At 72.9% G+C, this 115,343-nt stretch carries 85 protein-coding genes (2 of these 85 only partly in view); 43 read left to right on the top strand and 42 right to left on the bottom strand.

Annotated features, from left to right (window positions below; genetic code table 11):
- Both WMF33_RS45075 and WMF33_RS45070 read right to left on the bottom strand, forming a co-directional pair.
- Window positions 1–702, bottom strand: the 5' portion of a protein-coding gene (locus tag WMF33_RS45075; RefSeq protein ID WP_061621872.1) for a hypothetical protein. The gene continues 378 nt to the left of window position 1, outside the view; only the first 702 of its 1,080 coding nucleotides appear in the window; the start codon lies at window positions 700–702; its stop codon lies beyond the left edge, outside the window.
- A gap of 92 nt (window positions 703–794) precedes the next feature.
- Entirely contained in the window at window positions 795–1,460 is a 666-nt protein-coding gene (locus tag WMF33_RS45070; RefSeq protein WP_437334349.1) for a DsbA family protein, read from the bottom strand.
- A 301-nt stretch (window positions 1,461–1,761) separates the two neighbouring features.
- Between WMF33_RS45070 and WMF33_RS45065 the strand changes: the two genes are divergently transcribed.
- A complete protein-coding gene (locus WMF33_RS45065; protein ID WP_437334348.1) occupies window positions 1,762–4,770 on the top strand; it encodes an Eco57I restriction-modification methylase domain-containing protein in 3,009 nt (1,002 codons plus the stop codon).
- 99 nt (window positions 4,771–4,869) lie between these two features.
- Here the strand turns inward: WMF33_RS45065 and WMF33_RS45060 are convergent, their stop codons facing one another.
- Together WMF33_RS45060 and WMF33_RS45055 are read right to left on the bottom strand one after the other, a co-directional pair.
- Window positions 4,870–5,340: a response regulator gene (locus WMF33_RS45060; RefSeq protein WP_061629380.1), complete on the bottom strand. Its 471-nt coding sequence runs from the start codon at window positions 5,338–5,340 to the stop codon at window positions 4,870–4,872.
- 615 nt (window positions 5,341–5,955) lie between these two features.
- Entirely contained in the window at window positions 5,956–8,262 is a 2,307-nt protein-coding gene (locus WMF33_RS45055; protein WP_437334347.1) for an SdrD B-like domain-containing protein, read from the bottom strand.
- A gap of 908 nt (window positions 8,263–9,170) precedes the next feature.
- Between WMF33_RS45055 and WMF33_RS45050 the strand changes: the two genes are divergently transcribed.
- From WMF33_RS45050 to WMF33_RS45040, 3 genes are all read left to right on the top strand, one after another.
- Entirely contained in the window at window positions 9,171–10,565 is a 1,395-nt protein-coding gene (locus WMF33_RS45050) for a hypothetical protein (RefSeq protein WP_437334346.1), read from the top strand.
- Between the two features lie 210 nt (window positions 10,566–10,775).
- Window positions 10,776–12,743 carry a zinc-ribbon domain-containing protein gene (locus WMF33_RS45045; protein ID WP_437334345.1) on the top strand — a complete coding sequence of 656 codons (1,968 nt, stop codon included), beginning with the start codon at window positions 10,776–10,778 and terminating at the stop codon, window positions 12,741–12,743.
- A 551-nt stretch (window positions 12,744–13,294) separates the two neighbouring features.
- A complete protein-coding gene (locus tag WMF33_RS45040) occupies window positions 13,295–14,281 on the top strand; it encodes an Rpn family recombination-promoting nuclease/putative transposase (RefSeq protein WP_437334344.1) in 987 nt (328 codons plus the stop codon).
- 16 nt (window positions 14,282–14,297) lie between these two features.
- On the opposite strand, the gene WMF33_RS45035 is transcribed toward WMF33_RS45040, so the two are convergent.
- A complete protein-coding gene (locus tag WMF33_RS45035) occupies window positions 14,298–16,028 on the bottom strand; it encodes a DUF11 domain-containing protein (protein ID WP_437334343.1) in 1,731 nt (576 codons plus the stop codon).
- The gene (locus WMF33_RS45030; protein ID WP_437334342.1) at window positions 16,025–17,845 is read right to left on the bottom strand and encodes an OmpA family protein; all 1,821 of its coding nucleotides are present in this window, start codon (window positions 17,843–17,845) and stop codon (window positions 16,025–16,027) included. Before WMF33_RS45030 ends, WMF33_RS45035 begins: the two co-directional genes overlap by 4 nt.
- Before the next feature lie 305 nt (window positions 17,846–18,150).
- Here WMF33_RS45030 and WMF33_RS45025 point away from each other — a divergent pair, with 305 nt between their 5' ends.
- Window positions 18,151–18,699 carry an HD domain-containing protein gene (locus WMF33_RS45025; protein WP_437334341.1) on the top strand — a complete coding sequence of 183 codons (549 nt, stop codon included), beginning with the start codon at window positions 18,151–18,153 and terminating at the stop codon, window positions 18,697–18,699.
- An 87-nt stretch (window positions 18,700–18,786) separates the two neighbouring features.
- Here WMF33_RS45025 and WMF33_RS45020 read toward each other — a convergent pair whose 3' ends face one another.
- Window positions 18,787–20,226, bottom strand: coding sequence for an FAD-binding oxidoreductase (locus WMF33_RS45020; RefSeq protein ID WP_437334340.1), 1,440 nt, complete (start codon window positions 20,224–20,226; stop codon window positions 18,787–18,789).
- A 463-nt stretch (window positions 20,227–20,689) separates the two neighbouring features.
- Here WMF33_RS45020 and WMF33_RS45015 point away from each other — a divergent pair, with 463 nt between their 5' ends.
- The gene (locus WMF33_RS45015) at window positions 20,690–21,076 is read left to right on the top strand and encodes an SPW repeat protein (protein WP_061621380.1); all 387 of its coding nucleotides are present in this window, start codon (window positions 20,690–20,692) and stop codon (window positions 21,074–21,076) included.
- A 16-nt stretch (window positions 21,077–21,092) separates the two neighbouring features.
- On the opposite strand, the gene WMF33_RS45010 is transcribed toward WMF33_RS45015, so the two are convergent.
- The 7 genes from WMF33_RS45010 to WMF33_RS44980 form a co-directional block, all read right to left on the bottom strand.
- Window positions 21,093–22,298 (bottom strand): exo-beta-N-acetylmuramidase NamZ family protein, encoded by a 1,206-nt coding sequence (locus WMF33_RS45010; protein WP_437334339.1) that lies wholly within the window; start codon window positions 22,296–22,298, stop codon window positions 21,093–21,095.
- A 79-nt stretch (window positions 22,299–22,377) separates the two neighbouring features.
- Entirely contained in the window at window positions 22,378–23,853 is a 1,476-nt protein-coding gene (locus WMF33_RS45005; protein WP_437334338.1) for a trypsin-like peptidase domain-containing protein, read from the bottom strand.
- A 363-nt stretch (window positions 23,854–24,216) separates the two neighbouring features.
- Complete coding sequence (gene truA / locus WMF33_RS45000) at window positions 24,217–25,134, bottom strand: tRNA pseudouridine(38-40) synthase TruA (RefSeq protein ID WP_437334337.1); 918 nt, start codon at window positions 25,132–25,134, stop codon at window positions 24,217–24,219.
- Window positions 25,135–25,155: 21 nt separating this feature from the next.
- Window positions 25,156–25,584 (bottom strand): hypothetical protein, encoded by a 429-nt coding sequence (locus WMF33_RS44995; protein ID WP_437334336.1) that lies wholly within the window; start codon window positions 25,582–25,584, stop codon window positions 25,156–25,158.
- A gap of 10 nt (window positions 25,585–25,594) precedes the next feature.
- Entirely contained in the window at window positions 25,595–26,137 is a 543-nt protein-coding gene (locus tag WMF33_RS44990; RefSeq protein ID WP_061624378.1) for an AgmX/PglI C-terminal domain-containing protein, read from the bottom strand.
- Between the two features lie 250 nt (window positions 26,138–26,387).
- Window positions 26,388–26,933 carry a 16S rRNA (guanine(966)-N(2))-methyltransferase RsmD gene (gene rsmD / locus WMF33_RS44985; RefSeq protein ID WP_437334335.1) on the bottom strand — a complete coding sequence of 182 codons (546 nt, stop codon included), beginning with the start codon at window positions 26,931–26,933 and terminating at the stop codon, window positions 26,388–26,390.
- Between the two features lie 49 nt (window positions 26,934–26,982).
- Entirely contained in the window at window positions 26,983–28,098 is a 1,116-nt protein-coding gene (locus tag WMF33_RS44980) for a PEGA domain-containing protein (protein WP_437334334.1), read from the bottom strand.
- A 224-nt stretch (window positions 28,099–28,322) separates the two neighbouring features.
- On the opposite strand from WMF33_RS44980, the gene WMF33_RS44975 reads away from it, so the two are divergent.
- From WMF33_RS44975 to WMF33_RS44960, 4 genes are all read left to right on the top strand, one after another.
- Window positions 28,323–29,747, top strand: coding sequence for a phosphomannomutase/phosphoglucomutase (locus WMF33_RS44975; protein ID WP_437334333.1), 1,425 nt, complete (start codon window positions 28,323–28,325; stop codon window positions 29,745–29,747).
- Window positions 29,744–30,628 carry a peptide chain release factor N(5)-glutamine methyltransferase gene (prmC, locus tag WMF33_RS44970; RefSeq protein ID WP_061624382.1) on the top strand — a complete coding sequence of 295 codons (885 nt, stop codon included), beginning with the start codon at window positions 29,744–29,746 and terminating at the stop codon, window positions 30,626–30,628. The genes WMF33_RS44975 and prmC overlap by 4 nt, the downstream gene beginning before the upstream one ends.
- A gap of 190 nt (window positions 30,629–30,818) precedes the next feature.
- Window positions 30,819–31,202, top strand: a complete 384-nt coding sequence (locus WMF33_RS44965; RefSeq protein WP_437334332.1) for a phage holin family protein — start codon at window positions 30,819–30,821, stop codon at window positions 31,200–31,202.
- On the top strand, window positions 31,199–31,657 hold the full coding sequence (locus tag WMF33_RS44960; RefSeq protein WP_061624384.1) for a hypothetical protein: 459 nt from the start codon (window positions 31,199–31,201) through the stop codon (window positions 31,655–31,657). Before WMF33_RS44965 ends, WMF33_RS44960 begins: the two co-directional genes overlap by 4 nt.
- Before the next feature lie 25 nt (window positions 31,658–31,682).
- Here WMF33_RS44960 and WMF33_RS44955 read toward each other — a convergent pair whose 3' ends face one another.
- Window positions 31,683–32,492 (bottom strand): hypothetical protein, encoded by an 810-nt coding sequence (locus WMF33_RS44955; protein WP_437334331.1) that lies wholly within the window; start codon window positions 32,490–32,492, stop codon window positions 31,683–31,685.
- Window positions 32,493–32,972: 480 nt separating this feature from the next.
- Between WMF33_RS44955 and WMF33_RS44950 the strand changes: the two genes are divergently transcribed.
- From WMF33_RS44950 to WMF33_RS44875, 16 genes are all read left to right on the top strand, one after another.
- Window positions 32,973–35,102, top strand: a complete 2,130-nt coding sequence (locus tag WMF33_RS44950) for a prolyl oligopeptidase family serine peptidase (protein WP_437334330.1) — start codon at window positions 32,973–32,975, stop codon at window positions 35,100–35,102.
- Window positions 35,103–35,293: 191 nt separating this feature from the next.
- Entirely contained in the window at window positions 35,294–36,103 is an 810-nt protein-coding gene (locus WMF33_RS44945) for a hypothetical protein (RefSeq protein ID WP_437334329.1), read from the top strand.
- An 18-nt stretch (window positions 36,104–36,121) separates the two neighbouring features.
- Window positions 36,122–38,737, top strand: coding sequence for a hypothetical protein (locus tag WMF33_RS44940; RefSeq protein WP_437334328.1), 2,616 nt, complete (start codon window positions 36,122–36,124; stop codon window positions 38,735–38,737).
- 133 nt (window positions 38,738–38,870) lie between these two features.
- Window positions 38,871–39,494, top strand: a complete 624-nt coding sequence (locus tag WMF33_RS44935) for an OmpA family protein (protein ID WP_437339577.1) — start codon at window positions 38,871–38,873, stop codon at window positions 39,492–39,494.
- A gap of 425 nt (window positions 39,495–39,919) precedes the next feature.
- Window positions 39,920–40,801, top strand: coding sequence for a DUF2894 domain-containing protein (locus tag WMF33_RS44930; RefSeq protein ID WP_437334327.1), 882 nt, complete (start codon window positions 39,920–39,922; stop codon window positions 40,799–40,801).
- Window positions 40,802–40,814: 13 nt separating this feature from the next.
- Complete coding sequence (locus tag WMF33_RS44925) at window positions 40,815–41,258, top strand: hypothetical protein (protein WP_437334326.1); 444 nt, start codon at window positions 40,815–40,817, stop codon at window positions 41,256–41,258.
- 396 nt (window positions 41,259–41,654) lie between these two features.
- Window positions 41,655–42,473 (top strand): Stp1/IreP family PP2C-type Ser/Thr phosphatase, encoded by an 819-nt coding sequence (locus WMF33_RS44920; protein ID WP_061628207.1) that lies wholly within the window; start codon window positions 41,655–41,657, stop codon window positions 42,471–42,473.
- Window positions 42,474–42,589: 116 nt separating this feature from the next.
- A complete protein-coding gene (uvrA, locus tag WMF33_RS44915; RefSeq protein ID WP_437334325.1) occupies window positions 42,590–45,631 on the top strand; it encodes an excinuclease ABC subunit UvrA in 3,042 nt (1,013 codons plus the stop codon).
- A gap of 544 nt (window positions 45,632–46,175) precedes the next feature.
- On the top strand, window positions 46,176–47,858 hold the full coding sequence (locus tag WMF33_RS44910) for an IgGFc-binding protein (protein WP_437334324.1): 1,683 nt from the start codon (window positions 46,176–46,178) through the stop codon (window positions 47,856–47,858).
- A gap of 92 nt (window positions 47,859–47,950) precedes the next feature.
- Window positions 47,951–48,865 carry a DMT family transporter gene (locus WMF33_RS44905; protein WP_437334323.1) on the top strand — a complete coding sequence of 305 codons (915 nt, stop codon included), beginning with the start codon at window positions 47,951–47,953 and terminating at the stop codon, window positions 48,863–48,865.
- A gap of 208 nt (window positions 48,866–49,073) precedes the next feature.
- Entirely contained in the window at window positions 49,074–50,444 is a 1,371-nt protein-coding gene (locus WMF33_RS44900) for a phenylacetate--CoA ligase family protein (protein ID WP_437334322.1), read from the top strand.
- Window positions 50,445–50,667: 223 nt separating this feature from the next.
- On the top strand, window positions 50,668–51,390 hold the full coding sequence (locus WMF33_RS44895; protein ID WP_437334321.1) for a ClpXP protease specificity-enhancing factor SspB: 723 nt from the start codon (window positions 50,668–50,670) through the stop codon (window positions 51,388–51,390).
- A 47-nt stretch (window positions 51,391–51,437) separates the two neighbouring features.
- Window positions 51,438–52,670 carry a branched-chain amino acid ABC transporter permease gene (locus WMF33_RS44890; RefSeq protein ID WP_437334320.1) on the top strand — a complete coding sequence of 411 codons (1,233 nt, stop codon included), beginning with the start codon at window positions 51,438–51,440 and terminating at the stop codon, window positions 52,668–52,670.
- Window positions 52,667–53,485: an ABC transporter ATP-binding protein gene (locus WMF33_RS44885; RefSeq protein WP_061625968.1), complete on the top strand. Its 819-nt coding sequence runs from the start codon at window positions 52,667–52,669 to the stop codon at window positions 53,483–53,485. The genes WMF33_RS44890 and WMF33_RS44885 overlap by 4 nt, the downstream gene beginning before the upstream one ends.
- On the top strand, window positions 53,482–54,240 hold the full coding sequence (locus WMF33_RS44880; protein WP_020741170.1) for an ABC transporter ATP-binding protein: 759 nt from the start codon (window positions 53,482–53,484) through the stop codon (window positions 54,238–54,240). The genes WMF33_RS44885 and WMF33_RS44880 overlap by 4 nt, the downstream gene beginning before the upstream one ends.
- A 212-nt stretch (window positions 54,241–54,452) precedes the next feature.
- Window positions 54,453–54,827: a response regulator gene (locus tag WMF33_RS44875; RefSeq protein ID WP_148314491.1), complete on the top strand. Its 375-nt coding sequence runs from the start codon at window positions 54,453–54,455 to the stop codon at window positions 54,825–54,827.
- 97 nt (window positions 54,828–54,924) lie between these two features.
- On the opposite strand, the gene WMF33_RS44870 is transcribed toward WMF33_RS44875, so the two are convergent.
- Window positions 54,925–55,965: a hypothetical protein gene (locus WMF33_RS44870; protein WP_437334319.1), complete on the bottom strand. Its 1,041-nt coding sequence runs from the start codon at window positions 55,963–55,965 to the stop codon at window positions 54,925–54,927.
- A gap of 495 nt (window positions 55,966–56,460) precedes the next feature.
- Between WMF33_RS44870 and WMF33_RS44865 the strand changes: the two genes are divergently transcribed.
- From WMF33_RS44865 to WMF33_RS44850, 4 genes are all read left to right on the top strand, one after another.
- Window positions 56,461–58,026 carry a glycosyltransferase gene (locus tag WMF33_RS44865; RefSeq protein ID WP_437334318.1) on the top strand — a complete coding sequence of 522 codons (1,566 nt, stop codon included), beginning with the start codon at window positions 56,461–56,463 and terminating at the stop codon, window positions 58,024–58,026.
- 358 nt (window positions 58,027–58,384) lie between these two features.
- Entirely contained in the window at window positions 58,385–58,690 is a 306-nt protein-coding gene (locus WMF33_RS44860) for an integration host factor subunit alpha (RefSeq protein ID WP_012241218.1), read from the top strand.
- An 11-nt stretch (window positions 58,691–58,701) separates the two neighbouring features.
- Window positions 58,702–59,067, top strand: a complete 366-nt coding sequence (locus WMF33_RS44855) for a MerR family transcriptional regulator (RefSeq protein ID WP_437334317.1) — start codon at window positions 58,702–58,704, stop codon at window positions 59,065–59,067.
- Window positions 59,048–59,710: a hypothetical protein gene (locus WMF33_RS44850; RefSeq protein ID WP_437334316.1), complete on the top strand. Its 663-nt coding sequence runs from the start codon at window positions 59,048–59,050 to the stop codon at window positions 59,708–59,710. The genes WMF33_RS44855 and WMF33_RS44850 overlap by 20 nt, the downstream gene beginning before the upstream one ends.
- 36 nt (window positions 59,711–59,746) lie before the next feature.
- Here the strand turns inward: WMF33_RS44850 and WMF33_RS44845 are convergent, their stop codons facing one another.
- Both WMF33_RS44845 and mgtE read right to left on the bottom strand, forming a co-directional pair.
- Window positions 59,747–60,370, bottom strand: coding sequence for a single-stranded DNA-binding protein (locus WMF33_RS44845; protein WP_437334315.1), 624 nt, complete (start codon window positions 60,368–60,370; stop codon window positions 59,747–59,749).
- 177 nt (window positions 60,371–60,547) lie between these two features.
- Window positions 60,548–61,933 (bottom strand): magnesium transporter, encoded by a 1,386-nt coding sequence (gene mgtE / locus WMF33_RS44840; RefSeq protein WP_061628969.1) that lies wholly within the window; start codon window positions 61,931–61,933, stop codon window positions 60,548–60,550.
- A gap of 748 nt (window positions 61,934–62,681) precedes the next feature.
- Here mgtE and WMF33_RS44835 point away from each other — a divergent pair.
- Both WMF33_RS44835 and WMF33_RS44830 read left to right on the top strand, forming a co-directional pair.
- The gene (locus tag WMF33_RS44835; protein ID WP_437334314.1) at window positions 62,682–65,081 is read left to right on the top strand and encodes a hypothetical protein; all 2,400 of its coding nucleotides are present in this window, start codon (window positions 62,682–62,684) and stop codon (window positions 65,079–65,081) included.
- 146 nt (window positions 65,082–65,227) lie between these two features.
- On the top strand, window positions 65,228–65,920 hold the full coding sequence (locus WMF33_RS44830; protein ID WP_020741161.1) for a response regulator transcription factor: 693 nt from the start codon (window positions 65,228–65,230) through the stop codon (window positions 65,918–65,920).
- Here WMF33_RS44830 and WMF33_RS44825 read toward each other — a convergent pair.
- Entirely contained in the window at window positions 65,902–66,834 is a 933-nt protein-coding gene (locus WMF33_RS44825) for a M23 family metallopeptidase (protein WP_437334313.1), read from the bottom strand. The genes WMF33_RS44830 and WMF33_RS44825 overlap by 19 nt on opposite strands.
- 162 nt (window positions 66,835–66,996) lie before the next feature.
- Here WMF33_RS44825 and WMF33_RS44820 point away from each other — a divergent pair, with 162 nt between their 5' ends.
- Together WMF33_RS44820 and WMF33_RS44815 are read left to right on the top strand one after the other, a co-directional pair.
- Window positions 66,997–67,677: a HEAT repeat domain-containing protein gene (locus WMF33_RS44820; RefSeq protein WP_437334312.1), complete on the top strand. Its 681-nt coding sequence runs from the start codon at window positions 66,997–66,999 to the stop codon at window positions 67,675–67,677.
- Window positions 67,677–68,504 (top strand): class I SAM-dependent methyltransferase, encoded by an 828-nt coding sequence (locus WMF33_RS44815; protein ID WP_061621348.1) that lies wholly within the window; start codon window positions 67,677–67,679, stop codon window positions 68,502–68,504. Before WMF33_RS44820 ends, WMF33_RS44815 begins: the two co-directional genes overlap by 1 nt.
- A gap of 53 nt (window positions 68,505–68,557) precedes the next feature.
- Here the strand turns inward: WMF33_RS44815 and WMF33_RS44810 are convergent, their stop codons facing one another.
- Together WMF33_RS44810 and queD are read right to left on the bottom strand one after the other, a co-directional pair.
- A complete protein-coding gene (locus tag WMF33_RS44810) occupies window positions 68,558–68,842 on the bottom strand; it encodes a (2Fe-2S)-binding protein (protein WP_061621488.1) in 285 nt (94 codons plus the stop codon).
- A 4-nt stretch (window positions 68,843–68,846) separates the two neighbouring features.
- Entirely contained in the window at window positions 68,847–69,209 is a 363-nt protein-coding gene (gene queD / locus WMF33_RS44805; RefSeq protein WP_061621487.1) for a 6-carboxytetrahydropterin synthase QueD, read from the bottom strand.
- Between the two features lie 135 nt (window positions 69,210–69,344).
- Between queD and WMF33_RS44800 the strand changes: the two genes are divergently transcribed.
- The gene (locus WMF33_RS44800) at window positions 69,345–69,470 is read left to right on the top strand and encodes a hypothetical protein (RefSeq protein WP_257792751.1); all 126 of its coding nucleotides are present in this window, start codon (window positions 69,345–69,347) and stop codon (window positions 69,468–69,470) included.
- Window positions 69,471–69,497: 27 nt separating this feature from the next.
- On the opposite strand, the gene WMF33_RS44795 is transcribed toward WMF33_RS44800, so the two are convergent.
- The 7 genes from WMF33_RS44795 to hemE form a co-directional block, all read right to left on the bottom strand.
- Window positions 69,498–71,081, bottom strand: coding sequence for a GAF domain-containing protein (locus tag WMF33_RS44795; protein ID WP_437334311.1), 1,584 nt, complete (start codon window positions 71,079–71,081; stop codon window positions 69,498–69,500).
- 146 nt (window positions 71,082–71,227) lie between these two features.
- Window positions 71,228–72,352 (bottom strand): acyl-CoA reductase, encoded by a 1,125-nt coding sequence (locus WMF33_RS44790; RefSeq protein WP_437334310.1) that lies wholly within the window; start codon window positions 72,350–72,352, stop codon window positions 71,228–71,230.
- The gene (locus tag WMF33_RS44785; RefSeq protein WP_437334309.1) at window positions 72,349–73,539 is read right to left on the bottom strand and encodes an acyl-protein synthetase; all 1,191 of its coding nucleotides are present in this window, start codon (window positions 73,537–73,539) and stop codon (window positions 72,349–72,351) included. Before WMF33_RS44785 ends, WMF33_RS44790 begins: the two co-directional genes overlap by 4 nt.
- A 47-nt stretch (window positions 73,540–73,586) precedes the next feature.
- The gene (locus WMF33_RS44780; RefSeq protein ID WP_437334308.1) at window positions 73,587–74,945 is read right to left on the bottom strand and encodes an aminotransferase class III-fold pyridoxal phosphate-dependent enzyme; all 1,359 of its coding nucleotides are present in this window, start codon (window positions 74,943–74,945) and stop codon (window positions 73,587–73,589) included.
- Between the two features lie 43 nt (window positions 74,946–74,988).
- Entirely contained in the window at window positions 74,989–75,888 is a 900-nt protein-coding gene (locus tag WMF33_RS44775; protein WP_020741151.1) for a GGDEF domain-containing protein, read from the bottom strand.
- A gap of 1,043 nt (window positions 75,889–76,931) precedes the next feature.
- Window positions 76,932–77,711 (bottom strand): class II glutamine amidotransferase, encoded by a 780-nt coding sequence (locus WMF33_RS44770; RefSeq protein ID WP_061623269.1) that lies wholly within the window; start codon window positions 77,709–77,711, stop codon window positions 76,932–76,934.
- 45 nt (window positions 77,712–77,756) lie between these two features.
- The gene (gene hemE / locus WMF33_RS44765; RefSeq protein ID WP_437334307.1) at window positions 77,757–78,806 is read right to left on the bottom strand and encodes a uroporphyrinogen decarboxylase; all 1,050 of its coding nucleotides are present in this window, start codon (window positions 78,804–78,806) and stop codon (window positions 77,757–77,759) included.
- A 251-nt stretch (window positions 78,807–79,057) separates the two neighbouring features.
- Here hemE and WMF33_RS44760 point away from each other — a divergent pair, with 251 nt between their 5' ends.
- Entirely contained in the window at window positions 79,058–79,642 is a 585-nt protein-coding gene (locus WMF33_RS44760; protein WP_437334306.1) for a hypothetical protein, read from the top strand.
- A gap of 7 nt (window positions 79,643–79,649) precedes the next feature.
- Here WMF33_RS44760 and WMF33_RS44755 read toward each other — a convergent pair whose 3' ends face one another.
- Complete coding sequence (locus tag WMF33_RS44755) at window positions 79,650–80,837, bottom strand: M20 family metallopeptidase (protein ID WP_437334305.1); 1,188 nt, start codon at window positions 80,835–80,837, stop codon at window positions 79,650–79,652.
- Window positions 80,838–80,976: 139 nt separating this feature from the next.
- Here WMF33_RS44755 and WMF33_RS44750 point away from each other — a divergent pair, with 139 nt between their 5' ends.
- Window positions 80,977–82,110 carry an FAD:protein FMN transferase gene (locus tag WMF33_RS44750; protein WP_437334304.1) on the top strand — a complete coding sequence of 378 codons (1,134 nt, stop codon included), beginning with the start codon at window positions 80,977–80,979 and terminating at the stop codon, window positions 82,108–82,110.
- Between the two features lie 107 nt (window positions 82,111–82,217).
- On the opposite strand, the gene WMF33_RS44745 is transcribed toward WMF33_RS44750, so the two are convergent.
- The 4 genes from WMF33_RS44745 to WMF33_RS44730 form a co-directional block, all read right to left on the bottom strand.
- Window positions 82,218–83,093 carry a hypothetical protein gene (locus WMF33_RS44745; protein WP_437334303.1) on the bottom strand — a complete coding sequence of 292 codons (876 nt, stop codon included), beginning with the start codon at window positions 83,091–83,093 and terminating at the stop codon, window positions 82,218–82,220.
- A gap of 79 nt (window positions 83,094–83,172) precedes the next feature.
- Complete coding sequence (locus WMF33_RS44740; protein WP_437334302.1) at window positions 83,173–83,961, bottom strand: enoyl-CoA hydratase-related protein; 789 nt, start codon at window positions 83,959–83,961, stop codon at window positions 83,173–83,175.
- 44 nt (window positions 83,962–84,005) lie between these two features.
- Complete coding sequence (locus WMF33_RS44735; RefSeq protein WP_437334301.1) at window positions 84,006–86,627, bottom strand: M1 family aminopeptidase; 2,622 nt, start codon at window positions 86,625–86,627, stop codon at window positions 84,006–84,008.
- Between the two features lie 120 nt (window positions 86,628–86,747).
- The gene (locus tag WMF33_RS44730) at window positions 86,748–88,613 is read right to left on the bottom strand and encodes a bifunctional homocysteine S-methyltransferase/methylenetetrahydrofolate reductase (protein WP_437316091.1); all 1,866 of its coding nucleotides are present in this window, start codon (window positions 88,611–88,613) and stop codon (window positions 86,748–86,750) included.
- A 92-nt stretch (window positions 88,614–88,705) separates the two neighbouring features.
- On the opposite strand from WMF33_RS44730, the gene WMF33_RS44725 reads away from it, so the two are divergent.
- The 5 genes from WMF33_RS44725 (at window position 88,706) to WMF33_RS44705 (ending at window position 98,873) form a co-directional block, all read left to right on the top strand.
- The gene (locus WMF33_RS44725) at window positions 88,706–89,587 is read left to right on the top strand and encodes a hypothetical protein (protein WP_061622730.1); all 882 of its coding nucleotides are present in this window, start codon (window positions 88,706–88,708) and stop codon (window positions 89,585–89,587) included.
- A gap of 117 nt (window positions 89,588–89,704) precedes the next feature.
- On the top strand, window positions 89,705–90,286 hold the full coding sequence (locus WMF33_RS44720; protein WP_437334300.1) for a hypothetical protein: 582 nt from the start codon (window positions 89,705–89,707) through the stop codon (window positions 90,284–90,286).
- Between the two features lie 64 nt (window positions 90,287–90,350).
- A complete protein-coding gene (locus WMF33_RS44715) occupies window positions 90,351–91,325 on the top strand; it encodes an aminoglycoside phosphotransferase family protein (RefSeq protein WP_437334299.1) in 975 nt (324 codons plus the stop codon).
- Window positions 91,326–91,673: 348 nt separating this feature from the next.
- Window positions 91,674–97,325: a calcium-binding protein gene (locus tag WMF33_RS44710; protein ID WP_437334298.1), complete on the top strand. Its 5,652-nt coding sequence runs from the start codon at window positions 91,674–91,676 to the stop codon at window positions 97,323–97,325.
- A 231-nt stretch (window positions 97,326–97,556) separates the two neighbouring features.
- On the top strand, window positions 97,557–98,873 hold the full coding sequence (locus WMF33_RS44705) for a calcium-binding protein (protein WP_437334297.1): 1,317 nt from the start codon (window positions 97,557–97,559) through the stop codon (window positions 98,871–98,873).
- 30 nt (window positions 98,874–98,903) lie between these two features.
- On the opposite strand, the gene WMF33_RS44700 is transcribed toward WMF33_RS44705, so the two are convergent.
- Both WMF33_RS44700 and WMF33_RS44695 read right to left on the bottom strand, forming a co-directional pair.
- Window positions 98,904–100,136 carry an aminotransferase class V-fold PLP-dependent enzyme gene (locus WMF33_RS44700; protein WP_437334296.1) on the bottom strand — a complete coding sequence of 411 codons (1,233 nt, stop codon included), beginning with the start codon at window positions 100,134–100,136 and terminating at the stop codon, window positions 98,904–98,906.
- Entirely contained in the window at window positions 100,111–102,057 is a 1,947-nt protein-coding gene (locus WMF33_RS44695; protein ID WP_437334295.1) for a YgiQ family radical SAM protein, read from the bottom strand. Before WMF33_RS44695 ends, WMF33_RS44700 begins: the two co-directional genes overlap by 26 nt.
- A gap of 598 nt (window positions 102,058–102,655) precedes the next feature.
- On the opposite strand from WMF33_RS44695, the gene WMF33_RS44690 reads away from it, so the two are divergent.
- Entirely contained in the window at window positions 102,656–103,345 is a 690-nt protein-coding gene (locus tag WMF33_RS44690) for an RNA polymerase sigma factor (RefSeq protein WP_437334294.1), read from the top strand.
- A gap of 154 nt (window positions 103,346–103,499) precedes the next feature.
- Here the strand turns inward: WMF33_RS44690 and WMF33_RS44685 are convergent, their stop codons facing one another.
- The 7 genes in view from WMF33_RS44685 to WMF33_RS44655 are tightly spaced (at most 31 nt apart) and all read right to left on the bottom strand, a layout consistent with a single transcriptional unit that may run on beyond the window.
- The gene (locus WMF33_RS44685; RefSeq protein ID WP_437334293.1) at window positions 103,500–107,810 is read right to left on the bottom strand and encodes a DUF6531 domain-containing protein; all 4,311 of its coding nucleotides are present in this window, start codon (window positions 107,808–107,810) and stop codon (window positions 103,500–103,502) included.
- 16 nt (window positions 107,811–107,826) lie between these two features.
- A complete protein-coding gene (locus WMF33_RS44680) occupies window positions 107,827–109,008 on the bottom strand; it encodes a hypothetical protein (RefSeq protein ID WP_437334292.1) in 1,182 nt (393 codons plus the stop codon).
- Window positions 109,005–110,531 (bottom strand): hypothetical protein, encoded by a 1,527-nt coding sequence (locus WMF33_RS44675; protein ID WP_437334291.1) that lies wholly within the window; start codon window positions 110,529–110,531, stop codon window positions 109,005–109,007. Before WMF33_RS44675 ends, WMF33_RS44680 begins: the two co-directional genes overlap by 4 nt.
- Window positions 110,528–111,556, bottom strand: coding sequence for a hypothetical protein (locus tag WMF33_RS44670; protein WP_437334290.1), 1,029 nt, complete (start codon window positions 111,554–111,556; stop codon window positions 110,528–110,530). The genes WMF33_RS44675 and WMF33_RS44670 overlap by 4 nt, the downstream gene beginning before the upstream one ends.
- Window positions 111,553–114,105 carry a type VI secretion system Vgr family protein gene (locus WMF33_RS44665; RefSeq protein WP_437334289.1) on the bottom strand — a complete coding sequence of 851 codons (2,553 nt, stop codon included), beginning with the start codon at window positions 114,103–114,105 and terminating at the stop codon, window positions 111,553–111,555. Before WMF33_RS44665 ends, WMF33_RS44670 begins: the two co-directional genes overlap by 4 nt.
- Window positions 114,106–114,136: 31 nt before the next feature.
- Window positions 114,137–114,610, bottom strand: a complete 474-nt coding sequence (locus WMF33_RS44660) for a hypothetical protein (protein ID WP_063823794.1) — start codon at window positions 114,608–114,610, stop codon at window positions 114,137–114,139.
- 11 nt (window positions 114,611–114,621) lie between these two features.
- On the bottom strand, window positions 114,622–115,343 hold the 3' portion of the coding sequence (locus WMF33_RS44655; protein ID WP_437334288.1) for a type VI secretion system Vgr family protein. It continues 1,453 nt past the right edge of the window; only the last 722 of its 2,175 coding nucleotides appear in the window; its start codon lies off the right edge, out of view — the gene reads right to left on this strand; its stop codon occupies window positions 114,622–114,624.

Genomic DNA, 115,343 nt, shown 5'->3' with positions numbered 1-115,343 from the left:
CGAGAGCTCGCGGAAGATCCAGGCGACGAGCAGGCCGACCTCGGGGAGGTCGTCCTCGTGATCGATGACCTGCACGCGGTCGACGCCGCCCGCCACGAGCCAGCGGTGGAGCTCGTCGACGTCGGCCGCGCCGCTCGCGACGATGGCGTCGGCGAGCTCCAGGGAGACCGGGTTCCAGCGGAGCAGGCGGGTCAGCGAGGCGACCGCGGGGAAGGGGCTCTGCCCCGAGGTCACGAGCGGCGCGATGACCGGGAAGATCGAGACGCCGGCCACGAGGCAGCGCCGCGCCGTGATGACCCACGTCACCGCCTCGCCGCGGAGGTCGTCGAGCAGCTCGGCGACGGCGCGGTCGTGCTCGTGGTTGTCGAGCACGATGAGCATCTCCCCGAGCGCGCGCAGGCGGCGCCGCAGCGCCGGCAGCGAGGGCGACGGCCCGGCCCCGAAGCGGAGCGACAGCATCCCGAGCAGCGTGCGCGCGTCCCAGGCGCCGACCCGGAACCAGTGGATCCCGCCGGGGAGCTCGGCCGCGAGCTTGTGCCCGAGCGCGCAGGCGAGCGTCGACTTGCCGCTGCCGCCCGTGCCGACGAGCGCGAGGCGCGTCGGGCGCGAGGCGCGCACGGTCGAGAGGAGCGTCGCGAGCTCGCGCCGGCGGCCGTGCAGCGAGGGGGGGCGGGGAGGGAACACGAGCGGCGAGGCGGTCATCCCCGCGCGAGCGTACCAAAAACCGCGCGCGGGGCCGGTCCATGTTGCGGCCGCCGCGCGGCTCTGATCGCCGCGCCGCCGCGCCGCCGCGCTCACCCGCGCGGGCGCGGCGCGCGCAGGAGCTGCTCGATCGCGCGGGAGATCGGCTCCGGCGACATCGAGGTGAGGCGGAGCCGGCGGAGCCCCTCGCCCTGGCGGCTCAGGAACAGCGCCGGCACGCCGTGGACCTGGAGGCGCGCGGCCTCGGCCCGCGCGGCCTCGAGCTGCTGCGCGACCTCCCCGCTGTCGCGCTGCGCCATCGCCCGCGCGGCGTCGACGCCCGGCAGCTCGGAGGCGATGCGCAGCAGGAGCTCGTCCGTGATCGGCGGGCGCTCGCGCGCCTGGATCCGGAAGAAGCGGTCGACGAACTCCCAGAGCCGATCCTGCGCTCCGACCGCCGCGGCCATGCGCGCGGCCTGCACGGAGCCCGGCCCGAGGAACGTGAGGTTCCGGAACACGAGCTTCACCTGGCTCGTGCGCACGTGACGATCGAGGATCACGGGCAGGACCTCGAGCGCGTAATCCCGGCAATGGGAGCATCGAAGATCGGAGAACTCGACAAGCGTGATCGGCGCGTTCGGATCCCCGAGGACGACGCCGTCCTGGGGAATGCCGGAAAAGAGGTCGAGGCCCGCGCTCACCGCGCCGGTGGCCTCCTGTTCCGGCGCCTCTCCGGCGCCGTAACAGGCCGGGATCCCGAGCAGGATCGCGGCGAGCAAGGCGCCGCGCCGCGCCGCGCCGCCAGGGTGTGCTTTGCGTGAATGAGCGAGTGCGTGTCGTTCGATCGTCTCGGGCTTCATTCGACGACACACGGCACGAACCGTACCCCCCGCGCGGCGCTGCGCCGGAAATGCTTTCACGCGCATCCCGGTAAAGCGTGCTTGGCGAGGACCTCCGGGCGAGGAGGGACTCCCCGGCGGCGCGGGCGCTCGGCCGGGCCGCCGCCGCGGCCGGGCGCGCCCCGGCGCCGGGGCTCTTGCCTGCACCCCGTCCTATCCGCAATGCTCGTGCGGATCCCGCGTGTCCTCGGAATGCCCTCAGCTCGGCGCCTCCCCGCGCTGCGACCGTGAACGGGTCGACCCTCCCGCGTCGCGCGCGTCGGGCGCGTCGCACGATCTCCAGACCGACCGCGCGATCGAGGCCGGCGCGCTCGGCGAGCGCCTCCGGCCGCCCGATCCGCCGGCCGACGGCGTGGCCAGGCAGCTCCGCGAGCAGGCGCAGGGCGCGCTCGGCGAGCTCCTCCGCGGCTTCCAGTCGGCCGACCGGCAGGGCGGGGACGCGGCCTCGGGCGGCTCCGCCGCAGGGCGACGGCGGCTCCACGCCGGCCTCGTGACCGCGATGATGCGGCTCATCCTCCTCCTCTACGCCGAGGCGCGCGGCCTGCTCGCCGGCGCGCCCGACGGCGGCGCGCCCGACGGCGGCGCGCCGCTCACGCGGCTCTTCGAGGAGCTGGAGGCGGAGCGGCGGGGGGGCGGCGACCTCGAGCACCGCCACGGCGCGTGGGCCCGCGTCGCGGCGCTCTCCCGCGCGCTCGAGGGCCGCGGCCCCGCGGGCGCGCGCGGCGGCCTCTGCGACCCCGGCGCGCACCCCCTGCTGGACGGTCGACCCTGGCTCAGCGATGGCGCGCTCCACCGCGTGCTCGCCGCGCTCCTCGTGCACGACGGCGCGCCGGTGCGCTACGCCGAGCTCGAGGTCGAGCACATCGGCACGCTCTACGAGGGCCTGATCGCCTTCGATCTCGAGCTGGCCGAGGGCGAGTCGATGGCGCTCCTGCCGTCCCACGTGGTCGTCGACCTGGAGGCGCTCCTCGCCCTCCCGGGCGGCGAGCGGCTCGCGCGGCTCGAGGAGGCGGCGGACCTCAGGCTCGGCGCGCGCCTCGCCGCCGGCGTGGCCGCGGCGGGCAGCGTGGCCGAGCTGTCGCAGGCGCTCGCGCGCCGCGCTTCCCCGCGGCAGCCGGGCCGGATCGCGCGGGGCACGCTCTACCTCCAACCCGGGCAGCTCCGGCGGCGCGCCGGCTCCTACTACACGCCGCGGGACATCACGCGCCACGTCGTCGAGCGCACGCTGTCGCCGCTGCTCGCGAGGGCCGGCCGCCCGTCGGCGCCGGAGGAGATCCTCTCGCTCGCGGTGTGCGATCCCGCGATGGGCTCTGGCGCGTTCCTGGTGGAGGCGTGCCGTCAGCTCGCCGCGCACCTCGTCGCCGCCTGGCAGCGCGCCGGCGCGACGCCGGGGCTCGCCCCGGAGGAGCCGCCGCTCCGCCGCGGGATGGCGCTCGTGGCCGAGCGTTGCCTGTACGGCGTCGACCTCGACCCGCTCGCGGTCGATCTCGCCCGGATCTCCCTCTGGCTCGTCGTGCAGGACGCGCGCGTTCCGCCGAGCTTCGTCGACGCGAAGCTCCGCTGCGGCGACAGCCTCATCGGCGCCGAGCGCGCGGACGTCGGCGCCTTCCCGGCCGCGGCGTGGTCGCGCGGCGGGCCCGCGGACGCCGCCGTGGAGCGCAGCGGCCGGCGGGCCCTGTCGCGGCGGGCTCCAGCGCGCCGGACGCCGGCGCTCGCCGAGGGGGCCACGCGCGAGGAGCTGGCGCGCGCCGAGGAGCTGGCGCGCGCCGAGGGGGCGGCGCGCGACGCGCCGGCGCTTGCCGAGGGAGCGGCGCGCGAGGAGCTGGCGCGCGCCGCGGGGGCGACGCGCGACGCGCCGGAGCGCGACGGGGACGCCGATGAGGCGGCGCTCGACGCCTGGATGGCCCTGTGGTTCTGGCCGTCCGAGGGCGAGCTCGCGGCCCTGGCGCCGGGGCCGGCCACGTTCGCGCGCTACATGGCCGCGGCGCGCGATCCGGCCGACCCGCGGGCGGCGCTGTCGCGCCGCATCGCCGAGGAGCGCCGGTTCCTGCACTGGGAGCTCGCGTTCCCCGCCGCCTTCGATCGCCCGGAGCCCGGCTTCGACGCCGTGATCGGCAACCCGCCCTGGGTCGCGTACGTCGGCCGGGCCGCGCAGCCGATCGCGCCCGAGGTCTTCAACCTCTATCTCCGGAGGAACCCGGCCTTCCACGGCTACCGCTCGCTGCACGGTCTGTTCGTGCACCGGGCCGCGTCGCTGCTCCGGCCGGGCGGGCGGCTCGGCCTCGTCATCCCCACCTCGGTGTCGGACCTCGATGGCTACGGCCCCACGCGGCGCGCGCACGACGCGCTCTGCGCCGTCGACCCCGATCTCCCGAGCTTCGGCAGCGACGCGTTCGAGGGCGTGTTCCAGCCGTGCATGGGCCTCCTCTCGACCCGCCTCCCGCCCGCGTCGCCCCGGCCCGCGGCGACGGCTCCCTGGCCGCTCGCGCGCTCCGATCTCGACGGCGTGTCCCGGCGGCTCCTCGATCGGCTCGGCGCGCTCCGCCCGCTGCCGGCCGCGCTGTTCGGGGAGCGCGGCTTCCAGACGACCGCCGAGGACGCCGAGCGCATCCGGCGCGCGGATGTCCCCGTGCCGCCGTACACCTGCCCCATCCGCGAGGGCACCGACGTCGGCGAGCTCATCGCGCGCGCGCCGCGCCACCACGTCGATCGCGCGGGCGTGAAGGGCCGCTTTCGCAAGGACGAGGACTGGAAGGCGGTGCGGCTGCTCATCCGCCAGACCGCCCGCTACCCGATCGTCGCGCTGAGCGACGGCCTGCCGTTCCGCAACTCGATCCTGGCCGGCTTCTGCGACGCCACGTGGAGCGAGTTCGCGCTGCTCTGCTACCTCAACTCCTCTCCTGTGCGCTGGTGGCATTACACCCGACACCGGGACGCGCGCGAGGGCATGCCGCAGGTGAAGATCGCGCACCTGCGGGCGATCCCGGCGCCCCCGCCGGCGCGCGCCGACCTGATCGGCGCGCTCGACGCGCTCGGGCGGGAGCTCGGCCCGGCGAACGCGGGCCTGCCTGCGGAGGCCCGGCGCCACCTGGACGGCGTGGTGGCGAGCATGCTGGAGATGACCGAGGAGGAGCGGATCTGCGTCGCGCGCTGGGCCGAGGCGACGCCGCTCCCGCGTCCGGACGGCTGAGCGGCGTCCGGCGACGCGCGGCCGTGCGGCGACGCGCGGCCGTCCGGGTGCGCGCGCAGGGCGACCGCGGGCGTCCGGCGGCGCACCTCGTCGGCGGCGTCAGTAGCCGCCGTCGAAGCCGGGGGCGTCCTTCAGGTTGAACAGGACGCTGCGGAGATCATCCAGCTCGAACGGCTTCTCGAAGACCGCGGAGGCGCCCAGGCTGCGCGCGGCCGCGTGGAGGTGCGGATCGCCGAAGGCCGTGATCAGGATGACCGGCGGCCGGCGCCTCAGCTCGGCGAGGCCCTCCAGGATCTCCATCCCCGAGAAGCAGGGCATCTGGATGTCGCTGACGATCACGTCGATCGGCTCTGGGGGCTCTTTGCCACCGAGCCAGGGCGCCACCTTGTCGAGCAGCTCGAGGCCGTTGCGCGCCTCGGAGACCTCGAACCCGTCGCGGCGGAGCGCCAGCGCGAGCGTGGAGCGCATGTCGTCGTCGTCTTCGGCCAGGACGATATGCTGGCCTTTGCCGAACAGGCCGCAAGGCGGGACCAAGGGCTTGTCGCCAATCCAGCTTTCCGTCAGGTTCATGGCAGCTTCTCCTTCTTCTCGCCCGCCCCCGGATGCGTCCTCGGGCCGTCCACCGCGGTCCTCGGCGCTCAGCCCCGCAGGATTTGCAGCGCCCGTGCCACGCTGTCCTGCTTTGCGATGGAGCGGGCTCGACGATGGAGTCGCGCCGCGCGCGGGCCGCTGTCCGCGGCGTAGGCAGTGTCGACAGGAGCCACCTTCCGGGCGGTAGGGGCAATTTGCCGCGCAAGGGGCAGAACACGCCCACCCGCGTGGGGCACTTCCGTGCGCCCTGCCCGGCGGGGGGCGGGATATCGCTGTGCGGTGGCGATTCGCCGCCGCGCGCCGGCGTTCCACGGGGGCGGCGGCGGTCGGGCGTCGCGCGCCCGGCGCGGCGATCGACCCGCGCCTGGGAGGCCGCTCATCGGAGGGGTCAGCGACCTTGGAACAGCCGGAACGGCCGCGGAGCTCGAGGAGCTTGAACAGCGATGAGGCTGCCGCTCGCTGACGAGATCGTCCGGTGGAGAGCAGCGGGGGAGGGGAGATGCGTGGGGGAGGTGGAGATGGGGCCAGCGCCGGCGCGCTCGATGCAATCGCTCGGGGAGGGCGCTGGCCCCAGGGGGTGCTCGCGTCTACCGGTCAGCGGCAGCCGCGGTCGTGATCGCGGTCGTCGTCGCAGTTCAGGTCGTCGCGGTGCGGCGCGCAGAGGTGGCCGTTGTTGTAGTCGTCGAGCTTCTCGGCCAGCGGCTCGCCGCTCGCCCAGGGCGAGTTCCTGCCGCTCTCCTTCACGTTGCTGCCGAGCGGGTACTTCTTGAGCCAGGCGTCGGCCGCGGCGATGGTGCTCTCGATGCAGCTCGACTGGTTGCCGATACCGACGTTGAGCTTGGCGACGATGAGGTGCTTCGCGATGATGTACGTGACGTCGCCCTTGGTCGGGCGGCTGATGATGTCGAGGAGCTGGGACTTCGTGTACGTCTTGCCGCCGATGGTCAGCTTCGAGACCTTCCACGCGTCCGGGTGGTTCTTCCAGTAGCCGGGGGAGCCGGTGCCGGGCGACGCGCACCTGCAGGTCCCGCAGTCGGCCGCGCAGGTCGAGCAGTTCTCGACGCCCGCCTTGCAGACGCCATCGCCGCAGACCGGCGGGCACGCGCCGCAGTCGGCCGCGCAATTGCTGCAGGTCTCACCGGCCTCGCAGACGCCGCTGCCGCAGACCGGCGGGCAGATGCCGCAGTCGCTCGGGCACTCGAGGCAGTTCTCGCCCGCCTCGCAGCTGTTGTTGCCGCAGACCGCGGGGCAAGCGCCGCAGTCGCCGGCGCAGTTCGAGCAGTCCTCGCCGGTCTCGCAGACGTTGTTGCCGCAGACCGCGGGGCAGGCGCCGCAGTCGTCCGAGCAGCTGCCGCAGTCCTCGCCGGCCTCGCACGTGCCGTTGCCGCACACGGGCGGGCAGGCGCCGCAGTCGTCCGCGCAGCTCCCGCAGCTCTCGCTCGCGTCGCAGGTGCCGTCGCCGCAGACGGGCGGGCAGACGTCGCAGTCGGCGCTGCAGCTGCCGCAGTCCTCGCCGGCCTCGCAGGTGCCGTTGCCGCAGACGGGCGGGCAGACGCCGCAGTCTACGGCGCAGGTGGAGCAGCTCTCGTCGCCGCCGCAGACGCCGTTGCCACAGGAGAGCTGGTAGCCGAAGTCCGCGTCGAGCAGGTCCTGCGCCCAGCCGAGCGAGACGGTGCCCACGTTGTCGAGGCCGCCGTCCGGGTCGGCCGTCGGCTCCTGCCCGGCGAGCGGGCCGCTCGTCATGAAGTTGTCGGCGGTGATGACCACCGAGTAGGTGCCCGCCGAGAGCGTGTCGAAGAGGTAGAAGCCGGGCTGGCCGGTGTAGGGGCTGTTGCCCGTGACGGTGAAGTCGACCAGCTGGTCGCCCTGGAACAGCTCGACGCGGACGCCGTTGACGCCGAGCTCGCCCGTCTCCGGCTCGTAGAGCCCGTCGGCGTCGCTGTCGAGCCAGACCGTGTCGCCGATCGACGAGTACGTCACGTAGCCGAAGTCGGCGTCGGTCACGTTCTCTCCCGCGTCGAGCGACACGGCGAGCGGCTCGTCGTCGGTGGTCAGGAGGTGCCCGAGCGGCAGCGTCGCGTCGTCGACGGCGACGACGTAACAGCCCGCCTCGAGCTCGCTGAAGCGGTAGACGCCGTTCGCGCCGGTCGCGGTCGTCTGGAGGGCGGCGCCGTCGGCGGATCCGTCGCAGTTCGTGTCGGCGAAGAGGTCGACGACGACGCCGGAGATGCCGAGCTCGGAGGCGTCCTCGAGGCCGTCGGCGTTCGCGTCGAACCACACCTTGTCGCCGATCGTGCCCTTCGGCGCCGTGTAACAGACCTCGAGGAGCGGGCGGTAGGAAAGGTCGGTGTGGGCGCTGCCTTTATAAGAGGTCTTGCCGGAGGAGCCCTCCTCGAGGAGGATGCCGTAGCTCGGCGAGATCCCGCTCACCCAGTCCTGCACGAGCCCGGTGAGGTCGACCGAGCTCCATCCCGTGACGTTGGGCACGAACGAGGTGAACGAGGCGGGGTCGATGGCGCCGAGGTTGTTCCAGGTGACCAGCGACTCGTCCCAGGGGGCGAGCACCTGGTGGACGTACACGGTCTTGGCCGTGCTCGTGTAGGTCAGGGCGTAGAACTTGGCCGACGTGACGAGCGAGCCCGCGGGGATGGGGCTCAGATCGAAGCGGAACAGGGCGCGCTTCTCGCCGACGGTGCTGGAGTACCCGGTGTTGACTTCATGGGGGGACGGGACGTGATAGCTCGGGGCGAGGCTCCAGATCTCGGCGTTGTAGATGTCGCCCAGGACACCCCGCTTGATCACGGTGCACGTGGGCGACGGCGCAGAGGTGTTGGCGAGGCTGGTCGCGGTGATGAACAGGGTGGCGAGCGCGGCGGAGGAGGCGATTGCGATCTGCTTCATTGGTAGCTCCTTGAGGTCCTCACGGGTGAACCATTGCGGGAGCGTCATCCGAATAGCAGGCACCATGGCGCACGGGCCAGGCGAGGTCGGTTTCGCGGGCTCCTATCGGACTGAGCCCCGCGGGCCGATCTGGATCAGATCAGGTACGCGGGTGCTTTGGCTTCGATCGGAGAGCGGATGCGCAAAGGGACAGTGTTCAAACTAGCAACTCGGTCCTTGAAGTGTCCAGATCTTTTTTTCGGGGAGACACCAAAAAAACACCGAGGTGCGAAGTGACAATTTTGGGTCGTGCGGTGACGCTTTTGGGCCGTTTGCGTCCTGCGGAAGAGGAGCGCAGGGACGAGCGGGCTCCGCGGCAATGCATCTTCGATCTCCGGTCGTCGGTCGCCGGTCGTCGATCGTGCTCGCGTGCTCGGCCCAGGGCCGAACACGACCGGATCAGGCGCGCGGGAGTGCCCGACGAGATTTGATGTAGAGTGCGCACGAGACCATTTTTCAAGATAACGAATCTCCGCTTCGCATGTCTAGATCCTTTTCCGGGGCGCGATGCGTTTTGTGCGTGCTTGAGTGCTTTGGCCTACGCCTTGAGCCAGGGAGGCGGGCGCCGGTCGTCCACCGCCTGCCGCAGGGGCCCACACCCGCCGCGCCGGAATCGCGCCTGCTTTGCGCCGGCCTCGCCGCCTCGTCGCCTCGTCGCCCCGCCGACGAGGCGACGAGGCGGCGCCGGCGCCCGGGGCGGGCGCTGCCGCGCTTCGCCCGCGCCGCCCTGGACGAGGGCGCGCGAAGGAGCCGCGGCGCGCCGCGCGGACGGCCGGCTCACGCCGGGCTCTCGCGCGGCGCACCGCGCGGGCTGAGGCCCGCGAGCCTGCCGGCTGCCGTCCGCGCGCGGGCGCTGCTAGGGTTCGGCCGTGGGACGCCCGCTGCTCGCCTCGCCGGCCCTGCTCCTCGCGTCGCTCGCGTCGCTCGCGGTTTCGAGCACGAGCGCCGCGCAGGGACAACCGACGCTGAGCGGGGCCTGGACCGCGAGCGCGCTCTCCGAGCAGTGGTCCATCGACGCGTGGGGGGAGGCGTGCGGGCCCAGGCCGCGCCCGCAGGGCGCCCCGGGCGGCGCCGTGCAGATCCAGCAGCACGGCTCGGAGCTCTCCATCTCGGGCGCCGGCCGGTCGTGGAGCACCGCCGAGTGCTGGGAGCAGATGCCCGGGCTCGCGCGCAGCAAGCACTCGGCCTCCGGCGACGTGCGCTCCTGGCAGACGCGCTGCACGACCCCGCCGAACGACCCCCGCCGGGCCGTGGTCACCACGACGACGCAGGCGACCGACGCCAGCATCCGCATGGTGGAGACGGGGCAGTACCAGTTCATCATCCAGGACACGACCTGCAGCGCCTCCGTGACGAGGACGCGGACCTACACGCTCGTCCGGCGCGAGGGCGAAGCGCCCCCCGCGGCGAGCGCGCCGCCGCCCGCGGCGAGCGCGCCGCCCGCGGCGAGCGCGCCGCCCGCGGCGAGCGCGCCGCCCGCCGCCTCCGAGAAGAAGCCCGCTCCTCCGCGCACCTGCGACGCCCCCGGCGAGCCCGCGCGCCTCGAGGTCACGCCGTCGCGCAAGCTCATGCGGCCGGGCGAGCGCTTCCAGTTTCGCGCGCTGGTCATGGACGCCGCGGGGTGCGCGCTCCCGACCAGGCCCGCGTGGTCGATCGCGCCGGGGCCGCTCGCGTCCGCCGCGACGGTCGACGCGACGGGCGCCCTCTCGCTCGGCGCGGACGCGGGCGAGGGGTCGCTCGGCCTCGTGGCGTCCGTCGCCGGCAAGGGCGTGACCGTCGCGATCGAGGTGACGAGCCCCGATCGGTACGACGCGCTCCTCGCCACGAGCGGCCTCAACGAGGCCGGCGAGAGCGATCAGGCCGCCGTCGCGGTGATCGCGGCCGGCACCATCGGCGGGCGCACGACCTCGGGCGAGGACGTCGGGCGCGAGCGCAAGAACCTGTTCGTCGCCATCGTGGGCGGGGTCGCCGCCTGCCTCGGCTTCGCGGGGTTGATCCTGCTGCGCCGCGGCCGCCGGCGCGCCGGCGAGCTCGAAGGCCCCGCCTCGACGGGCGGCGGCCTCGGCGAGCGCGGCGGCGCCGGGGCGGACGATGCGCCGGCGTCCTCCGGGGCCGCGCTCGCGGCGCCGGCCGCGGGCGGCGCGGGGCCGGTCGGGCCGACGCCGCGCGCTCGTGGAAAGATCTGCCCTACCTGCGGCGACCGTTATCCGGGCGAGGCGATGTTCTGCGGCAAAGACGGCACGCAGCTGGTCTTGCTCAACTGAGCGCGGCGCCCTTCGCGCGTCGCGCGGGGCACGGACACGCGCTGCGTCATCTCGCTGCACCGCGCCGCGGTGGACACAAAAAAGGCCGGCTCCTTGATCGGTCTCGCGCGGTCCCGCTATCCTCCGTCAACCGACCGGGCCGCGTGATTGTGCGCGTGTGTGGTCGTTGAACCCATGCCCGCAGGCCGGAACGGGAAGGGCGACAGTCGCATGAAGATTACGTGTGAGTCGTGCCAGGCGAAGTACACGATTGCGGACGAGAAGGTCGTCGGCAAGACGGTCAAGATCAAATGCAAAAAATGCAACCACGCGATGGTCGTCCACGGCGCGAGTGAGGCTGCCTCGGCCCCGTCGCAGGACGCCACCGTGGGGCAGCAGGGCGACCTCGCGGAGGACGCCGACGCGAAGCTCGTGGCCGACGCCGGCGGCGCGCCCTCGACGGCGGCGCCCGACGAGTGGACCGTCAACGTCGCCGAGGGCGACGAGCGGACCATGACGACCGCCCAGCTCGTGACCGAGTACGGGCGCGGAGCGCTGAGCAACGACACGTACGTCTGGAAAGAGGGGATGAGCGACTGGCTCCCGATCGCCAGCGTCCCCGAGCTCAAGGAGCGATTTTCCTCCCGGGACGATGCGGCGCCGGCGGCGGATGCGGCGGCCGCTGCGGTCGCGACGTCTGCGCCTGCTGCTGCGGCGGCGCCCGCGGCGGTGCCGGCGCCTGCCGCCACACCCGCGCCGGCGCCTGCCGCCGTGCCCGCGGCTGCGGCGGTGCCGACGCCTGCGGCGGTGCCCGCGGCGGCTGCTGCGCCGGTCCCCGTGGCGCCGGCGCCGGCCGGGCTCAGGTTCGGCCCCGAGGGGACCGTGGTCATGAAGGAGGCGAAGCGCGCGCCGGTGCCGGCGGCGTCTGCGGGGGCTGCCGCGGCGGCGTCTGCGGGAGCTGCCGCGGCGGCGTCTGCGGGGGCTGTCGCGGCGGCGCCGGCTGCGGGGGCTGCCGCGGTTGCGCCGGCCGCCGACGGCGGCGCGGCCGCGGGCGCGCCTGCCGCTGCTGCGCCTGCCACGGCGGCGCGCCGCCCGGGCCGCGCGGCCGCGGTCGACGTTTTCAGCGCCGCCGCCGCCGAGCGGGTCACCGAGCCGGCACCGTCGGCCCCGCCGCCCGGCGGCGATCGTCAGGTGGGCGAGCGCAACGAGAACTCCGTCCTCTTCTCGCTCTCGGCGCTCACCGCGACCGAGAACGCGGCCAAAGAGAAGCAAGAGGAGACCCCGGCCGGCCGGCGTTTGTCGAGCCGCCCCGCGAAGAACAACGGGCGCACCGGCTACGACGACCTACTGAACCTCGGCGGCGGCGCGATCGCCTCCGCGCCGATGCTCGCGCCCCCGCCCCTGCTCGCGCCGGTGACGGACTCGCGGCCGCCGCCGTCGCTGTCGGCCTCGGCCAAGTCGTCGGTGCCGCCCCCGCCGCTCCTGCCGCTCTCCCCGATGGCGGCGACGGAGCCCTCGGCCAAGAAGGGCCGCCTGGGCCTGATCGCCGCCGCGGTCGCCGCGGTCGTGCTGATCGGCGGGGTCGCCTTCTTCTTCATGCAGTCGCCGAAGGAGGACACGTCCACGACCACGCCGGAGCAGACGAACGCTGCCCCTGCAGAGGTGCCGAGCCCGGCGGCGACGCCGGAGCCCGCGCCGACGCCGACCGAGACGGCGGCGGCCGCCACGCCGCCGCCCGCGGAGACGGCGGCGCCGGCCGCCGAGGAGCCTGCCGCGTCGGCGGCGGCCCCGGATCAGCCGGCGCCCAGCGCGGCGGCCGAGAAGCCGGCGGACAAGGGGCGGCCGTCGTCCGCGCCTGCGCCTGCTGCAGCGGCGGACAAGCCGGCGGCGTCGAAGCCCGCGGCGGAGCCGGCGCCTTCCGGCGGCGGCGGCGAGTTCAACCGCGGCGCCGCGAGCTCGGCGCTCGGCGCGGCGGCTGGGTCCGCCAAGAGCTGCAAGAAGGCCGGGGGGCCGACGGGCACCGGGAAGGTCAAGGTCACCTTCGCGCCGAGCGGCAACGTCACGTCGGCCGAGGTGCAGGGCGCGCCCTTCGCCGGGACGAGCGTCGGCGGCTGCGTGGCGCGGTTGTTCCGCGGCGCGCGCGTGCCCGCCTTCGGCGGCGGGCCGGTCTCGGTCAGCAAGTCGTTCACCATCAACTGAGCTCGTCTCGAGCCAGCCTCGCGTTCCTGATTCCTCTCGGGTACGCAGGTCTCGCCGAGTCGCCCGGCCCCCTCTCCGGGGGCCTACCGCCCGGCGCGTGAGCGGGGAGGGACTTGGGCGACGCGACGCTCGCGTCCCGCCGTCTAGGAGCCCGGTCACGGACGGCTGCGTTTGTCGCCGGTCGCGGTGGCCTCGCGACGGGGGAAACATGGGCTGAGCTCCGTCGCCGGCGTGCGGCGCCCGAGGTAGTGGAGGCGGCGATCGAGGTCGCGCCCTCCGCCCGTTGCCCGAGGTAATCCGCACGAGGTGATCCCATCAGCAGGGCGAGCAGCACAGGCGCGCGTGTGAATGACGATTGAGAGATGACACGGATTCCCTCGCCGTAATTGCGCGACACCGCTCGATGTCATTTCACAAATTGTGTCTAAAATTAACTATCTTTTCGTGGCCAACATGTCTGTGGCTTGCTAGCCAATCTTCATCGAAGGCAGCGCGCCGCCGATCCGGTGCTCGGTGGTGCCAGACCGACATCCGCCATGGAGTGAGGATGGATGGCGCCCACCCCTCATGACGCGCTGTTCAAGTCCACGTTCAGCCAGCCGGAGCACGCGGCCGGGGCGCTGCGCGAGGCCCTGTCGGCGGCGCTTGCCGCCCGCATCGACTTGGGGTCGCTGACGCTGCAACCTGGCAGCTTCATCGACGAAGCGCTCGCCTCGAGCCACAGCGACCTGCTCTTCACCGCCAGGCTGGAGCAGGCGCCGCTGTTCATCTACGTGATCTTCGAGCACCAGAGCACGACGCATCCGCTGATGGCGTTTCGGCTGCTCGCGTACATGGTGCGGATCTGGCAAGGCTACCTGGAGCGCCACCCGAAGGCGATGCTCCTCCCGGCGATCCTGCCGGTGGTGCTGCACCACAGCAAGACCGGCTGGAGCGCGGCGGTCTCGTTCCAGGATTTGCTGGACGTGCCGCCGGAAACGCTGGCGCTGATGGCCGAGCATGTGCCGCAGTTCCGGTTCGTGCTGGACGACATCAGCGAGGAGACGGACGAGGCGCTGCGAGCGCGGGCGATGACGGCGCTGGGGCGGCTGGTGCTGTGGTGCTTCCGGCATGCGCGCGCTCCCGAGGAGCTGGTGCGGCGCCTGTCGGCGTGGAGGGAGGTGGTCCAGGAGGTGCGTCGGGCGCCCGGCGGAGCAGCTGCGCTTGCGCGTGTATGGCGGTATATCTTGACCGTCATCGACCCGCGCCGGCCCGGGAAGGTGCTGCAGAGGCTGCTCATGGCGGCGGGACCGGAGGCCAAGGAGGAGATCGTGACCATCGCAGATTACCTTCGCGAGGAGGGCCGGCTGGCGGGCGAGCGAGAGGGCCGGCTGGAAGGGCAGCGAAGCATGCTGCTGAAGCTGCTCCGCCTGCGCTTCGGCGAGCTACCCGAGCCGATCGAGGCGCGCATCCGCGCCGCCGATGCAGGGCAGATCGAAGGCTGGACCGAACGCGTGCTCACCGCGCCCACGCTGGACGACGCTCTGGCCGAGCGCTGACGCCGCGCCCCTCGCGCTACGCGCGGCGCCGCCTGCGGAGGAGCCCCGCCAGCGCGAGCCCAGCGAGCCAGCCGGCGCTGCCATCCCCGCCTCCCGGGCTGGTCGCGCAAGGGCCGATCATGCCGCTCCCCGCGGCGTAGAAATCCTCCGGCTCCACCGCGACCTCGGTCGGCGGCGCGCCGGCGGCGGCGCCGTTGCCGTCCGTCGGGTCGTCGCTCACCGGCGCGCCGAGCGCGCCCGCCGCGGCGATCCGCGCCTGGTTCTTGATGACGTTCGGCGCGTCCGCGTCCACCGTGACCTCGAAGCGCACCGTGACGCTCCCGTCGACAGGGATGCCGCCGCCCTTCGCGCCGTCCGCCCCCTCGCCCAGCCGGAACGTGACGGTCCGCGTCTGCGGATCGTACTCGCCGAGATCGTCTCCAGGCCTGTCCGTCTGAGGACCGGCGTTCGGCCCCTCGACGATCGAGAGCGAGCCCGGGACGAACGTCACGCCGGGCGGCAGCACGTCGGTCAGCACCGCGCCCACGGCGTCGTCGTTGCCGGTGTTCGTCGCCGTGATGCGGTATTCGATGGCGTCGCCGCGGTACGTCGGCAGCCCGCCGACGTCGGTCGCCACCTTGGTCGACTTGCTGAAGTCGGGCCCGAAGTTGGAGATCGACGTCACCCACCCCGCGAGGAAGTACAGCTCGTCCGTGCTCGTGGCGACGAGCGTCGCCCGATCGTCCCCAGGCGTGAGCTTCGAGCTGACATCCACGATGTCGATGTCGACCCCCGACATGCTCTGGGGCGTGCCCGCGATCCTCGGGAGATCGCCCTCCACCGACACCGGCTCTCCGAGGGCCGATCGGGTGCTGTTGAAGAAGTTGTCCGCAGGGTTGAGCGCGTCGCTCAGCGCCTCGGCCACGTCGGGCTTCCCAGGGTTCTTGGGATTGAAGAACACGCTGTCGCCAGAGCTCGTGTTGTCGCCCTCGAACGCGACGATGCCCAGCTTCGCCACGAAGCCGGCGTCGGGCACCTTGAAGCCCGAGAGCTCGACCTGCTGCCAGCCCACGTCGGAGACCCGGTCGAGCCCGTCGAACAGCGCGAGGTTGCGCATCGGCGATCTCGGCGCCTCGTAGAACACCACCATCCACCACGCCGCGAAGACCACGTCGTCGTCGCGGTCCCTGACGTCGACGACGTCCACGCCGCCCACCCGGTAAGCCCCCGCGCCGCTCTCCTTCACGATCGAGGTGATGTCGGCGACGGACTGGTAGTTGTGCGACTCCTTGGGCTTGCCCTGGTTGATCACCGTCTCGACCGAGTCGATGGAGGTGACCTTGCCCTCGAAGCCGCCCTCGTGGTGGAGCTCCACCTCGGTATCGGCGCCGCCGCCGTTGCGCGCGGCCCAGTACAGGAACGCGTGCGTCACCGTCGCCCCCTCGGGCAGCGTCAGCACCGCGGTCGTGCGCGCCATCTCCGGGGTGATGTCGAGGTTCGCCTCCGCGCTGCCGTCCGCCGGCGAGTCGGACCGCCAGAAGAGATCGGGCCCCGACTCGGCGGTCGACGCTCCGCAGGCGCCGACCGTGCCCTCCTTGGGCCTCGGCGTCGAAGAGCGGCACTCCTGCCCGAGCGAGCTCCCGATGAGGGCGAAATCGCCCTTCTGATCGACCTGTATACGCAGCTTGGGCTCGGCCGTCGCGCTGGCGGTCGTGAGGCCCATCAGCGTGAGCGACGCGAGCCCGGTGATGCCCAACTGCTTTCTCATCGATCCTCTCCGGTTTCGACCTGCGGCTTGTACGCGGCCTTCTTGATGATGATGAACTGGACACGGCGATTCCGCTGCCGCCCCTCCTCCGTCGCGTTGTTGTCGAGGGGCTGGTCCCGGCCGTAGCCCTGCGCCGTCAGCCGCGTCGAGTCGATGCCGCGGCGGACCAGCGCCGCCATGACGGAGTTGGCGCGGTTCTGCGACAAGACCCGGTTGTGCTCGTCGGTGCCCCGATCGTCGGTGTGACCCTGGATCTCGATGAGCACGATCTCCGGGTGCTCCTTCAGCACCTGGGCGACCTCGTCGAGCAGCGGATCGCTCACCGGCTTGATGGTGGCCTTGTCCGTGTCGAACTGCACCTGCTGCAGGATCACGACGTTCTTGTCGGTCACCCGCACCGCCTTCGGGCAGCCGTGCTTCTCGGGGTCCGGATCCGCGAAGCCCTTCTCCCTCGGGCAGGCGTCCTTGTCGTCGCGGAACGTGTCGCCGTCCGTGTCGGCCGGGCAGCCGTTCTTCGCCGGGTCCTTCGAGCGGGGCCCCTTGACCTCGGGGCAGGCGTCCTCGCCGTCGGGCACGCCGTCCTCGTCCTGGTCCGGCGGGCAGCCGTTCTTGCGCGGATCGTCGCTCGCGACGCCGGCGACGAACGGGCACGCGTCCTCGCCGTCGGGGATGCCGTCGTTGTCGCGGTCCGGCGGCGGCGGGCAGCCGTGCTTGCGCGGGTCGGCGCTCGCGACGCCGGCGACGAACGGGCACGCGTCCTCGCCGTCGGGGATGCCGTCGTTGTCGCGGTCCGGCGGCGGCGGGCAGCCGTGCTTGCGCGGGTCGGCGCTGCGCTCGCCCGCCACCTTCGGGCAGGCGTCCTCCGGATCGGGGATACCGTCCCTGTCCCCGTCCGGCGGCTGCTCCGGCGTGAAGGCGGCCATGGCGACGACGCGCAGGTCGGGCGTGCCGATCCCCGAGGTGAGCCCCGGCCCGACGCCGACGCCGGCCTCCAGGAAGGGGAGGAATCGATACCGGGCGTCGAGGAGGAGCTCGGCGTTGATCGAGCGGCTGCTGATGTCCTCGAGCACCATCGCGGTGGTGAGCTCCGGCCCCACCTGGAGCCGGTCGCCGAGGGCGAGGAACCCGACGCCGCCGCCCAGGGTGAGCATCGTCCCCTGCGCCACGCCGCCGAACGACTGGGAGCGCCGGAGCTCGGTGCCCAGCGAGCTCGACCAGACGAGGCGATCCAGGCGGCCGCCGGCGGCGAGGTAGGGCATCGCGCGGACGTGGCCGTCGCTCACGAACGAGTCGGCCGCGCCCGTGGGCAGCCAGAGGTACGCGCCGATCGCGAGCTGGAGCGGGTCGTGGTAGGTGCCATAGAGCTGCACGCGCGCGCCGAGCCGCAGGTCGCCGAGCTCCGCGCCGCTCGGGGACGCGAACTCGCGGCCGCCGCCGTTCGGGTTCTCGCCCGACTGGAGCGCGGTGAGCGGCGCGTCGAGGTCGAAGCTCACCTTGTTCCAGAGCGGGAGCGACGCGTTGAGCCGGAACGTGAGCTGATCGCTGACGACCGCGCCGATCTCGGCGCCGTCGCGCGCGCGCCGCAGGACGAGCGGATTGCTCGCGTAATCGGCCATCAGCATCACGTGGGGCGTCAGGTGGCCCGGCGCGAACGGCGACGGCACGCTGAACATGCGGTCCCCGGCCGGCGCCGGGACGAAGCGGCTCAGGGCCATGCCGTCGGGCTTGACGGGCGCGTCCTGCGCGCGGGCGAGCGCGGGCACGGCGGCGAGGGCGGCCAGCGCGGCGGCCAGCGAGCAGAAAGACCGAGATCTCATGAGGTGGCACCCTGCGTCGGCGGGTTTCGCATGACGGGTTAAGCCGCTATCGCGGACCAGTATACCGGCCGACAACTGCGGAGTCTTGGGCAACGAGCGACGTGGTCTACATCTTCGTAGGACTTGCGCACACCTCCCCGGACCCTCTGAACGAACGGCTCCCGGACCGGCGCGGCGTCCGGGCGGGCTGCGGTCGGCGCGCGGCGCGCGGCCTCTTCGGGACGGAGGTCCCGGCGGCGGGGGCGGCTCACGTTCGAGCGCCTGCGCTCTGGACGACGAGCGGCTATGGTTGGCGGGACACCGCGATGGGCATCCTCCTCAAGCGCGCGCTCGACCAGGCGGCGGTCTGGCACCGAGCACAGAAGCGCAAGTATCCGAACGCCGACGTCCCCTACATCAGCCACCTCGCCGGCGTCGCGGTCCTGCTCGCGCGCCACGGCTTCGACGACGAGGTGGTCGCGGCCGGCGCGCTGCACGACGCCATGGAGGACCAGGGCGTCACGTTCGACGAGCTGCTCCAGCACTTCGGCGAGCGCGTCGCCACGCTCGTCCGCCACGTGACCGAGCAGGACCGGGCGCTGCCCTGGGAGGACAGGAAGCGCCTCTATCTCGAGGCGTTCCCCAAGAAGCCCTGGGAAGCGCAGGCGATCACGCTGGCCGACAAGATAGACAACTTCCAGTCCATCATCGTCTGCTCGCGCGAGCACGGCGACCCGTGGTCGATGTTCAAGCGCGGCAGGGACGCGCAGATCGCCAGGTTCGAAGAGCTGCGCGCGATGTCCCGCGCGCTGCCGCCGCACCCGCTCCTCGACGAGTACGGCGCCGTGCTCGACGAGCTCCTGTCGACGGGCTGAGCCCCCCGGACCGCCGGCCGCGCGCGGGCCGCCGCGCCCGGCCCGCCGCGGCGATCCGGGCGAACACCTGCGCTCCGGGCGGCGCGATCACGGCGCGGCGCGCTCGTCCGGCGCGCCGCCCTGGGCCGCGCGGCCTGCGGGCACCTCCGCCGCCTCCGGCGGAGCGGGCGGGATCGACCGGGCGAAGCGGAACACCTCGCGCGGGTCCCACCGCGCCTTGATGGCCGCGAGCCGCGCGGCGTTCGGGCCGTAGTAGGCCGCGAGCCAGCCCTCGACCTCCGCGTCGACGTAGTTGATGTAGGCGCCGCGCACGTGGGGCAGCATCGCGCGGCGGAGGCCCTCGACCCAGGCGACGCACTCCGCTTCTTCCGCGGCCGCGGTCCAATAAGCCTGATATTGGAGGCTCCACAGCGCGCGCCGGTGCGGGAACGCCGTCGCGTCGGGCGCGACCCGGCCGACGGCGCCGCCATAACCGTCGAGCTGGACGAGGCACTTCGGGGTCGGCGCGCGCGAGAGCGCGGCGGCGAGGGTCGCGATGGCCTCGGCCCCGAAGCGCTCGTACGCATAGGCCGACGTGTTCTTGTAGCTCGCCTGCTCCTGGCGCGGGTGCACCGTCCATCGCTCGGGATCGCCGCCGAGCCCCCCGAGCCGGCCCACGGCGTTGAGGTAAGGCATGGTCTCGATCGACGCGCTGGAAGGCTCGGCCCCGCGCGTGGAGGAGAAGAGCGGCTGGATCAGCCGACGCAGCTCCTCGCCCCGCCCGAGGAGCTGGCCCATGCACGAGATGTCGCCCGAAGCCGCCGCCGGGAGCTTGAGGATGCACGTCAGTCGCTCGTCGGCGTGCGGCGCGAACGTCTGCCACGCCTCGAACACCCGCTCGAGGTCGGCCCACGGCCAGGAGATCCTGAAGATCGAGACGTCGGAGATCGGGTGTGTCTTGAACGTGAAGGAGGTGACGATGCCGAAGTTGCCGCCCCCACCGCCCTGGCAGGCCCAGAAGAGATCGGGGTTGTCCTCCGCGTCGGCCCGGACCACCTCGCCGCCCGCGGTGACCATCTCGACGGCGAGGAGGCTGTCGCAGGTGAGGCCGAGCGCGCGGGAGAGGAGGCCGAACCCGCCGCCCAGCGTGAGCCCCGCGATGCCGACCGTGGGGCACGAGCCCGCAGGGAGGGTGACGCCGACCTGCCAGAGCGCGTCGTAGACGGTGATGAGATCCGCGCCTGCGCCGATGACGGCGATCCCGCGCTCGCGGTCGACGCGGACGCTCCGTAGGTCGCTCACGTCGATGACGAGCCCGTCGTCGACCACGGAGAACCCCTCATAGCTATGCCGCCCGCTCCTCGCCCGGATCTCCGCGCCTCGCGCGGTCGCCCAACGAATGGCATTCACGACGTCCTGCGCGTCCTGGCAAAACACGATGGCGCGAGGAGATCGCGAGAAGCGCGCGTTGTGCACCTCGCGCGCGTCGTCGTAGCCGGGATCGCCGGGGAGGACGACACGGCCGGTGAGCCGCGGCGCCGAGCTCATGACCGGCGCTTCGCCCGCGCGCAGGTCAGATTGCGCGGCGCGGCAGCCGCGCGCGCTGCCCGCCGGCCGACGCGAGATCCGGCCTGCATGCACGGAACCTGCGCCCCGCGGGGGTCGCGTCAAGCGCGGCCCGCCCCACGCCCGCCCGCGCCGGCCGCCGCCCCGTGCCGGCCGCCGCCCCGTGCCGGCCGCCGCCCCGTGCCGGCCGCCGCCCCGTCGCCGCCCCGTGCCGGCCCCGCCCCGTGCCGGCTCGCGCGCGCGCGCACGCCGCGCTCCCTCCCTGTGAGCACGCGCTCGCTCCCCGTGAGCACGACAAGCACCCTCGCGCCCGTCCCGGACGAGGAATAACCGCCCTGCTCTCCGGGGCGCGCGGCGCCACGCCGCCGGCTGCGCGCGCGCTGACGACCGCTCTCCGGCACATACGATGCACCGCCGTGCGGGGAGCTCCTCCAAGGAGGGACCGATGAAGCTGATGTCTCCCCGACTCCATGGGTACGTCGACTACGCGATCGTCGTCCTGCTCGCGCTCGCGCCGCTCGCGCTCCGCTTCGGGCCGGTGCCGACGGCGGTCTCTTATGTCACCGCCCTGACGCACCTCGTCGTGACGCTGCTGTCCGATCAGCCGCTCGGCGCCGCCAGGAAGATCCCGTTTCCGGTGCACGGCGCGCTGGAGTCCTCCCTCGGCGTCGGTCTCATCGCCTCGCCCTGGCTGTTCGGCTTCTCCGCCGAGGGCCCGGCGCGGATCTTCTCCGTCGTCGCCGGGCTCGCGATCGTGCTCGTCGTCCTCACGACGAGGTACGCGGCCGGCGTCCTCTCCCGGCCGGAGCCCTACGATCGCTACGATCGCTGAGCCGCGCGGGCGCCGCTCAGCCGGCGGCGGCGAGCGCCGCCTGCGCCTCGCGCATCACCTCGGGCCAGGCCGGATCCGGGCGCGACGCCTCCAGGGCGATCGCCAGCGGATCCTCGCCGGCCTCGATGGCGAGGCGCGCCGCGGCCGACCCGGTGAGCAGATCGAAGGCCGGGATCGTGTCGACGTACTCGTAACGCTCGGTGCGGAACCGGAACTGCTCGGGCTGCTGCCGGTGGGCGAACGCGGTGAGCGCGAGGTAGGTCGCGACCGGACGGAAGGTGCGCGGGTCGGTGACGTGGATCTGAACGCCGCCGCAGGTCTTGCCGGCGTGCTTCTGGAAGGTCGGCCGGAAGGTGAGCGGCCGCGCGATGAACCCGAGCAGCCCCGTGGACGCGAGGCGCGCGGCGAGATCGCGGCCGTCGAGCCAGGGCGCGCCGACGATCTCGAAGGGGCGCGTCGTGCCGCGGCCCTCCGACAGGTTCGTCCCCTCGATCAGGCAGCCGCCCGGGTAGACGAGCGCGGTGTCCGCCGTCGGCATGTTGGGCGAGGGGAGGACGAACGGGCGATCCCACTCGGCGGCGAGCGCCTCGCGGCGGTGCTCCTCGACCGCGACGACCTGCAGCCCGCAGGCGACGTCGCCGAGCGGGATGCCCTCGCGCCGCGCGAAGAGCGCGACCAGCTCGCCCGCCGTGAGCGCGTGGCGGATCGGCACGGGCTCGAGGCCCACGAACGAGAGGAACCCCGGCGCCTGCGTCGCGCCCTCGACGCTCTCCGGCGCGCAGCCGACGGGGTTCGGCCGGTCGAGCAGCACGACGTGCACGCCCGCCGCGTGGGCCGCCCGCAGCGCGAGCAGCGCCGTCCAGACGAACGTGTAGTAGCGCGCGCCGACGTCGGCGAGATCGATGAGGAGCAGGTCGATCTCCGCGAGATCCTCGGCGGAGGGCGAGAGATCCTCGAACCTGTCGCCGTACAGGCTGACGATGCGCGCGCCGGAGCGCGCGTCGACGGCGCTCGTCACGGCCGCCATGTCCTGCGCCTCGCCCCCGTAGCCGTGCTCCGGGCCGAAGTAGAGGCGCGGGCGCACGCCGAGGCGCTCGAGGACGAACGCGATGTGGGTGAGCTCGCGGTCGACGCTCGCCGGGTGCGCGAGGACCCCCAGGCGAGCCGACCGGATGCGCTGGAGCTGCGAGAGATCCGGGAGACGGTCGAGTCCGACGTGCACGGTACCCTGACTACCAAGGCGAGCGCGGGCAGTCCATTTGTCCGCGTCGGATTTTCCGGGGGCGCTGCGCCGGCGCGGGTCAGCGCTTGAGGGCGGCGTAGAACGCCGCGCCCCGGCGCTGCACCCGGACGAGGAGCTCGCCGTCGCGCGCGGCCTCCTCGACCTCGGCGGCGGTGGGCGCGCGGCGGCCGTCGGCCTCCAGGATCACGTCGCCCGGGCGCAGCCCCGCGCGCTCGGCGGGCGAGTCGTCCGCCACGAAGGCCACGCGCGCCAGCGAGCGACCCTCGCCGCGCTCGCCGCGCTCGCCGCGTTCGCCGCGCTCGCCGCGTTCGGCCGGCGCGTCGCGCAGGGTGAGGCCGAGGCCCGTGTGCGGGGCGGGCGCGCGCTGGACCGGCAGCGCCGGCGGCGGCGGCTCGTTGCGCGCGGCGAGCGTCACCCGGGTCTGGTACCGCTGGCCGCCGCGCGCGACCTCGAGCGCGAGCGTCTCGCCGACGTTGTGGTTGAAGAGCTCGCGGATGACGTCCTGCGCGTCGCGCGTCGGCCTGGCCGCGACCGACGTGATCACGTCGCCCGGCTGGAGGTTCGACCTGGCCGCGGGGCCGCTCGGGTTGACGGCGTTGACGAGCGCGCCGGCGCGGGGCGCGTTCGGCATCACCGCCGCGAGCTGGGGCGTGAGATCCTGGAGCCCGACGCCGATCCAGGCGCGCTCGACGCGGCCGTGCCGGAGCAGCTGCTCGGCCACGCGCCGGGCCATGTTCGCCGGCACCGCAAGCCCGATGCCCTGCCCGCGGCTGACGATCATCGTGTTGATGCCGAGCACGCGGCCGTCGAGGTCGACGAGGGGGCCGCCCGAGTTGCCGGGGTTGATGCTCGCGTCGGTCTGGAGGTAGTCCTCGACGTCGTTCACGCCGACGCCGCCGCGCCCCTTGGCGCTGAGCACGCCGGTGGTGACCGTGTGGCCGAGGCCGAAGGGCGAGCCGATCGCGACCACCCAGGCGCCGACGCGGGCGGCGTCGCTGTCGGCGAACGTCGCGGTGGGCAGGTCCTTCGCGTCGATGCGGAGCACGGCGAGATCGGTCGCGGGGTCGCGGCCCGCCACGCGGCCGGCGAACATGCGGCCGTCGCGGAGCCGGACGGTGATCGCGCGGGCGCCGTCGATGACGTGGTTGTTCGTGAGGATGCCGCCGTCGGGGGAGAAGATGACGCCCGAGCCGAGCCCGCGGCGCTGGCCGCCGTCGCGGAACCAGCGCAGCGGCGAGGAGACGTCCTCGCCGACGGCGACCTCGATCTGGACGACCGCGGGGCCGACCTTGTCGGCGACGTCGGCGAACGCCTCGCCGAGGCGGCGCAGATCGGCGGTGCCGGCGGCCGCGGCGGCGCTGGAGGCGGCGGCGCGGGACGGCGCGGGCGAGGGCGCCGCCTTGGGCAGCGCGGAGGGCGCCCGGACGGTGGGCGCCGGCGCCGGCGCTGCGGACGGCTGGGCGCCCGCGAGCGACGGGAGCGAGAGGGCAGGGACGAGCAGGGCGAGGGATGCAGTCAGCCGACGCGAGTTCATGCTTCCTCCAGCGCGTGGGAGAGGGCCTGTCCGCGGTCCGCGGAGCGGGGGGCCCGGCAGCGAGGCAAGAGGTAAGACGGGAAGCGCTCGCGAACGCAACCTCCTGGCGCGCGAAAGCGCGCGGGTCGCGGATTGGGCCGCAGGGGCGCGCCCGTTCGGGCAGCGCGCCGCCTCGGGCTGTGCGCGGGCCCCAGCTCCGCCCGCTAGAAGTCCGGCCAGGGATCCGGGAGAGGGTTCAACGCAAAGGCGCAAAGAGCGCAAAGGCGCAAAAAAACAAATGCATTTTTGCGTCTTTGCGCCTTTGCGTTGAAATCTCTCTCCTCTCGCGAGGCAGATCCCTGGCAGGACTTGTGATCCGCGGTCCTAGGCCCCGGCGCCCGCTTCGGGCCCCGCGCCCGCCTCGTCCGCCGCCGGCGCGGCGTCGTCCGCCGCCGGGGCGCCCTCCGGCGCGGCGTCGTCCGCCGAGGAGCCGTCCGATGGCCCGCTGGGCCAGGGATCCTGGCCGTCGTCGCGCAGGTGGATGTGCTCCAGGTAGAGCCCGTCCGGCGGCGCCGTGATCCCGGCGTCGCGCCGGTCGCGCGACGCGAGCGCGCGGGCGATCGCGCCGGGGGCGAGGTGGCCGCGCGCCACATCCATCAAGGTGCCGACCAGGATGCGCACCATGTTGTGCAGGAACGCGTTCCCCTCGACGTCGATCCGGACGAGGCGCGGATCCGCAGGGTCGAGCGACAGCTCGATGCCGTACAGCGTGCGCACCGTGGTCGTCCGCTCGTCCGCGCTCGTCCGGAACGCCGCGAAGTCGTGGGTGCCCTTCGCGGCGAGCGCCTCGGCGCGCGCCCGGTCGATCGCTTCGTCCGTGAGGCCCTCGACCCGCCACGCGCGCCGGCTGAGGAACGGATCGCGGACCAGATCCCGGAGGATCAGGTAGCGGTAACGCTTGCGGAGGCTCTCGAAGCGGGGCGAGTACCCGACGCGCACGACGGCGGCGCGACGGATCACGATCTCATCGGGCAGGTGGCGCGCGGTCGCGAGGACCCAGCCGCGCGGCGGCAGCGGCGCCGCCGTGTCGAAGGCGACGCGCTGGTCGCGCGCGTGGACGCCCGCGTCGGTGCGGCTCGCGCCGCGGATCTCGCGGATGGCCGGATCGATGGCGCGCAGCGCGCCGAGCAGCTCGCCCGCGACCGTGCGCTGGTCGCGCTGACGGGCGAAGCCCGCGAACGGGCGCCCGTCGTAGGCGACCGAGAGCAGGATCCCCCGCGTGGAAGCGGCGCTCCTCGCCACGGCGCGATGGATGCGCGCGGCCTAGCCGCCGCTCCCCCCGCCGCCGCCCGACCCGCCGGCGCCCGCGCCGCCCGAGCCGCCAGCGCCCCCGCCACCGCCCGCGCCGCCGTCGCCGCCCGAGCCGCCGCTCCCGCCGTCGCCGCCGCTGCCGCCGGAGCCGCTCGCCGACGTCGTGCTGGCCGAGGCGGTCAGGGACGCATACCCCCTGGCGCACGCCTCGTTGACCATGCCCGCCTCGTTCTTGCAGCACTCCGCGGGGGCCGCCCGCTGGCCGTCCACCATGCAGTACGGGAGCTGATGGCACCCGCCGGGGATCGTCACGATCCCGTGCTCGGGGTCGAGGTTGTCGTTGCAGCTCGGGGTGGTCCCCTCCTCGACGCGGCACGCGGCGCTCTGCAGCGCGAGCGCGAGGAGGAGCAGGCTGGCCATCCGGAGGGGGAGCATTCGCATCGGCTGCTTCCTATTGCTTGATGGTGAAGTTGATCGGAACGTTCACCACGACGCATCCGCTCTGCGGCGGAGGCAGTGATTTGCCGCGGAAACGCCCCAGGACGCAAGACGAGATCTCGCCCGACCCCACCGTGTCGTTGAGAATCGAGGCGCTGCACACCGCGCCCGTCGAGGCGACCTGCACGCTCACCGTCAGCTTGCCGGAGACCTCCGAGGTGCGCAGCGCGCGGTTATAACAACCTTGCGCCGAGCGAGCGAGCCCGAGGACGGCGGAGTCGAGCGCGGGCGAGCTGGCGCCGTCGCCGCACTTGGCGGAGCACGGCGATTTGCCGGTCGTCGCCGGGCCCTGCCCCGAAGCGACCTTGCCAGCGTCCACCCCGGCGTCCTCGACCTCTTCGACGGGCGGCGGCGGCGGGGGCGCGAAGAGCGGCGGCGGCTCCGCCGGCTTCGTCTCGGTGCGGGCAGCGGCGGTGGGTGCCGCGGGCGGCGCCTCCGGCTCCGGGCGCAGCTTCCAGTAGAGCAGGCCCGCCGTGAGCGCGGCGAGGACGACCATTCCTGCGATGTAAATCCCAGAATTGCTAGATTTTCCAGGAATCTGCTGGGACGACGGGGGCATCGATGCGGACACGTTGAGAAGTCCTCCCGGAGAGGCGCGCGGGGCCGGCCGCGTCGGCGGGCCCTGTGCGCCGGAGCCGAGACGCGGGCGCGCCCGGCGGGGGCGAGTCTACAAGGGTGGCCAGGGAAGCGCGCCAGGAAACTGGATGCGCCCCGGATGAACATGTTGGCTCCACGCGGACGGCCGTTCAGCGCGCGTAGAACGACACCGCGGTGTCACCGTAGGTGCGGACCGCGGCGCAGGTGAGCCCGGCGATCTCCGGGGAAGGATCGCGGCGCGCGTGCTCGAGGACGAGGCGCCCGGCCGGGGCGAGCAACCCGAGCGGCCCGGCGAGGCGCGCGGCCGCGGCGGCGGCCTTGGTCAGGGCGGCGTACGGCGGATCGAGCAGCGCGAGATCGAAGGGGCCCTCGTCGGCGAGCAGGTCGAGCGCGCGCTCGACCGGGAGCGGGACGACGCGCGCCGCGTCCGCGAGGTCGAGCGCGGCGAGGTTCTCGCGGAGCGTGGCGAGCGCGGGCCGGCCGCTCTCGACGAAGATCGCGCGCCGGGCGCCGCGCGAGAGCGCCTCGATGCCGAGCGCGCCGGTGCCGGCGTAGAGGTCGCAGACGAGCGCGCCGGTGACGTCGCCGAGCGAGGAGAAGAGCGCCTCGCGCACGCGGTCCGCCGTCGGCCGCGTGCCCTCGCCGCGCGGCGCGGCGAGCCGCCGCCCGCCGAGCCGGCCGGCGATCACCCGCATGATCGTCGCCCCTCCCCGGGCTCCCGGCGCGCGGAACGGGCGGCGCGGCTCACCAGCGGTAGGTCAGGTCGAGGCCGCCCGCGCCGAGGCCGACGCTGGGCTGCACGGTCCAGCCGGTGCGCTCCCCGCTCCGGCTGTCGCTCGTCACGAGCAGGTAGGCGCCGAGGCCCGCGGAGACCACGGCCAGCGGGTAGAAGACGTACTGGAGCCCCATGAACGTGTCCGTCTTCTCGCAGAGCCGGATGCCCGCGTCGGCCGTCCTCGCGTCGGCGGTGATGTCGCCCCGGACGGCCTCGCGCTGCTCGGGCGCGCACACGTCGTCGACCTCGGTGGTGAACAGCGCCCGGTAGGCCTTGTACTGCGGGTCGCTCTGGATGCTGGCGACCTGGACGGAGCTGATGACGGCGACGGTCCCGAACGCCGCCCCCGCGCCGAGGCCGATGAACCCGCCGATCCGCTTCCAGTTGGACTGCGACGGCTCGGCGGGCATCTGGCTGAGCGCGAGGTCGGTCGTGTTCACGGGCACGACCACGACCGACGCCTCGGAGTCGAGGAACCCGGCCGATTTCACGCGCACCCGGTGCGGCCCGGCCGTGACCGGGAAGGTCCCCTCGCCGTTCTGCACGTTGCCGGCCGGCTTCCCGTCGATGAGCACGCTCGCCTGCGCGGCGCCCGTCCTCACGCGGAGCGACCCCATCGGCGGTCCGCCGGTCAGCGACGCGATCGCGTCCGCCGCGATCTTCCGGAGCGGCTCGTCGTTGGCCTCGGTGAGGTTCGCGCTGTACTTCACCGGGACGCTCGAGGTCGGCTTGCCGCGGGTCCAGAGGTTCAGCGAGCCCTCCACGTTGGTGTCGCTCTTGCGGAGCACGCCCCAGAGGTAGCGGTCGCTCCTGATGTGGTCGGCGATGCGCGTCTGGCAGCCCTCGTCGGGCACATCGGGGCACTGCAGCGAGAGCGTCAGGACCTCGAGCGAGAAATCCCCCTCGCCGACCGACCACCCCCGGGCTTCCTTGATCGCGGAGCGGAGCGCCTGGGTCAGCGCGCCCGCCTGGTCGTACGCGTCGTCGGTCCGGATGGCGACGACCGTGATCGGCAGGGCGGCGGGCGACGGCTCCGCCGCCCGCGCGACCTCGCTGCAGGCGAGGCAGGCGGAGAGGGCCAGCATGGCAGCGAGACCGGTTCTCTGTACGCGCGTCATGATGCGGTGCTGGGCTCCACGGGGCCCAACTTACCCGGCCGGCGGCCAGGAACGCAATCTGGTGGGCCGGCGAGCCGGAGGCCCGCGCCGCGGCGAGCGTTTTTCGTTTCACCCACGATCGCGCCGTGTCAGAGCATCCTCCGCGCCGGCCCCCGCTGCAGCGCGTCGCCGAGCGTTCCTCCGCGTGGTCTATGAAGGTCCCCCGAACCATCTTCCGCGAGTACGACATCCGCGGCGACGCCGAGCGCGACCTCTCGAGCGAGCTCGCCCGTGAGCTCGGCGCCGCCTTCGCCCTGCTGCTCCGCCGCGAGCTCGCCGCCGGGGCGCCGTCCGGCGGCGCCCGCCCGCGGGTCGCGGTCTGCCGGGACGGCCGCCTCTCGAGCGAGCGGCTGTTCTCCGCGCTGACGGAGGGCCTGCTCGCGGGCGGCGCCGACGTGACCTCGGCCGGCGTCGGGCCGACGCCGCTGCTCTACTTCGCCGCGCACCACCTCCACGCCGACGGCGCGATCATGATCACCGCGAGCCACAACCCGGCGCCGGACAACGGGTTCAAGCTCATGCGCGGCAAGGCGTCGTTCTTCGGCAAGCAGATCCAGGCGCTCGCCGATCTCATCGAGGAGGGCGCAGCGCGCGCGCCGGGGGCCGCGGCGGCGAGGGGCGCGCTCACCGAGGTCGACCTCGCGGCCGACTACATCGAGGCGGTGCGCGCCGCGGCCCGCCTGTCGCGCACCGACGTGCGCTTCGTGGTCGACGCCGGCAACGGCGCGGCCGGCCCGCTCGGCGTCCGCACGCTCAACGCGCTCGGCTTCTCGCCGGACGCGCTCTTCTGCGACATCGACGGCCGGTTCCCGAACCACCACCCGGACCCGACCGTGCCCGAGAACCTCGAGGCGCTCCGCGCCCGCGTGCTCTCGACCGGCGCCGCGCTCGGCATCGCGTGGGACGGCGACGGCGACCGGATCGGCGTCGTCGACGAGCGCGGCGAGGTGATCTGGGGGGACAAGCTGCTGCTCCTGTTCGCGCGGTCGCTCCTCGCGGAGCGCCCCGGCTCGGCCGTGCTCGGGGAGGTGAAGTGCTCCGAGACGCTCTACGCGGACGTTGCCGCGCGCGGCGGGCGCCCCATCCTCTGGAAGACGGGCCATTCGCTCATCAAGACCAAGATGAAAGAGGAGGGCGCCCTGCTCGCGGGCGAGATGAGCGGGCACATGTTCTTCGCCGACCGGTGGTTCGGGTTCGACGACGCGGTCTACGCGTCGGTCCGCCTGCTCGAGATCGTGGCCCGGGCGCAGCGGCCGCTCGGCGAGCTGCTCGCGGACGTGCCGCAGACCTTCGCCACCCCCGAGATCCGGGTCGACTGCCCCGACGCCGTGAAGTTCGAGGTCGTGCGCCGCGTGACCGAGCACTTCCGCCGCGTCCGTCCGGTCGTGGACATCGACGGCGCGCGCATCGACTTCGGCGGCGGGGCCTGGGGCCTCTGCCGCGCTTCGAACACCGGTCCGATCCTCGTGCTGCGCTTCGAGGCCCGTTCGGTCGCCGATCGCGACGCGATCCGCGCCGAGGTCGAGGCCGTCGTCTCCGCCGCCGTCCGCGACGCCGTCGCCGCCCCGCTGCCGTGACAAAGCCCGACGTCGAGCCGCAGAACGAGCCCTGGACGATCCGCCGCGTGATCACGTGGGCCTCGGGCGATCTGAGGAAGCGCGGCGCGTCCTCGGCGCGCCTCGACGCCGAGCTCCTGCTCGGCAAGGTGCTGGGCATCGATCGCGTCGGGCTGCTCATCGACGCCGAGCGGCCGCTCGACAGGGCCGAGCTCGCCGCCTACCGGGAGCTGCACCAGCGCCGCCGCGCCGGCGAGCCGGTCGCCTACCTGCTCGGTGTGCGGGAGTTCTACGGCCGCCCGTTCCGCGTCGATCCGCGCGTGCTCATCCCGCGCCCCGACACCGAGATCCTCGTCGAGGTCGGCCTCGCCCGGACGAGGCGCCTCGCGCTCTCCGCGCGCGTGCTCGATCTGTGCACCGGCTCCGGCTGCGTCGCGGTGAGCCTCGCCTGCGAGCGGCCCACCAGCCGCGTCCTCGGCATCGACATCTCGGACGGCGCGCTCGCCGTCGCCCGCGAGAACGCGCTCCGCCTCGGCGCCGTCAACGCGGGGTTTTTGCGCTCGGATCTCTTCGCCGGCGTGCCGTCCGGCCTCCGCTTCGACCTGATCACCGCGAACCCGCCGTACATCCCGGACCAGGACGTGGCCGCGCTGCAGATCGACATCCGCGGCTACGAGCCGCACCTCGCGCTCGCGGGGGGCGCGGACGGGCTCGCCTTCACGCGCCCCATCGTCGCGGCCGCGCCGGCGCGGCTCGCCGGCGGCGGGGTGCTGGCGGTGGAGGTCGAGGCGGGCAAGGCGGGCGAGGTCGCCGAGCTCTTCGCGGCGGCGGGGTTCGTCGACGTCGCGAGGCACCTCGACTACGGCGGCCACGAGCGCGTCGTCTCCGGCGTCCTGCCCTGATCGCCCGCCGCGCCGGGCGGACGCGGGCCGGCGGCCGCGCAGCGCGCGCGCGCCTGCGCGAGGATGGGGCTGGCGTGCCGTATGCACCGCGTGGCGCGGTCGGAGGCGGGGGCTCCGCGGCGAACCGTGCGCTGGCGGCTGCCTGCTCCGCTCCCGAGCGCGTTCATCCTGTGAGGCGGAGAGGTGTCCCATGAGGCAGGTGGATCCCAGGCCCGAGAGCTCGACGGCCGATCTCGTGAAGGAGGCGATCGCCGAGGCCAGGGAGCTGATAGAGGTCGAGGTCGCGCTGGCGCGCGACGAGATCAACCAGGAGATCTCGCGGGCGAAGACGTCGGGCGTCGCGCTCGGCGCGGCGGCGGCCGCGGCGCTGCTCGGGGTGGCGCTGGTGCTCGTCGCGATCGCGCTGGCGATCTCGCCGGGGCCGCTTCCGGCGCTGCTGATCGGGCTCGCGCTCATCGTGCTCTCGGTCGTGGTGGGCGTCGTCGGCTACGGGCGCGCGCCGAGGAGGCCGCTCGAGCGGACGCGCGGCCGCCTCGGGTCGGACGTGCGGCTGGTGCGGGAGCGCGTCGTATGAAGGGGCTGAACGGTCAGCGGGAGGAGTTCGAGCGGAAGGCGGACGAGCTGCGCGACCGGCTGCTGCACACGATCGAGGCGATCGATCGGCGGCGCCACGCGCTCCTCGACGTGAAGACCCAGGTGCGCCGGCACGGCCCCGGGGTGGCGGCCGGAGGGCTGGTGCTCGCGATCCTGGGCGGGGCGGCGGTGATCGCGCTGGTCCGGGGGGCGCGGGCGCGCGACGAGCGGCTGCGGGGCGAGCGCGTCCGCGCGCTCGTGCGCTCGTGGCAGCACCCGGACTGGGTGGCGGCGCGCGGGAAGCCGAGCGTGCCGCGCGAGATCGGGCGGAAGATCCTGGTGGGGGCGCTGTCTTTCGCGGCGATGCAGCTCATCCGGCGCGGGATCCGGCTCACGCTGGCGCCGCCCAGGCGGGAGGCGCTGGTGCGGCGGCGGGCGCCGGAGCTGCAGGCGTAGACCACGAGATCAGGGCCCGAGCGCGTCAGGGCCCGGTATAGAGGGCAGTGCGCCAGCCCAGGTAGAACCCTGGCTGGCGGACGGACGTGCTCCAGGTGTAATCCGCGTAGAGCCACGGGCCCATCGACACCTTCCAGAGCCGGATCCCCTCGTAGAACACGCCGCCGCCGATGCGGGCGGGGAGCGCGCCGTCGATGACGTCGGCGTCGCTGCCGTCCGGCGTCGTGTAGGCCACGCCGGTGCCGGCATCGACGATGACACCCACCTCTCGCCAGCGCTCCCCGAGCGAGAAGAGCGGGAATACCTCGGTGTGGAACATGACCCCGCCCGCCAGGGCGCCATGATCCGCGGCGCTCAGGCCGTGCCCACCGAACGCGAGGCCGAACGTGAGCCAGTCCGCGAGCACCCCGCCGAGCCAGACATAACCGCCGCCGCCGATGCCGACGCCGGTCTCGGTGTAGTAGCGTTCGTATCCTATCTTCTGAACATCGTTGGGGAATCCGGCGGCGCTGCCGAGCGTGAGGCCCCCCGCGATCCCGGCGGCGAACCCGCTGCGCCGCACCGCCTTCCTGGGCGCGAACAGCGGGTCCACGGTGGGCGCATCCTCGGCAAGCCGCGGGGCCGTGTCGGGTTGCCGATCCGCGCCGCCGGGGTCGGGGACCGCATTCCCCGGCGGCGGCGCGGCCGCGGCGGCGGTGCCGGCGTCCCTCGCGGGCGGCGGGCTCTCCGCGCCCCCGGGCGCCGCCTCCTGCGCCGACGCGGTGGAATGGAGCAGGCCGAGGCCGAGGAGCGCCGGCAGCGCGGCCGCACGCCGCAGGGGGAGGGACGTCGCCATGGGCTCCCTTTCCTATACGATGACGGGGGCCTCCGGCATCGCAATCCGATGGCCTTTCCCGATCGGCGCGCCGCCCGACGCCAGCGCGGGCGCGCCCGGGCCGCGCTCTCTCGTCGTGGGCGCGCGGGCCGTCGGCGCGCGTCGGCGCGCGATTGCCGCAGCATCCAGCCCTGCGACGGACCGCATGTCGGGACAGAACGAGAAGCGTGCTTGAAGCGAGTCCATCGGAGATCCGGTTCGCCGGATGACCTGCCGGCGGCGCGCGGCGGCGCTCGCCGGGGGCCGTCGCGGCCGTCGCGGCCGTCGCGGCCGTCGCGCGAGGAGCGCTCGATCCTCGAGCGCGCGCGGCGAACTCGCCTGCCCCCGTCGCCTGGGGCACGGTATGCTCGCCGTCCCATGAAGGCCTCTCCCTGCCTGCTCCTCACGGCGCTCCTCGCTGGCGCCTGCGGAGGTGCCAAGGCACATCGAACGGGTCCCACCATGATCGCAAGCTCCTCTCCGCCCCCCGCAGCGGCCAGCGCCGCGCCGACGCCCGCCGATCCTCACCGCCCCGCGTACCCGACCACCCGCGCCGTTCCGGTGAAAGACGCCGTCCAGGGAGTCGAGATCACCGACCCGTACCGCTGGCTCGAGGACGGCGGCGCGCCGGAAGTGAAGGAGTGGATGCAGGCTCAGGACGCGTTCACCCGCGCCGAGCTCGCGCGGCTCCCCGAGCGGGACGCGATCGCGTCGAGGCTCAAGCAGCTCTTCTACATCGATGCGGTGTCCGCGCCGCGCCACCGCAAGGGGCGGTATTTCCTGAGCCGGAGGCACGCGACGAAAGAGAAGTCGATCGTCTACTGGAAGGAAGGAAAGAGCGGCGAGGAGCGCCCGCTGCTCGACCCGAACAGCTGGTCTGACGACGGCAGCGTGTCGCTCGGCGGGTGGGAGGTGTCGTGGGACGGCAAGAACGTCGCCTACAAGGTCCAGAAGAACAACTCGGATGAAGCGACCCTCCATGTGATGGATGTCGCGTCCGGCAAGCGCTCCGAGGTGGACGTCATCGAAGGGGGCAAATACGCGTACGCGTCGTGGACGCCCTCCGGCGACGGCTTCTACTACGTCTGGCTCCCGACCGACCCGTCGATCCCGGTCGCCGATCGGCCCGGCTACGCGGAGGTGCGGTTCCACCGGCTCGGCCAGGATCCGAAGCAGGATCGCGTGGTGCGCGGCAGGACGGGCGATCCGAAGACCTTCCTCGGCGCGCTCGTGTCCAAGGACGGCCGCTTCCTGGTGCTCACCGTCGCCCACGGGTGGACCTCGACCGACGTCTACTTTCGCGATCTCCGCAGGCCGGGCGGTCAGGCCGTGGACAAGCCGCTCGCCGTGGGGCGCGACGCGCACTACAGCGTCGAGGTCTACAAGGATCGGTTCTACGTCCACACCGACGAGGGCGCGCCGCATTACCGCCTCTTCGAGGTCGACCCGGACAGGCCCGAGCGCGCCGCGTGGAAGGAGATCGTCCCGGAGCGCCCCGACGCCATCCTGGACAGCGTCTCCATCCTGGGTGGGCACCTCGCGCTGAGCTACCTCAAGGACGCCTCGAGCCGGGTCGAGGTGCGCACGCTCGACGGCAAGCTCGTCCGCGAGGTCCCGCTGCCCGGCATCGGCACCGTGGGCGGCCCGTCCGGGCTGCCCGACGAGGACGAGGCGTATTTCTCGTTCGAGTCCTTCACCTCACCCCAGGCGATCCACGCGACCTCGATCAAGACGGGCCGGACCGAGCTCTACACGCGCATCGAGGTGCCGGTCGACCCGTCGCCGTTCACCGTCGAGCAGACCTTCTTCCCGTCCAAGGACGGCACGAAGATCTCGATGTTCATCGTCCGCCGCAAGGACATGAAGAAGGACGGGAGCTCCCGCGCGCTGCTCTACGGCTATGGCGGGTTCCAGATGTCGCAGACCCCGGCGTTCACCGCCTCAATCTACCCGTGGCTCGAGCGGGGCGGGGTGTACGCGCTGGCCAACCTGCGCGGGGGCGGCGAGTACGGCGAGGCGTGGCACCGGGACGGGATGCTGCTCAAGAAGCAGAACGTCTTCGACGACTTCATCGCCGCGGCAGAGCACCTGGTCCGCGAGGGATACACGCGCCCCGAGCGGCTCGCCATCCAGGGCGGCTCGAACGGCGGTCTGCTCGTCGGCGCCGCGCTCACCCAGCGGCCGGAGCTGTTCGGGGCCGTCCTCTGCGGCGTCCCCCTGCTCGACATGGTGCGATACCACCTGTTCGGCTCCGGCAAGACGTGGATCAGCGAGTATGGGTCCGCCGACGATCCAGCGCAGTTCAAGGCGCTCTACGCCTACTCCCCGTATCACCACGTCAAGCCGGGGACGAGGTATCCGGCCGTCCTCCTGCTGTCGGCCGACAGCGACGATCGGGTCGATCCGATGCACGCGCGCAAGTTCGCCGCCGCGCTCCAGGCGGCGAGCGCGGGCGGCCCGGTCCTGCTGCGCATCGAGCGGAACGCCGGCCACGGCGGCGCGGACCTCATCAAGGCAGCCGTCGCGAAGGGCGCCGACCAGCTCTCCTTCGCGCTGTGGGCCACGAACGGGCAGGCGCCGACCAACAGGTGAGCGGCGCAAGGCGCGAGGGAGACAGGCGCGGCGGGAGCGAGGGACGGCGGGAGCGAGGGACGGCGGGCGCGGGGCGCGCAGGCGCGGGGCGGGGCGCGACGGACAGGCTTGCGGCTCCGCGCCGCGACGGCTAACAACGCGCGGCCGTGCGAATGCTTCACCCCGGAGCCGGGTCCTCGCGGCCCGGGCCTTTGATCTCGCGTCCCCTCGCGGCCGCCGCCTCGGCGCTGGCGGACGGGACGCGCGCGCCGCTCGCCGAGCTCTCCGATCCGGCGGCGGTCCTCGCCGGGCTCATGGATCTGCACGGGAGCGTCGCGCTCGCGCGCGAGCTCTCGCTCCTCGACCGGCCCGCCGCCCCGCCGCCCGCGGCGGCCCCCGGCGCGCGGGCCGAGGTCCGCGCGCTCGCCGCGGACCGCCTCGGCGAGCTCGCGGCGGCGCTCGACCACGTGTTCGCCACCCCGTTCCACCGGCGGAACAAGCTGCCCGACGCGGCGGCCGTGCTCGCGACGCTGGAGCAGACCGGGGTGCTGGCCGCGCGCGCCGCCCGCGAGCGCGGCGGGCGCCCGCTCGCGTCCGCGGCCGGCCAGCTCTGGGAGCCGTTCGGCGAGCTCGCGAGCCGCCTCCTCGGCCGCATCCGGCTCGAGACGCGCTCGCTGCGCGAGGAGCTCGCGCCGTCGCTGCGGGCGCTCGGCCCGGACGCGGCGCGGCTCGAGCGGCTCGACGCCGCGATCGCCTCCGCCACCCAGAAGCGGCGCGAGCGCGCCCTCGCGGAGCTCGTCCCCGGGCTGGCGCGCGCCTTCGCGCGGGGCCTGCGCGCGGCCGTCGGCACGCTGCCGGAGGCCGTCGACGTCGAGCACGTCGCGGCCTGGTTCGCGCAGGACGAGTGGCTCCGGCGGGAGCTCCAGCGGATGGAGCTCGTGGTCCAGGCGGTGCTCGCGCACGAGGCGGGCCGGCTCCTTTCGCTGGTTGACGGGGCTGCGGCGGCGGGCGCGCCGGCGTAGCCCGCGAGGGGCTTCACGATGCGGCTCGCGACGGCGCGGCAGTGGACGACGCGGCTCCTGGTCCTCCTCACCGGGGGCATCGGCCTCGCTTTGGTGGCGCGGGCGGCGGTCGTCTACCGCGGGACGGACCCGCTCGCGTACCGCCTCGTGCAGCTGATCGCGCTCGGGCTGGCGTTCGGCACGCTCGAGCTGTTCGCGCGCGCGGGGCGGGTCGCCCGGATCGAGCGCGAGCTCGCCGCGCTGCCGCGGCCGGCGACGCGTGCCTCGATCGAGCAGAGCAGCGCGCCGCTGCGCGCGCTGCTCGAGGCGCGGATCGCTGGCGCGGCGCTGCCTCCGGCCGGCGCGACGTTCGCGTCGTACCTCGTCGGGCTGCTCGTGATGATCGGGCTGCTCGGCACGTTCCTCGGCCTGTTCGAGACGCTGCGGGGGGCGCGCGAGGCGCTGACGCTGAGCGCCGACGTCGACGCGCTCCGGGAGAGCCTGGCCGCGCCGATGCAGGGCCTGTCGCGCGCGTTCGGCACCTCGGCGGCGGGCGTGTCGGCGTCGGCGATGCTGGGGCTCGCCGCGGTGCTCGTGCGACGCGCCGAGGCGGGGGCCGCGGCCGCGCTCCACGCCTACGCGGCGGGCCCGCTCGCGGCGCTGACGGTGGCGGGGCGGCAGCTCGCGGCGCTGGAGGCGCTCGCGCGGCAGGGCGAGGCGCTCCCCGCCGCGGCGGCGTCGCTGCGCGAGGCGACCTCCCGGCTCGAGCGCCTCGAGGAGCGGCTCGTGGCCGTGCAGGTCGAGGGCGCGCGCCAGGCCGCCGCCTCGTTCGCGGCGGCCGCGGCCGAGATCCGCGGCGACATCGCGGCGGGCCTCCGGCAGACCGCCGACGTGGCGGCCGGCGTGGTGAAGCCCCTCCTGGCCGAGGCGGTGGAGCGCGCCGGCGCGGCCGCGGGCGGTGCGCTGCAGGCGGTCGAGCGGCGCCTCGACGAGGAGTCGCGCGCGCGGCGGGAGGCGGACGCCGCGTCGTCGGCGCGGCTGGAAGGTCAGGCGGAGCGGCTGGCCGGGGTGGTGGGGGAGGCGATAGAGCGGCTGGAGCGGGAGCAGGCGGCGCGCGCGGCGGAGGCTGCGGCGAGGCAGGCGGAGCAGGACGCGGCGCGTGCGGCGCACCTGACGGCGCTGGGGGAGGCGCTGTCGGGCCCGCTGACGGAGGCTGCGCGAGCGGCGCAGGCGGCGCCGGAGGCTGCGGCGCGGCTGATCGCGGAGGCGTCGGAGCGGCTGTCGGCGCGGGCGGAGGCGGACGCGGCGCGGGACGTGCGGCTGGACGCGCTGCTGGAGAAGCTGTCGGAGGCGACGGCGGCGATGGCGGGCAGCGCGCGGGAGCAGGCGGGGCGGGTGGCAGCGCTGGCGGACGCGGCGGAGCGGAGCGCGGCGGAGCGGGAGGAGCGGGCGGAGGCGCGGGTGGCGGCGCTGGGGGAGGCGGCGCGTGCGCTGCTGGAGGAGCAGGCGGCGCGGCTGCTGTCGTTCGAGGAGCGGCTGGAGGGGGCGCGGCGGGAGGCGGCCGACGGGCTGGCCGAGCGGCTCAGCGCCCACGCCCGCGGGCTCGGCGAGCGGCTGGAGCGGATGGAGGAGGGGGTCGCGTCGCGGCTGGGGCAGCTGGAGGAGGGGGTCGCGTCGCGGCTGGAGCGGATGGAGGAGGGCGCGGCGAAGCGCCTGGAGCGGCTGGACCGGGAGGTCGCGGTGCGCCGGCGCGAGCTCGAGACCGAGTCGTCGGCGCGGCTGGAAGGTCAGGCGGAGCGGCTGGCCGGGGTGGTGGGGGAGGCGATAGAGCGGCTGGAGCGGGAGCAGGCGGCGCGCGCGGCGGAGGCTGCGGCGCGGCAGGCGGAGCAGGACGCGGCGCGTGCGGCGCACCTGACGGCGCTGGGGGAGGCGCTGTCGGGCCCGCTGACGGAGGCTGCGCGAGCGGCGCAGGCGGCGCCGGAGGCTGCGGCGCGGCTGATCGCGGAGGCGTCGGAGCGGCTGTCGGCGCGGGCGGAGGCGGACGCGGCGCGGGACGTGCGGCTGGACGCGCTGCTGGAGAAGCTGTCGGAGGCGACGGCGGCGATGGCGGGCAGCGCGCGGGAGCAGGCGGGGCGGGTGGCGGCGCTGGCGGAGGCGGCGGAGCGGAGCGCGGCGGAGCGGGAGGAGCGGGCGGAGGCGCGGGTGGCGGCGCTGGGGGAGGCGGCGCGTGCGCTGCTGGAGGAGCAGGCGGCGCGGCTGCTGTCGTTCGAGGAGCGGCTGGAGGGGGCGCGGCGGGAGGCGGCCGACGGGCTGGCCGAGCGGCTCAGCGCCCACGCCCGCGGGCTCGGCGAGAGCCTCGAGGCGACCGCGGCGGTGGTGCGCGAGGCATCGGAGCTCGTGCGCGCCGGCGGCGCCGAGATGACGGCGGTGGCCGAGATGTTCACCGTCGCGGTCGACCGTTACCGCGACGCCAGCGATCGATGGCTGAACAGCCTCGGCGCGATCGAGGACGCGATCGAGCGCCGTGAGCACGGGGAGGCGACGGACCTCCTCGGCGCCTACCTCGACCAGACCCGCGAGGTCTTCGATCACTCGCTGCAATTTCAGCGCGAGCTGTTCTCGGAGCTGCGGGCGCTGAGGAGCAGGACGAGCTGATGCGCCGCTCCTCGCCTCCGTCGGCGCCCGGCACCTCGCGCCCCGAGGTCGTCTGCTTCTTCGTGGAGCGCCGCGAGGGCGCGCCGCCGGTATCAGCGGCGCCCGTCGCGAGGAGAGCACGGCCGTGTCCCTGATGCCGGCCGAGGACGAGGCGCCCGAGCAGGCCGCGGTGTGGCCGGTCTTCGGCGACCTCATGGCCTGCCTCTTCGGCCTGTTCGTGCTCTTTTTCGTGTGGGCGATCTCCTTCCAGGTCGATCTGACCCGCGATCTCGCCGCCGAGCGCGCCACCCGCGCGGCGGAGCGCGCACGCCTGGAGGCGCTCGAGCGCGCGCTGGCCGGACCGCTCGCCGAGGGGAGGATCACGCTGACGGAGGGGCGCATCGGGATCCGTGGGAGCATCCTGTTCGAGCTGAACTCGGCCGAGCTTCAGCCGGAGGGGATCGCGCTGCTCCGCGCTCTGGCCGATCCGCTGACGGCGTACCTCGAGCATCATGACGAGCTGATCATGGTGAGCGGCTTCACGGACGACCGGCCTCTCACGAGCTCGTCCCGCGGCTATGCCGACAACTGGGAGCTCTCGGCGCAGCGCGCGCTCACGGTGACGCGCGCGCTCGCCACGGCGGGCGTTCCCGAGACGGCGCTGTTCGCGGCCGGCTTCGGCGAGCGGCACCCGGTGGCGCCCAACGATACCAGCGAGAACCGGGCGAAGAACCGTCGCGTGGAGATCTCGCCCATTCCACGGCGGAGCGCGCCCTGATGGCGTCCACGTCGGATTTTTCTCCGGCGGTGGTGGAGTCCGAGGACCGCCAGCGGCGTCTTCAATCCCAACCCCGGTCGGTCGACGGGTGTGAGCCTCAACCTCGGTCGGGGCGCCGCCAACCGCAGCCACGTCCACCGCAACCCCGGTCGGCCGCGGCGGCTCAACCCGGGTCGGCCGCGGCGGCGGCTCAACCCGGGTCGGCCGCGGCGGCGCAACCCGGGTCGGCCGCGGCGGCGCAACCCGGGTCGGCCGTGGCGGTTCAACCCGGGTCGGCCGCGGTGGCTCAACCCGGGTCGGCCGTGGTGCCTCAACCCCGGTCGGCCGCGGCGGCTCAACCTGGGTCGGCCGCGGCGGCTCAACCTGGGTCGGCCGCGGCGGCTCAACCTGGGTCGGCCGCGGCGGCTCAACCTGGGTCGGCCGCGGTGGCTCAACCCCGGTCGGCCGCCGCCCCCCAACCCGGCCCTCCCGCCGCCGCGCGCCTCGGCGCCCTCCGCGCCGCCGGCGCCGCCCGCTTCGATCCAGCCGGCTACCGCTTCATCGAGGCGCTCCTCGAGCGCGCCCGCGCCCTCGACGGCGCCGCCCGCGCGCGCCTCGACGCCCGCGCCTCGGCGCGGCTCACCGCCTTCGAGGCCGCCTTCCACCGCGCCCGCGCCGACGCCGAGGCCCAGCTCCGCGCCCTCGCCGACGCCGGCATCCCCGACGACGGCGCGCTCGCCGCGGCGCTCTCGCTCGGCGACCTCCCCGCCGTCGCCAGGGCCGCGCGCCGCCGCCTCCGCGCGCTCGCCGCCGAGCGGCAGACGACCGCCGTGCCCTCGCTCGCGCGCCTCCGCGGCGAGATCGCCGCGCGCGACGTGCGCCTGCCCGAGCCGCTCGCGCGCGATCTCGCCGAGCTCCCGTGCGACGGCGATGTCGTCGAGCGCCGGGTGAAGCGGCAAGCCCAGGCGCTCAGCAACGCCCTCTCCACGGCGCTGTTCCACGAGTCGCTGGTGAGCGCCCGCGCGACGCTCGCCGTCGCCCGCGCCGCCGACAACGTGCCCGAGGACGCCGGCCCCTACAACGCCCAGGTGCTCGCCGCCCGGGCGCTCTGCGCCGCCGAGCGCCTGTCCGCGCACTACCTGCGCGCGCTCGTGGCCAGCCTCCAGGACCTCGGCGCCCTCTCCGCCGCGCTCGAGCCGCAGCCCGCCAAGCCCACCAAGCCCGCCCGAAAGAAGGCCGCCCCGCGGACCGCCGGCGACGCCGCCCCGCGCCGCGGGTCCGGCCGGTCCGTCCGAAAAAAAGAATCCCTTTTTCGCGGATCGCGTTAGGTAAGAAGTCGCCATGCCCCGCTCGCCAGGCCGACTGCTCGCCGCCCTCGCGCTCTCCCTGCTCGCCGCCTCCTGCTCCTCCGCGCCCGAAAAGGCGCCGAGCGGGCCGGCGACGCCGCCCCTCAAACAGTGCGGCACCGAGGTCGTCAAGCACGCCAACGGCTACAACGGCGCGGCGCGCGAGTGCATCTGGCAAGCGTACAAGAAGCGCGAGCCGTCCGAGTTCACGACCACGCGGTACACCATCGAAGGCGACCCCGTCACCTACCGCCTCGAGGTCACGCTCACCGGCGTCGTGGTCGTCGTCGACAGCAAGGATCGCTACGCCCTCCAGGGCGTCTTCCGCCACACCTGCCGCAACCTCGAGCGCATCATGCAGGAGGGCTCCGAGGACCGGTTCGGCTTCGCGCTCAGCGCGTGCTCCGGCGGCGGCGCCGAGCGGCTCGCGGTCCCGTGACGCGCCCGCCGCGCGCGGGCAGGCGAAACGCGCCGCTCGGCCCGGCAGCCCGCTGGCCCGGCGCGGCCCTGCCCGCCCCGCGGCAGCCGCGCCGCGGCAGCGCCAGACGTTGGAAACGGAACGCCGACGCGCGCGCCGCGCGAGGCGCCGCCGACCCCCGCGCGGACAGCCGCGGGCGGGCGCCGCCCGAGGCCCGATCTGGTGGACGCGACCGATCCTTGCCGCGTAGGCTCGCTCGAAGCAGTTGAAGCGGGCAGCCACATGAGCAGACGATGCGTTCTGTGTCGCGCGATCGGTTCGATCCAGGCGCCGGAAGGGCGCGGATGACGGAGGATGCGCGCCCGTCGTTCGGCAGTTCGGCAAGGCGCGCCTGCGAGCGCGCCGGAGGGGAGCGCCGTGCAGCGTCACCTCGTTTTTGAAGCCGCCGGGATCACCCATCCTGGCATGGTCCGGGACACGAACGAGGACAGCTTCGCGATCCTCGAGTCGCGGGGGCTGTTCCTCGTGGCCGACGGCATGGGGGGGCGCGCCGCCGGGGAGGTCGCCTCGCGGATGGCGATCGACACCGTGCGCGATTTCTTCGACGATCCGGACTCCACCTGGCCTGTCGCGGTCAGCGTGGGGCCGCCCACGACGCGGGGCTCCGAGGCCCGCTACGTCGATCAGGGGCTCCCGCTGCTCGTCGCGGGCATCCAGCTCGCGAACGGCCGCATCTTCTCCGCGGCGCGGCGCGACCGGGAGAAGCGCGGCATGGGCACCACCTTCGCCGCCGCGCTCGCGCGCGACGGCTTCATCGCCATCGCCCACGTCGGCGACAGCCGCGTCTACCGCCTCCGCGATCACCGCCTCGAGCAGCTCACCCGCGACCACTCGCTGGTCAACGAGTGCATCCGGCTCGGCCACCTCCTCCCCGAGCAGGCCAGCTCGTTCCCGCTCCAGCACGTGATCACCCGCGCGCTCGGCACCGACGAGGCGGTCGAGGTGGAGACGCGCATCGACGCCGTCGAGAGCGGCGACGTCCTGCTGCTCTGCTCGGACGGCCTGTCGGGCGTGGTGCCGGCGCAAGATATCGCAAGTATTTTGGGGGAGCGCGCCGACCTCGCCGAGATCACCATGCGGCTCGTCAAGCGCGCCAATGAGAACGGCGGCCCCGATAACGTCACCTGCGTTGTCGTGCGCTGGCGCGCCGCTCCAGGCGGCCCGGCCAGGCGCTGAGCTGCGCGCCTCCCTGACATGTGGCGCAGCGCGCATTGCGCGTTCCTTGCCTGTTTTTCCATAGAACATCGAGTGCCGGACAGCGCGTCACCGTGTTAATGGCGGTGGGCAATCCAATGTCCGCGCGAACGAACGGATCCACACAGCCGCAGACCATCGCATCCACCCCCCGCGGCGGGGCGCTGGCCAGGTCCGGCAACGGCGGCGCAAAGGCCGCGCCGCGCGCCGAGCCGCCCGCGCCGGGGCTCGCGCAGGTCGAGCCGCGGCCGGCGCTCAAGCTCCTCGACGCCGCGCGCGAGCCGGATTTCATCGAGGTGCTCGGCTCGCGGGAGCACAACCTCCGCATCGACCGGCTGGAGGTGCCGAAGCGCAAGCTCGTGGTGTTCACGGGGGTGAGCGGCTCGGGCAAATCGAGCCTGGCGTTCGACACCCTCTACGCCGAGGGGCAGCGGCGTTACGTCGAGACGCTGAGCTCGTATGCCCGCCAGTTCCTGGGTCAGCTCGATCGCCCGCAGGTCGAGCACCTGCGCGGCCTGTCGCCGACGATTGCCATCGAGCAGAAGAGCGCGTCGAGCAACCCGCGCTCCACGGTCGGCACGATCACCGAGGTCTACGATTACCTGCGCGTCCTCTATGCGCGCGCCGGCGAGCAGCACTGTCACCTCTGCGGCAAGCCGGTGAAGGCGCAGAGCTCGGAGCAGATCGTCGACGAGCTCCTCGCGATGCCGGAGGGCACGAAGTTCGTGCTGCTCGCGCCGCTCGTGACGCACCGGAAGGGGGAGTTCAAGGACCTGTTCGAGGAGCTCCGCGGCCGCGGCTTCGTGCGCGTCGAGATCGACGGGGCGCAGCACCGGCTCGACGAGGTGCCGCGGCTCGACAAGAAGCTCAAGCACACCATCGCGCTCGTGGTCGACCGGCTGGCCGTGCGGGCGGAGGAGCGCCAGCGCATCACCGAGGGGGTCGAGCTCGCGCTCCAGGAGGGGCGCGGCGAGCTCCGGGTCGAGGTCCAGGCCGACGACGGGCCGGCCGCGCGGCGGCGGCGCCCGGACGCCCCGCTGCTGTTCAGCGCCGCGCGCTCCTGCTGCGGCCAGAGCTTCCCCGAGCTCTCGCCGCAGAGCTTCTCGTTCAACAGCCCGCTCGGCATGTGCGGCGCCTGCAACGGCCTCGGCACCCGCCTGGAGATCGACCCGGCCCTCGTGATCCCGGACCCTTCGCTGTCGATCCGGGAGGGCGCGATCGCCCCCTGGGCGTCGGCGATGGCGCGCGGCGAGGGCTGGACGTTCCGCATCATCGACGCCGTGGCCAAGGCGTGCTCCGTCGACCTCGACGTGCCCTGGCGCAAGCTCGGCGCGAAGAAGCAGGAGACGGTGCTCTATGGCCTCTCGGGCAAGCGCATCGCGGTGACGTGGGGGAAGGAGGGGACCGAGACCCACGGCACCTGGGGCATGAAGTTCGAGGGCGTGATCCCGAGCCTGATGCGCAGGTTCCAGCAGTCGTCGTCCGAGTCGGCGCGGGACGCCTACCGCAAGTTCATGAGCGAGCGTCCGTGCGACGCCTGCGGCTCCAAGCGGATGCGCCCGGAGTCGCTCGCGGTGCGCGTCGCGGACAAGAGCATCGCCGACGTCACCGGCATGACGGTGAAGGACGCGTTCGACCATTTCGCCCGGCTGGAGCTCCCGGGCAACCGGCAGAAGATCACCGAGGGCGTGCGGCGGGAGATCACGAGCCGGCTGAGCTTCCTCCTGAACGTGGGCCTCGACTACCTGACGCTCGATCGCTCGGGGCCGACGCTGAGCGGCGGCGAGGCGCAGCGCATCCGGCTGGCGAGCCAGCTCGGGAGCGAGCTGTCGGGGGTGATGTACGTGCTCGACGAGCCGAGCATCGGCCTGCACCAGCGGGACAACCAGCGCCTCATCGAGACGCTGCGGCGCCTCCGGGATCTGGGCAACACGGTGCTGGTGGTGGAGCACGACGAGGAGACGATCCGGGCCGCCGATTACGTCGTGGATTTCGGCCCCGGGGCGGGGCACCTCGGCGGGCGGGTGATGGCCGCGGGGACGCCCGAGGAGATCGCGCGCGACCCGGAGAGCCTGACGGGCGCGTACCTCGCGGAGCGCGCGCGCATCGAGCTGCCCGAGAAGCGGCGCGCGCCGCGCGGGTGGCTCGAGGTCCTTGGCGCTTCCGAGCACAACCTGAAGAACATCGATGTCCGGTTCCCGCTCGGGGTGCTGCTCGCGGTGACCGGGGTGAGCGGCGCGGGCAAGAGCTCGCTGGTGAACGGCATCCTCCTGCCGGCGCTCGGCCGGGCGCTCCACAACAGCACCGAGCCGGTCGGGGCTCACCGCACGATCAAGGGGCTCCAGGCGCTCGACAAGGTGATCGCGATCGACCAGAAGCCGATCGGCCGCACGCCGCGCTCGAACCCCGGGACGTACACGAAGGCGTTCGACCAGATCCGCGAGATCTTCGCCGAGCTGCCGGAGTCGCGCGCGCGCGGCTACGGCCCCGGGCGGTTCAGCTTCAACGTGAAGGGCGGGCGCTGCGAGGCGTGCAGCGGCGACGGCGTGGTGAAGGTGGAGATGCACTTCCTCGCCGACGTCTACGTCCCCTGCGAGGTGTGCGCCGGCAAGCGGTACAGCGCGCAGACGCTGGCGGTGCGGTACAAGGGCAAGAGCATCGCCGACATCCTGGACACCAGCATCGAGGACTGCGTGCGGCTCTTCGAGCACCACGTGGCGCTCCGGCGCGTGCTCGACACGCTGGTCGAGGTGGGCCTCGGGTACATGAAGATCGGCCAGAGCGCGCCGACGATGAGCGGCGGCGAGGCGCAGCGCGTGAAGCTGAGCCGCGAGCTCGGCAAGAGCCAGACGGGGCGCACGCTCTACGTGCTCGACGAGCCCACGACGGGGCTGCATTTCGAGGACATCCGCAAGCTCCTCGGCGTGCTCCACCGGCTCGTCGAGGGGGGGAACACGGTGGTGGTCATCGAGCACAGCCTCGACGTCATCAAGTGCGCCGACTGGGTGATCGATCTCGGGCCCGAGGGCGGCGCTGGCGGCGGCCGGGTCATCGCCGAGGGGACGCCGGAGGACGTCGCGAAGGTGCCTGCGTCGTACACGGGGCAGTTCCTGCGCCCGCTGCTCACGGCGCGGTCGTAGCGCGTCGGCCAGGGGCGTCAGGGGCTTCCGAGACGCCCGGCCCCCGGGGAGGGAGCTCGTCGCGCGGGGCGCGGGCGGGCTGAACTCGCCTGGGACGTCCTGTGCCCGTCGTGCTGCGCACGACAGACACAGGACGTCATTGGGGCTCAGACATCAGCCCGCCCGCGCCCCGCGCGACGAGCTCCCTCCCCGGGGGCCTACGGCAAGCGCAACCAGGAACGGGCGAAGCGATATCGTACGATCTGTCCCGTCTGTGACCTTTGCTTCTTATCGGTGGTTGCTCCAGGATTTCCTCGGTATTCCGCGATAGCGATCGCGACACAGAGGGCCAGCGTGCTTGCGTCGCGGCACAAAAAAGCGTAGCCGGGATCGATGGACACCAACGTGTCCAGGGGTGCGAAAGCGCTCGACCATTTACTTCATCGATCCACTGGAATTCGCGTTCCACCCGGGCTGTCGCACAGGCCCCTGTGCTCGAAGTCCGTTGACGGGAGGGCCCATGCAGTACTCGAAGCACACTCTGTTTCTCGGCCTAGGACTGTTGGTGGCGGCCGGGTCCGCGGCCGCGTGCTCCGCCAGCGGCTCGTCCGCGGGCCCCCCTCGGCCTGGAAACACCTCCGGCGGCGGCTCGGGCGACGGCGGATCCTCCACGAACACGAGCACCAACGGAAACGCCGGCTCCACCAGCACCGGCGACGACATCGGCACCGGCACCGGCGGCAGCGACCCAGGCCCCGAGCTCATGGGTGACCCGAAGACGTGCGCGGAGGCCGCCGCGAACAAATCCTATATCGGGTGCGACTTCTGGCCCACGGTCACCGCGAACATCGTGTGGTCGATCTTCGACTACGCGGTCGTCGTCGCCAACGCGGGCGACGAGGTGGCCGAGGTCGAGGTGACGCGCGACGGCGCCTCGGTGGCGCACGCCGAGGTCCAGCCCAACAGCCTGGCCAAGGTCTACCTCCCCTGGGTCCCCGAGCTGAAGGGGCCCGACGCCGGCGTGTGCGCCTCGGGCGAATCGCTCAGCAGCTCCGTTCGCGTGGACGGCGGCGCTTACCACCTCGTCTCGACCCGGCCGGTCACGGTCTATCAATTCAACGCGCTCGAGTACAAGGGCGCCGGGGGCCCGGACGGGAAGGACTGGTCCTCCTGTCCCGGCCTCCGAATGTGCCCTTCCAGCGGGGCCCCCTACGGCTGCTTCTCCTTCACCAACGACGCCTCGCTGCTCCTGCCGAGCACCGCGATGACCGGCAACTACCGCATCACCGGCCAGCAGGGCTGGAGGACCGCGTCGATGGGCGGCTACGCGGTCATCACCGGCATCCAGGACGGCACCAGCGTCACGGTGAACCTCGCCCAGGGCGCCTCGGTGATCGCCGGCGACGACATCCCTGCGACGCCCGGCGGAGGCAGCTTCACCGTCGACCTCGACGCGGGCGATGTCGTCGAGATCCTCGGGACCCCGAGCAGCGATCTCAGCGGCAGCCTCGTCACCGCCACGCGCCCCGTCCAGGTGCTGACCGGCATGTCGTGCGTGCAGTCGCCGATCGGCTACAAGGCCTGCGACCACATCGAGGAGTCGGTGTTCCCGGCCGAGACCCTGGGCAAGCGTTACTTCGTCGCCGTCCCGACCTCGCCCGGCGGCGAGGTCTTCGGTCACGTCGTGCGCCTCTACGGCAACGTCGACGGCACGGCGCTGACCTACCCGTCCGGCCGGCCGGACGGCGCGCCGACCTCGATCGACGCCGGCCAGGTCGTCGACCTCAGCGTGGTGAAGCGGGATTTCGAGGTCGTGGGAGATCACGAGTTCGCGGTCAGCACGTTCATGCTGGGCGCCGAGATCGTCGACCGCGACACCGCTCCCCCCGACCAGAAGGGCGACCCGTCGCAGAGCCACGCCACCGCGGTGGAGCAGTACCGCACCAAGTACGTCTTCCTCGCGCCCAGCGATTACGACGAGAGCTACGTCGACGTGATCCAGCCCCTCGACGCCACGATCATGCTCGACGACGCCCCCGTCGACGTCGAGCCGACCCCGATCGGCAACGGCTCCGGCTTCGGCGTCGCGCGCATCCCGCTCGGCCCGGGCAACGACGGCGCTCACGTGCTGACCGCCTCGGCCCCCGTCGGCATCCAGGTGATCGGCTACGGCTCCTACACGAGCTACCAGTACCCGGGCGGGCTCAACCTCGTCCTCATCGCGCCCCCTCCGCCCCCGCCCAACTGACCCCGCCGCCGCAGCGCGCCCGCGCCGCGCGGCTCGTCGCGGCGCGCGCCGCGCTGGTTGTCTTTCCCGGCCGGCTGGCCTAGCAGCATCGCATGGCGGCCAAGCAGCGCGTCACGGCCCGGAGCGCCGCCCTCTTCGTCGTCCTGGCCAGCCTCGCCTTCGCCGCGAGCGGCCCCCTCGCCCGGTACGCGCGCCCGGTCCACCCGCTCTTCGTCGCCTTCGGCCGGGTCGTCCTCGCCGCGGTCGCGCTCTCCCTGCTCGACCTGCGCGCGATCGCCCGCTCGGCGGCCGGCCTCTCGCTGCGCCAGCGCGCCGCCGTCCTCGGCGCGGGCCTGCTGCTCGCCGCCCACTTCGCGCTCTTCCTCTGGGGGCTCGACCGCACCTCCATCGCCGCGGCGCTCTCGCTCATCTCCCTCGAGCCGCTCGCCGTCGTGCTCTGCGCGTGGGCGTTCTTCCGCGTCCGCCCCACGCGCGCCGAGCAGGCCGGCGTGCTCCTCGCCACCGCCGGCGCGCTCGTCATCGCGAGCGCGGCCGGCGCCGGCGAGCACCGGCTCTCGGGCGACCTCATGGTCGTCGGCGCCACCGTCCTCTACGGCCTCTACGTGTCCTTCGCCCGGGCGCTCCGCGACGCCCTGCCGGCGCGGAGCTACGCGGCGCTCGTCTACGCGAGCGCCGCCGTCTTCCTCGCGGCGGCGCTCCCCGCCGCGCCCGGCGCGCTCGACGGCGTCGCCCCGCCGCCGGCCCACGCCGCCGTCGCCATCGTCGCGCTCGCGCTCGTCCCCACCCTCGTCGGCCACACCGCGGTGCAGGCCGCCGCGCGCCGCATGTCCCCGTCGATCATCGCGCTCGTGTCCCCCGGCGAGACGCTGGGCGGGATCCTGATCGGCGCCCTGTGGCTCGGCGCCATCCCCACGACCACGGAGATCGCCGGCGCCGCGATCATCCTCGCCGGCGCCACCGTCGCCATCTTCGGGTCGAGCCCGCCCGCGGCCAGCGGCGCAGGCTGACGCGACCCCGCGCCGCGTCCGACGGAACATCGCTCGTCCGATGGAAGCGTGCCTGTGCGGCGATCGATCCAGGAGCCCCCGGCCGCGCCAGGACGGAAGCCGCCGGCGCGCGCCGCTCCGGTCGGATTCCTCGCCACGAAGACGCGGATTCGCGGGAGAGCCGCCGGCGCGCGCTTGACGGTGGAGGATTCGATAGAACGCTCTCCCCATGTACGGTGAGCTGTTTCGAAACATCCTGTTTCCGCTCTACGAGACCCGTTTGCGGGGCAGGGAGACCCTGAAGCACCTGGAGGACCTCGAGCGCTCTCAGTGGCTGTCGGAAGACGAGACTCGCGATCTCGGCTTCCGGCGGATGCTCGCCGCGCTCCATTTCGCCGAGCAGAACGTCCCGTTCTACCGCGCCCGGTTCGCCGAGCACGGGGTGCGCGTCGCCTCGGTGAAGGCGCCGGAGGACCTCGTGCGGCTCCCCGTGCTCACGCGGGCCGACCTCCGCGCCCACGGGCCGGAGCTCCTCGCCGAGGGCTTCGTCGGCAAGCTCTACTCGAGCGGCACGGGGGGCTCCACGGGCGAGCCGGTGCGGTTCCGCTTCGACCACCGCACCTACGAGCGCCGCGTCGCGGCCGCCATGCGGTCCGACGGGTGGGCGGGCGCCCGGCTCGGCGACAGGGAGCTCCACCTGTGGAGCACCCAGTTCGGCGAGACGCTCGCGAAGAAGGCCAAGCGCTCCCTGCACGAGGCCATCCTCCGCAAGAAGATGGTCAGCGCCTTCGATCTGTCCGAGGCCCGGTTCGCCGCGCTGCTCGACGAGATCGCGCGGTACCGGCCGCAGCTCATCGTCGGCTACACGAGCGCGCTGTACCACGCGGCCCGCTACGCGCTCGCGGAGGGGCGCGCGCTCCCTCCGCCGCGCGGCGTCGTCACCAGCGCGGAGCGGCTCTTCGCGCACCAGCGCGAGGCGATCGAGCGCGCGTTCGGCGCCCCGGTCTTCGACAGGTACGGCTGCCGCGAGCTCATGCTGATCGCGGCGGAGTGCGAGCGGCACGAGGGCAAGCACATCCACATGGAGGGCGTGTACGTCGAGCTGCTCCGCGACGGGCGGCACGCCCTCCCGGGCGAGCCGGGCGAGGTCGTCGTGACCGACCTCGTCTGCCGATCGATGCCGCTCATCCGCTACAAGAACCAGGACGTCGCGATCGCCGCCGGCGCGCCGTGCGCGTGCGGCCGCGGGCTGCCGATGCTCGCCTCGGTGGAGGGCCGCGTCCTCGACCTCCTCGTCGGCCCCGACGGCCAGCTGCTCGCCGGGGAGCTCTTCCCGCACCTCATCAAGGACCAGCCGACGATCGCCCGCTACCAGGTCTACCAGGACCGGCGGCGCGCGATCACGGTCCGGCTCGTGCCCGCCAAGGGCTTCCAGCCCGAGACCGCGCGGCTCATCGAGCGCACCGTCCGGCAGCACCTCGGCGAGCGCGCGGAGATCTGCGTCCAGATCGTCGATCGGATCCCCCTCACGCCCGGCGGCAAGCACCGGGTCACCGTCTCGGAGGTCCCCGTCGAGCTGAGCCGGCGACCCGCGGCGTGAGGTGCGCCCTGGTGCGCGGGTGTGCCGCGGGGCTCGAGCGCCTCGGCGCCGGCCGCGCGCGGATGCAGACTACGGCGAGCTTTCTACAGAGCTGCTGGAGTCGCCTGACGGCTTTCGCGCCGCGGCCCGCTGCGCGGCCCGCTGACCGGCGCGCCGCTGTTCGCCCGAGGGCCCGAAGCGCTGGCGGAGCCGCGCGGTCCGGGGTATTGGGCAGAGCAGTACGATGTCCGACGTGCAGAGACCGCTTCCGCCGAAAAAGGACGTCGCGCTGGCCCTCCTCGAGCGAGAGCCGAGCGTGTTCATCCACCTCGACCCGCGCCGGCCCGGTGTCTCCGTCCCCAAGTGGTTCACGGGGCAGCCGCAGCTGATCCTCCAGGTCGGCATGAACATGGCGATCCCCATCCCCGACCTGAAGGTGGACGACGACGGGATCAGCTGCACGCTCTCGTTCAACCGCGCGCCGTTCTGGTGCCGCCTGCCGTGGCACGCGATCTGGGCGCTCGTGAGCGAGGACCAGCGCGGCATGGTCTGGCCCGAGGACATCCCGGCCGATCTCGCCGCGCAGAAGCAGCAGCGGCCCGGCGCGGTCCCGCAGAAGCCCCAGAAGCGGCCGCGCCCCCGGCTCGCCGCCGTGGCGCCCCCGAGCAGCGACGAGGAGCGGAGCGACGACGCGTCGGACGACGAGGCGCGCGCGCGCGACAAGGCGCGCCGCCCCGAGCTCGAGGCCGTCGAGCCCGCCGAGCGCCGCGGCGAGCCCCCGGCGCGCGACGCCGGCGCGGCCGTCAGGCCGCTCGCGCCGGTGCCCGCCCCGGCCCTCGCGCCGGCGCGGTCGACCGAGGCGGAAGACGACGATTCTGGCACCTCCGGTGAGCCTGAGCCCAGACCGCAACCAGGGACGGGCAAGCCGAAGCGCGAGCTGCCCCCCTATTTGCGCGTTATCAAGTAACGCTCCCGCTTGACGGTGCGGCCCGGCCAAATCAACTGTGGCCGGCCATGCCTCGACCGTTGAAGCGCGTCATCACGGCGCTCGTGCTCCTCGGCGTCGTCGTCGCCCTCGAGTTCGGCTTCGAGACCCTCTTGCCGGACGCCGCCTGGCGGCAGCTCGCCCTGTTCGCGATGGTCAACGTCATCGCGGCGCTCTCGCTCAACGTCATCAACGGCATGGCCGGCCAGTTCTCGATCGGCCACGCCGGCTTCGTCGGCATCGGCGCGTACACCGGGGCCATCGTCGCCGGCAACCTGCACCAGCAGCTCGGCGGCGGCGATCCGCTCTTCGGCAACTCGTTCCTCGTGATGCCCCCGGCGCTGCTCGCGTCCGGGCTCGTCGCCGCCCTGTTCGGCCTCGTGGTCGGCCTGCCGAGCCTCCGGCTGCGCGGCGACTACCTCGCGATCGTGACCCTCGGGTTCGCCGAGATCTTCCGCCTGACGATCGCGACGGCGACGACCGGCGCCGCCGACCAGGGGCCGATCGGCAAGCTGCTCGCCGCGCTCGGCGGCCCGATCGGCTACGCCGGCCCCGACGACACCGGCGTCCCGCAGTACGCCGGCCCGTTCTGGATCTTCGGCGCCGTCGCGCTCATGACCATCGTCGCCTGGCGGCTCAAGTTCTCCGGCTGGGGCCGCGCGCTGCGCGCGCTCCGCGAGGACGAGATCGCCTCCGCCGCGGTGGGCGTCGATCCGACGCGCTACAAGGTCACCTCGTTCGTCATCTCCGCCGCCGGCGGCGGCATCGCCGGCGGCCTGCTCGCCTCGATGCGCGACGGCAACCCCACGGTCCAGCCGGACCAGTTCACGTTCAACTACTCGTTCGACGCGATCACGATGGTGATCCTCGGCGGCTCGGGCAGCGTCAGCGGGTCGATCGTGGGCGGCGTGCTCGTGACCTTTACGGTCAAGCTCATCGAGCAGCTCCAGGGCCTCGACAGCGTCCTCGCGCTGAAGGCGGCGTACCCCGCGCTCGATCTGAACGCCCTCAGGATGGTGCTCTACGCGGCCATCCTCATCGGGCTGATGATCCTGCGCCCCGAGGGGCTCTTCGGCGAGCGCGAGCTCTTCGGCCGGCGCGCGGCGCGGCCGCAGCGCGCGAAGGGCGGGCCGGCCGAGCCCGTCCCCGCCACGACCGGCGCCGAGGCGGCCGCCGAGCGCGCGGACGCGCCGCAAGAGGAGAGGCCGCCCGGCACCGCCGTGGAGCGCGAGGCCAAGCCGGCCGGGAGGGAGTTCGAGTGAACCTCGATCTGAAGGGTGTGACCAAGCGGTTCGGCGGCCTCAAGGCCGTGGGCGGCGTCTCGTTCACCGTGCCGGAGCGCTCGATCTTCGGGCTCATCGGCCCGAACGGCGCCGGCAAGACGACGGTGTTCAACCTGATCACCGGCGTCTACAAGCACGACGAGGGCTCGATCCGCTTCGGCGGGACCGACCTCGCGCCGCTCAAGCCGAGCCAGATCGCGCACCTCGGCATCGCCCGCACGTTCCAGAACATCCGCCTCTTCGGCCAGCTCACCGTGCTCGAGAACGTGCTCGTCGCCTGCGAGAACCTGCGCAAGGCGACGCTCGCCTCCGCCCTGCTCCGCTCGCGGTTCTTCTACAAGGACGAGCAGGAGATGACCGAGCGCGCGCTCTCGTTGCTCTCGGTATTCAAGCTCGAGGCCATGGCCGACGAGATCTCGACGTCGCTCTCGTACGGCAACCAGCGCCGCCTCGAGATCGCGCGGGCGATGATGCTCAAGCCGAAGCTGCTCCTGCTCGACGAGCCGGCGGCCGGCATGAACTACGGCGAGGCCGAGGGGCTCAAGCAGCAGATCCGCTGGCTGCGCGACACCTTCGACGTCACGGTCGTGCTGGTCGAGCACAACATGCAGGTCGTGATGGGGGTGTGCGAGGAGCTCCACGTCCTCGACCACGGCGAGACCATCTCGCACGGCACCCCGGAGGTCGTGCGCAAGGACCCGAAGGTCCTCGCCGCCTACCTCGGCGAGGAGGTCGACGAGGACGCGGCCGAGGCCCGCCCCGCGGCCGGCGCCGCGGCAGAGGAGCCCGCATGAAGACATCGCACCCGACGCGGCAGCCCCCCTCGGTGGCGCCCGGCGAGCCCCTGCTCGTCGTCGACGATCTCGCGGTCAGCTACGGCGGCATCCGGGCGCTCAAGGGCGTGAGCCTCGAGGTCCGGCGCGGCGAGATCGTCGCGATGATCGGCGCGAACGGCGCCGGCAAGACGACCACGCTGAAGACGATCGTCCGCCTCCTGCCGATCGCCGCCGGCCGCATCCGCTACGACGGCAAGGACCTCGCGTCCGTCTCGACCGAGGAGCTCGTCGCCGCCGGCGTCTCGCTCGTCCCCGAGGGGCGCGCGATCTTCTCGAACCTCACCGTCCGCGAGAACCTCGAGCTCGGCGCGTGGTGCCACAAGCACGGCCCCACCATGGGGGAGACCGTCGACGACGTGGTGAAGCTCTTCCCCCGCCTCGGCGAGCGCATGCACCAGCACGGCGGCACGCTCTCCGGCGGCGAGCAGCAGATGCTCGCGATCGGCCGCGCCATGATGGGGCGCCCCGCCATGCTGCTCCTCGACGAGCCCTCGCTCGGCATCGCGCCGCGGCTCGTCGCCGACATCTTCGAGTCGATCGCCAAGATCGCGGCGTCAGGAACCACCGTACTCCTCGTTGAGCAGAACACCCGACTCGCGCTCAAGTATTCGACGCGCGCCTACGTGCTCCGTACTGGGCAGATCGCCATGAGCGGCGACTCCAAGGATCTCGCGGCGAACGAAGAGATCCGCGCGGCCTACCTCGGCGGCTGAGCTCCTGCCGGGCCCGGCGGTCGTCGGCGCATCGCGCAGACGACGGGGAGAAAGCGCTGGTGTTTCAAGCGCGTATCAACGCGTCGCGTGATGCGATGAGGCGCGATTGACATCGCGCTTTGCCGCCGATGGAGTATGGTTTCGGTGAGCCAGGCGATGAAGATCCGGTCTTCGGCGCTTCGGCCAGACCCAGCCGCCAACGGGGGATACTTATGGAGATTGAGAGCACGACCCGCGTTCTGGTGATCGACGACGACGCCAGCAACACCCAGCCGCTCGTCCACTTCCTCTCGTCCCGGGACTACACGGTGGAGACGTGCTGCGGGCTCGGCCATGCGCGTGACGTGCTTGCCCGCTGGCGTCCTCACGTGATGGTGCTCGTGCCCCGGGAGGAGGCGGATCTCCACAGCGAGATGGAGGAGCTCCGCCGCATGTCGCCGCGCGTGCCCGTCGTGATGCTCACGCTCGCGGCCGGCCCCGAGCTCATCCTGGACATGGAGGCGTTCGCGCCCACGGTGCCGGTGTGCCCGTCGCGCGACCTCGCGTACATCGAGTCGGCAGTGGCGGACGCCTCGGCCATGGGCTGAGCGGCCGCTGCCGGGCGAGCCCGCCCGGCGCGGGGCGCGACGCCTGCGCCTCGGCGCGGATCACGCCGCCCGGGGGCGGGCCGCGCCCCGCCGCGCCTCAGGCCGACGGCTCGAGGCCGTCCGGCAGCCCGTCGAAGAACTCCTCCACCACGGACGCGAGCCAGGCGCGCACCGGCGCGGTCGCGCACGCGCTCCGCACGAGCGGCCAGAGCGCGGCCGCGAGCGCGTCGACGTCGAGCGCGGGCGCGATCCCGAAGCGCCCCAGCACCTCGCCGAGCGGCTCGCGCGCGTGCGCGGCGACGAACGCCGCGATCGCCTCGCTCGTGCGCGCCCGCACCGGCCGGTCCCGCAGCACCTGCGCGGCGATGTCGGCCCCGAGCTCCTCGGCGAGCGCCGAGCTCTTCGCGTCGAGCTGGCCGACGAGCGCGCAGATCTCCTGCTCCAGCACCCACGTCGCGACGTGCTTGCGCAGGCCGACGAACTCGGGCGTGTCGCCCTTGGCGACGAGGATGTCGTGCACCTGGCGCATCGCCGTGCGCGAGAACCCCTGCAAGAAGCGGCGGATCTCGGGCTCGAGCCGCCGCTCGAACTCGCCCTGCAGGGTGCCCATCGCCTTGCCGACCCCGCCCAGGCCGAAGGGGGCGATCCGCTTGAGCAGCGCCGGCAGGCCCCACTCGGCGAAGAACGGGTTCACCTTCTCGGAGAACTCCTTCAGCGTGTCGTAGAGGACGTCGCGCATCACCGCGTCGAGCGCCGGGCTCTCGAGCACCTCGCGCACGAGCCGCTCCGGGACGATCTTCGGCTGCTCCAGGATGCGGTCGAGCTTGTCGCGCGCCCCCTCCGGCATGAGCTCCTTGGCGCGCCGCCGCTCGGCGCGCGCCGCCTCGACCAGCGCCGCGAGCGCCGCGGCGGCCGCGGGCCGGACCGCCCGCCGGAGCGACTCCTCCGCCGCCAGCGCGTCGAGCGCCCGCGCGACCGCCCCCGCATCGATGAGCTCGCCGAGCGGCGTCGCGAGCAGCGCCGCGAAGCCGGCGGGCAGGCGCTCCCGGAAGTCCCGCGCCGCGGCCTCCGAGACGAGCCGCGCCTCGAGGAACGCGATCTGGCGGGCCTTCAGTTCATTAAGTAGCGCGCGGCTCATCGGCAACGGATAACCCCGGGCTCCCGCGGGCGCCAGGCGCAGATGACCCCGGACCCCCGGCGGCGGCGCCGCCCCTGGAGAGGACTCCAAAACCCCACAGCACTGTGAATCTGCCCATCAGGTCAGGGCCGTACTTATCGAACCTTCCCTCGGAGAGCCCTTACGAAACACACCTTACTTAGCGCATCGGTATCGGGGGATCACCTTACCTCGTGCGTCGCTCGCGCACGCGCGTTCGTGCGCCGAACGTGCGGCAAGCGCCGCGTGACCGGGCGAAGCGGGATTGTCGGTGATTGTCATTTTCCAGGGGGGAGGACTCGACCCCAAGTCAACTTTTCACGCCTCGTGACAGAGAGTTGCAACGAATTACAAGTGCATGACAACTTCGGATTCGGCGGATGGTACGCGTTCGTTACCCGCCAGCACCGCAGGAGTTGAGACCGGGGTTCGCCCGATCCCACCCGATCGAAAGCCCGCTGGCGGCAGGTGCTCCCGATGCTCTCCATGCTGCTCTGCGTGCTCTACTTCGGCGTGCTGCTCGGCCTCAGCGCCTACGGCCTGCACCGACTGCACCTCGTGGTCCTCTGTCGCCTCCACCGCGCCAAGATCACGCGCGCGCAGGAGGTCCCGGCCCTGACCGATCGCGACCTCCCGCCGGTGACGATCCAGCTGCCGCTCTTCAACGAGTCGACGGTCGCGGCGCGGCTGCTCGATGCGGTCGCGCGGATGGATTACCCGCGCGACAAGCTCGAGATCCAGGTGCTCGACGACTCGACGGACGAGACGCAGGCCCTCGTCCGGGCGCACGTCGAGCGGCTGCGCGCGGAGGGCATCGACGCGGTGTACCTGCACCGCACGAACCGCGTCGGCTACAAGGCGGGGGCGCTCGACGCGGGCCTCAAGGTCGCGAAGGGCGAGCTCGTCGCGATCTTCGACGCCGACTTCATCCCGCAGCCGGGCTTCGTCCGGTCGATCGTCGGCCACTTCGAGGATCCGACGGTCGGCATGGTCCAGACGCGGTGGGGGCACCTGAACCGCGACGTCTCGATCCTCACGCAGGTGCAGGCGCTCATGCTCGACGGCCACCACCTCGTCGAGAACCGCGCGCGCTACGGCGCCGGCCTCCTGTTCAACTTCTCGGGCACCGGCGGGATGTGGCGCAAGGACGCCATCCTCGAGGCCGGCGGATGGCAGCACGACACGCTGACCGAGGACCTCGACCTGTCGTACCGGGCGCAGCTCGCGGGCTACCGCTTCGTCTACCGCGAGGATGTGGTCTCGCCGGCGGAGCTCCCCGAGGACATCTCGGCGCTGCGCGCGCAGCAGTACCGCTGGGCCAAGGGGACGGTGCAGACCGCGCGCAAGCTGATGGCGACGGTGCTGAACGCGAAGCTCTCGCGCGGGCAGCGGCTCGAGGCGTTCTTCCACCTCACGCCGCACTTCGCGTACCCGCTCCTGGTGCTCCTGAGCGTCCTGCTCCTGCCGGCGCTCGTGCTGTTCCCCGCCGCCGACACGCTGACGATGTTCGCCATCGACCTGCCGCTCTGCACGGCCACGACCGGGTCGCTCGCGGCGTTCTACATGCTGGCCGAGACGGCGCAGGGCCGCTCGCGTTGGGGCGCGGTCGCCCGCTTGCCGATGCTCATCGCGCTCGGGACGGGGCTCGCGCCGCACCTGTCCAAGGCCGTCATCGAGGGGCTCCGCAGCATGGCGGGCGAGTTCGTCCGGACCCCGAAGCAGGGCGACAACAAGGGCCGGTACAAGGTGCGCACGGACCTGCCGCTGACCGAGGCGATGCTCTCCGTGCTCTCGTGCGGCGCGGTGGTCGCGTCCATCCAGACGGGCCACTACTTCGCCACGCCGTTCGCGGTGCTCTTCGCCGTCGGCTATCTCTACGTCGCGATCATGGTCGCCCAGGAGCAGATCGGGCGCCGCCGCGAGGCGGTCTCGAGCGCGCCGGTCGTCGGCTGGAGCGACGCGCGGCCGGGCGACGCGGCCGTGGTCGGCGCCTGGTCCAGGCAGGCGACGAAGGAGCGGCCCCTCGGCGATCTCGCCGCCTGAGCGGTCCGCCGCTGGCGAGCCCGTGCCTTGCCGAGGCCGCGCCGGAATCCTGCCGGATTTCCGGCCGCGGCCTCGAGGCGGGCGGGGCGGGGAGCCGGTCCCGCGGTGGCGGGGTGGCTCCGATCCCCGGGGGAGGCCCGGTTTTCGGGCTCCTCGCGGGCTGGCCCCGACGCCCGCGTCCGCTGGAGGCTGCACGAAGCGGGCCCGGCCCTATCGGGCGACACCTGCGTACCCCCTAGACCTACCCGACGCAGGCTGGCATCCTGCCACAGGCCGGTCGGGGGACCGCACGCGGCTTCCTGAACGGTCTTCAGGGGTTGCGGCGCGCCCCCCCTTCTGCAAGGGCGATGGGGGTCTCATGACGAAAGCCGAAATCGTTCAGGCGGTCTACTCCCGCCTCGGGGGGTTCTCGAAGAAGGAATCTGCCGATCTGGTGGATCTCGTGTTCGAGACCATGAAGGAAACCCTGGGGCGCGGGGAGAAGATCAAGATCTCTGGCTTCGGCAACTTCGTGCTGCGCGACAAGCGCCAGCGGCAGGGCCGCAATCCCCAGACCGGCGATCCGATCCTGATCACGGAGCGCCGGGTCCTGAACTTCAAGGCGAGCCAGATCTTGAAGCAGGCCCTCAACCCGCGCGAGACGGCCTCGGCGGCCGAGGAGTAGACCGCTTGGCCGTGCGCCAGCAGCTTCCGGCGAAGCTGTACTACCGGATCGGCGAGGTGGCCGGCATCGTCGGGGTCGAGCCGCACGTGCTCCGGTACTGGGAGACGGAGTTCCGCTCCATCCGCCCGCAGAAGTCGGCGAAGGGGCAGCGGGTCTACAGCCGGCGCGACGTCGAGACGCTCCTCAAGGTGAAGGAGCTCCTCTACTCGCATCGCTTCACGATCGCCGGGGCGCGGCGCAAGCTGCGCGAGGGCGGGATCGAGCCGCCGCCCCCCGACGCGGGCGCGAGCCACGAGGAGGTGCAGCGGATGCGCACCGCGCTGGTCGAGATCCGGAGCGAGGTGCTCGCGCTGATGGATGAGCTCGAGCGCGTCTGAGCTGCACGGCGTGGCGCCGGGCCTCTCGCTGCGCCTCTCGCTGCCCGCCGGGGCGCGCGACGCGCCGCCGGAGGCGTTGCCCGCGATCGACGTGTCGGCGATCTCGGGGGCGAAGGTGACGGTGCGGCGCGCCGTCGAGGCGGACGACGTGTCGCTGCGCGCGGTCTGCGCGACGGCCCCGTCGCGGCGGTGGGTCACCGGCCTGGAGGAGCTGGTGCTCGATCGGGCGTCGGGGCTCGTGCGCGGGGCGCTCGGGGTGGCGATCGAGCGGTGGGAGGCAGCGCCGATCCGGGGGATCGAGCAGCGGTACGAGCAGCCGTTCGAGGGGGCGGGGAGGGCGGGCGAGCGCGCGGTGGCGATCCGTGGGCGGCACGTGCTCGGCTTCGCGGGGCGCGAGCACGACGCGGCGCTCTGCAGCGTGGTCTGCCTGGAGCCGGCGCAGGCGGCGGGCGCCCGATGCGAAGCGCTGCTCGGCGCGACGGAGATCGAGGGGGCGTTCGTGGCGCCGCCGGCGCCGGGGTTGCTCGTGCGGGCGATCTTCCTCGCCGCGGAGGAGCCGCTCGCGGCCGCCGCGGGGCTCGGGGTGCTCGCGGCGGCGGGCGTGGCCGTGGTGCTGGCGAGGCGGCCGCGGCCGCGGCCCTAGCCGACGGCTGGGCCCGGAACCCCGGAAGGGGAGCGATCAGAACGGGATGTCGTCGTCGTTGCCGCCGCCGCCGTAGCCGCCGCCGAAATCGTCCGGCGGGGGACCGGGATCCGGCGCCGCAGGCGCCGGGCGACCGCCGCCGCCGCCGCCGCCGCGGTTGTAGCCGCCGCCGGCCGGGCGACCGCCGCCGCCGCCGCCACCGCCGCCGTAGCCGCCGCCACCACCACCGCCGTAGCCGCCGCCACCACCGCCGTAGCCGCCGCCACCGCCGCCGCCGGGATCCGCGCCGAACCCGGCGTCGTCGTTGGCGACGCCGCGGCCGCCACGGCCCCCGCCCGTCAGCAGGACGTTGTTCGCGATCACCTCGGTCTTGTAACGCTTGTTGCCATCCCGATCGTCGTAGCTCGACGTGCGGAGCGAGCCTTCGACGAAGATCGAGGAGCCTTTGCTGAGGATCTTGCCCAAGGCCTCGGCGCGCTTGCCCCAGATCACGACATTGTGCCAGTCCGTCCGTTCTTTCCGGACCTTGTCGCGATCCAGGTACGATTCGGTCGTCGCGAGCCGCAGGTTCAAGACTGCCTGCCCTCCCTGGGTGAACCGGAGCTCGGGGTCGGCGCCCAGGTTGCCGAGCAGCATCACGCGATTCAAGCCTTCGGCCATCTTGACTCCTTCCCTAGGAGCGGTTCAGCGCACGTTGCGCCGAACGAAAATCGACAGTTTCACTCCCCCATGGGGGCCGACGCGTCAAGGGCCCATGGCGCGTCGAGCGGCGCGCGGCGCGCCCGCGCGGGGGCGCCGGCGCCTCGTCGGTCCGGACGGCGCGGCAGAAGGGGCTGCTCACCCGCCCGCCCCGGCCTGCGCGAGCAGGTCGGACAGGAAGAGGCGGGCGATCGTGAAGTAGAGCAGGATCCCGAGGACGTCGACGAGGCTCGCGATGAACGGCGTGGAGCTGGTCGCCGGATCGAGGCCGAGGCGCCGGAGCAGGAGGGGGAGCATCGCGCCCACGGTGCAGCCCATGAGGACGATCGCCATCAGCGTCACGCCGATCGTCAGGACGAAGCCGGTGCCGTCGCCCCAGAGCCAGACGCGGAGCATGCCGATGACCGAGAGGATGAGGCCGAGCACGACGGCCTGCCCGAGCTCGCGGACGAGGACGCTCGACCAGTCGCCGACGCGCAGGTCGCCGACGGCGAGGCCGCGGATGATGAGCGACGACGACTGCGAGCCGGAGTTGCCGCCCGTCGAGATGAGCAGGGGCACGTAGTAGGCGAGCGTCGCGACGGCCTCGAGGTCGTGCTCGAAGCGCCGGAGCACCTCGCCGGTCATGAACTCGCCGACGAACAGGACGGCGAGCCAGGGGGCGCGCTTCTGGATGAACGTCCAGAAGCTCGTCTTGAAGTAGCTGTCCTCGATGGGGCCGACCGCGCCGAGCCGCTGCATGTCCTCGGACTGCTCCTCCGTGAGGACATCCATCACGTCGTCGACGGTGATGACGCCGAGCAGCTTCCGGTCCGCGGAGAGCACGGGCAGCGCGCTGAAGTCGTACTTCGCCATGGTCCGCGCGACCTCTTCCTGGTCGGTCTCGGGGCTGACGGCGAAGACGTTCTCGGTCATCACGTTCGAGAGCTTCTCGGACGGCGAGGCGAGCAGCAGATCGCGCAGCGAGACGACGCCGATGAGGTGCCCGCGATCGGAGACGATGTACACGTAGTAGATGGTCTCGGCGTCCTCGCCGACGGCGCGGATGCGCTCGATCACGTCGGCGACCGTGAGGTGGATGCCCACCGACACGTAGTCGGTGGTCATGAGGCCGCCGGCGCTGTCCTCCGGCCACTTGGCGAGCTCCTCGACCTCGGCGGCGGCCTCGGGGTCGACCTTCTCCAGCGTGGAGAGCAGCGTGCCGCTGACCTGGTCGGGGAGGGCCTCGATGAGGTCGGTGCGGTCGTCGGCCGCCATCTCGGAGACGATCGGCGCGATGCTCTCGACGCCCATCTGCTCGACGAGCGCCTCCTGGGTCTCGCCGTCGAGGCGCTCGAAGATGGGCGCGGCCTCCTCGGCCCTGAGCGCCATGAGGACCTTCGCCGCCTCGGCGTCGTCCAGCAGGCCGATGAGATCGGCGAGGTCCTCGTCGTGGATCTCGTCGAGCAGGTCGGAGAGCTGCGCCGGATCCTCGGCGAGGAGCTGCCGGACCTCCGGGACCATGGCGAGGGCGACGCGCAACATGCTCGGGCACTGACCACAACTCGGCCCTGCTGGGAAGCGGCAACCCGTGCCGGCGCGGGTGGCGCGATCGAGCCAGCTGCCCCCTTCGACCGAGGTCGAGGTGCGGCAGCTCGACCCGGGTTGGCGGCGGCCGACCCGGGTTGAGCTGCGGTGCCACCCGTTGAGGCCGACCGAGGTTGAGGCCGGCGGCCGGCGGCCGACGAGGGCGAGGTTGGCTGACCGAGGTTGAGGTGCGGCCGACCCGACCCGGGTTGAGGCCGAGGCCGACCGGACCCGGGTTGAGGTGGGCCGACCCGGGTTGAGGTGGGCCGACCCGGGTTGAGGCCGAGGCCGACCCGACCCGGGTTGAGGTCGAGGCCGATCGATCGCCGTGTAGGTGGCACGTCCAGGTGGGCCGAGGTTCCCAACCCGGTGGATCGCCTACGGAGTTGGCGCTTCGCAATCAAGTTGACGGCGCGGCCGAGCGCGGCGATGGAGCCTCTCGAAGCGCGGCGGCGGCACCTCCTTTGCTACGGCGCCCTCAGGCGGGTCAGGGCGGGGCCGACGGGTCGAATTGACAGCATTCCGGTCGGGTCCTTAGCATCGGGCTCCCGTCGAGCCGCGGATCGCCTGCGGAAGTCGGTCATGGGCCCGTGGACGACGGGCCCGTTCAGTGGCTTGACCGCCGCGCAACTGGATCGGTGGTCGAAAGGAAAGTCCAATGATGACGCGGATTGAGCGTGAGAGGAGGCGCCCGTGGAGGGGCGCGATGAGGCTCGCCATGGCGGGCCTCCTGATCGCGGGCACGGGCAGCGCCTTCGGATGTCTGAACCGCCCCATCGCCGCGAACGAGCCCCGCACGACGTCGACGATCGTCGAGCGGCTGACCCAGAGCTCGGTCGACAAGATCGACCTCCTCCTGGCCATCGACAACTCGGGCTCGATGGCCGACAAGCAGGACATCCTCGCCACCGCCATCCCTGACCTCGTGCAGGGCCTCGTCAACCCGCGCTGCATCCACAAGAACGGCATGGAGCCGCCCGAGACCGTCTCGTCGCCGAACGAAGAATGCAGGCCGGACTTCAAGCGCGAGTTCGAGCCGGTCAAGGACATCCACATCGGCATCATCAGCTCGAGCCTCGGCGGCCACGGCTCGGGCGCCTGCCCGGCGATGACGAGCCCGTCCAACGTGGACATGGCGCACCTCCTCGCGCGCGAGAGCGAGAACTCCGAGGTCAACGACCTCCCGACCTACCTCAACAAGGGCTTCCTGGCCTGGGACCCCGATCAGAAGCGCGACGTGAACGGAGAGCCGGGGAGGCCCGACGCGGAAGACGGCGAGGCGGACATCGAGGGCGACTCGAACGCCGATCTCAACGACACGTCGCTCGTCGAGACGCTCAGGGCGATGGTCAAGGGCACCGGGCAGTCCGGCTGCGGCTTCGAGGCGCAGCTCGAGAGCGTGTACCGCTTCCTCGTCGACCCGGAGCCCTACGAGCGGATCGAGATCCAGGGCGACGTCGCCGTGCCGATGGGCCTGGACGGCACCGTCATCGAGCAGCGCAAGAACTTCCTCCGGTCGAGCTCCCTCCTCGCGATCATCATGCTCAGCGACGAGAACGACTGCTCGATCCGCGAGGAGGGCCGCAACTACCTCGTCGCTGAGACCAGGAACGGCTTCCGCCTGTGGCGGCCGCGCGTCGAGTGCGCCACCGACCCGGGCAACAAGTGCTGCAGGTCGTGCAGCCAGAACCAGGACGGCTGCCCGCCCGACCCGGCCTGCACGGGTATGGACGGCTTCCCCGCCCGGCTGAGCGCCGTCGAGGATCCGGTCAACTCCCGCTGCTGGGATCAGAAGCGCCGGTTCGGCTTCGACTTCCTCTACCCCATCGAGCGCTACCGGCGCGCCTTCACCGAGGCGCAGATCCCGAACCGCCAGGGCGATCTCGTCCCGAACCCGATCTTCAGCGATCTGGCCACGGACGACGATGACTCGATCATCCGCGATCCCGGGCTCGTCTTCTTCGCCGGCATCGTCGGCGTGCCCTGGCAGGACATCGCGCGCCAGAACGCGCAGGGCGAGCCGGACCTCCTGCGCGGCCTCAACGAGGACGGCGAGCCGGTCGGCGGGTTCAAGAACGCGACCGAGCTCGGCTCCCCGCTGCTCGACAACGCGTTCGCCAGCACCTGGGAGCTCATCCTCGGCGACCCCGCGAAGTTCCAGCCGCCGAAGGACCCGTTCATGATCGAGTCGACGGCGCCGCGCTCGGGCACGAACCCGATCACCGGCGATACGATCATCCAGCCGGACCAGACGGGCTGGAACACCATCAACGGCCGCGAGTACACGATCCCGCAGACGAGCACCGGCGACCTCCAGTACGCGTGCATCTTCGATCTCCCCGAGTCGAAATCCTGCGAGGGCAACGCCCAGAGCTGCGACTGCAGGGAGCAACAGGGCGCGCCGAACGACAACCCGCTGTGCGAGCCGGAAGCCGGAAGCAACCAGGAAGCCCCGGGCTCCAGGACGACGACGCAGATCAAGGCGAAGGCCTACCCGGGCCTCCGCGAGCTGCAGCTCATCCGCGAGCTCGGACCCCAGGGCATCGTCGGCTCGGTGTGCCCGGCGCAGCTCGAACGCACCAACGAGGCCGACTACGGCTACCGGCCGGCGATCGGCGCCATCATCGATCGCCTGAAGACGGTGCTCGGCGGCCAGTGCCTGCCGCGCACCTTGACCCCCGACGGTGACAAGCAGGTCTCCTGCCTGATCCTCGAGGCGCGCAACTCGCAGGGCCAGTGCAACTGCGATCCTGCGACGGGGCGCGCCACGGTGCCGCAGGACGCGACTCGCTACGCCGCGGTCGAGGAGGTGCTCGCCCTCGACATCGCGAAGGTCTCCGGCTGGGACTGCGTGTGCGAGATCCAGCAGCTCGAGGGCGCGAATCCGGGCGAACCGGCCTACGAGTGCAGGAACAACGTGAACGACAACGTCGAGTCCGGCGGCCAGCCGGTGCACGGGTGGTGCTACGTCGATCCGTCGATCAGGCTCGGCGATGCGGCGATCGTCGCCGACTGCCCGTCGACCGAGCGGCGCAAGATCCGCTTCACGGGCAAGGGCGAAGCCCAGCAGGGCTCCACGCTGTTCATCACCTGCTCCGGCGAGTAGGCTGACGGCGGGCTGACCCGGCGCGCGGGGCCGATCGCGAGATCGCGCCCCGCGCCGCTTTTTGTGGCCCCGGAGGGGCTGCGGCGCGCCGGCCGGCAGGGCCCTCGCGGGGCCCGGTCGGTTTTGTGCTAAGACCGCACTCCGTCGTGGCGGCACGCAAGAAGATCCTGATCATCGAGGACGAGCCCCACATCGTGCTGGGGCTGACGGATGCCCTCGAGTTCGAGGGCTTCTCGGTGGCGTCGGCGTCGAAGGGGAAGGACGGCGTGCTGCTCGCGCGGCAGGAGAAGCCGGACGCGATCCTGCTCGACCTCATGCTCCCCGACACCAACGGCTTCAAGGTCTGCGAGGACCTGCGCCGCTGGGACGCGTTCGTGCCGATCATCATGCTGACGGCCCGCGGCCAGGAGATCGACAAGATCCGCGGCCTCGACGCGGGCGCCGACGACTACGTGACCAAGCCGTTCAGCGTGGGCGAGCTCATCGCCCGGCTGCGCGCCCTCTTCCGCCGCGCCGCCCGGCCCGCCGAGGCGCCGGTCGAGGTGTTCACCATCGGCAACGTGCAGGTCAACATGACCGCCCACACCGTCTCGCGGGGCTCGCGGTCGGATCAGCTGTCGTTCTACGAGGTCGAGCTCCTGCGCCTCCTGCACGAGCGCCTGGGCCAGCCGGTCTCGCGCGAGGAGATCCTCCAGAAGATCTGGGGGATCGAGGCCGGGCCGTCGAACCGCACGGTCGACAACTTCATCGTCAAGCTGCGCAAGAAGATCGAGCGCTCGCCCGACAAGCCGGAGCACATCCTCACGGTCTACGGCTTCGGCTACAAGCTCGCGCCCTGACGGAGCGGCAGCACGTTGCGGAGGTCGCACGGCACCGTCACGGCGGCGTCGATGATGCGCTTCGGATCGAGATCCGAGAGCCGCGCGCCCTCGCGGAGCTGCCGCGCCTCGAGGCGCAGCCGGACGAGGCCCAGGCTGCCGGTGTCGCCGGCGTACCCGACCACATCGCCCGCGTCGAGGCGCGCGCCCGCCACGACGCCGGGGCCGGGGCGGTCGAGGTGGCCGTGGAGCAGGACGTACCTGCGCACGCGATCCACGTCGCGCACGTCGTGCGCCGTGGCGACCGTGATCCCGGACAGCTCGCCGACGAAGACGACCTCGGCCTTCCCCTCCTGGCCCTCGAGCCGCAGCGACGCCACGCGGTCGCCCCGCGCCGCCGCGAGGTCGACCCCGCCGGCCCAGGACGGCGGCTCGGGTCGCGCGGCGCCGATCGCGGCGACGGGGCCCGCCGGAGGCGGCGCGCCCGGTTGCGCTGGAGCGCCCTCGACGAGGAGGAACCCGGGCGCCTGATCCGGCGCGCCGATCGGGAACGCGTACGCGGCGGCGCTCGCCGGACGTTCCGGGCGGCGGGGGATGTGCTCGTAGGCCTGCCCGCGCGCGCCCGCCCCTGCGGGACGCGCGCCGCCCGGGCCGGAGAGCGCCGCCGCGCCGCCCTCGGAGAGCGGCGCGCCCGGCGCCGGCAGCGGGACGCACGCGGCGCCCTCCGGCACGGTGCGCGGGCCGCAGAGCGCCGCCGCGCCCGCGGCGCCGCGCGCCGCGGCCGCCGGAGGGACGACCGCGGGCGGCGGCGGCGCGGGGTCGTCGAGGCCCCCGAGCGCAAGGACGAGGGCGGACGCCGCGGCGCCGCGCACGAGCGGGGAAGGGGAGACCGCCGCCCTCGTCGGGCGGGCCTGCGATGAGCCGGACGCGCGCATGCCATGAACGGTCTACCGCATCGCGCGCGGCGCGGCAGGCGAGCGCGATGCGGTAGCGCCGGGCTGGCGTGGCCGCGCCCGCCGTGGACGGGAATCCGCGGGGAACGGGCCCTTGCTGCCTGCCGGCTTGCGGAGGCGGCGCGCTGTTGATAGCTCCTCTTCGTGCAAAATCGCCAAGCTATCGAGACGACCCTGAACAAGCTGTTCGACGCGGAGCGCACGGCTCGCCGGCTCCACGACGATCTGGCGGCCATGCCCGGCGATGCGTTGCTGGACGTCCTCACGGACGCGATCGCGAGCGCGACGCGCGAGAACGACGAGGACGAGGCGGCGCTCCGGCTGGTGCGCATCGCGTCGCTGCTCGGCGAGCACGAGGGCCCGCGCGCGCTCGACGCGCTCATCGACGTGCTCGCCTCGGAGCACCCCGAGGCGCGGCAGGCGGCGGGCGAGGAGATCGAGTCGCTCGCCTACGACCGCTTCAAGGAGGTCGCGCAGGCGATCGAGCGGGCGCTCAAGCGGCTGCCGGTCGGGTCGTCCGCGCTGCCGGAGCTGCCGTACCTCATCGCCGAGGTGCCGGAGCCGGGCGTGCCGAAGCTGCTCGGCCAGTTCCTCGGCCACAAGGATCCGGACGCGGTGGCGGCGGCGATCGAGACCCTGGTCGAGATCGGCGACCCGGCGCACGCGCCGCTGATCCAGCCGCTGATCGGCGACATGCGCACGGTCGAGCTGGCCGACGACGGCGGCGACGACGCGACGTCGGAGGTCACGATCGGCGAGCTCGCCGAAGAGGCGCTCGGCCTCCTCGCGCCCTACGACGAGGAGGAAGAGGACGGGGTCGCCTGATGATCGGCCCGCCGCTGAGCGCGGCGGACGCCGTGTTGTTCGAGCACGCGGTCGTCCCGCGCTACATCTCGTTCTTCGCCTCGCTGGCGGTGGACATGCTGCTGCCCTCGGAGGCGGCGCGCATCGCCCACCTCGGCTGTCGGAGCGGCTTCCCCGACGCGATCGTGGCCGACAAGCTGCCCGGCGCGACGCTCGTGGGGCTCGACGGGTCCGCCGCCGCGCTCGATCTCGCGCGCGCCAAGGCGGCGCTGTTCTCCGGGATGAACGCGAGCTACGTGCTCGCCGACGCCCTGCCCACGCCGCTGCCGGACGCGAGCTTCACCCACGCGTTCACGCTGCACCCGGTCTGCCGCCCGAGCGAGCGGGCGCAGCTCCTCGCCGAGCTGCGCCGGGTGCTGGTCCCCGGCGGCCAGGCGCTCATCGCGCTGCCGCTGCGCGGCTCGTTCCCGGAGGTGGCCGACATCGCGCGGGAGTGCGCGCTCAAGCAGGACCTGTCGGAGCTCGGCGCGGCGGTCGACGCCGCCTCCGCCAGCCGCCCGACGCTCGAGACCATCGCCGAGGAGATCGAGGACGCCGGGTTCGACGAGGTCGAGGTCGACGTCCAGCTCATCGCGGTGTCGTTCGACAGCGGGCGCGAGTTCCTCGAGGACCCGATCTCGCGGCTGATGGTGATCCCCGAAGCGACGGCGATGCTCGACCTCGAGCCGCAGATCATCGACTCGATGCTCGCGTACCTGCACCACGCGGTCTCGAAGTACTGGTCCGAGGGCGTCTTCGAGCTGACCGTGAACGTCGGGTGCGCGAGCGCCCGGCGGCCGCTCGGCTGACGACCGGGCCCGGGGGCGCCGGCGACGGGCGCGCGGGGGCGGCGCGGCCGGCGCTAGCGCTCGTGCCCGCCGCCGCGGAGGCCGAGCGCGTCGAGCCCGGCGAGCGCCGCGAGCGAGACCGGGTGGTACGGGGGCCGCGGCGTGATCGGCTTCTGGACGTCGCCCCCGCGCTCCTCGATGAGCCGCGCGCAGAGCGCGAGGCACCACTTGCCCTGGCACCAGCCGGTGCCGAAGCCTGTGTAGCGCTTGACGGACTCGATGTCCTTGTAGCCGCGCTCCATCGCGGCCTCGAGCTCGTGCAGGGTGACGTCCTCGCAGCGGCAGACGAGCGTCTTCATCGACCTAGTCGCCCTCGTACTCGCAGCGGGCGTCGCAGGTCTCGAAGACGGTGACCCGGTTCAAGGACGGCAGCGACGGCGCGAGGCGGTTCCAGATCCACCGGGCGAGCACCTCGCTCGTCGGGTTCTCCAGCCCCGGGACCTCGTTCAGGTAGTTGTGATCGAGCAGGTCGTGGAGGGGCGCCCAGGCTTCGTAGAGGTGGCTGTAATCGATGAACCACCCCGTCTCCTCGTTCACGGGGCCGCGGATCGCGACCTCGATCTTGAAGCTGTGACCGTGGAGGCGCGCGCACTTGTGCCCCTGCGGCACCTTGGGGAGGCGGTGGGCGGCCTCGAAGCGGAACTCATGCACGAGACGGACGTTCATTGGACGAGCGGTCATGGGGCGGGCGCCTTGAGGCGTCAACGCCCCGCGGCCCGCCGGAGGTGCGGCGACCGCGGTACGGGGTTCCCTCGAGGGGCTCGAGCGGCTATACCCCCGGCCATGCCGCAGAAGCCCGCAGTGAGAGCCAAGAAGAAGCGACGCGACACGAAGCGCCTGGCGAACTGGCGCGCCAAGAAGGAGCTCCAGAGCGCCCAGGGAACGCCGCCGGCCGACCCGGCCGCCGCCGCGCAGCCCAGCCGCTGAGCCGCGAGCACCGGCCCCGGCCGGTGCTCAGCCCGCCGGCTCGTCCTCTCCGTCGTCGTCCGGCGCCGGCCCGGGCAGCGGCGGCCCCTTGCGCCGCGCCGCGCGGACCGTCGCGACCTCGGCCCGCGACGGGTTGATCACCAGAAAGCCGTGGTCCGCGTCGAGCAGCGCGACGTCGCCCGGCGACGCCCAGCGGAACGCGCCGGCCACATCCACGATCGACGGCACGTCGAGCAGCTGGAGGAGCACGTGCGAGCGCGGCCCGGACCGCTCGCTGAGCGCGACGCCGACGGGGTTGGCCCGGGCGGAGATCAGGAGATCGAACACGGTCAGCTGGTCGCCCACGAGGACCGCCTTCGACGGGAGCTCGGCCCGGGCGTCCGGGGTCGCCAGCATCAGGAGCGCGTCGCAGAGGTCCTCGATGTCGCGGGCGCGGTCCTGCAAGAACGGGTCGCCGACGATCCCGTTGGCGGCCCGCGCCACCTCGCGGGCGACCGTGCCGAGCGCCTGCGCGACGGTGCGCCCGCCGGCCGCGAGCTCGAAGGCGCGCGCGCGCAGGCGGCCGTCGCCGATCATCAGGAGGTAGGTCGAGAGGAACGCCGCGTCCTGCGCGATGCCCCGCTCCGCCGCGCGGGCGTGGAGCTCGACGAGCGCCTTCTCCGCGATGTCGAAGGCGAGCCGCAGGAGCTTCGGATCGCCGTGGCCCCGCTGCGGGCCGAGCGACGAGCTGGCCGGCCGCCGCAGGGCCGCGATGGCGCCGAGCGCGCGACCCGGGACCACGGGCAGCCCCGGCAGCGTGACCTTGCGCGTGCCCCCGCCGGTGCGCCGCCGCCGCTCGCGCAGCTCGTCGAGCACCTGGGCGTGGCGCGCGCCGGCCGCGATCGGAGCCGTCAGGGCCATGAGGAGCTCGACGTCCCGCGCCGTGAAGGCGCGATCCCCCGCCCGCTGCACGACCAGGGCGCCGAGCGGGCGGCCGCTGCCGAGGATCGGGGCCGCCAGGAAGACCGGGAACCGCTCCTCGCGGAGCTCCGGGAACGCGCGGTAGCGCTCGTGCTCCGTCGCCTGGACGACCGAGATCGGGCGCAAGCACTCGACCGCCATGCCCGTGATGCCCTGCCCGACCGAGAGCCGCACCGTGCCGCGCGCCTCGCGCGGGAAGCCGACGTTGCCGCGCAGCACGAGCTCGTCGCCGTCGCCCTCGAGCAGGTACAGCGACGCCACGTCGGCGCCGAGGATGGCGGCGATCCGCTGCGGCGCCTCGTCGAGGAGGAGCGACAGCGGCATCGGCTTCGCCACGAAGGCCAGGTACTCGATGACGAGATCGAGGCGCTCGTCGCGGCGCACGTGGATCCTGGCGGAGGTGACCGACGGCGGCGCGTCCTCGCCCTCGAGCTCCGCCTCGCCGTCGGCCTCCGCGGCGCGGGCCGAGCCGCCGGCCGGATCGCTCGGCGCGGGGGAGCTCGCGTCCGCGTGGCGCTCGTCCGGCGATCCACCGTCGACGAGCCCCTCCCGCGCGCGCTCCGCGTCGAGCGGCGCCGCGGGCGGGCTCGCGATCGCCTCGAGCTCCGTGGGCGGGTGGGTCGCCTTCGGATCATCGGTGCGCGACGACATACGACGATCGCTATCACACACCGTCGCTCGAGCGCACCTCGCACGCGAGCGCGCCCGGATCGCGCCGCGGCCGAGGCCGCGTCCGCGGCGCGACGCGCGCGCTGCCGGCGCGCCGTCCGCCCGCCGCGCGCGGCCGGTCGCGGAGGTCAGAGCGCCCGCAGGTCGACCGGGCCGTCCAGGGGCGGGCGCTGCATCCACCCCAGCGCCGCGACCCGGGCGCGCGGGGCCGCGGCGGACACGGCGCGCGCGAGATCGCCGCCGCCGCCGGCCCCGATCGCGGTGATCGCGCCGCGGATCGGCGCGAGCAGCGCCGCAGCCGCGCCGGCGCCGCTCGCCGCCACGTGGACGACGCGCGCCGCGGGCGGCAGCAACAGCGACCGCGGCGCCGGATCCACGCCGACCCCGTGCCCTTCGCCCTCCCAGAACGAGCCCACGGCCTCGAGGGTGGCCCGGTACATCGCGACCTCGGCCCGCGCAGCGCCGTCGAGCGGCCCGCGCGGGACGCGCGCGCCCGCGGCCGCGAGCGCCTCGTGCAGGGCGCGCGCGAGCGCCTCGGCGCGCTCGGCCGGGCCCTCCACCAGCACGAAGCGCGGCGACAGGCAGCCGCGCTGATCGAACGGCACGACGTCGTCGGCGATGTCGCGCGCCGCCTCGGCGAGGCGCGCGTCGGGGCCGACGACGGCGAGCCCGAGGCCGGCGCCGTGCCCGCGCACGAGGACGCCGCGCCCGGCCTGGGCGCGCAGCGTCGCCACGGTCTGATCCGAGCCGTAGACGTGCAGCTCGGCGCGCGGCGCGCCGTCGCGGGGCTCCTCGCCCGCCGCCTGCGCCCCGGCGTCCCCGAGCGCCACGTCCGGGACCAGGGAGATGGCGCCGCCGTCGCGCGCGAAGCCCTCGTCGGCCGAGAGCGCGCGCACGAGGAGCTCCGCGACGACGGGATCGCGGCGCGACGGGCGCACGAGGACCTCCGGCGCCGTCGCCGCCGCGACGGCGATGGCCCGCAGCGGCGCCGTGCAGACGTTCGCGGCGAGCACGACGTGGCAGCGGCGCGCGCGCCCCGCGGTCGCCACGAGCGCGTCGAGCTCGCCGCTGCTCGGCGCGATCTCGAGGTGGCGGCCGAGCGCGAGCTCCACGCCCTCGGGGGAGAGGCCGCTCGTCTCGGGCAGCCGCCGCCGCGCCTCCCGGCCGAGCGGGTCGCGCGCGTCCGCGATCCGCGCCGCCGCGGCGACCACGCGCTCGACCCGGCGGCGCCGCGCCGCGCCGTCGTCCCTCACGGGCCGCCGCCGAGCATCTGGTCGATCGCGATCGAGCAGCCGCGCGGCGGCGCCCCGGACGCGCGGCCCAGGAGCTCGACGCCCTCGTCGGTGACGCGCACGCGATCGGCCGTCTGGATGGCCACCGCCGAGTCGACGTTCGCGAGATCGACGATCCGCGCGAGCCCGATCTCGCCGGCGGGCAGCGGCGCGAGCGTCCCGGGGTCGACCGCGGTGACGCGCGTCCAGGGCGGCGCGAGGTAGATCCCCGGCGCGGGGCCCGGCCTGCCGGCGAGCGCCGCCGCGAGCGTGCCCTCGTAGAGCTGGCTCGAGAGCTCCGTCATGCCGTACTCGCCGACGACGTGCGAGAGCGGCACCCCGAGCGATCGCGCGATCGACGCCCGCAGCTCCTCCGCGGGCACCTCCCGCGAGCGGCCCTTGTAGCCGCCGGTCTGCATCGCGCGGCTGCCGCCGGGCAGCAGCGTCGCGCCCTCGGGCAGCCCGGCCTCGAGCAGGTGGACGAACGCGAACGAGGTGCCGAGCACGATGGCCGGCTCGCCCGCGGCGCGCGCCTCGGCGCACGCGCGGGCGAACCCCGCGGCGTCGAGCTCCCCGCCGCGCACGTGCCAGCTCGCCGGCCCCGAGAGGCGCGCGGCGAAGCGATCGATCATGAACCCGAGCGACGAGTCCGGGACCTCGTCGAGCGGCGGCGCCAGGACGATCGCGCGGAGCCGCGCGCCGTCGGGCCACAGGAGGCGCTCGCCCCAGGCGACCGCGGCGAGCTCGTACGTCGCGGTGGTGCGGAACGGGTGCTCGCCGCGCGACGCCGCGCCGAGCGAGGTCCCGCTCGTGCGGAAGACGCGCTCGTCCGCCTCGGCCGGGTGGGCCGCGACGCGCGCGAACCGGAAGACGTCGCACGGCACGGCGGGGATCTGCTCCGCGCGCTGCATCGTGTCGACGTCCGCGCCGCGCGCCTTGAAGAGGCGGGCGACCGGCGCGCACCGCGCGGCCTGGCGCCGGGCGAGGGCGATCGCGAGCGCGTCGAACGTCTCCGGGAGCGCGGCGTCCGCCGCGCCTTCGCCCTGCTGAAGCGAGGCCGCCGCCGCTCGGCCGGCGCCGGGCGAGCCCGCCCTGTCCTGGAGGAGCGACGCCTCGATGAACGCCCGCGCGCGGCGGTGCAGCGCCTCGCTCTGATCGATCTGTCCCACGCGTCCCACGCGTCCCACGCGACCGGGATAGCACGCGCCGCGCGCGCCTAGGACGAAAGCACGCGGGCCAGCGCGCCGGCCGCGGTCGACAGCAGCGCCTCGGGTGTGGTGAGCGCCGGCGTCAGCGTCAGCGTCTCGCCGCGCACCCCGCCCGTGAGGACCAGGTAACCCTCGGCCAGCATCCCGCGCATGGCCCGCAGCCCGAGCTCTGCGCTCTCGAGCTCCACGCCGACCATGAGCCCGGCGCCGCGCACGTCGACGACGCCCGCTCGGCCCCGCAGCGCCTGCCGGAGCGCCTCCTGGAAGCGCGCGCCCACGTCGCGCGAGCGCGCGGCCAGCTGGCCTGCGTCCAGGGCGTCGAGCGTCGCGAGCGCGGCGCTCGACGCGAGGGGCGAGCCGGAGTGCGTCGAGGTGTGGACCACCTCGGCCTCGCGCGCCCACGCGCGCATGATCGGCTCCGGCGCCACGCACGCGGAGATGGGGAGCCCGCCGCCGAGCCCCTTGCCGAAGCAGAGGATGTCCGCGGGCGCCCCGATCGCCCCGGTGCGCGTCATCGCCCCCGACCGGCCGAGGCCGGTCCAGATCTCGTCGGCGATCACGAGCGCCCCGCGCCGGTGCGCCGCGTCGCAGACCGCGCCCAGGAACGCGTCGGGCGGGACGACGCAGCCGCCCCGCCCGAGGATCGGCTCGAGCAGGATCGCGCCGATCTCGCCGCCGCGCAGCGCCGCCTCGATCGCGTCGAGCGAGCGCGCCGCGCCCGCCTCGTCGCGCGGGTACGACGCGAACGTCACGCGCGGGTTGAGCTGCTCCGCGAACGGCGACCGGTAGCTCTCGCGCAGCCCGCACGCCGCGAGCGGCGCGTACCCGAGGCCGTGGTACGCGCCCTCGAAGGCGACGAGCCCCGGCCGCCCGGTCGCGAGCGCCGCCGTCTTGATGGCCGCCGTGATCGCGTCGCTGCCGCTCTGGCCGAGCAGCGCCATCGGCGAGGGCCCGGGGTGCAGCGCCGCGAGGCGCTCCAGGAGGGCGATCTTCACGTCGGCCGAGTACACGTCGCCGAGGGCGAGCGTCAGCCGCGACATCTGCTCCTCCGCCGCGCGCCGCACCGGCGCCGCCGCGTGGCCGAGCAGCAGCGCGCCGAAGCCGGCGCACAGGTCGACGTAGCGGTTGCCGTCGACGTCGCAGACGTTGGCGCCGCGCCCGTGCGACAGCACGATCGGGAGCATCTCGGCGCCGCTCTTCTGCGCCCGCGCCTCGCGGCGCCGGCCGAACGCCGGGCACTCGACGCGCTCGAGCCGCTCGAGGGCGCTCCGCGACCTTGGACCAGGCGGCGGCACCAGGATCTCGGGCAGCGCGTCGCCGCCGTCCGGGTCCAGCGCCGCCGGCAGCGGCAGCTCGCTGTTCGGCATCGTCGTTCCTCCGCCGGGATCTAGCGCGCCCGCGGCCCCGAGCTCAGGCGCAGACGCGGTTTCTCCCGCTGTTCTTCGCGTGGTAGAGGCGCTCGTCGGCGCGCTTGATGAGGTCGTTCGCGGTGCGATCGCCCTCCTGCAGCAGCGCCACGCCGACGCTGATCGTCACGCGGATGCTGTCGGCCTGGAAGACGAAGAGGTGCTCCGCGACCTTCTGCCGCAGCGTCTCGCCGAGCGCCGCGGCGCCCTCGATCGACGTCTCGGGCAGGATGATGGCGAACTCCTCGCCGCCGTACCGCGCAAAGACCTCATCGCGGCGGATGCGGCTCTGCACGATGCGCGCGACCTCCTTCAACACGAAATCGCCGGCCAGGTGGCCGTGGACGTCGTTGATGCGCTTGAAGTGGTCGATGTCGAACAGGAGGATCGCGAGGTCGCGCTCGTGGCGGCGGCCGCGGATGATCTCGCGCTCGAGCGCCTCGTAGAGGTAGCGCTTGTTGTGGATCTGCGTGAGACCATCGATGATGGTCATCCGGTAGATCTCTTCGTGGTATTGCGCCTCCACGTCGGCGCCGGACAGGAACTTGAAGATCGTCGGGCCGATCTTCACCCGGTCTCCGTTCTTCAGCACCACCTCGCGGGAGATCTGCTCATCGTTGCAGTACGTCCCGTTGGTGCTGCCGTCGTCGACGACCATCCAGGCGCTCGGCCGCTGCTCGAAATGGGCGTGCCGCCGTGAAACGGAGTCGCCGTCGAGCACGATGTGGTTGTCCGCCCCCCGGCCGACCCGCGTCGGGTTGTGCTCCAGCACGAACCGCTTGCCGAGCAGCGTGGGCTCCTTCGTGTAGATCACGACCAGGCAGTCGGTCGTGTTCTTGCTGCCGCCGCCCGGTGGGGGCTGGACCACCTGCGTTACACGAGTCTTTTCGTCGAAGTCACTCACGCGCGCTCAGCCCAACCCGTCGTGCGACCTAGCCTCGACATCGTTCGAGCTCTTCCCGAGACGGAACCTACCCGGGCGCGGCTCTTCGGTCGCGATCCAACGGCTCGATATGCCCTAGCTCGCCCAACGTCAAAGCGTACTGACATGCCCCGACTCCCGTCAAGACGGCCATCCGGGCGGAGCCGTCTTCGGTGATTCCTCCGCCTTCCCGACCCGACAGCGGCACACGTCGCCCGCTGCGCTCCGTCGCGCCCTTCCACGCTCTCGGCTTGTTCCTCGCACGCCGTCCGCCTCTCACCGCCGCTTGCTCTGCACCGCATCGCCTGTGCTCGCTGAAGCGCCTTGTGGGGCATTGTGCGCTTGTATCGCAGTGGACGCGCCGCCCCGTTCTCTCGTGCAGCTCGCGCTGCCGTCGATGCGGCTCTCTCTATGCGTTTCCCGGGCGCGCCGCCACCCGTCCGGCGAGCGGTCGAGCCGGCAGGGGAGAGAATGGTTCGCTGGAGCACGATGTGTTGGTTCGGCTGGCAAGCCCGCGTTCTGCGGGCATGAGGCTCTGTGAGTTCTGCCTCAAAACCAGGGCGCATCACAACGCTGAACTGAGCGGAACGAGCGGAACTGAGCGGAGCTGAGCGGAACTGAACAGAACCGAACCGAGCGCGGCGCGCGCCGCGACCGCCAGCGCGCGGCCCTCTCCCGGGCAGCGCCGGTTGGTTGACTTGGCACACGGGGTGCGTAGAGTAGACCTGCGTCGCGGCGGAGACCTTCCCCCCCCAGGTCCGCCGCGGCGTTTTTCATTTCAGGCTGCTCCGTGGCCATCTCCACCCCCGGCGCTGTCGCGTATTTCCTCCTGGGATGATTCCCGGAGCAGCGCGTTCCTCGCCAAGCAGCCATGCTCCGTCGCTGCTGGAACCGTTTGCCTCGAAAGGCATCAACGGGCCCAGCCGGAGCAGGTGCCGAGAAACCGACCTCGGCCGCAAGGAGGGTATTGACGACCCGAGCCCTGCTGGGCGGGTGGGGCCGGCGCGGGAGCCGGCCGGCGTCGTTCACGACCGGAGCGTCGCGCGCAGCTCGCCGCCGTCGAAGACCCAGAGCTCGCCCGGCCGCCCATGGGTCCAGGCCTCGTTGGCGGTGAGCGGGGTCGTCGCGACCACGGCGACGCGATCCTTCGGGGTCGTGACGGCGGAGAAGTCGACGCGGACGTCATCGTCCACGAGCGTCGCGACGCCGAACGGGGCTTTGCGGACGATGTAGCAGAGCCGGGTCCCGCAGCGGGCGAAGAGGTGGCGCCCGTCGCCGAGCAGGAAGTTGAACGTGCCGTCCCGGCCGAGCTCGCCGCCGAGCGCCGCGACCGCCGCCCACAGCTCGCTGGGCCGGCGCGGGTAGCCGGGGAACGCGCTCCGGAGCCCCTCCAGCAGGTAGCAGAACGCGTGCTCGCTGTCGGTCGTGCCGATGGGGTTGAAGCGGCCCAGCGCGCGGCGCCGGACGCGGCGCAGCGTGCCGTTGTGCGCGAAGACCCAGTGGCGCCCCCAGAGCTCGCGCACGAAGGGGTGCGTGTTGGCGAGCAGGACGTCGCCGCGGGTGCGGCGCCGGATGTGGCCGATCGCGAGCAGCGTCTTGATCGGGGTCTCGCCGAGGAACCGCGCCAGCGGGCTATCGCACGCGGGGCTCGGGTCGAGGAAGACGCGCGCGGCGCGCCCCTCGAAGAACGCGAGGCCCCACCCGTCGGCGTGCGGTCCGGTGCGGCCGCCCCGGTGCCGGAGGCCGTTGAACGAAAAGACGATGTCGGTGGGGACGTTGCACTCCATCCCGAGGAGCTCGCACATGCTCGCGGCGGCACCATATCACCCCGGGAGGGGTGAGGCGCAGCGTCAACGATCGGGCTCGCCCTGCAGCGACGCGCGCGGGATGGAGTGGACGAGATCGATCACCGCCTTGACCGTGTCGACCGGCGTCTCCGGGATGATGCCGTGGCCGAGGTTGAAGATGTGGCCCGCGCGCCCGCCGGCCTCGGCGAGCACCGCCCGCGCGCGGCGCTCGGCGACGGCGCGCGGCGCGCAGAGCAGCAGCGGATCGAGGTTGCCCTGCACGGCGCGGTCGTAACCGATGCGCTGCCACGCCTTGTCGAGCGGCGTGCGCCAGTCGACGCCGATCACCGTGCCGCCGGCGTCGCGCTGCGCCTCGAGGAGCGCCCCGGTGTTCGTGCCGAAGTGGATGACCGGGACGCCCGTCGCCTCGAGGTCGCGCAGGATGTGGCGCACGTGCGGCTGCACGTGCTCGCGGTAGTCGTCGATCGAGAGCGAGCCGACCCACGAGTCGAACAGCTGCACGGCCTGCGCGCCGGCGGCGACCTGCGCGCGCAGCAGGCGGCGGACGACCTCGGAGATCTTGCCCATCAGCGCCGACCACGCCTCGGGATCGCTCCACATCAGCTGCTTCGTGAGCCGGTAGTCGCTCGATTTACTCCCCTCGACGAGGTAGCTCGCCATGGTGAACGGCGCGCCGGCGAAGCCGATGAGCGGCGTCTTGCCGTCCAGCTCCTTGCGGATGAGGCGCACGGCGTCGAGCACGTAACCGAGGCCCTCTTCGGGCTCGAACACGCGGAGCCGCTCGATGCCGGCCCGGTCGCGCACCGGCTCGTGGATGACCGGGCCCTCGCCCTTCGCGAACTCGAAGGGGGCGCCCATCGGCTCGAGCGGCAAGAGGATGTCGGCGAAGAGGATCGCCGCGTCCATCCCGAGCCGCAGCGGCTGGAGGGTCACCTCGAGCGCGAGCTCGGGCGTCTTGCAGATCTCGAGCAGCGTGTATTTCTTCCTGAGCTCCCGGTACTCGGCCATGTACCGGCCCGCCTGGCGCATGAACCATACGGGCGTCACATCGGTCGGCTCACGCCGGCAGGCGCGCAGGAAGCGGTCGTGCATGGATGGAAAACTCCAGGATGGGCCCGAGGAGGCGCCCTCGGGGCGATCCTTCATGTCCGTTCAGCCATCTCCCGGCAATGGGTTTCTGGGAGCGCCGGGCCGTGGTTTTCCGGGAACGCCCGACCATGGATTTTTGGAAGCGCGGCGGTCGACCCGCGGCGAGCGGGCTGAGGGGGGCACCCAAGCGCCGCGTCGTCCGCCGTGTAGACTATGAATCTATGGCGCGTCCTTCCAGACCTCCCGGCTTTGACATGACGTACAGGCCCGAGAAGCGCATCGCGTTCGGGCCGCCGATGAAGGAGCGCATCCCGGCGCTGCTTTACCTTGCCTTCGCCCTCACCGTCTCGGCGGTGATCTTCTATGGCCAGAACGCTCCTTCGAGCTCCCGGATCTTCCAGTACGTCGTGGAGGGGGATCGCCACCGGCTCGTCCCGTCGAGCGTGTGCGCCATCATCCTGTGCGTGAGCGCGCTCGCGATGGTGCTGCGGGAGCAGATGCGCGGCGTGATCGTGCACCCGGACGGGATCGAGCTGCGCGAGCTGCTCGGGTTCGGGCTGCCGCGCGTGCGGCGCTTCGCCTGGTCGCAGATCGATCGCATGTCGGTGCCCTCGGCGCAGGCGGGCGCCGGCGGCGCGGGCGCGGTCCAGCGAGGCAAGCCGTCGAGCAACATCCGGCTGGATCTCTGGGACGGGTCCCGCACCTGGCTGCCGGACGTGGGAGACAAGATCGCGCTGTCCGTGATGCTGGAGCGGGTGGCCCTGGCGCGGGCGATCCCGATCGAGGGGGGGACCGGGCTCATGGACGACCTCGGCAACCCCCTCCAGGACGACGGCTGACCCAGGCCTAGGCCGCGCTCGCGCCGGCCTTCCGCTGCGCGAACTCCTCGCGCACGCCCTTGCGCAGCTCGGGATCGAGCAGGAGATCCGCGCACGTCATCGCCATCGCCTTGGCGGCGATCAGCATCGAGTCCTGACCGCCGGGGCTCGCGGCCTTGGCGGCGAACGCGTGCTGGTGGCACGTCGTCTCGCCCTTGCCGCAGATCGCGATCCAGGGGTGGATGGCGGGGAGCGCGTGGGACACGTCGCCCATGTCGGTCGAGCCGGTGCCGACGGCGGGGTCCATCTCGAGCGGCGAGCGGCCGAGGGCGCGCAGGTGCTCGCCGAAGCGGCGCGCCATCTTCCGGTTGTTGACCATGTTCTTGTAGCCGCCCTGGTCGACGAGCGTGAGCTCCACGCCGCTCGCCATGGCCGCGCCGCGGGCGCAGCGCTCGACGATCGCCCGCACGCGGGCGAGCTCCTCGGTGTCGAGGGCGCGGACCGAGAACTCGGCCACCGCGAGCTCCGGGATGATGTTGACCGCCTGGCCGCCGTTCTTGATGAACCCGTGCACCCGGACGCCATCGCGGAAGTGGACGCGCTGGCCGTCGATCAGCCGGAAGGTGTCGAGGCAGGCCGTGAGCGCGCTGTTCCCGTCCCACGGCGCGAGCGCGGCGTGCGACGGCTTGCCGTGGAACTGGAGCTCGAGCCAGGTGCTGGCCAGCGTGTCGTGGGCGAGCAGGTCGCGGTCGAACGGGTGGAACATCATCGCGGCGTCGACGCCCTCGAAGGCGCCGGCCTCGAGCAGCCGGATCTTGCCGCCGCCCCCCTCCTCGGCGGGCGTCCCGACCAGATCGATGGTGCCGGCCACGGCGTCCTTCTGCCGGGCCAGGGCGAGGAAGGCGCCGAGCGCGCCCGCCGCGATCAGGTTGTGCCCGCAGGCGTGGCCGATCTCCGGGAGGGCGTCGTACTCGGCGAGGATGGCGAGGTGGGGGCCCTGGCCCTGCCCGATGCGCGCGCGCAGCGAGGTGGGCATGCCGGCGAGCCCGCGCTCGACCTGGATGCCCTTCTTCTCGACGGCCTCGGCGATCCACGCCGCGGCCTTGTGCTCCTGGAACCGGAGCTCGGGGTTCGCGTGGATGCGCGCGGCGATCTCGCGGAGCTCCGGGGAGAGGTCGTCGATGTCGCGCTGGATGCGGCTCGGGTCGAGGCTCATGGGCGGGCGATACTACCCTGGATCCGCGCGGCTCGCCTGGGCCATGGTGGCGCCGGCGGTAGAGCTCCGCCGGCGTCCGGCCGCGACGGGCGGCGAGGCCGGCGCGCGCTCACGCTCTCCACGGAGTCAGGACCCTCGAATGCAAAGGCTGCGCTGCTCTTCGCTCCTCCTCGGTCTCGCGGCGCTGCTCGCGCCGCCCGCGCTCGCCGCGTGTGACGCCCCGCGCGCGCGCAAGGAGGCCCCGCCCGCCGCCTCGAGCGCGGCGTCCGCGCCGGACGCGAGCGCGGCGGCGCGGGCAGAGCCCGCCCGCGTCGCGGTCGAGGCGAGGGCGATGGGGACGAACCTGCTCCTCGCCGCCTACGCGAGCGCGGCGATGGATGAGGCGGCGATCCGGGCCAGGCTGGAGAAGGCGATCGCCGAGATCCGCAGGCTCGAGGGGCTGATGACGACGTGGCGGCCGGACAGCGAGCTGTCGCGGGTCAACGCGGCCGCCGGGAAGAGCGCCGCCCCGGTGAGCCCGGAGTCGCTCGACGTGATCGAGAAGAGCCTCTGGATCAGCGAGCGCTCCGGCGGGGTCTTCGACGTCACCTTCGAGGCGATGCACGGGCTCTGGAAGTTCGACGAGGACATCGACGACAACGTGCCACGGAGGGACGACGTCGAGCGGGCGCGGGCGCTCATCGATTACAAGCAGATCCGGATCGATCGCGCGCAGCGTACGGTGATGCTCGCGCGGCCGGGGATGCGGATGAGCCTCGGCGGGATCGCGAAGGGCTACGCCGTCGACGCCGCGGCGCGGGTGCTGCGCGGGGAGGGGCTGACGTCGTTCTTCGTGCAGGCCGGCGGCGATCTGTACATCGCCGGCAAGAAGCCGGACGGCTCGCGGTGGAGGGCGGGCGTGCGGGACCCGCGCGGCAAGGGACCGAACGACTACTTCGCGATGATCGAGGTCGAGGACCGCGCGTTCTCGACGGCGGGCGACTACGAGCGGAGCTTCATCAACGAGGGCAGGCGCTATCACCACATCATCGATCCGCGGACCGGCTTCCCGGCGACCGAGAGCCGGAGCGTGACCATCTGGGCGAGGGACGCGCTGACCGCCGACGCCGTCGACGACGCGGTGTTCATCCTGGGAGCCGAGAAGGGGCTCGCGCTCGTCGAGGCGATCGAGGACTGCGGGGCGGTGATCGTCGACCGCGACAACAAGGTATGGGTGTCGAAGCGGCTGGAAGGGAAGGTCGAGGTGCTCCGCCCGCCGACGGAGGGGCTGTAGGGCGGGGCGCCGCCGGCGCTCCCTCCGGCGGGCGGCGAGGGCGCGCGGCAGCGCCGTGCACGATGCTGCGAGGCGCCCGTCGCGGCGGGCGCCGAGGGAGGAGAGCGTCAGCCCTCGAAGAGCTCGTCGAGCGTCGCGGCCGTCAGGATCCGCTCGGCCCAACCCGCGAGCCGCTCCCCGGACGCCGCGAGGACCTGCTCCCGCCGCGCCTCGGGCACGTCCCCGAACCGCGCCCGGAGCTGACGCAGCAGCACGGCGCGCTGGCCCTCGTCGAGCCCCGCGCGCCGCCCCTCGTCGAGCGCTACCTGGCGCTCGCGCGCCTTGATGGCCTCGATCTCCGGGTTGCCCTTGCGCTCCAGCGCGCGGACGACCTCGCGCTCGGCCGCCGCGCCGTCGAGCAACGCGCGGACCGGAACCGGACGGACCAGGCACGTATCCTCGATCATCGCGTCGGGCGCGAGCGGCACGAACCGCCCCTCGGCCGCCGACCACTCGGCGACCCCGTCGCGCTTCACGAAGATGGCGAAGACGCGGCGCACGCCCCGGGCGACGAGATCTTCGGCCTTCTCGCGCACGTCGCGCGTCGATTGCTCGTTGACGATCTCGAACGAGAGCTCCTCCAGGTACCGGCGCCCCGTCGCCGGATCGAGCCCCGCCTTGCGGATGGACAGATCGGTGGCGAAATCCGAACCCTCGTTGACGCGGGTGATGAGGTCGGCCGTGCCGATGTAGCCGGGCTGGAGGTGCGGCGCGATCAGGAAATCGAGCCGCACCTGCTGCTCGGCGTGCGGCTCCAGCGCCGGCGCGGCGACGACCTTGCGCCCGCGGATCAGCTCGTCGCGTGTCACCTCCGGCGTCACGAGGTGCTCGTCCACGGCCGGGAAACGCGCCCGCGGCGGCTCCGCGGGCGGGAGCCTGGCCGCCGCGCCGCCTCGGGCGGCCGGGGCGAGCAGGAGCGCGGCGCCGCTCGGCTTTGGATCCATGAAGGCAAGGCTAGCACGACGGCGGCCGAACGCGCCGCGCCGCCCAGCCAGCGCGCGGCGGCGGGCGAGGCGCGCGCCGTCACCGCCCCCGGTACACCGGCTTCCGCTTCTCGGCGAACGCGCGCAGCGCCTCGAGCCGATCCTCACTGCGCAGCGTCTCGTCGTAGTGCACCCGCTCGACCTCGAGCCCGAGATCCAGCGGCACGTCGTAGCCGTCCTCGATCGCCCGGAGCGCCGCCGCCTGCGCGATGGGCGCGCCGCTCGCGATCGGCTCGATCCACGCGATCGCGTCGTCGACCACCGGCGTCCCCTCGGGCGACACCCGGTTCACGAGCCCCCAGGCGAGCGCCTCGGCCGCGGCGAGCTTCCGGCCGAGCAGGATCATCTCCTTCGCGCGCGCCTCGCCGACGACCCGCGGCAGCCGCTGCGTGCCGCCCGCGCCCGGGATGATGCCGAGCGACGTCTCCGGCAGCGCGAGCTCGGCGTGCGGCGCCGCCACCCGGAGATCGCAGATCAGCGCGAGCTCCAGCCCGCCGCCGAACGCGACCCCGTTGATCGCGGCGATCACCGGCTTCGGGCTCCGCGCGAGCACCCCGAGCTCCGTCCGGTACAGCCCCACCTGCCGGCGGACGTCGTCCGGGCTCATGCCCTGCCGCTCCTTGAGATCGGCGCCGGCGCAGAACGCCTTGTCCCCCGCGCCCGTGATCACGATCGCCCGCACCGCCGGGTCGTCCACGAGCTCGCGCCCGAGCCGACCGAAGGCGAGCAGCGCGTCGCGAGAGAGCGCGTTGCGGCGATCCGCCCGATCGATGGTAAGCACCGCGACCGCGCCGCGCCGGTCGAGCTTCACGGGAGAGGCGTCCGACATGGAGCCTCCCTAGCCGACCGAAGCGGCGCGGCAAAGGGGCTCGCTCACTTGGCGTCGGCCGCCTTCTTGGCCTTGGTCCCCGCCGCCTCGAGCTTGCCCAGCCGCGCCCGGATCTCCGCGTTGTCGCGCCGCAGCGCCTCGAGCTCGTCCCGCAGCCGGTCCAGCTCGCGCTTGCCCGCCCCGCCGAGATCGCGGAGCACCTCGCGGATCCGCCGCCGCACCCGGCCGTCGAGATCGCGGTCGAGCTGCCGCAGGAGCGCGCCGCGCGACCGGCCGTCGCCGAGATCGCCGAGCGCGCGCGCGACGTCGACCCGGAGGTACGGATCCGGCTGATCGAGGAGCTCCTCGAGGAGCTCGCGCGTCCGCCGATCGCTCGAGAGCTTCGGCAGCGCCAGGATCGCCGCCCGGCGCCCCCGCGTCGGGACGCCGTAGCGCGTCCGGGCCGTCAGGTGCGGCACGGCGCGCTCGTCGCGCAGGTTGGCCAGCCCGTCGATCACGCCGCAGCGGATGACCTCGCCCCACGAGGGGCGGTCGAGCAGGTCGATCAGCGTGTCGAACCCCGAGCTCTGCCGCGTGGCCCCGAGCGCCCGCGCCGCCTCCGCCTGGACCAGGTAGCTCGCGTCGCGCAGGGCGAGCTTGCCGAGGAGCTCCGCCGCCTTGGCCGACCGGAAGTTGCCGAGCGCGCTCGCGACCGCCCGCCGCACCTTCGGGTGCTCCACGCCCGCGCTCGCCTCGAGGAGCGCGAACGCCGCGCTCGACTGCAGCGCGCCGAGCGCGCCCGCGGCGGCGGCGCGCACCCCCCAGAACTCGTTCGCGTCGGCGAGCGACTGCCCGAGCGCCCGCGTCGTCGGCGGGTCGTCGCGCCGCGAGAGCGGCTTCGCGGCGAGCATGCGGCCGCGCGCCGTCGGCGCGTGGGCGAGCTGCGCCCGCAGCAGGTCGGCCGGCGCGTCGACCTTGACCTCGCCGAGGAGCCGGAGGTCCGGATCCACCACCACGAAGCGAGGGCGCCGCGGGAGCGGGATGACGAAGGTGTGCGCCTGCTGGTCCACGCGCCGCACCTCGCGGCGCACGCTCGAGCCCTTGCCGTCCGCGAAGCCGAAATCGAGCACCAGGTCGAACGCGAACGCCGGCGGCGTCGCGGCGTCCGGCTGGAGCGCGTGCTCCCGGCTGGGGTGCTGCCCGGCCGCCTGCGTCTGCTTCACGGTCACGGTGCACTCGTCGCCCTCGAGCTCGATCTTCACGTCGAGCTCGGGGTGCCCGGCGCGGAACACCCACTGCTCGAAGAAGCGCTCCAGCGACTTGCCGCTCACCTCCTCGAGCGCGCGGGCGAGATCCCGCGTCTCGACGACCCCGCGCGCGTGGCGCGTCAGGTAGGCGCTCACCCCGCGCCAGAACAGCGCGTCCCCGAGCTCGCGGCGGAGCAGGTGCAGCACGAGCCCGCCCTTCTCGTAGAGGTGCCGATCGAAGACGTCGAGCGGCGCGTCGTAGTCCTGACAGACGATCGGCCGCCGGTAGCGCCCCCGCGCCTCGCCCAGGTACGCGTCGAGATCGGCCTTCAGGCCGTGATCGTACTCGTCGGCACCGAGGTGGTGCTCCCGATAGACGTGCTCCATGAAGGTCGCGAACCCCTCGTTGAGCCAGCCGTGCGACCAGTCGCGGCACGTCACGAGATCGCCGAACCACTGGTGCGCGAGCTCGTGGGCGATGAGATCGTCCGACGAGATGTCGAGCGCCGCCCGCTCGTCGAGCAGGATGTGCTCGTACATCGTCGTGGCGGTCGTGTTCTCCATCCCCCCGAAGATGAAGTCGCTCACCACCACCTGCGCGTAGCGGCGGAAAGGATACTTGACGCCGAGCTTCTCGCTGAAGTGACGGATCATGTCCGGCGTGCGCGCGAACGTGCGGCGGCCGTCCTCCTCGCGCCCCTTCGGCACGAAGTACGCGAGCGGGACGTCGAGCGCCGCGTCGTCGATGCGCGCGAACTCGCCCGCGACCAGCGTGAACAGGTAGCTCGGGTGAGGCTCGTCCAGCCGGTAGTGGAAGACGCCAGCCTTCTGCGATTTCGCGTCGCCCTCGAGCTCGCCGTTCGACAGGCAGTACCAGCCCGGCGGCACCTCCGCCCGGAGCTCGGTCGTCTGCTTGACGTGGGGCTTGTCGATGCAGGGGAAGACATGGCGCGCGTCCTCGTCCTGGCACTGCGTCCAGACCTGGCGCGGGCGGTCGGGGACGTGCTCGTCCGGCTGGAGGAAGTAGATCCCCCGCCGCGGCGTGGCCCGGTACCGGACCAGGATCGACGCCTCGGCCTCGTCGAGCGGCACGGCCACGCGGAGCGTCTCGCCGTCGTACGTGTGCTCGGCCGGCTGGAACGCACCGCTCGCCGCCTTGCCCGCGCCGCGCCGGGGCTTCGCCGCGCGCCCCGCGCCGGCGCTGATCTCGACCGACTCCAGATCGAAGCCGACGGCGTCGAGCGCGATCTCGCGCGCCGCCGGATCGACGCGGACCACGTCGAGCCGCGCGGCGCCGCGGATCGAGCGCTCCGCGACGTCGAGCGCGAGATCGAGGGCGATGTGCCGGACCGTGAACGGGCGCGAGCGCTCGTAGACGCGCTTCGTCCCGGCGAGCGCGAAGGGACGGGAGGCGACCGCGAACTCGGACGACGAGAGCACGGAACCGCAGGCGCAGCGCGAATGAAGCCGGTACTCTAGGGGCATCTCGGCCGAGTTTCCCCGCGCCGCGCCCGGCGCTGCAAGCAAGAACGCATGCGCCGGAGCGGGCGGCCGGGCGGCTCAGCTCGTCTTGAGGCCGTCGAGCACCTCGAGCGCGAGCTCGTACTTGCCGAGCGGCGGCATCAGGTAGGCGCCCTGCACCCGGTCGCGCACCGAGAAGAGCATCTCGCGGGCGATCTTCACCCCCTCCTTGCGGGCCTCGGGGCCGGCCGGCACCTTGCGCATGCGCTCGCGGATCTCCTCCGGGATCTGCATGCCAGGGACCTCGTTGTGGAGGAACTCGGCGTTCTTGTAGCTCACGAGCGGGAGCACGCCGACGAGCACCGGCATCCCCAGGTGCTCGATGCGCCGCAGCACCTTCTCGAGGAGATCCTGGTGGAAGACCGGCTGCGTCATGATGATGTCGGCCCCCGCGGCGCGCTTGCGCTCCAGGCGCGCGAGCTCCTTGTCGAGGTCCGGGGCGCCGGGCTCGAGCCCGGTGGCGAGCAGGAACGACGTCTTGCCGCCCGGGATCGGCTTGCCGGCCGGGTCGAGGCCGCGGTTCATCGTGCTCGCCATGTGGAGCAGCCCGATCGAGTCGAGGTCGTAGACCGCCGTCGCCTCCGGGTAGTCGCCGACCTTCGGCGGATCGCCCGTGATGATGACGAGGTTCTTGATGCCGATCGCGTGGGCGCCGAGCAGGTGCGCCATCTGGCCGATGAGGTTCCGGTCGCGGCCGCAGACGTGCAGGATCGGCTCGATGCCGTAGCGCTGGACCAGGAGCGAGCAGAAGGCGAGGTTCGTCATGCGCGCGGTGGCGCGCGGGCCGTCGGCGACGTTCACGACGTCGACGCCGTTGTCGATGAGCATCTTCGCCGCGCTGAGCGCGCTCTCGGGGCTGAGGCCCGGCGCCGGGTTCACCTCGACCGAGACCACGAACTTGCCCGCGGCGATCTTCGCCGCGAGGGGGCTCCGCTCGCCGAGCGGCGTGGGCTCGCTCCCCGTGGGCGCGTCCATCGTGACGTGCGGGCGCGAGGTGACCTCGGGCACGGCGCTGCCGCGGAGCATGCGGGCCGACTTGGCCATCCACTTGACGTGCTCCGGCGTGGTGCCGCAGCAGCCGCCGATCATCGCCGCGCCCGCCTGGATCATGCGGCGGGCGAAGACGTCGAAGTACTCGGGCGTCGCCATGTAGAGCAGGCGGCCGTCGACCGTGCGGGGCAGGCCCGCGTTCGGCTGCACGCAGAGCGGGAGCCCCGCGGTCGCCATCCGCTCCGCCATGGCGAGCGACAGCTGCGGGCCGTCGCCGCAGTTGACGCCGAGCAGGTCGACGCCCCAGTCCCGCAGCGTCCGGGCGACGCGCTCCGGCTCGCTGCCGTCGGCCACGACGCCGCTCGTGTCGAACGTCATCGACGCGAGCACCGGCAGCCCCGGCGCGGCCTGCCGCGCCGCCTCGATGGCGAGCTTGATCTCGTCGAGGTGGCGGAATGTCTCGAGGACCAGGAGGTCCGCGCCCCCCTCGGCGAGCGCGCCCGCCTGCTCGGCGAAGGTGGCGGCCGCCGCGGCGAGGTCGTCGCGCTTGGCCACGCCGGGCACGAGCCCGGTCGGGCCGATCGAGCCGGCCACGTACGCGTCGCCGCCCGCGATCTCGCGCGCGATGCGCGCGCCCGCGAGGTTAAAGTTGCGCACCTCGTTGACGAGCCCGTACCGCTCGAGGCGGAACCTGTTCGCGCCGAAGGTGTTCGTCTCGATGACGTTCGCGCCCGCGGCGACGTAGTCGGCGTGGACCCGCTTCACGAGGTCGGGGCGCGTGACGTTGAGCTGCTCGAAATTCTGCGTGACGAACACCCCGCGCTCGTAGAGCAGCGAGCCCATCGCGCCGTCGAACACGAGGATCGAGCGCCGGATCGCGTCGAGGAACGGGGCCTCTGGTCTCGTGCGGGACATGGGGCGCATCGTAGGGGCGCGCCGGCTTCTCAGGAAGGGGGGGCGCGACGCGGTTGACGTCGCGGCCAGGATCTCGGTAGGCAGATCGCGAGATGAGCACGCCCCGATGGCTTCGCGCATTTGCCCTGGCGGTCTCCGCCGCCGCTCCGCTCCTCGCCGCCTCCGCGCCGGCGCACGCCTGGGATCCGGTGGTGCACCGCTCGGACGCGGGCGTGGATCTCTACCTGTGGAGCGCCCGCACGCTCGGCGCGTCGACGGCCGTCGTGCCCTTCCTCCAGTTCGAGCCGACGCCCGACCTGTTCATCAACCTGAAGTTCCCGCTGGCCCTCTCCCTGAACGGCCCGGGGGATCTGGAGGATCCGCGCGACGGTCAGGCGCGCGCGGGGCTCGGCAACCCGACGTTCACGCTCTACTACGCGGACATCGACGGCAAGCTGACGTGGTACGCGGGCGGCCGCGCCGCGCTGCCGCTCGGCGTGGTCGACGACTACGACTGGCGCTGGGCCACGGCCTACGCGTCGGCGGCGATGGCCTATTACGATCTGCACCTCTGGGCGGCCGACGCGCTCCCGATCGGCGGGCTCGGCGGCATCGAGTACCGCTTCGGCCGCTCCTTCGTGCTCCGGGCGGGGGGCGATCTCACGTTCTTCGTCCCGCTGCAGGACCGCGGCCGGCGCGGCTTCATCGACGATTCGGACGATCTCGACGTGGTGTTCCAGGCGAAGGTCGAGCCGGAGTTCCAGAGCCGCGCCGGCTTCGGCGGCGGCGTGGCGCTCCAGACCGTGTGGGTCCCGTCGTCGGTCTACAACGACCAGGGGCAGGTCTCGCTGCTGCCGTATTTCGTGTACGACAGCCAGAAGACCTTCTTCATGCGGGCCGGCCTGCTCCTCGCGCTGGACGAGCCGCTCGGGCCTGCGTTCGACCGGGGGAGAGTGACGTCGCTCTACCTGCAGTTCGGCGGGCACATCGACTAGCGCGCCGGGCGGCTCGACCGAGCGAGGGATGAACCGGAGAGGCACAGGTGCCGTGTCGGGCAGGGCGGCGCCGCCGGCGCGCTCGCCCGGGCTCCTCGCCGTCATGGAGGCTCGAACATGACCCGTCGCCGCGCCATCGCCTGGGGCGCCGCCGCCGTCGCTCTCCTGGCGGTCGTCCTCCTCTTGCGCAAGCTCAACCAGTTTCCGCCGGACACGACGCCGGAGGGCGCCTATCTCCGCATCGCGTACAACATCGGCGCGAGCGATCCGCGCGCGTGCTTCCCGTACCTCGAGGACCGGGCGCAGCACGCGGCCTACACGATCCGGGACTACCGGCGGAAGGCGTTCGAGCGGATCGAGGCGAGCTACCCGGAGCCGGAGCGCGCGCGCCTGCTCGAGCAGTACCGCGCGCACGCGATGGCCGAGGACGGGGCGGACGTGTGGGTCGACATCGCCGCGAAGCAGGGGTTCGTCGCGCGGCTCCGGCGCGACCTGTCCGGCATCGCGAAGGTGGAGGTGACGGGCGAGCGGGCCACCGTCGAGACGGCGCGCGGCACGCGGTACCCGTTCCGGCGGCGGGACAACGGCATCTGGGGGCTCACGCTCTTCACGGCGGACCTCGTGGCCGAGGCCGAGCGGGCGGCGCGGGACTGGGACGTCGTGGAGAAGGCGGCGCTCGACTACGAGCGGGCGCGGTGAGCGGGGCGCCGCCGCGCCGCGATGCTCGAGGGCGAACCGGCGGCGGCGGCAGGAGGGGGCCCTCGTGGAGCTGAGCCGCGCGGACGCTTCTGCGATCGATCCAGCGGCGAGAGACGCAGCGCTGCGCGCGCTCGGCGTCGAGCGAGGCGCCTGGATCGCGAGCGGGACCGAGGCAGAGGTCTACGGGTTGACGGACGAGCGCGTCCTCAAGCTGTATCCGGATCTCGGCCGGGCCTGCGCGCTCGAGGCGCTGAGGAGGTTCTACGATTCGCTGCGCGGCGAGGGGGTGCCGTTCGCGCTCCCCCGGATCTACGACATCACGCCCGTCCGAGGGCTCCTGGCCGTGACGGAGCGCCGGATCGAGGGCAAGCCGCTCTCCGAGCTGCTTCCTGCGCTCGATGCCGGGGACGCGCTCAGGGCGCGCGAGCGGTATATCGATGCGGTCGTGGCGCTGGCGGAGCTCGAGGCACCTCACGGCGTGTCGCGGTACCTCCTGATCGACGAGTCCGGGACGAGCAGCGTGCGGGCGCAGGGGTGGTACGAGTTCGTCTACCGCCTCGCCGAGGTCAAGATCGAGCGGCACCGCGCGTCGCTGGAGGCGGACGTGGTCGATCTCTCCGCGAAGCAGGCCCGGCTCCGCGAGCTCTACCTCGGCCAGAGGTACGACGGTCCGCTGCGCGTCGTGCACGGGGACTTCTTCCCGGGGAATGTGCTGATGAGCGACACCGAGAGGGTGGCCGGCGTCATCGACTTCGGGAGCTTCACCATGTTCGGTGACCCCTTGGTCGATGTCTCCCTCGCATGCATGTTCTTCGATATGTACGGGCCTGAGAGATCCTCGGTCCGTGACCAGCTGATCGCCGTCGCGTTGCGCAGGGTGGGCGCGGATGCAGAGGGAACGCTCTATCGATACGCGATGGCGTATGCGCTCATGTCGTGTGACCTGTATGCCGGCGCGGACGGCTTGCGGCAGGATGGTCACTACAGGTGGGCCGTGGATCTTCTGAACACGGAGCCCTACTGGCAGCGCATGGCGTAGCCTCGTAGGGGCCGCAGCGCGCGCTCATCAGCCGTCCGCGAACAGCCTCCAAGGGTTCCTCGGGGGCGGCTGGCCAGCGAGCCACCCCGCGATGTCACGTGACATGTCACGTGACATCGCGGGGCCGCGCCGTGACACCGCGACCTCGATGTCACGGCGCGGCCCGATCTCCGCGACTCCTCGCGTCGATCCCGGAGGGGTCGCGCGTGCCGGGCCTGGCACGGTTCTTGTGAAAACCCGGGTGCTCGGTACGGAGTGACTTCAATGAGAAGAATCAACAGCAAAAGCCTTCTGCTTACGATCCTCACGTCGATAGGGGCGCTCAGCGTCGCGCCCGCGGCACATGCCTTGTCCTGGGAAGACATCCAGCCGAAGAGCGGTATCAAGGAGGGCAAGTGGGAAGGGCCCGGCGGCTTCGAGCTCAAGTGGAACGCCTCGGACGGGAACATCAAGTTCGAGGTCACCTCGCCCAACACGGGCATCTACTCGGCCAACTACGGGACCAACCCGACCGCCATCGCGAACGGCGACGTCTGGAACCTGCCTGGCGAAGGCAACGGCGTCATCACCTACGGCACGGACCGCGGCATCAAGCTCGAGGTCCCCGTCGGGCCCTCCGTCGCGATCGTCACCGAAGGGAAGATGAACGACAAGTGGGAGTACGTCCCTGACAAGGCGGAGGTCGAGATCGGGCTCAAGCGTCCGCTCTTCACCAGCTACAAGCCCGACAAGAGCGGCGTGCACCAGGTCGGCGACCGCTTCGAGACCGAGGCGAAGCTGAAGCTCATCCTCGAAGGGATACAGTCGGGCAACCCCAACTGGGGATACGCGGTCGAGACCTCGATCCTCGGGCTCGAGATCATCAACGAGGAGTACGTCGGGTTCGGCATGCGCGACCTGCTCGGCAACGGCATGGTGGGGCAGCTCGCCGACTTCATGCGCTGGCGGCAGGACTACCTCCTGGACCTGTCCCAGGGCCGGGCGCCGCACATGGGCGACATCGACGCCGAGCTGCCGGACATGGCGCTGTTCCTCGCCTTCATGGATATCGGCGGCGACCCGCTGGCGATCGATCTCGACGACGACGGCGTCGAGACCCTCGGCCTCGACGGGTCCGGCTCGGTCCTCTTCGATCACGACGGCGACGGCGTGGCCACGGCCACGGGCTGGGTGGCGCCCGACGACGGCTGGATCGTGAGGGATCGCAACCTCGACGGCCAGATCAACAACGGCAACGAGCTCTTCGGCGTCAACACCGTGAAGCTCGACGGGACGCTGGCGACCGACGGTCTCGACGCCCTCTCCGATCTGGACACCACGCGCGACGGCGTCGTCGACGCCGCCGACGCCGGCTTCGGCGCGCTGCGCGTCTGGCAGGACCTGAACTCGAACGGCAGGGCCGACTTCGGCGAGCTCGCGTCGCTCACGGAGATGGGGATCAGCTCGATCTCCCTCTCGACCACGGGGAACATCAGTAACCAGAACGGGAATACGTTCTCCGGCACGGCGAAGTACACCCGCGACGACGGGACGACCGGGATCGTCGCCAACCTGATCCCGGCCGAGAGCAACTTCTACGCGGAGTTCACGGAGCCGGTCACGATCTCCGCGGAGGCCGAGGCGCTCCCGTACATGGGCGGCAGCGGGTTCGCGCGTCCGCTGCGCGAGGCGATGTCGGTCGATCCCGTGCTGCTCTCGCTCGTGAGCGAGTTCGCCGCCGAGCCTACGCGAGAAGGCCAGCGGCGGAAGGTCGACGACATCCTGGCGCGCTGGGCGCAGGCGGCGCCCGGGGGATCGCTCTATCACCAGTCGATCGCGACCAACACGCCCATCTGGGTGCACTTCCAGCGGGTCAAGAAGCCGAAGGTCGACTCGCAAGGCGGCGGCGCGCTGACCACGAGCGGCGGCTCGTCGGTCGGCAAGGGCCAGGTGTATGCGCCTCAGTCCGACTGGGGCGTGACGCCGATGGTGCCGGGCGCGACGGAGAACCAGACACGCACGGATCTGACGACGCTGTTCACCTCGGAGGCGGAGCGCCTCGGCGTGAGCGGCAACCCGCGATGGCTGAAGGAGGTGCTGGAGCTCAGCGATCACCCGATGGTCCTCGACTACAAGCGTCATCTGGGGCGCCTCACGGTGGTCGAGGTGTTCAGCGGCATCGAGAGCCGCGACTGGGACCAGCTGTCCACAGACGCGAGCGGCAAGCGCGTCACGTTCAGCACCCAGAACACGTGGGGGTTCGACGCGGCGTACCGCCTGATCCACGAGCGCGTCTACGGCGCCCTCGCGGTCCAGACGCGCCTGCAGTCGTACCTCGAGATGGTCCCCGACCCCACCGGGCCCGGGAGCCTCGACTTCTCGGCGCTGAACCAGCGCCTCCAGCTCGAGCTCGACGCCGAGCACGAGATGGTCGACACCAGCGACGCGCTCGCCGACCTCGTGGACCTCGTGCGCCACGCGGGACCGGCGCTGATGCGCTTCGGCTGGGATCCGCGCCCGCTCCTCGCGGATGCCCTCGACTCGACGCTGGACGCCACCATGGAGGTCGCGACCCAGTGGCTCCCCGTCGGCGGGTGCTTCTGGCAGCCGTCCGCGACGATGGATCCCTCCGCGTACTACAATGAGACGTACCTGGGGACGCTGCAGGACAAGCACTTCCTGTTCCAGCCCAGCGGGCGCCCCGACCCGTACAACCGGGCCGACTCCTTCCTGGTGAAGCTCAGCCCCGGGGATCTCTGCGGCCAGTTCCGCTGGTTCGATTACACCTGGGAGGGCCAGCTCGCGAACCCCACGAAGACGACGCCCCTCCGCTACGATCATCACCGCAACGGGCATGACCTCGTATGGCAAGCCACGCAGGTGTCGGCCGGCGTGGGCGACGATCTCATCTTCGTCCATCCCACCGACGCCGATCGCATCGACGGCGGCCCCGGCGACGACACCTACGTCGTCGGCGCGAACTACGGCGAGATCTACCTCGCCGGCTCCGAGCTCAGCACCGACACGCTGCAGTTCGTCGACGGCATCCGCAAGGAGGACGTCAAGGTCACGCGCTCGGATCGCAACCTCGTCATCGAGGTGACGAGCGCGCCTCTGGCCACCCGCACGAAGGTCTCCGTCGCGGGGTTCTTCAACCAGGACGGCGCGAGCGGCTCCGCGCTGGGGAGCGTCGCGTTCAGCGACGGCACGTTCTGGAACACCCGGGATCTCCGCGTGAAGGTCCTGGACAACGGCGACGCGGGCGGGGCGATCGTCGGTTACCAGACGCCGGACCTCATCGACGCGCAAGGCGGAGACGACTGGGTCGACGGCCAGGACGGGCAGGACTTCCTGATCGGAGGCGACGGCAACGACTCGCTGAACGGCGGCAATCACGGCGACTACCTGTACGGCGGCAGCGGGAACGACAACCTGTCGGGCGGTCCCGGGAACGACGTGCTCGACGACGACGCGGGCGACGATCACTTCACCGGCGGCGACGGCGACGACCTGTTCCTCGTGGGCGGGCTGGAGGCAGGCGATGATCTGGTCGACGACACCTCGGGCGATAACCGGCTCGTCTTCGCCACCGACGTGACCCCCGAGATGATCAGCGTCCGCAACGTGAACCGCGACATGATCATCAACGTCGCTGGGGACGGCAAGTCGAGGCAGGTCAAGGTCCGGTGGCAGTTCCATGAGGACGCCGCGCTCGGCGTGAGCGCCGTGCAGATCGGCGAGCCCGCCGTGGCGATGTGGAACAGGGAAGAGCTGCGGGGCCTGGCCCTCTCCGGCTCGACGGGCAACGACACGATCGTGGCGTTCGATACGGCAGATACCGTACCGGGGTCTGCGGGCAACGACTACATCTCCGGTCGCGGCGGCGATGACGACCTGTCGGGCGGTGACGGCAACGACACGATCGACGGCGGCACGGGCGACGACCGCATCAGCGGCGGCGACGGGGACGATAACCTCACGGGCCAGGCAGGGGACGACGTGCTCGACGGCGGCCCCGGCAACGACCACTTCACCGGCGGCGACGGCAACGACACGTTCTTCGTCGGCGGGCTGGAAGGGGGTACGGATCTCGTCGACGACACCTCGGGCAGCAACCGGCTCGTGCTCGGCGCCAGCGTGACGCCCGAGATGGTGCGTGTCCGCAACGTCAACCGGGACATGGTCATCACGCTCGCCGGCAACAACATGTCGAGGCAGATCACGGTCCGGTGGCAGTTCAATGAGACCAGCGCGCTGGGCGTGGACGTGGTGCAGATCGGCGAGCCCGCCACGGTGACGTGGACCAGGGCAGACCTGCGGAACCTGGCCCTCGCCGGGTCCTCGGGCAACGATAACCTCCTCGGGTTCGCGACCGCGGATACCGTCTCGGGAGGTGCGGGGAACGACGCGATCTCCGGGCTCGGCGGCGACGATGTCCTGTCGGGCGACGACGGCGACGACTCGATCGACGGCGGCGACGGCGACGACCACCTGTACGGCGGCGACGGCAACGACAGGCTCTCGGGCCAGAACGGGGACGACGTGTTCGACGGCGGCGCCGGCAACGACCACTTCACCGGCGGCGACGGCAACGACACGTTCTTCGTCGGCGGGATGGAGGGGGGCACCGATCTGATCGACGACTTCTCGGGCAGCAACCGGCTCGTGCTCGGCGCCGACGTGACGCCCGAGATGGTCCTCGTCCGCAACGTCAACCGGGACATGATCATCACGATCTCGGCCAATGGCGCGTACCGGCAGATCACCGTGCGATCGCACTTCAACACGGGCGGCACGTACGGCATGGACCTCATGCAGATCGGCGAGCCTGCCACCGCGACGTGGACGAGGGAGGATCTGCGGTACCTGGCCCTCGCAGGGACACCGGGGAACGACACGATCGTGGGGTTCGAGACGGCGGATGTCGTCTCGGGGTTCGCGGGGAACGACACGATCAGCGGCCTCGGCGGCAACGACTCTTTGCAAGGTGACGACGGCAACGACAGCCTGTCGGGCGACGACGGCGACGACATCCTCGAAGGCGGGAACGGGAACGATACCCTGAGCGGCTCCCGGGGCGACGATGTCCTCGTCGGCGGGCCCGGCAACGACACGCTGATCGGCGGAGACGACAGCGATACGTACTATTACTCCGCGGGCCAGGACACCATTCAGAACATCGACACGGGCGTCGGCAGCATCGACACGGTGATCTTCGACGACAGCCTCACGCTCGGCGACCTGGTGTTCCGGAAGGACGGGTTCAGCGATCTCTTGATCACCGTCCGCGGCAGCACCGACAGCCTGCGCATCTCGCAGTTCCTGACGGGCAACACGGCCTCCACGTTCACGGTCGACCGGTTCCAGTTCGGCACCGCCCCCGGGGCGACGCAGATGACGGCCGCCGAGGTGGCCTACCTGGCGCTCTACGGTGACGGGAGCCCCATCAACGGCGACGAGTCCGCGAACAGCCTCCAAGGGTTCCTCGGGGCGGACACGATCTCCGGCTTCGGCGGGAACGACACCCTCTCCGGGAACGACGGGGACGATATCCTGAACGGGATGGCGGGCGCAGACACGCTGTACGGCGAGGCGGGCGCAGACACGCTGAACGGCGGGACCGGCAACGACACGCTCCGCGGCGGCTCCGGGGGCGACACGTACCTGTTCAGCCCCGGCGACGGCGCCGACATCATCGTTCCGCCGTCGGACGGCGCGCTCGAGGATCTCGACATCATCGAGATCGTGGGGGCGGAGGCGGTCATCGACGGAGCCACGTTCCGCCGCGTGGGCTCGACGAACATCGAGCTGCGCGTCGGGAGCGATCTCGTGGTCACGATCCAGGGCTTCCTCGCGAACGATGCCTCCGGCACGGTCCGCCTGGTCAACGAGGTCGACGAGGTCCGCTGGCCGGATCACACGCTGTGCACCAAGGAGCGGATCCGGGACGCGCTGGTCGCCAGCCCCACCGGCACCATGCTCGCCGCGCGGACGGTGTGCGGGAGCGACATGCAGTGGTAGCGGCCCGGCGCCGGGCCGCGCCTCCCATCGCGCGGCCCGGCGCCGGCGTCGCGCCGCGAGGCCTGGGGATGTCACGTGACATCGGGCCGCCGCGTCGTGACATCGCCTGGTCCGATGTCACGGCGCGGCGGCTCGCCGGTGGCTTTCTTCGCGAGATCGGGGCGGCCGCGCGGGAGGCGCCTGGCGCGGTCCTTGCTCGGCAGGTGCCGAGCCAACTTGAGGGTATCAACGATGAACGAGAGACGATTCTTTGTGATCTTGGCTTCGGTAGGGGCTCTGAGCGCCGCGTCGGCCTGTACGGCGGAGGAGGTCCCCCTGGACGACATCCTGCCGAACGGCGGTATCGATCCCGTCACGCTCGAGGCGACCGGGGCAGACCCGGAGTACAACGAGATCGTGGGCACGGCTGGCAACGACATCCTCAATGGGACGGCGGCCGACGATATCGTGTCAGGGATGGCCGGGAACGACGTCATCCACGGCCTCGGCGGGCATGACTACCTGTTCGGCGACGGCGGGGATGACGATTTGCTGGGCGACGCTGGGCACGACGTCCTCGAAGGCGGGTCGGGTGACGACGACCTCCAGGGCGGCGACGGCGATGATCACCTGAGCGGACACAGCGGCAACGACTTCATGAACGGTGGAAGCGGCAACGACACGTATTACTTCGACCAGGGGCAGGACGTCATCTACAACAGCGACACGGATGATGCCAGCGTCGATACCGTGGTCATCAATTACATCGCGACCTCCCCCAGCGGCGTCGTGTTCCAGCGGGACCTGGGAGACCTCGTGATCAGCGTCCCCGGACACCCCGATACGCTGCGCATCCTCTCGTTCTTCGGGGGCAACGGCGCCACCGGGTACACCATCGACCGGATCCGGTTCGGCAACCTGTCGAGCGCACCGCAGTTGACCGCGGACGAGGTGGCGCACCTAGCGCTGTACGGGAGCGGCACCCCGGTCGTCGGCACCTCCTTCGCAGACGTTCTGGAAGGGTCCACCGGACAGGATCTGATCTCCGGGCTCGAAGGCAACGACTCTCTCTTCGGATTCGAGGCGGACGACGGCCTGTACGGGCAGAGCGGCAACGACACGCTGTACGGTGGGCCGGGCAAAGATGAGCTTGTCGGTGGGGTCGGCAACGACAAGCTCCACGGCGGCTCCGGGGGCGACAGCTATCTTTTCATGCCCGGGGACGGGAACGACATCATCTACCAGTCGACAGAGCCATCGTACCTCGACGGTTACGATTACATCAGGATCGGCGGGCCGCCGACCGTGGTCGACGGCGCGTCGCTCCGCATGGTGAACGACACCGATCTCCAGGTGAGCCTCGCGGCCGCGGACGGGCTCACCATCACCGTCAAGGACTTCCTGGATCCGTTTACCGGCACGCTCACCGAAGCGAACGAGCTGGACGACATCCGTTGGCCTGACCATACGTTGTGCAGGCCGACGAGGATCCGGAACGCGCTGATCGCCGTGCCGGTTGGAACGGCCGTGAACGCGCGCGCCGCGTGCGGCACCGACATGCGGTGGTGACGGCGCGCGGCGCCCCGAGCGCCCCGCCGCTCACCCCTTCCGCACCCGCTCGAGCGCCTCGTCCGCCGAGAGCAGCACCTGCTCCCACTCGTCCAGCGCGTTCGGCCAGTGCGGCGAGAAGCGCACCACGCCGTCCGGGATCGCGCAGGCGATCCCGAGGCGGGTGAGCTCGCGGTAGAGCTCCACCACCGAGGCGCCGCCCGGCGGCCTCACCCCGAGCGAGCACGCGCGCAGCGCCGGATCCGCCGGCCGGAGGCTCTCCCAGCCGCGCTCCCGCAGCGCCTCTTCCAGCGGATCGAGGAAGCGGTTCGCGTGCTCGTGGATCCGCTCGACCCCGATCTGCAGGATCAGGTCCACCGCCGCCTCGAGCCCCGCGTAGCCCGCGGCGTTGAGGTTGCCCCCCTCCACGAAGTCGGCGCGCTGCCGGATCGGCCGGTCGTACCGGAGCTTGCCCGGGCCCTGGAACAGGAAGCTCACGCCGTCCTCGTGGCTCAGCCAGCCCGCCACCGACGGCCGGAGCGCCTGCAGGCGCTCGCGGCGGATGTACAGAAAGCCCGTGCCCTCCAGCCCCATCATCCACTTGTGGCCGCCGCACGCGAGGTAATCGACCCCGGCCGCCCCGACGTCCACCGGCGTCGCGCCGACCGCCTGCACGGCGTCCACGCACAGCTCGGCGCCGTGCGCGCGGCAGAGCGCGCCGATCGCGGCGAGCGGCATCCGCAGCCCCGTCTGGAACTGCACCGCGCTCACCGCGACGAGCCGCGCGCCGCGCCGGAGCTCGTCCTCGAGCCGGGCGAGGCCCGAGCCGCTGCCGTCCGCGAAGCCGCCGAGCGGCAGGAAGACGGTCTCCAGGCCGAAGAGCTCGGCCGCGCGCTGCCACGGGGTCACGTTCGCCGGGAACTCCCCCTCGAAGAGGATCACCCGGTCGCGCGGCCGCCAGGGGAAGCACAGGGCGATGTCGGTGAGCCCGCGCGTCGTGCTCTGGACCAGCGCGATCTCGTCGGCCGGCGCCTCCGCCCCGACCAGCCGGCCGAGCTTGTCCCGCAGGCGGAGCCGCTGCGCGCTCCACGCCGGGAACGCGGCCGCCCCCTGCGCGGCGTAGTCGTCGAGCAGCGCCATCACCGCGAGGCGCACCGGCCGCGACGGCGGCGAGATGCCCGCGTGGTTCACGTAGACGAGCGGCGCGAGGTGCGGGAACAGGCTGCGGTCGCCGAGCTTTGCGGCGAAGGCCCGATCGTTATCGATTTCGGCGGTGTGTCGCATCGGCTGGCTTCCCCCGGCGCTCCCCGCGGACCTTGGCGAGGTAGCGCGGCGGCGCGCCCTTGCCGGCCGCCGGCGGCACGAGGCAGTGCGGCTTCGTCCCGATGAGATCACCGCGGCCCGCCTTGATCAAGGCCTCGCGCGCCTCGTCGTGGTGCGCCGGGTCCCAGTAGAGCAGCAGCGCCTTCTGGAGCTTCTTCTCGCGCAGGTCCTTCGCCGTGTACACCGGCTCGCGCGTGAGCGGGTCGATCCCGGTGTGGTACATGCACGCGGCCATCGACATCGGCGTCGGGATGAAGTCCTGCACCTGGCGCGGCCGCATCCCGTTCCTCTTCAGGTACACGGCGAGGTCGACCATGTCGCGGAGCGTCGAGCCGGGGTGCCCCGAGATGAAGTAGGGCACGAGGAACTGGTTCTTCCCCGCCTCCTCGCTCGCGCACCGGAACTGCTCGGCGAAGCGCTCGTAGCTCTCGATGCCCGGCTTCTTCATCTTGTCGAGCACGTCCTTCTTGTTGTGCTCGGGGGCGACCGAGAGCTGGCCGCCCGTGTGGTGCGCGGCGAGCTCCTCGATGAACTCGGGCGACCGCTCGGCGAGGTCGTAGCGCACGCCGGAGGCGATGAAGACCTTCTTGACCCCTTCCTCCTCGCGCACCGCCTTCATCAGCTGGAGCAGCGGGCCGTGGTCGGTGTTCAGGTTCTCGCAGATCTCGGGGTGGACGCACGAGAGCCGCCGGCAGGCGTTCTCGATCGCCTCGTCCTTGCAGCGCATCTGGTACATGTTCGCGGTCGGCCCGCCGAGGTCGCTGAGCACGCCGCGGAAGCCGTCCATGCGCCGGAGCGCCCGCACCTCGCGCAGGATGCTCTCCGCCGAGCGCGACTGGATCACCCGGCCCTCGTGCTCGGTGATCGAGCAGAACGTGCAGCCGCCGAAGCAGCCCCGCATCGTGACGACCGAGTGCTTCACCGTCTCGTACGCCGGGATCGGCGCGTCGTACGACCAGTGCGGCACCCGCGTGAACGGCAGGTCGTAGAGCGCGTCCATCTGCCCCGTCTCCAGCGGGAAGGCGGGCGGGTTGAAGTACACCGCCTCGGCGCCGTGCGGCTGGAGCAACGGGCGCGCATTGCCGGGGTTCGTCTCGAATTGGAACGCCCGCGACATCTCCGCGAACGCGCGCCGATCCGCCGCCACCTCCTCGTAGCTGGGGAGGATCACGGGTTTTCCGTCCGAGACGTAACGTGAGCCTTCGATCTGCTCCCATTCGCCCTTGCGCAGGGGGAGGGCGGTGCCGCGGACGTCGCGGATCGAGCGGACGGGCTCGCCGCGGCGGAGGCGGTCGGCGACTTCCCAGACGGCCTTCTCGCCCATGCCGTAGATGAGCAGGTCGGCCTTGGCGTCGAGCAGGACCGAGCGGCGGACCTGGTCGGACCAGTAGTCGTAGTGGGCGATGCGGCGGAGGGACGCCTCGATGCCGCCGAGGACGATGGGGACGCCCGGGAACGCTTGCCGGCAGAGGTTGGCGTAGACGATGGAGGCCCGGTTGGGGCGGAGGCCCACCTGCCCGCCCGGCGAGTACTGGTCCTCGCTGCGGACCTTCTTCTGGGCGGTGAGCTTGTTCAGCATCGAGTCGAGGTTGCCGGCGGTGACCCCGACCATGAGCCGGGGGACGCCCATCCGCAGCAGGTCGCTCGGGTCCTGGTAGCGGGGCTGGGAGATGATTCCGACACGGAAGCCGCGGCCCTCGAGGAAGCGGCCGATGATCGCCGCGCCGAACGCGGGGTGGTCGACGTAGGCGTCGCCGTTGACGATCAGGATGTCGAGCGCGTCCCAGCCCCGCGCGCGCATCTCCTCCCGGGTCGTCGGCAGGAAGGCGGTGAGGTCGCGGGGGGCGGCGCCGGCGCTGCGGCGGAGCTGGAGGAGGGACACGGCGCCGTCACCCTACGGGCCGGGGGAGCGGTCGGCAAGGGGGCGGCCCGGGCGGCGCTGGCGGGCCGCCACGGGGCTTCCGCGGCTGCGGGCGGGCCGGGGGGCGGGCCGGGGGCGCGGGCGCGTCCGCGGGGCGCCTGCGGGGCAGCGCTGCGGAGCGGCGCCTGCGGGCGCCGGCGGGGTGGGGCGCTGGGGGATCGGCCGTCGAGCCCGGCAGGCGGGCGCTCGCCGCCGAGGAGCTGGAAGGCGCGAGGGCGCGTCCGAGGCCGGCGGGCGGGGGGGCGCCGGCGGGCGCGGCCCGCATTTTCCCGGCCAAAACGCGCAAATTGCGCGACATCCGCCAGCTGATCACGAAATCGGATGGCCAAGCATCGAATTTCCGGATGCGACATGAGGGCTGGCGCGCCGGGGCGGGCGGGAGTCGCTCGGTGGATGTCGCGCGCAGCCCACAAAAATAAGCGGCAAAACCCGGGGTTTTTGCGTCGAGGGGGCGGGTTCCCAAATGACTCGGAATGAGGGTTCGTAAAACTTATATGTGGAATCTCAACCCGATGATGCCCTCCGCGCCAAACAACACAGCTTCGCTGTGGTGTACGAGGTGGGGGCTCCCTTCCTTCGCAGGACCCTCCGCAGCTATGGCGTGGACGCCGACGATCTCGAGGACGTCATGCACGACATCCTCATGGGTGCCTACCGCCGTCTCGGGACCTTCGACGCGAGCCGTCTGCTGCGCGCCGCCCTGGGGTTGAGCGACGAGGACGAGGTCCCCGGCGGCGAGCCGGTGCCGTTCAGCGCGGTCCTCCCCTACCTGAGCAAGCTGCGGGCGCGGCGGGCGTGGGACTCGGTGTACCGGTGGCTCTACGGGATCGCGTGGCGGCAGCTGACCCACTACCGGCAGCGGGCGTTCCGGCGCCGCGAGATCCCGTCGGGCCTGCAGAGCAGCGCGATCCTCGGCGGCGTCGACCAGCGCCCCCGCCTGGAGGAGCAGCGGATGGAAGCGACGGAGCGGGCCGAGGTGATCGACCTGCTGCTCGCGAGCCTCGTCCCGCAGCGGCGCGTCATGCTGGTGATGCACGACATGCTCGACATCCCGGTCGTGGAGATCGCCCGGGAGCTCCAGATCAACGAGAACACGGCCCAGAACCGCCTCCGGCTGGCCCGGGAGGACTTCCGGGCGGCGGTGAAGCGGCTCGCGCCCGAGCAGCGGAGCGCGCTGCGCCTCGGCGACCGGCCGTTCGCCACCGAGGCGGCGACGCGGCGACGGCCGGCCCCGCCGCGGCGCGAGTAGCGAGGCCCTCGGGCACTCGTGCCGCACGAAGGAGATCGGGTATCCGAGGGGCCGAGCGAGAGATACTCGTCTTCTCCCCGCGAAGCTCCACGTGCGGCTCCCCCGTAGAGCACGACGACGGTTCAGGAAAGCGAAGCGGGGGCAGGGGGGCGGATCAACGCATCGGCGGCACTTCAGGCCAGCCGGCCGGAGGCGACGTGACCATCGCTGGCCGCTGGGGGACGGTTCCCGGGGGCGTGACGGGCACGCCCTCGACGGAGGCGGGCGTGACCATCGCTGGCCGCTGGGGGACGGTTCCCGGGGGCGTGACGGGCACGCCCTCGACGGAGGCGGGCGTGACCATCGCTGGCCGCTGGGGGACGGTTCCCGGGGGCGTGACGGGCACGCCCTTGACGGAGGCGGGCGTGACCATCGCCGATGGTTGGGGCACGGCTCCAGGCGGCGTCACCACCGGCGATCCCCCTTCCGCCGCCCCCGGCGTCACCGTGGCCGGAGGAGCCACGACCATGGCTGGCTTGGGAGGCCAGGGATCGCGGGGACCGGTGGGATCGAACGTCCGGAAGAGCCACGATCCGTCATTGACCTCCTCCGGACCGATGTCGCGGCGGGGCGCCTGCACCTCGGTGTTCAGCAGCTTCGCGAGGTCCGCGGCCACGCCGTCGTCGGCTGCTCCGGTCGAGCAGGAGATGAGCCGGATCTTGTGCTCCTTCTTGTAGTCCGGGAGCCGCTTGATCAGCGCGGCCAATCGCTCGGCGTTCAGGATGATCTTGTCGCCGGCCAGCTCATCAAAGAAGTCCACGGGGACCGATTTCGACGCGACATGACGGCGGGAGCCGTGGACGATGACGTCGTAATAACCCGGTTCTGGAACCCTCTCCCTCATGGCCCATCGGAGGGCAATGTCCCACGCGGGGTTGCCGAGCACGCACTGGAGCCCCAGCGCGTCGACGTGGACGACGGGGCTTCCATTGAAGGCGGCGGGGTTCGCGCCGCCAGGCAGGCCGAGGGGATCCGGGCTGAGCCAGCGCGCCGTGGTGGGGTCGAAGTAACGATGCAGGGTATGAGAGAACCCCGTCTCCTCATCATGGTAATGGCCGAGGAGCCGAAAGGGCGTCTCCGGCGAGCGCGCCCGCCCGGGGGGCGTGACGCGGGCGACCGCCGCGCCCCAGGCCGAGCTCACGCCCGCCCAGGCGATCTCGCCCCGCTCGTCGACGAGCTCCCGCGGCGCGCCCAGGTGATCGTTGATGTACGCGAACACCTCGCCCTGCTCCTGATGCAGCAGGGGCGCGAGCGTTCCAGGCATGTGCACGAATACCCGCGTTCCCCGCTGCGAGTCGACCTCGGCGGCCAGCGCGAGCCCGTCCCAGAGATAGCGCACCACGCGCGGCGCGGCGGGCGGATCCATGGGTGAGGCCGGAGGCGGCGGGAAGATCTCCTTGCGCACCCGTCGCCCGTAAGCATCGTAGGTGTAAAGCACCCTCGCCCCGCCCGGGAGCCGGACCTCGCGGAGCCGATCGCGGCAGTCCCAGAGCAGCTCGGTCACCGCCCCTCCCTGGCGCTGCCGCACCCGCCGCCGGCCCTCATCGTGCTCGTACTCCACGTCGCCGGCGCGGATCAGGACGTTGCCAGGCCTCATGGCCCAGGGGACCCCCTGCTCGGGATCGCCGCGCACCCCCACCACCGAGCCGGCGGCGTCGTAATCGATGATCTCCCGCTGCCCGCCCCGCCTCGCCTCGACCAGCCGGCCGGAGACGTCATGCTCGTACCGCGTCGTCCCGCGCAGGGAATCGTCGACCGCCGCGAGATAGCCGCGCACGTCGTAGCGGAAGGCGCGATCGAGGAGCGTGGTCCGCGGCGCCCCGGGCGCCCCCTCGGGCGCGAGCACCCGCTGCCGCGCGATCCGGTCCATCACGTCGGTCGACGTCAGGACGTCGACCCCGCTCGTGTGGAGATGCCGGCGCACCTCGTTGCCGATCACGTCGCGCACGATGCTGACGACCCGGCCTTCGTGCTCCACCGCGATCAGCGCCCCCGCGCCGTCGTAGCGGTACCGCGTCGTCTCTCCGGTGGGCAGCACGCGCACGGCGCGCCGGTTCCGCTCGTCGTACCCGTAATGGATCGTGAGCCCGTCCTGGGTCTCGGCGACGAGCCTGCCCAGCGCGTCGAACTCGGACTCGACCACGGTCTTCCCCGTCGCCTCGTCGACGGTGCCGACGAGCTTGCTGCCGGAGGACGCGAACGACAGCGCGCCGTGCGGCGAGCGCTCGATCCGGAGCGCGCCGTGCGCGTCGGTCTCGAACGCGCGGTACGTGCCGTCCATGTGCTCGATCCGCGCGAGGTGATCGGACCTCGACCAGCGGTAGCGCAGGATGCGCCCGTCGAACGTCCTCTGCTCGATGACGCGCCCGGCGCGATCGTAGCGGTACTCCCAGACCTCGCGCCGGGGATTGCGGATCGCGCGGACCCGCTCCATCGTGTCGTACTCGGCCTCCCAGACCTGCCCGTCGGGGCCGACCGTCCTCCGCAGGGAGTGCGTCCCGCCGTGCTCGCCGGTGAAGACCGCGCCGGCAGGATCGGTCTCGCGGATCAAACGCCCCAGCGGGTCGTACTCCCGGCGCACCGTCGAGCCGTCGGGCCGCTGGATGGCCGTCACGCGCCCCTCGGCGTCGTGGGTGAAGCGCGTCGTCCGCCCGAGCGCGTCGGTGATCGACGTGAGGCTCCCGAGCGCGTCGTACGTGTACCGCGTCCGATCCCCGCTCGCGCCGGACTCGACAACGATGTTGTCCTGCTCGTCGTACTCGAAGGAGACGTGCAGCCCGTCGGGATCGCGGAGCGCCGAGATCCGGCCGCGGCTGTCGTAATCGAGCGAGAGGGTGAGCCCCGAGGGATACTTGACCTCGATGAGCGCTCCCCGGTCGTCGTAGGCAAATTCGGTGGCGCGGCCGTCCGGCAGGACGCGCTTCACCATGCGGTCGTCGCGGAGCTCGCGCCGGGTGATCCGGCCCCCGGCGTCGGTGTGGGCGATCAGGTTGCCGCGCTCGTCGTACTCGTACTGATGGCGCTCGCCCGCGGCGTTCTCCTCGGCCACGATCAGGAGGTCGTCGTCATATTCGGTCTTCTGGACCACGGCGCCATCGCTGGTCCGCTGCAAGGTCACCGCCCCCCGCGCGTCCCACTGGAACACCCGAGGCGCGGGGTTGCCGGTCACCGTCGTCTCGCCTTTGCTCGTGTCATAGGCGAGATCGGCGGCGTGGATGCCGCCGTCGCCGTGGCCGCGGACGCACCGGCCCGACGCGTCGTACTCGTAATGAAAGCCGAGCCCGGTCGGGAGCGTCTTGGCGATCAGCCGGTGGTGACCGTCGTAGTCGTAGCGGGTGACGTGCCCCAGCGCGTCCGTGTAGCGCGCGAGGTCGCCGTGCTCCGAGTAGGCGTAGCTCACGGTCCGCCGCGGCGCCCCGGCGGCCCAGACCTCGAGCCGGACGACCCTGCCCTCGCCGTCGTGCGAGAGGCGGAGCTCCCGGCCCGAGGTGCCCACGATCTTCACGAGCCGATCGCCCTCGTAAACCAGCTCCACCAGGTTGCCAGAGGGATCGCGCAGCGCCTGGAGCCTCGCCCTCCCGGAATCCCCGTCGGACCGGAAGACGCGCGTCAGCCGAGCACCAATCTCGAAGACCTCGATCGTCCTTGCCTTTCTCGTGACGGTGAGCCGCTTCCCGCGGTGGAGCGACGAGCCCTCCTCGGGCACGGGAGGCAGGCGGACGTCCCGCCCGCTCGCGTCGCGCAGGAGCAGATGGTCGTCGGCCAGGTCGATCCACTGGTGAAAGCTGTGCGTCCACCCGCCCCGGCCGAGCGGGGTCCTCTCCCGGTTCCTGCCGGAAGCGTAGAGCCTCCGCCACACCACCCGGATCCGCCCCTCCAGGACGGCATCCACGTCCTCGTCGCACACCTCGCCCGAGGCGACCGAGACCGGGTCGATGACGTAGCAGCCCTTGGCGCTGAACTGCTCCGGATTCGCCCCCGATGCGCTCACGTCGATGCCATGGAACAAGGTGCCGACGCACTGGGCGACCTTTCCATCCGCCGTCGCCGTGTTCATGTAACCCTTGTCGAGCGTGCGACATACGTGCGCATCGCCGGCGTAGAAGCTCGTCGATGCCGTGAACATGGTCGCCCGGCCGCAGGTGGCGAACGTGACCACGTCGCCGCCCGTCGACTTGCTCGGCATGTTGCCGGGCTCATCGATCTTCATATGGCTGCGGAGCGTGAGCACCGGCTTGTCGCTGATCACGGTGCAGGACTGCGTATTCTCGGCCGTCGCCGAGCGCGCCATGTAAACGTAAGGCGTCGGGACGGGGGCGCCCGCGGGCGTGAGCGCAGGGCCATGGCTCACCGCCGGCGTGGGCCCCGGCATCACGTGGCCGCTGCCCGTCGTCGCGATCTCCTTGTTGTCGCTGGTCGTCGACATGGCTCGCTTCCCTCTTTCAGCGGATCATCCCGAGGACGCGAGCGAGCCGCTCGGGCTCGACCCGGTAGCGAACGTTGCCCTCGAAGAAGCACACCCTGCGGATCAGGTGGAGCGTGAGCAAACTCACCGTGATCGCAGGCTCCTCCTCGAGGTCGGGGTTGCGAAGGATGACATCCTCGTTGACCCCGGCCGCTGGAATCGAGCGGAACGGATCCTCCTGCTCGCCGAGATACCCTTTCAGCTGTACCTCCAGCCGGGTCGCGGGGTCATCCAGCATGACCAGCCTGGGCATGGACACGCGCCGTCTGTGCTCTGCCCTGTACTCGTCCGTTCGCTGTGCGGCTTCGGCCTCCTCGATGCTCTTGCCCCGGAGATAGGCCCGGCTCCACTCCTCGAGCTCGTCGTGCGCGCGCCGGTCCGCCTGGCGGCACTGTCGAATCGCCTCGTCGACCCGATCGGCCAGCGCGTGCCGGCTCACGCCGAGCTCGCGCAGCTTTCTCGCGTCCTCCCAGATGACTTGCCCGAGCCGGTCGTCCGCGCTCAGGAACCCGCTGGCGGAGTACCGGTCCGGCCGCAGCTTGTCGACGAGCGCCTCGACAGGGGCCTCGAAGTAGGCCGCGAGCGCCGCCTCGATGCCCTCCGGTGTCATCCCGCCCAGATCGAGCGGGAGGATATCCGGAGCTCCGTGGACGGCGCTCGACCTCCTCTGGCGTTGAAGGAGCGTGATCATCCAGTCCCGAATCTCGGGCGTGAGCTCCAGGTCGGGCGGGAGCTCCCCGGTCGTCGAGGCGATCTCGTTGCACAGCCGGCGTCCCAGCATGACCGGGAGCCAAGGGTGCCTGTGCGGGCAGTACCGCCAGTGGTACACGGAGCCGAGCTTGAAGAGCGCGTCCGGCCGGATCGCCTTGAACGTCCGCGGGATGTGCTCCTCCTTGAGATCGAGCACCGCGGCCGTCTCCGCGGGGAAGGTCGCCCCGCTCCCCGCCGCCCGCTCCAGCCCCTCGGCGAGCGACCGGATGTACCGCTCCAGGCGGCCGGGATACCCCCGGATCCAGCTGGCGAGCGCCTCGTCGTACCCGGCGACCTGCTCTTGGTCCTCGGCCGTGCTCGCGCGCGGGGCCGCGAAGCCCAGCCACACGAGCACCGACCAGGCCCACCTCTCGTCGGCGACCTGCTGCGGCGCGCTCCCCTCGTTCATGTCCACCCTCCTGCCGGACTCCCCCGTGACCCCTGCGCGCAGGCGGCCGTGAGCGCCGCGATCCGGTCCTCCGGATCCGGCGTCCACAGCGCCAGCTCGATCGATCGCCCGAGCCCGGCGCGCGCGGCGATCTCGTCCGCCCGCCGCTGCGCCTCGCCCCGGTCGAGGAGCCCGCTCGAGAGCTCCACCGCGACGGTCTCCAGCCGCCACGGCTCGCCGAGGCGATAGCGAAGCGCCGGGTCCAGGCGAGCCGCGCCGATGGCGCTCTTCCAGGCGAGGGCCCGCTTCCGATCCGGCGCGGGGACCGCGGGGCCGAAGAGCGTCGCGAGCGCGCTGGCCGCGGCGTCCGCGAGATCCTCGTCCGCGAGGAGATGCGTCAAGAACGCCCACGACCCCGGGTGGCCGAAGCGACCGATGGCCGAGAGCGCCTCCGGCGTGATCGGAGCGCGCGAGAGGATGCCCTCCATCCTCCGGAGATCCTCGGCGCGGCCCGCGAGCACGAAGAGCTCGAGCGCCCGGGCGCCGAGGACCGCGACGAGATCGTCGCGAGCGCAGACCTCTTCGTAAGGATCGCGGTAGCCCGCGATCGTGAGCGCCCGGGCCGCGCCCCACGCCACGGCAGGGCTCGGGTCGCGCAGCCGCGCGCGAAGGAGCGCCACCACCGAGGGCGGGACGACCTCGCGCGCCTCGCGCGCCTCGCATCGATCGATGGCGCGGATCGCCGCCAAGGCGACTGGGGCCTCGCCGCGCTGCAGCCAGCGCGCCAGATCGTCGTGAGAGAGCCCGCCGCGGCGGGAGCAGACGTCGACGCCGACAGCGCGGGCGACCGGGTGGCGCGAGGCGAGCAGCGAGGAGCCGAGCTGCGCGAGATCCGGGTGAGGCGCCACGGCGAACGCCTCGGCGATCGCGAGGGCGTCCCACAGCGCGTCGCCCGGGAGCCGCTCGATCCCATGCGCCAGCGCCTCGAGCGGCGCCGGGCCCTCGATCGAGCCCAGCACGAAGGCCGGCGCCCAGCTCTTCCAGGGATCAGACCCCTCCAGCGCGCGCATCCACCAGCGCACCACCTCGGCGACGCAGCCTGCGCCCGTGGCGAGGATCGCCTCGGTCTGCACCAGGATCCTCGCCTCGATGGAGGGACGGTGAACCGCAGGCCGCTGCCAGCGATGGCGGGCCAGCATCGCGATCGTCTCGGCACACGCGTCGACGATCGCCGCGCGGAAGCGCGCCATCGGCAGGGGCTCGCCGCCGGTGTCGGCGAGCCGCACCGGAGGCTCGTCCGTCGCGTCGAACCTGGCGAGCGGATCGTCGTCCTGCGAGCCCGGCGCGACGCGCTCCTCGTGCGTCGCGAGCCCAGCGCCGGCCTCCGCGATCGCCGCCGCCTCGGCCGCGAGCTGGGCATCGCCGCCGAGCGCCTCGGGCAGGAGCGCTGCCTCCGGGCGGACTCCGGGCGGAGGCGTGGGCTCGACCCCGGGCAGCGCGTGCGCGAGCGGCCGCTCGCGCGCCGCCTTGAGCACCGGTGTCATGCGCCTGCTCCCGTCGCCATGGCGACCCCGCGGGTTCCATCGGGGGAGATCGCCCAGGCGAGCATCGGCGCGCCGGCCGCGGCGGGAGACTCGGTGGCTCCGTGCCGGAGCGTCGCCAGCCCGTAGGCCAGGTTGAACGCGCCGGCCGCCGCGCCGACCACGCCGACCTCCACCTCGGGACAGGTCGCTTCGTGCTCGGGCTCGAAGCGCTCGCCGCTCCGCGCGAGGGCGAGGAGCCACTCCGTCTGGCGGAGCGAGCCCACCTGGAGCTGGCCAAAGACGGCGCCCACCCGGCCGATGCGCGGCAGGTCGCGGAGCGCCTGCGTCATCGCGGCGCCGTCGACGATCGCGTCGTCCGCGTCCGTCGAGCGCCCCTGGACCACCGCGGCGCCGTGCACGGTCCCGAGGAGCGGCAGCCGGGCGAGGCGCGCGGCGTCCGGGGTCGTGACGACCAGGGCCGCCGCGCCCTCCGAGGGCCGCGGGACCTCCGCGGCCCACGGGCTCGGCGGGTGGGAGACCCAGTGGCGCAAGCGCTCGATCGAGATCAGCGAGTCCGCGGCCACGATCGCGACCGCGCGCGCCTGACCTCCGGCGAGGAGCTCCTCGGCAGCGCGCAGGCCAGCGAAGCACCCGGCTTCGCCGCGGAATCGCAGCGGATCGACGACGCCGAGCCGCGCGGCGAGCGCCGCCTCGACCTCGCGGACATCGTCCCTGGACAGCCCGGGCCGCGGGCTCGCCGCGACCAGGACGAGCGCGATCCGATCGAGCCCCGGCGCGCGCGCGGGGTGAAGGAGAGGTCGGGTCGCCTCGACCATCGCGGCGAGCGCGATGCGCGCGATCCGCGCGGCGGCTCGCTCGCGGGCGCCGATCCACGGACAGAAGCCGACGCTCAGCCGGCGGCCGCCGGCGAGCAGGAACGGAGACGCCGCGGGCGGCGGTACGCGCGCGCGCAGGTAGAAGACGTGCTCCGAGGACGTGATCCCCGCCGGCGAAACCAGCCCCAGACCGACGACGGCCAGCTTCATCGGTGCGACAGGCTCCCCGACTGCGTCACGAGCCCTGCGATCTCGATCGTCGACGCCTTGAGCAGGAGCCCCGCCGGAGACGCCGCCAGCGTGGCGCCAGGCACGCTGAAGGTGACGTGCGCGCCCGACATCGACAGGGCGCCATCGACGCGGATCGAGATCTTCGGCGCCTCGATCGCGTAGGAGGCGCCCTCGGCGACGAGCGCGCCCGAGACCTCCAGGCTCGCGACGGCGGCGGCGCCGCGTCCGATCCCCCCGGAGGCCGCGATCCGCGCGCCGCCGCCGATCGACTCGACCGACGCGCCCGCGGCGGTCTGCGTCACGGCGGCCGCCTTGATCGTCCGGCTCCCGCCCGTCGCGTGGGCGCTCGCGCCGAGCGTCTTCCACCCGATCGAGCCCGCGCTCGCGATCAGCGACGAGCCCCCGATCCCCACGAGCGCGCTGCCGCTCACCACCACGTTGCGGTGCCCAGGGCCGGGCCCGGCGGGGGCGCTCGCGTCGCTGCTCCCGCCGCCAGCGCCCCCGCCCCCCTGCGCGGCGCCCGGCTCCGGCGCGGCCCGATCCCACGGAGGCGGCGGCTTGGCCCCAGCGACGCTGGCCACGATCGCGTCGCCTCCAGGGAGGAGCCCGAGGAGCGCGCCCGCAGCGGCCATCGTCCCGGCCTGCGCCGCGCCCTCCCATCCGCCCCCCTCGCGCTGCATGGCGCCCTCCGCCGCGGCCTTCGCGATGCCCAGCGCCGAGGCCGCGATCATCCCCGCCGTTCCCTTCGCGCCGACCCCGTGCAGCGCGGCCGCCGCTGCGAGCTGGAGCGCGCCCTTCACCGGATCGCCCACCTGCTCGAGCAGGGCGCCGCCGACCAGCACCGACTCGCTCCCCACCGCCACGCCGAGATCCCCCGCGGCGGTCACCTCGTGCTGGCCCCCGACCGACCCGGACTGGGAACCCACCGCCTCGAGATACGCCTGCTCGACCGAGACCGCCTCGTCCGCCGCGACCTCGCGCGACTGGCTCCCCGCGACGCTGTAGCGCTCGTTGTTGACCGTCTGCACGACCATGCCGGCGCGGGCGGTGGTCGTCTTGCCGAACGCCGCCTGGAGCGCGAGGTGCTCCCGCCCCGCCGCGTCGTCGAACGAGATGAGGTTGCGGCCTCCGGCGCCGGGCGAGCTGTCGGTCGCGAGGACGGTCATCGTCTTGTTGGCCGGCAGCGGAAAGGGCGGCGGGCTCTTGGCGTTGTAGGATCGCCCGATCACATACGGCCGAGCCGGGTCGCCGTCCTCGAAGAGGGCGAAGACCTCCCACCCGACGCGCGGCAGGATCATCGAGCCCGGCGTGTTCGGCTGCAGCGTGCGGATCGGCAGGCTGCTGGCGGCGTCGCCGGGGCCCTCGAGATCCCAGTGGAACCGGACGTAGATCCTGCCGAGATCGTCGGGGTCGATCTCGGCCCCCGGGGCGCCCGTGACGATGGCGGACTGGGCGCCGTGGATCCGGGGGCGCGCGGTGCGCTGCGCGAGCCGGAAAGGGACCTCGCGCGGGATCGACTCCACCTCGACGCGGTGCACATCCATCGACGCGCTCCAGCCGTGCTTGACGGCGACGACGAGGTGCTCGCGGCCGGGCGGGGGCGCGCCGACGTGGCCGGCGGAGACCTCCACGGAGAACAGGAGCCCCGGAGCGAGCGCGAGCGCCGTCGACGCGAAGGAGCACCGCAGCGCCTCGGCGCGCAGGCTCTCCAGGCGGAGGCGCGCCCGCGCGGGATCGCCCGCCTCGCCGGGGCGCGCGGCGATCTCGTAGACCTCGCTGCGCTGCTCGAGATCCGTGCCGTCGCTGCGCGAGGCCTCGAGCGAGACGGCCGGGCGCTCGGGGTCGTACCCGCGCAGGGTGATCTTGCCGGGGCGGCGGCGGCGGACGGCGCGGTAGCGCGTCAGGGCCGGTCCGGGGCCCAGCAGCGAGGCCTCGTCGACGAGGGGGAGCGGATCCGGGAGCGCCGGCGGCGCGTCGGCCGAGCGATCCGCGATCTCGATGGCCTCGTCCGCGTCGCCCGCCTGGCAGGGAAAGCGGAAGTACAGGCCCTCTTCCTCGCACATCCGCCGCACGAACGCGGCGTCCGTCTCGTCAACCTGGACCACGTGGTCGCGCGGCGCGTGCTCTTCCGAGAGCGCGAGGACGACGGCGCTCGCGCCGTATCCCCCTTCCCCCAGCACCTTCTGCACGATCGCCGGCACCGAGAGGCGCCGGAAGATCCGGGAGCGGCGGCGGTGCTCCAGCAAGGCGAGCCGCGAGCCGAGCGCGAAGCGGTACTCGCGCGGCGCGTCCCGTCGCGAGGTGGCGACCGCCGTCCACTGCGTGACGACGCCGAGGAGCGTGCGCGCGCCGTGTCGCGCGTCGAGGGTCACCGAGCACGGGCCGCCCAGCACGGCCGCGGCGGCGATCGGCTCGGGCGAGGCGACGACGACCTCGAAGCGCGAGGGCTCGCCGAGGCGCTCCTCGCCCGAGAAGGCGCGGCACTCCACCGCGGGGACGCCCTCCGCGAGCCGGACGGCTACGGCCATGACGGGCCCCCGGACGCGCGCCGCCCTCGGGTCACGGCAGCTCCACCTTGGCGGACAGGACGCGGACCAGCGCGCCCATGTCGACCACCATCCGGTCGCCCTCGATCCGCACCACGCCGGCCGCGTCGGCGGCGATCGACGCCGCGCCGACCTCGATCACGGCCGCGCGATCGAGCCGCATGCGCAGCTCCTTCGCGTTCACGGACACGACGCCATCGGCGTCTCGCGCGATGGGCGGCGCGGTCTGCAGCGCGCCCATGATGGCCGGGCCGCGCGGGCCGTCTGCCACGATGATCATCCGGCCGGTGCGCAGGCAGTCGTCCGCGAGCGCTGGGTCGACGCCGTCGCCGAGGACGGCGGCGCAGCGCGCACCCGAGGTGGTCCGGATCCGGTACGATCCCGAAAGAGCGAGCTCGATGAACGCGCCATGGATCCCGGGCCCGAGCGCCGGCTCCCGGTCGATCGCGCTCGAGCGGGGCAGTGAGGAGCTCTTCTTCTTCGCCATGCCGAACCTCATTATTCGTGCTTCTGCGTCCCGCTCTCGACGCTGCCGACATCGCCCCTGAGCTGCCCGGAGATCTCGATCTTCCCCGGGCTCATCTTCACGACCACGCCGCCCGCTTTGAGGGTGAGCGTGCCCGAGCTCTCGATCGAGATGTCCGACCCCTCCACCGTCATGTCGCCCCCGACGGCGTAGGAGCCCGCGGCGCTGAACGTCTCGGTGATCGCGCCGCCCGCGGTCAGCTTGCGCGACGGGTACGTCTCCGAGAGGAGGCCCTTGGCCGTGAGCGTGTACTCGGAGCACGCGACGCTCTTCGCGCCGGCGATCTGGAGCGTCGATACGCCGCCGACGTCGACGGAGGCGCTCGACGCCGCCGCGCTCGACCAGCCGCCCCCGTTGATGACGAGGGACCCGCCCTTCACGACCCGCTGCTGGTGCTCGACCGCCGCCTGCGCCTCGCCGCCGCCCACGATGCGCGTGAACGTGGCGCACGCGGTCGTGTGATCGCCGCCCGTCCGGACGCCGCGCAAGGCGGCGATCGCGACGGACTCGGAGGCGGCGCTGAGGCTGATCTGCGCGCCCGCTTCGACCGTGCGCGACCCGCCGACGCTGTACGTCTGCGCGCCGGCCACGCGCTGCTCGAACACCCGCCCGACGGTGAGCTTGCGAGCGCCGCCGACCGCCCAGGTGTCGTCGGCCTTCACGGCGGTGACTTTGTCGTTCTCGGTGCGCTCGT

Origin of the sequence: Sorangium sp. So ce394 (genome assembly GCF_051474665.1) — a bacterium.
In the GTDB taxonomy this organism is placed as follows: domain Bacteria; phylum Myxococcota_A; class Polyangia; order Polyangiales; family Polyangiaceae; genus Sorangium; species Sorangium cellulosum_D.
Note: the sequence above shows the minus strand (reverse complement) of the source record. Positions and strands in the feature narration are given on the sequence as shown.

Bases quoted from the DNA above. Each gene is read 5' to 3' on its own strand.
- WMF33_RS44755 (WP_437334305.1), bottom strand. From the start codon at position 80,837: ATGAGCCTCGACCCGAGCCGCATCCAGCGCGACATCGACGACCTCTCC.
- WMF33_RS44825 (WP_437334313.1), bottom strand. From the start codon at position 66,834: ATGCGCGCGTCCGGCTCATCGCAGGCCCGCCCGACGAGGGCGGCGGTC.
- uvrA (WP_437334325.1), top strand. From the start codon at position 42,590: ATGTCCGCGCGAACGAACGGATCCACACAGCCGCAGACCATCGCATCC.
- WMF33_RS44965 (WP_437334332.1), top strand. From the start codon at position 30,819: ATGAGGCAGGTGGATCCCAGGCCCGAGAGCTCGACGGCCGATCTCGTG.
- WMF33_RS45045 (WP_437334345.1), top strand. From the start codon at position 10,776: ATGAAGATTACGTGTGAGTCGTGCCAGGCGAAGTACACGATTGCGGAC.
- WMF33_RS44895 (WP_437334321.1), top strand. From the start codon at position 50,668: ATGTCCGACGTGCAGAGACCGCTTCCGCCGAAAAAGGACGTCGCGCTG.
- hemE (WP_437334307.1), bottom strand. From the start codon at position 78,806: ATGCACGACCGCTTCCTGCGCGCCTGCCGGCGTGAGCCGACCGATGTG.
- WMF33_RS45015 (WP_061621380.1), top strand. From the start codon at position 20,690: ATGAAGCTGATGTCTCCCCGACTCCATGGGTACGTCGACTACGCGATC.
- WMF33_RS44900 (WP_437334322.1), top strand. From the start codon at position 49,074: ATGTACGGTGAGCTGTTTCGAAACATCCTGTTTCCGCTCTACGAGACC.
- WMF33_RS44835 (WP_437334314.1), top strand. From the start codon at position 62,682: ATGAGGCTCGCCATGGCGGGCCTCCTGATCGCGGGCACGGGCAGCGCC.
- WMF33_RS44675 (WP_437334291.1), bottom strand. From the start codon at position 110,531: ATGACACCGGTGCTCAAGGCGGCGCGCGAGCGGCCGCTCGCGCACGCG.
- WMF33_RS44880 (WP_020741170.1), top strand. From the start codon at position 53,482: ATGAAGACATCGCACCCGACGCGGCAGCCCCCCTCGGTGGCGCCCGGC.
- WMF33_RS45020 (WP_437334340.1), bottom strand. From the start codon at position 20,226: ATGAGCTCGGCGCCGCGGCTCACCGGCCGTGTCGTCCTCCCCGGCGAT.
- WMF33_RS45040 (WP_437334344.1), top strand. From the start codon at position 13,295: ATGGCGCCCACCCCTCATGACGCGCTGTTCAAGTCCACGTTCAGCCAG.
- WMF33_RS44905 (WP_437334323.1), top strand. From the start codon at position 47,951: ATGGCGGCCAAGCAGCGCGTCACGGCCCGGAGCGCCGCCCTCTTCGTC.
- WMF33_RS44940 (WP_437334328.1), top strand. From the start codon at position 36,122: ATGCGGCTCGCGACGGCGCGGCAGTGGACGACGCGGCTCCTGGTCCTC.
- WMF33_RS44795 (WP_437334311.1), bottom strand. From the start codon at position 71,081: ATGTCGTCGCGCACCGATGATCCGAAGGCGACCCACCCGCCCACGGAG.
- WMF33_RS45025 (WP_437334341.1), top strand. From the start codon at position 18,151: ATGGGCATCCTCCTCAAGCGCGCGCTCGACCAGGCGGCGGTCTGGCAC.
- WMF33_RS44980 (WP_437334334.1), bottom strand. From the start codon at position 28,098: ATGCTGGCCCTCTCCGCCTGCCTCGCCTGCAGCGAGGTCGCGCGGGCG.
- WMF33_RS44815 (WP_061621348.1), top strand. From the start codon at position 67,677: ATGATCGGCCCGCCGCTGAGCGCGGCGGACGCCGTGTTGTTCGAGCAC.
- WMF33_RS44750 (WP_437334304.1), top strand. From the start codon at position 80,977: ATGCAAAGGCTGCGCTGCTCTTCGCTCCTCCTCGGTCTCGCGGCGCTG.
- mgtE (WP_061628969.1), bottom strand. From the start codon at position 61,933: ATGTTGCGCGTCGCCCTCGCCATGGTCCCGGAGGTCCGGCAGCTCCTC.
- WMF33_RS44700 (WP_437334296.1), bottom strand. From the start codon at position 100,136: ATGCGACACACCGCCGAAATCGATAACGATCGGGCCTTCGCCGCAAAG.
- WMF33_RS44760 (WP_437334306.1), top strand. From the start codon at position 79,058: ATGACGTACAGGCCCGAGAAGCGCATCGCGTTCGGGCCGCCGATGAAG.
- WMF33_RS44865 (WP_437334318.1), top strand. From the start codon at position 56,461: ATGCTCTCCATGCTGCTCTGCGTGCTCTACTTCGGCGTGCTGCTCGGC.
- WMF33_RS45005 (WP_437334338.1), bottom strand. From the start codon at position 23,853: ATGAACTCGCGTCGGCTGACTGCATCCCTCGCCCTGCTCGTCCCTGCC.
- WMF33_RS44670 (WP_437334290.1), bottom strand. From the start codon at position 111,556: ATGAAGCTGGCCGTCGTCGGTCTGGGGCTGGTTTCGCCGGCGGGGATC.
- WMF33_RS44730 (WP_437316091.1), bottom strand. From the start codon at position 88,613: ATGTCCCGCACGAGACCAGAGGCCCCGTTCCTCGACGCGATCCGGCGC.
- WMF33_RS44720 (WP_437334300.1), top strand. From the start codon at position 89,705: ATGACCCGTCGCCGCGCCATCGCCTGGGGCGCCGCCGCCGTCGCTCTC.
- WMF33_RS44960 (WP_061624384.1), top strand. From the start codon at position 31,199: ATGAAGGGGCTGAACGGTCAGCGGGAGGAGTTCGAGCGGAAGGCGGAC.
- WMF33_RS44990 (WP_061624378.1), bottom strand. From the start codon at position 26,137: ATGGTCGTCCTCGCCGCGCTCACGGCGGGCCTGCTCTACTGGAAGCTG.
- queD (WP_061621487.1), bottom strand. From the start codon at position 69,209: ATGAACGTCCGTCTCGTGCATGAGTTCCGCTTCGAGGCCGCCCACCGC.
- WMF33_RS44950 (WP_437334330.1), top strand. From the start codon at position 32,973: ATGATCGCAAGCTCCTCTCCGCCCCCCGCAGCGGCCAGCGCCGCGCCG.
- WMF33_RS45030 (WP_437334342.1), bottom strand. From the start codon at position 17,845: ATGAGATCTCGGTCTTTCTGCTCGCTGGCCGCCGCGCTGGCCGCCCTC.
- WMF33_RS44875 (WP_148314491.1), top strand. From the start codon at position 54,453: ATGGAGATTGAGAGCACGACCCGCGTTCTGGTGATCGACGACGACGCC.
- WMF33_RS44850 (WP_437334316.1), top strand. From the start codon at position 59,048: ATGAGCTCGAGCGCGTCTGAGCTGCACGGCGTGGCGCCGGGCCTCTCG.
- WMF33_RS44955 (WP_437334331.1), bottom strand. From the start codon at position 32,492: ATGGCGACGTCCCTCCCCCTGCGGCGTGCGGCCGCGCTGCCGGCGCTC.
- WMF33_RS44740 (WP_437334302.1), bottom strand. From the start codon at position 83,961: ATGTCGGACGCCTCTCCCGTGAAGCTCGACCGGCGCGGCGCGGTCGCG.
- rsmD (WP_437334335.1), bottom strand. From the start codon at position 26,933: ATGCGGGTGATCGCCGGCCGGCTCGGCGGGCGGCGGCTCGCCGCGCCG.
- WMF33_RS44925 (WP_437334326.1), top strand. From the start codon at position 40,815: ATGCCCCGCTCGCCAGGCCGACTGCTCGCCGCCCTCGCGCTCTCCCTG.
- WMF33_RS44860 (WP_012241218.1), top strand. From the start codon at position 58,385: ATGACGAAAGCCGAAATCGTTCAGGCGGTCTACTCCCGCCTCGGGGGG.
- WMF33_RS44770 (WP_061623269.1), bottom strand. From the start codon at position 77,711: ATGTGCGAGCTCCTCGGGATGGAGTGCAACGTCCCCACCGACATCGTC.
- WMF33_RS45060 (WP_061629380.1), bottom strand. From the start codon at position 5,340: ATGAACCTGACGGAAAGCTGGATTGGCGACAAGCCCTTGGTCCCGCCT.
- WMF33_RS44935 (WP_437339577.1), top strand. From the start codon at position 38,871: ATGCCGGCCGAGGACGAGGCGCCCGAGCAGGCCGCGGTGTGGCCGGTC.
- WMF33_RS44745 (WP_437334303.1), bottom strand. From the start codon at position 83,093: ATGGATCCAAAGCCGAGCGGCGCCGCGCTCCTGCTCGCCCCGGCCGCC.
- WMF33_RS44660 (WP_063823794.1), bottom strand. From the start codon at position 114,610: ATGGCGAAGAAGAAGAGCTCCTCACTGCCCCGCTCGAGCGCGATCGAC.
- WMF33_RS44890 (WP_437334320.1), top strand. From the start codon at position 51,438: ATGCCTCGACCGTTGAAGCGCGTCATCACGGCGCTCGTGCTCCTCGGC.
- WMF33_RS45035 (WP_437334343.1), bottom strand. From the start codon at position 16,028: ATGAGAAAGCAGTTGGGCATCACCGGGCTCGCGTCGCTCACGCTGATG.
- WMF33_RS44975 (WP_437334333.1), top strand. From the start codon at position 28,323: ATGAAGGTCCCCCGAACCATCTTCCGCGAGTACGACATCCGCGGCGAC.
- WMF33_RS44680 (WP_437334292.1), bottom strand. From the start codon at position 109,008: ATGAACGAGGGGAGCGCGCCGCAGCAGGTCGCCGACGAGAGGTGGGCC.
- WMF33_RS44845 (WP_437334315.1), bottom strand. From the start codon at position 60,370: ATGGCCGAAGGCTTGAATCGCGTGATGCTGCTCGGCAACCTGGGCGCC.
- WMF33_RS44780 (WP_437334308.1), bottom strand. From the start codon at position 74,945: ATGCCGAACAGCGAGCTGCCGCTGCCGGCGGCGCTGGACCCGGACGGC.
- WMF33_RS44665 (WP_437334289.1), bottom strand. From the start codon at position 114,105: ATGGCCGTAGCCGTCCGGCTCGCGGAGGGCGTCCCCGCGGTGGAGTGC.
- WMF33_RS44870 (WP_437334319.1), bottom strand. From the start codon at position 55,965: ATGAGCCGCGCGCTACTTAATGAACTGAAGGCCCGCCAGATCGCGTTC.
- WMF33_RS44725 (WP_061622730.1), top strand. From the start codon at position 88,706: ATGAGCACGCCCCGATGGCTTCGCGCATTTGCCCTGGCGGTCTCCGCC.
- WMF33_RS44685 (WP_437334293.1), bottom strand. From the start codon at position 107,810: ATGTCGACGACCAGCGACAACAAGGAGATCGCGACGACGGGCAGCGGC.
- WMF33_RS44705 (WP_437334297.1), top strand. From the start codon at position 97,557: ATGAACGAGAGACGATTCTTTGTGATCTTGGCTTCGGTAGGGGCTCTG.
- WMF33_RS44995 (WP_437334336.1), bottom strand. From the start codon at position 25,584: ATGCGAATGCTCCCCCTCCGGATGGCCAGCCTGCTCCTCCTCGCGCTC.
- WMF33_RS45055 (WP_437334347.1), bottom strand. From the start codon at position 8,262: ATGAAGCAGATCGCAATCGCCTCCTCCGCCGCGCTCGCCACCCTGTTC.
- WMF33_RS44810 (WP_061621488.1), bottom strand. From the start codon at position 68,842: ATGAAGACGCTCGTCTGCCGCTGCGAGGACGTCACCCTGCACGAGCTC.